The organism is Pseudomonas sp. SDI (genome assembly GCF_003105155.1).
Lineage (GTDB): Bacteria > Pseudomonadota > Gammaproteobacteria > Pseudomonadales > Pseudomonadaceae > Aquipseudomonas.
Map to the genome: position 1 here is coordinate 109674 of NZ_QETK01000003.1, position 88991 is coordinate 198664.

Annotated in this window: 79 protein-coding genes, 1 tRNA gene and 2 pseudogenes (1 of these 82 only partly in view); 34 read left to right on the forward strand and 48 right to left on the reverse strand. The window is 63.6% G+C overall.

Features of this window, described 5'->3' with window-relative positions; all coding sequences use genetic code 11:
- Positions 1-155 carry the 3' portion of a polyphenol oxidase family protein gene (locus DCO48_RS23140; RefSeq protein ID WP_116549127.1) on the forward strand. 547 nt of this gene lie to the left of the window's left edge, so only the last 155 of its 702 coding nucleotides appear in the window; its start codon lies beyond the left edge, outside the window; it ends in the stop codon at positions 153-155.
- A gap of 15 nt (positions 156-170) precedes the next feature.
- On the opposite strand, the gene DCO48_RS02985 is transcribed toward DCO48_RS23140, so the two are convergent.
- Positions 171-887, reverse strand: a complete 717-nt coding sequence (locus tag DCO48_RS02985) for an autoinducer binding domain-containing protein (protein ID WP_116549128.1) — start codon at positions 885-887, stop codon at positions 171-173.
- Between the two features lie 320 nt (positions 888-1207).
- Here DCO48_RS02985 and DCO48_RS02990 point away from each other — a divergent pair.
- Both DCO48_RS02990 and DCO48_RS22670 read left to right on the forward strand, forming a co-directional pair.
- Positions 1208-1479 (forward strand): annotated as a pseudogene (locus tag DCO48_RS02990) (response regulator transcription factor); the annotation flags it as partial.
- Positions 1480-1599: 120 nt separating this feature from the next.
- Complete coding sequence (locus tag DCO48_RS22670; protein ID WP_165840717.1) at positions 1600-1767, forward strand: hypothetical protein; 168 nt, start codon at positions 1600-1602, stop codon at positions 1765-1767.
- Here DCO48_RS22670 and DCO48_RS02995 read toward each other — a convergent pair.
- From DCO48_RS02995 to DCO48_RS03005, 4 genes are all read right to left on the reverse strand, one after another.
- Positions 1740-2909: an MFS transporter gene (locus DCO48_RS02995; RefSeq protein WP_116549129.1), complete on the reverse strand. Its 1170-nt coding sequence runs from the start codon at positions 2907-2909 to the stop codon at positions 1740-1742. The two genes, DCO48_RS22670 and DCO48_RS02995, sit on opposite strands and share 28 nt — an antisense overlap.
- A gap of 118 nt (positions 2910-3027) precedes the next feature.
- Positions 3028-3171 carry a hypothetical protein gene (locus tag DCO48_RS22675; protein WP_165840718.1) on the reverse strand — a complete coding sequence of 48 codons (144 nt, stop codon included), beginning with the start codon at positions 3169-3171 and terminating at the stop codon, positions 3028-3030.
- 99 nt (positions 3172-3270) lie between these two features.
- On the reverse strand, positions 3271-4578 hold the full coding sequence (locus tag DCO48_RS03000) for a diguanylate cyclase (RefSeq protein ID WP_116549130.1): 1308 nt from the start codon (positions 4576-4578) through the stop codon (positions 3271-3273).
- 100 nt (positions 4579-4678) lie between these two features.
- Positions 4679-5884, reverse strand: coding sequence for an MFS transporter (locus tag DCO48_RS03005; RefSeq protein WP_116549131.1), 1206 nt, complete (start codon positions 5882-5884; stop codon positions 4679-4681).
- A gap of 194 nt (positions 5885-6078) precedes the next feature.
- Here DCO48_RS03005 and DCO48_RS03010 point away from each other — a divergent pair.
- Positions 6079-6155 (forward strand) — tRNA-Met (locus DCO48_RS03010).
- A 63-nt stretch (positions 6156-6218) separates the two neighbouring features.
- Here DCO48_RS03010 and DCO48_RS03015 read toward each other — a convergent pair.
- A complete protein-coding gene (locus DCO48_RS03015) occupies positions 6219-6845 on the reverse strand; it encodes a LysE family translocator (RefSeq protein ID WP_116549132.1) in 627 nt (208 codons plus the stop codon).
- 128 nt (positions 6846-6973) lie between these two features.
- On the opposite strand from DCO48_RS03015, the gene DCO48_RS03020 reads away from it, so the two are divergent.
- Positions 6974-7846 carry a LysR substrate-binding domain-containing protein gene (locus tag DCO48_RS03020; RefSeq protein ID WP_116549133.1) on the forward strand — a complete coding sequence of 291 codons (873 nt, stop codon included), beginning with the start codon at positions 6974-6976 and terminating at the stop codon, positions 7844-7846.
- On the opposite strand, the gene DCO48_RS03025 is transcribed toward DCO48_RS03020, so the two are convergent.
- Complete coding sequence (locus tag DCO48_RS03025; protein WP_116549134.1) at positions 7806-8393, reverse strand: D-Ala-D-Ala carboxypeptidase family metallohydrolase; 588 nt, start codon at positions 8391-8393, stop codon at positions 7806-7808. The genes DCO48_RS03020 and DCO48_RS03025 overlap by 41 nt on opposite strands.
- Positions 8394-8483: 90 nt before the next feature.
- Between DCO48_RS03025 and DCO48_RS03030 the strand changes: the two genes are divergently transcribed.
- On the forward strand, positions 8484-9635 hold the full coding sequence (locus DCO48_RS03030) for a hypothetical protein (protein WP_116549135.1): 1152 nt from the start codon (positions 8484-8486) through the stop codon (positions 9633-9635).
- Positions 9636-9742: 107 nt separating this feature from the next.
- Here the strand turns inward: DCO48_RS03030 and can are convergent, their stop codons facing one another.
- The 3 genes from can to DCO48_RS03045 form a co-directional block, all read right to left on the reverse strand.
- Positions 9743-10381 carry a carbonate dehydratase gene (gene can / locus DCO48_RS03035; protein ID WP_116549136.1) on the reverse strand — a complete coding sequence of 213 codons (639 nt, stop codon included), beginning with the start codon at positions 10379-10381 and terminating at the stop codon, positions 9743-9745.
- A gap of 79 nt (positions 10382-10460) precedes the next feature.
- Complete coding sequence (gene rimI / locus DCO48_RS03040) at positions 10461-10913, reverse strand: ribosomal protein S18-alanine N-acetyltransferase (protein WP_116549137.1); 453 nt, start codon at positions 10911-10913, stop codon at positions 10461-10463.
- Positions 10906-11691, reverse strand: a complete 786-nt coding sequence (locus DCO48_RS03045) for an energy transducer TonB (protein WP_116549138.1) — start codon at positions 11689-11691, stop codon at positions 10906-10908. The genes rimI and DCO48_RS03045 overlap by 8 nt, the downstream gene beginning before the upstream one ends.
- A gap of 179 nt (positions 11692-11870) precedes the next feature.
- Here DCO48_RS03045 and mksB point away from each other — a divergent pair, with 179 nt between their 5' ends.
- The 3 genes from mksB to mksF are packed head-to-tail and all read left to right on the forward strand — an operon-like array spanning position 11871 to position 16676.
- Positions 11871-13148 (forward strand): Mks condensin complex protein MksB, encoded by a 1278-nt coding sequence (gene mksB, locus DCO48_RS03050; RefSeq protein ID WP_116549139.1) that lies wholly within the window; start codon positions 11871-11873, stop codon positions 13146-13148.
- Positions 13138-13848, forward strand: a complete 711-nt coding sequence (gene mksE, locus DCO48_RS03055) for an Mks condensin complex protein MksE (RefSeq protein WP_116549140.1) — start codon at positions 13138-13140, stop codon at positions 13846-13848. Before mksB ends, mksE begins: the two co-directional genes overlap by 11 nt.
- Entirely contained in the window at positions 13845-16676 is a 2832-nt protein-coding gene (gene mksF, locus DCO48_RS03060) for an Mks condensin complex protein MksF (protein ID WP_116549141.1), read from the forward strand. Before mksE ends, mksF begins: the two co-directional genes overlap by 4 nt.
- Positions 16677-16759: 83 nt before the next feature.
- Here mksF and DCO48_RS03065 read toward each other — a convergent pair whose 3' ends face one another.
- The 5 genes from DCO48_RS03065 to rplU form a co-directional block, all read right to left on the reverse strand.
- Positions 16760-17203, reverse strand: coding sequence for a CreA family protein (locus tag DCO48_RS03065; protein ID WP_165840720.1), 444 nt, complete (start codon positions 17201-17203; stop codon positions 16760-16762).
- A 22-nt stretch (positions 17204-17225) separates the two neighbouring features.
- Complete coding sequence (gene proB, locus DCO48_RS03070; RefSeq protein WP_116549143.1) at positions 17226-18344, reverse strand: glutamate 5-kinase; 1119 nt, start codon at positions 18342-18344, stop codon at positions 17226-17228.
- A gap of 105 nt (positions 18345-18449) precedes the next feature.
- Complete coding sequence (gene cgtA, locus DCO48_RS03075) at positions 18450-19670, reverse strand: Obg family GTPase CgtA (RefSeq protein ID WP_116549144.1); 1221 nt, start codon at positions 19668-19670, stop codon at positions 18450-18452.
- A 195-nt stretch (positions 19671-19865) separates the two neighbouring features.
- The gene (rpmA, locus tag DCO48_RS03080) at positions 19866-20123 is read right to left on the reverse strand and encodes a 50S ribosomal protein L27 (protein WP_116549145.1); all 258 of its coding nucleotides are present in this window, start codon (positions 20121-20123) and stop codon (positions 19866-19868) included.
- Positions 20124-20158: 35 nt separating this feature from the next.
- Entirely contained in the window at positions 20159-20470 is a 312-nt protein-coding gene (rplU, locus tag DCO48_RS03085) for a 50S ribosomal protein L21 (RefSeq protein WP_116549146.1), read from the reverse strand.
- Between the two features lie 253 nt (positions 20471-20723).
- On the opposite strand from rplU, the gene DCO48_RS03090 reads away from it, so the two are divergent.
- The 3 genes from DCO48_RS03090 to DCO48_RS03100 all read left to right on the forward strand — a co-directional run bounded on the left by DCO48_RS03090 (position 20724) and on the right by DCO48_RS03100 (position 22518).
- Positions 20724-21692 carry a polyprenyl synthetase family protein gene (locus DCO48_RS03090; RefSeq protein WP_116549147.1) on the forward strand — a complete coding sequence of 323 codons (969 nt, stop codon included), beginning with the start codon at positions 20724-20726 and terminating at the stop codon, positions 21690-21692.
- A gap of 100 nt (positions 21693-21792) precedes the next feature.
- Positions 21793-22134 (forward strand): zinc ribbon domain-containing protein YjdM, encoded by a 342-nt coding sequence (locus DCO48_RS03095; RefSeq protein ID WP_116549148.1) that lies wholly within the window; start codon positions 21793-21795, stop codon positions 22132-22134.
- A gap of 135 nt (positions 22135-22269) precedes the next feature.
- Positions 22270-22518, forward strand: coding sequence for a hypothetical protein (locus DCO48_RS03100; protein WP_116549149.1), 249 nt, complete (start codon positions 22270-22272; stop codon positions 22516-22518).
- A gap of 78 nt (positions 22519-22596) precedes the next feature.
- Here the strand turns inward: DCO48_RS03100 and DCO48_RS03105 are convergent, their stop codons facing one another.
- The 5 genes from DCO48_RS03105 to DCO48_RS03125 all read right to left on the reverse strand — a co-directional run bounded on the left by DCO48_RS03105 (position 22597) and on the right by DCO48_RS03125 (position 27290).
- On the reverse strand, positions 22597-23214 hold the full coding sequence (locus DCO48_RS03105; protein WP_116549150.1) for an FKBP-type peptidyl-prolyl cis-trans isomerase: 618 nt from the start codon (positions 23212-23214) through the stop codon (positions 22597-22599).
- 104 nt (positions 23215-23318) lie between these two features.
- A complete protein-coding gene (locus DCO48_RS03110; RefSeq protein WP_116549151.1) occupies positions 23319-23612 on the reverse strand; it encodes a DUF6482 family protein in 294 nt (97 codons plus the stop codon).
- Between the two features lie 136 nt (positions 23613-23748).
- The gene (locus tag DCO48_RS03115) at positions 23749-24237 is read right to left on the reverse strand and encodes a TIGR00645 family protein (protein WP_116549152.1); all 489 of its coding nucleotides are present in this window, start codon (positions 24235-24237) and stop codon (positions 23749-23751) included.
- A 103-nt stretch (positions 24238-24340) separates the two neighbouring features.
- Positions 24341-24679 carry a hypothetical protein gene (locus DCO48_RS03120; protein ID WP_116549205.1) on the reverse strand — a complete coding sequence of 113 codons (339 nt, stop codon included), beginning with the start codon at positions 24677-24679 and terminating at the stop codon, positions 24341-24343.
- Positions 24680-24851: 172 nt separating this feature from the next.
- Positions 24852-27290 (reverse strand): Lon protease family protein, encoded by a 2439-nt coding sequence (locus tag DCO48_RS03125; RefSeq protein ID WP_116549153.1) that lies wholly within the window; start codon positions 27288-27290, stop codon positions 24852-24854.
- A gap of 277 nt (positions 27291-27567) precedes the next feature.
- Here DCO48_RS03125 and DCO48_RS03130 point away from each other — a divergent pair, with 277 nt between their 5' ends.
- The 4 genes from DCO48_RS03130 to DCO48_RS03145 all read left to right on the forward strand — a co-directional run bounded on the left by DCO48_RS03130 (position 27568) and on the right by DCO48_RS03145 (position 30989).
- Positions 27568-28056: a DUF3015 domain-containing protein gene (locus tag DCO48_RS03130; RefSeq protein ID WP_116549154.1), complete on the forward strand. Its 489-nt coding sequence runs from the start codon at positions 27568-27570 to the stop codon at positions 28054-28056.
- Positions 28057-28132: 76 nt separating this feature from the next.
- A complete protein-coding gene (locus tag DCO48_RS03135) occupies positions 28133-29986 on the forward strand; it encodes a DUF4105 domain-containing protein (protein WP_116549155.1) in 1854 nt (617 codons plus the stop codon).
- Positions 29987-30070: 84 nt separating this feature from the next.
- Positions 30071-30424, forward strand: coding sequence for a hypothetical protein (locus DCO48_RS03140; protein ID WP_116549156.1), 354 nt, complete (start codon positions 30071-30073; stop codon positions 30422-30424).
- Between the two features lie 67 nt (positions 30425-30491).
- Positions 30492-30989: a GreA/GreB family elongation factor gene (locus tag DCO48_RS03145; RefSeq protein ID WP_116549157.1), complete on the forward strand. Its 498-nt coding sequence runs from the start codon at positions 30492-30494 to the stop codon at positions 30987-30989.
- On the opposite strand, the gene gdhA is transcribed toward DCO48_RS03145, so the two are convergent.
- The 3 genes from gdhA to DCO48_RS03160 all read right to left on the reverse strand — a co-directional run bounded on the left by gdhA (position 30986) and on the right by DCO48_RS03160 (position 34765).
- Positions 30986-32323 (reverse strand): NADP-specific glutamate dehydrogenase, encoded by a 1338-nt coding sequence (gene gdhA / locus DCO48_RS03150; RefSeq protein ID WP_116549158.1) that lies wholly within the window; start codon positions 32321-32323, stop codon positions 30986-30988. The genes DCO48_RS03145 and gdhA overlap by 4 nt on opposite strands.
- Positions 32324-32597: 274 nt before the next feature.
- Positions 32598-34262, reverse strand: a complete 1665-nt coding sequence (gene ettA, locus DCO48_RS03155) for an energy-dependent translational throttle protein EttA (protein WP_116549159.1) — start codon at positions 34260-34262, stop codon at positions 32598-32600.
- 191 nt (positions 34263-34453) lie between these two features.
- Positions 34454-34765: a hypothetical protein gene (locus DCO48_RS03160; protein ID WP_116549206.1), complete on the reverse strand. Its 312-nt coding sequence runs from the start codon at positions 34763-34765 to the stop codon at positions 34454-34456.
- A gap of 258 nt (positions 34766-35023) precedes the next feature.
- On the opposite strand from DCO48_RS03160, the gene DCO48_RS03165 reads away from it, so the two are divergent.
- Both DCO48_RS03165 and glyA read left to right on the forward strand, forming a co-directional pair.
- The gene (locus tag DCO48_RS03165; RefSeq protein WP_116549160.1) at positions 35024-38863 is read left to right on the forward strand and encodes a bifunctional diguanylate cyclase/phosphodiesterase; all 3840 of its coding nucleotides are present in this window, start codon (positions 35024-35026) and stop codon (positions 38861-38863) included.
- A gap of 173 nt (positions 38864-39036) precedes the next feature.
- A complete protein-coding gene (gene glyA / locus DCO48_RS03170; protein ID WP_116549161.1) occupies positions 39037-40290 on the forward strand; it encodes a serine hydroxymethyltransferase in 1254 nt (417 codons plus the stop codon).
- 119 nt (positions 40291-40409) lie between these two features.
- On the opposite strand, the gene yjiA is transcribed toward glyA, so the two are convergent.
- From yjiA to DCO48_RS03185, 3 genes are read right to left on the reverse strand one after another with little or no spacing between them, the layout of a single operon-like run.
- Complete coding sequence (yjiA, locus tag DCO48_RS03175) at positions 40410-41387, reverse strand: GTPase (protein WP_116549162.1); 978 nt, start codon at positions 41385-41387, stop codon at positions 40410-40412.
- Positions 41388-41446: 59 nt separating this feature from the next.
- On the reverse strand, positions 41447-41647 hold the full coding sequence (locus DCO48_RS03180) for a YbdD/YjiX family protein (RefSeq protein WP_116549163.1): 201 nt from the start codon (positions 41645-41647) through the stop codon (positions 41447-41449).
- An 18-nt stretch (positions 41648-41665) separates the two neighbouring features.
- Entirely contained in the window at positions 41666-43732 is a 2067-nt protein-coding gene (locus tag DCO48_RS03185) for a carbon starvation CstA family protein (RefSeq protein WP_116549164.1), read from the reverse strand.
- Positions 43733-43927: 195 nt separating this feature from the next.
- On the opposite strand from DCO48_RS03185, the gene DCO48_RS03190 reads away from it, so the two are divergent.
- From DCO48_RS03190 to DCO48_RS03205, 4 genes are all read left to right on the forward strand, one after another.
- Positions 43928-44293: a PilZ domain-containing protein gene (locus tag DCO48_RS03190; RefSeq protein ID WP_116549165.1), complete on the forward strand. Its 366-nt coding sequence runs from the start codon at positions 43928-43930 to the stop codon at positions 44291-44293.
- A 264-nt stretch (positions 44294-44557) separates the two neighbouring features.
- Positions 44558-46078, forward strand: coding sequence for a nucleobase:cation symporter-2 family protein (locus tag DCO48_RS03195; protein ID WP_116549166.1), 1521 nt, complete (start codon positions 44558-44560; stop codon positions 46076-46078).
- A 160-nt stretch (positions 46079-46238) separates the two neighbouring features.
- Entirely contained in the window at positions 46239-47795 is a 1557-nt protein-coding gene (locus DCO48_RS03200) for a tyrosinase family protein (RefSeq protein ID WP_133247581.1), read from the forward strand.
- The gene (locus tag DCO48_RS03205; protein ID WP_116549168.1) at positions 47795-48550 is read left to right on the forward strand and encodes a DUF2182 domain-containing protein; all 756 of its coding nucleotides are present in this window, start codon (positions 47795-47797) and stop codon (positions 48548-48550) included. The genes DCO48_RS03200 and DCO48_RS03205 overlap by 1 nt, the downstream gene beginning before the upstream one ends.
- Before the next feature lie 87 nt (positions 48551-48637).
- Here DCO48_RS03205 and radA read toward each other — a convergent pair whose 3' ends face one another.
- Positions 48638-50008: a DNA repair protein RadA gene (radA, locus tag DCO48_RS03210; RefSeq protein WP_116549169.1), complete on the reverse strand. Its 1371-nt coding sequence runs from the start codon at positions 50006-50008 to the stop codon at positions 48638-48640.
- A gap of 176 nt (positions 50009-50184) precedes the next feature.
- Here radA and mscL point away from each other — a divergent pair, with 176 nt between their 5' ends.
- Positions 50185-50595, forward strand: coding sequence for a large-conductance mechanosensitive channel protein MscL (gene mscL / locus DCO48_RS03215; protein WP_116549170.1), 411 nt, complete (start codon positions 50185-50187; stop codon positions 50593-50595).
- 40 nt (positions 50596-50635) lie between these two features.
- Here mscL and DCO48_RS03220 read toward each other — a convergent pair whose 3' ends face one another.
- Positions 50636-51412 (reverse strand): ferredoxin--NADP reductase, encoded by a 777-nt coding sequence (locus tag DCO48_RS03220; protein ID WP_116549171.1) that lies wholly within the window; start codon positions 51410-51412, stop codon positions 50636-50638.
- 243 nt (positions 51413-51655) lie between these two features.
- On the opposite strand from DCO48_RS03220, the gene DCO48_RS03225 reads away from it, so the two are divergent.
- Positions 51656-52354: a LuxR family transcriptional regulator gene (locus DCO48_RS03225; protein WP_116549172.1), complete on the forward strand. Its 699-nt coding sequence runs from the start codon at positions 51656-51658 to the stop codon at positions 52352-52354.
- A 101-nt stretch (positions 52355-52455) separates the two neighbouring features.
- The gene (locus DCO48_RS03230; protein WP_116549173.1) at positions 52456-53580 is read left to right on the forward strand and encodes a methyltransferase; all 1125 of its coding nucleotides are present in this window, start codon (positions 52456-52458) and stop codon (positions 53578-53580) included.
- A gap of 105 nt (positions 53581-53685) precedes the next feature.
- On the opposite strand, the gene DCO48_RS03235 is transcribed toward DCO48_RS03230, so the two are convergent.
- The 4 genes from DCO48_RS03235 to DCO48_RS03250 form a co-directional block, all read right to left on the reverse strand.
- Positions 53686-53841 carry a DUF2474 domain-containing protein gene (locus tag DCO48_RS03235; RefSeq protein ID WP_116549174.1) on the reverse strand — a complete coding sequence of 52 codons (156 nt, stop codon included), beginning with the start codon at positions 53839-53841 and terminating at the stop codon, positions 53686-53688.
- 12 nt (positions 53842-53853) lie between these two features.
- Positions 53854-54861 carry a cytochrome d ubiquinol oxidase subunit II gene (gene cydB / locus DCO48_RS03240; protein ID WP_116549175.1) on the reverse strand — a complete coding sequence of 336 codons (1008 nt, stop codon included), beginning with the start codon at positions 54859-54861 and terminating at the stop codon, positions 53854-53856.
- A gap of 3 nt (positions 54862-54864) precedes the next feature.
- Positions 54865-56298: a cytochrome ubiquinol oxidase subunit I gene (locus DCO48_RS03245; protein WP_116549176.1), complete on the reverse strand. Its 1434-nt coding sequence runs from the start codon at positions 56296-56298 to the stop codon at positions 54865-54867.
- Between the two features lie 292 nt (positions 56299-56590).
- Entirely contained in the window at positions 56591-57076 is a 486-nt protein-coding gene (locus tag DCO48_RS03250; protein ID WP_256583955.1) for an N-acetyltransferase, read from the reverse strand.
- A gap of 229 nt (positions 57077-57305) precedes the next feature.
- On the opposite strand from DCO48_RS03250, the gene DCO48_RS03255 reads away from it, so the two are divergent.
- Positions 57306-58601, forward strand: coding sequence for an NCS2 family permease (locus tag DCO48_RS03255; protein ID WP_116549177.1), 1296 nt, complete (start codon positions 57306-57308; stop codon positions 58599-58601).
- A complete protein-coding gene (trmA, locus tag DCO48_RS03260; protein ID WP_116549178.1) occupies positions 58598-59683 on the forward strand; it encodes a tRNA (uridine(54)-C5)-methyltransferase TrmA in 1086 nt (361 codons plus the stop codon). Before DCO48_RS03255 ends, trmA begins: the two co-directional genes overlap by 4 nt.
- A 72-nt stretch (positions 59684-59755) precedes the next feature.
- Here the strand turns inward: trmA and DCO48_RS03265 are convergent, their stop codons facing one another.
- The 4 genes from DCO48_RS03265 to pcaH all read right to left on the reverse strand — a co-directional run bounded on the left by DCO48_RS03265 (position 59756) and on the right by pcaH (position 63275).
- A complete protein-coding gene (locus DCO48_RS03265; RefSeq protein ID WP_256583956.1) occupies positions 59756-60901 on the reverse strand; it encodes an alkaline phosphatase family protein in 1146 nt (381 codons plus the stop codon).
- 190 nt (positions 60902-61091) lie between these two features.
- Positions 61092-61760: a TetR family transcriptional regulator gene (locus DCO48_RS03270; protein ID WP_116549180.1), complete on the reverse strand. Its 669-nt coding sequence runs from the start codon at positions 61758-61760 to the stop codon at positions 61092-61094.
- Positions 61761-61938: 178 nt separating this feature from the next.
- On the reverse strand, positions 61939-62544 hold the full coding sequence (gene pcaG / locus DCO48_RS03275; protein ID WP_116549181.1) for a protocatechuate 3,4-dioxygenase subunit alpha: 606 nt from the start codon (positions 62542-62544) through the stop codon (positions 61939-61941).
- Positions 62545-62555: 11 nt separating this feature from the next.
- Complete coding sequence (gene pcaH / locus DCO48_RS03280) at positions 62556-63275, reverse strand: protocatechuate 3,4-dioxygenase subunit beta (RefSeq protein WP_116549182.1); 720 nt, start codon at positions 63273-63275, stop codon at positions 62556-62558.
- Between the two features lie 200 nt (positions 63276-63475).
- Between pcaH and DCO48_RS03285 the strand changes: the two genes are divergently transcribed.
- Positions 63476-64363, forward strand: a complete 888-nt coding sequence (locus DCO48_RS03285) for a neutral zinc metallopeptidase (RefSeq protein ID WP_116549183.1) — start codon at positions 63476-63478, stop codon at positions 64361-64363.
- A 198-nt stretch (positions 64364-64561) separates the two neighbouring features.
- Entirely contained in the window at positions 64562-66481 is a 1920-nt protein-coding gene (locus DCO48_RS03290) for a methyl-accepting chemotaxis protein (RefSeq protein WP_116549184.1), read from the forward strand.
- 62 nt (positions 66482-66543) lie between these two features.
- Here DCO48_RS03290 and ggt read toward each other — a convergent pair whose 3' ends face one another.
- From ggt to DCO48_RS03305, 3 genes are all read right to left on the reverse strand, one after another.
- Positions 66544-68211: a gamma-glutamyltransferase gene (gene ggt / locus DCO48_RS03295; protein ID WP_116549185.1), complete on the reverse strand. Its 1668-nt coding sequence runs from the start codon at positions 68209-68211 to the stop codon at positions 66544-66546.
- Between the two features lie 89 nt (positions 68212-68300).
- A complete protein-coding gene (locus DCO48_RS03300; protein WP_116549186.1) occupies positions 68301-69197 on the reverse strand; it encodes a LysR family transcriptional regulator in 897 nt (298 codons plus the stop codon).
- A gap of 67 nt (positions 69198-69264) precedes the next feature.
- Positions 69265-69855, reverse strand: coding sequence for an NAD(P)H-dependent oxidoreductase (locus DCO48_RS03305; RefSeq protein ID WP_116549187.1), 591 nt, complete (start codon positions 69853-69855; stop codon positions 69265-69267).
- Positions 69856-70056: 201 nt separating this feature from the next.
- Between DCO48_RS03305 and DCO48_RS03310 the strand changes: the two genes are divergently transcribed.
- Complete coding sequence (locus DCO48_RS03310) at positions 70057-70371, forward strand: putative quinol monooxygenase (RefSeq protein ID WP_116549188.1); 315 nt, start codon at positions 70057-70059, stop codon at positions 70369-70371.
- Here the strand turns inward: DCO48_RS03310 and DCO48_RS03315 are convergent.
- A complete protein-coding gene (locus tag DCO48_RS03315) occupies positions 70361-71125 on the reverse strand; it encodes a sulfite exporter TauE/SafE family protein (protein ID WP_116549189.1) in 765 nt (254 codons plus the stop codon). The two genes, DCO48_RS03310 and DCO48_RS03315, sit on opposite strands and share 11 nt — an antisense overlap.
- A 77-nt stretch (positions 71126-71202) precedes the next feature.
- Between DCO48_RS03315 and DCO48_RS03320 the strand changes: the two genes are divergently transcribed.
- Together DCO48_RS03320 and DCO48_RS03325 are read left to right on the forward strand one after the other, a co-directional pair.
- Complete coding sequence (locus DCO48_RS03320; RefSeq protein WP_116549190.1) at positions 71203-72090, forward strand: LysR substrate-binding domain-containing protein; 888 nt, start codon at positions 71203-71205, stop codon at positions 72088-72090.
- A gap of 10 nt (positions 72091-72100) precedes the next feature.
- Positions 72101-72228 (forward strand): annotated as a pseudogene (locus DCO48_RS03325) (cupin); the annotation flags it as partial.
- 95 nt (positions 72229-72323) lie between these two features.
- Here DCO48_RS03325 and mmsB read toward each other — a convergent pair.
- A complete protein-coding gene (gene mmsB / locus DCO48_RS03330) occupies positions 72324-73211 on the reverse strand; it encodes a 3-hydroxyisobutyrate dehydrogenase (RefSeq protein WP_116549191.1) in 888 nt (295 codons plus the stop codon).
- Positions 73212-73221: 10 nt separating this feature from the next.
- Positions 73222-74748, reverse strand: coding sequence for a CoA-acylating methylmalonate-semialdehyde dehydrogenase (locus DCO48_RS03335; RefSeq protein WP_116549192.1), 1527 nt, complete (start codon positions 74746-74748; stop codon positions 73222-73224).
- A gap of 134 nt (positions 74749-74882) precedes the next feature.
- Here DCO48_RS03335 and DCO48_RS03340 point away from each other — a divergent pair, with 134 nt between their 5' ends.
- Complete coding sequence (locus DCO48_RS03340) at positions 74883-75839, forward strand: LysR family transcriptional regulator (protein WP_116549193.1); 957 nt, start codon at positions 74883-74885, stop codon at positions 75837-75839.
- 117 nt (positions 75840-75956) lie between these two features.
- Positions 75957-77039 (forward strand): RHS repeat-associated core domain-containing protein, encoded by a 1083-nt coding sequence (locus DCO48_RS03345; RefSeq protein WP_116549194.1) that lies wholly within the window; start codon positions 75957-75959, stop codon positions 77037-77039.
- A gap of 5 nt (positions 77040-77044) precedes the next feature.
- Here the strand turns inward: DCO48_RS03345 and DCO48_RS03350 are convergent, their stop codons facing one another.
- The 6 genes from DCO48_RS03350 to recC form a co-directional block, all read right to left on the reverse strand.
- Positions 77045-77503, reverse strand: a complete 459-nt coding sequence (locus DCO48_RS03350; RefSeq protein WP_116549208.1) for an OmpA family protein — start codon at positions 77501-77503, stop codon at positions 77045-77047.
- A 39-nt stretch (positions 77504-77542) separates the two neighbouring features.
- Entirely contained in the window at positions 77543-78817 is a 1275-nt protein-coding gene (locus DCO48_RS03355; RefSeq protein ID WP_116549195.1) for a diguanylate cyclase domain-containing protein, read from the reverse strand.
- Entirely contained in the window at positions 78814-79389 is a 576-nt protein-coding gene (locus DCO48_RS03360; RefSeq protein WP_116549196.1) for a YfiR family protein, read from the reverse strand. The genes DCO48_RS03355 and DCO48_RS03360 overlap by 4 nt, the downstream gene beginning before the upstream one ends.
- A gap of 104 nt (positions 79390-79493) precedes the next feature.
- Positions 79494-81575, reverse strand: coding sequence for an exodeoxyribonuclease V subunit alpha (recD, locus tag DCO48_RS03365; protein WP_116549197.1), 2082 nt, complete (start codon positions 81573-81575; stop codon positions 79494-79496).
- Positions 81572-85261, reverse strand: coding sequence for an exodeoxyribonuclease V subunit beta (gene recB, locus DCO48_RS03370; protein ID WP_116549198.1), 3690 nt, complete (start codon positions 85259-85261; stop codon positions 81572-81574). Before recB ends, recD begins: the two co-directional genes overlap by 4 nt.
- Complete coding sequence (gene recC / locus DCO48_RS03375) at positions 85258-88737, reverse strand: exodeoxyribonuclease V subunit gamma (RefSeq protein WP_116549199.1); 3480 nt, start codon at positions 88735-88737, stop codon at positions 85258-85260. Before recC ends, recB begins: the two co-directional genes overlap by 4 nt.
- Positions 88738-88991: the final 254 nt, after the last annotated feature.

Here is an 88991-nt window from a genome sequence, read left to right on the forward strand (position 1 = left end):
TATTGGATCAGGAAGGCTTGAACTGCTCGCAAATAGAGTTAGTTGACACATGTACCTACTGCTCGGACATAAAGCTTGGAAGCTACAGAAGACGAAATCACAACTCGGAGGAAAAAACCTTCCAGTACTCCTGGATCAAACTATCCGACCGCTAAATAACGGCATCATAACTATATATACCCATTAGCAACAGCATACGTCAGCGTTTGCACTCTATTACTCGCCCCCAATTTCCGCTGCGAGTTTCGTAGATGAAAGTTCACAGTATCGACAGCCACGCCAAGAATGATAGAAACCTCCCCTGAAGTTTTGCCGTCCGCAACCCACCGTAGTATTTCTTTTTCCTTTTCTACAAGCTCAACCAGCTCACCATTTGGTGACGCCCAACCAAGCTTAATTACTTGTTCACCTATCGTGTCTGCCAACGATCTAATTATTGGCTTCAGCCCCTTGAACTCTTCATCGCTCACAGTTCCACTGAGTTTAGCAAGGTAAAGAAAGCCAAAATACCCACTTGCTTTGAAGGATGGCTGAACCACACCTTCAGATATATTGAAACCAGACACCTTAGAATTAAGCGCTAAAGGCTTTAGAAACATTTCGCCAGGTAATTTCATCGGTTCAAAAAATACCTTGCAGTGCTGAATCACTGGATCCAGCGGGGCGCAATTCATTTCTTTATAGTACTCAGCCCACTCTTCCGGCCAATTACCTAAAAACTTTATATCTGGCTTCATAAAAGGAGTGGAATTACATACCCCGTAAAGAAAGTAGTCAAAACTCAGTTCTCGAACCGAACATATTGCATTATCAACCAACTCTTCTAAAGACCCAAACCCCTTACCCCCGCTTGCCAAACTGGTCAAAGCAGAAAAATGGCAACTCATTAAACACCTCCAAACGGTACAAAACCTAGGAACCAATTTGCATGTCGCCTTCCGAGTAATCCTGTCATTAATGCCTGCCAACTGCACTAAACACAGTGTTCAGCTATGCCGCACACCCGTAGGATTTATAGTTCGCACAAGTTACCAATACCGTTCAGCTTATTTCCCACTCTATTATTTATTTAAAACATGCGGTTTTTTAGAATCACCCACTTGTCAGTCTTTGAGGAAAATGCCTCAAGGATTCGCCGCCGTTGCGTTATCGCAAGCAGCATACGACAGCCTCAAACGCGAATATCTCTCACCTTTAAAACTCCCGAATCTCCCCGCAACTGCTGCTGGTCGAAGACGACCTGCGGCTGCGTGGCTTTCAGGTCACCGCCTGCGTGGATGGCCTTGAAGGCCTGGCCGCCTGCGACGCGCGGCGCTTCGACCTGATCCTGCTCGACATCATGCTGCCCGACCTCGACGGCCTGGCACTGCTCGAACGCCTGCGCAGCCGTCAGGGCGTGCCGGTGATGCTGATGTCGGCATCAGCGGCTTCACCCGTGGTGCCGACGATTACCTGCTCAAGCCGTTCAGCCTGGCCGAGGACGTCAGCCACCAGCAGTGCAGCGCCGGCCTGACCGGCTTCGAACAAACCCTGACCCTGGGCAGCGAGTTCAGCCGCCAGGAGCTCAACGAGCCGGCGCAGGCGCGGCCCGGCTCAACCGTGGACATGCTGCAGGCCACGCAACGCCTGCGCGCCCAGCTGCAACAGGTGCCGGGCGTGCAGGTTGGTTTCAGGACCTTCCCCGACCTGAACCACGGGCAGATGCTCGACGCCTCGCCGCGCCATACGCTGGACAAGCTTTACGCCGCGCCTTCGCCGGCACGCTGAGCGCGGAACGCCCGCCGCCGCGCGCTGCGGGCAAACACCACGAACAGCGCAGCCATGGCCGTCAGCGCCATTGGCAGGCCATGCGGGGCAACCTCCATCGCGGCGCCGCTGATCAACGGCCCGATCAGGCTGCCAACCCCCCAGAGCAGGCCGACGCTGGCGTTCGCGGTCACCAGGTCCTGGCCTTTGAACTGCTGGCCGATCAGCACCAACGCCAGGGTATAGACCCCGCCTGCCACCGCACCGAGCACCACCAGCGCCGGCCACAGCAGCCACGGCATACCGATCAGCCAGGGCAGCGCCAGGCCGATCAGCATCGCCGCCACACCGCAGACCAGGTGCACGGTGGTGCGCTCGCAGCGGTCGGCCAGCCAGCCAATCGGTAGCTGAAAGAGCATGTCGCCCGTGAGGATCACCGTCACCATCAATGCCGCCACGCCCACCGCGTAGGCATGGTGAGTGGCGTATACCGGCAGCAGCGACAGCACCACCGCGTCGAAGAACGAGAAGAACAGCACACCCATGCACAGTGCCGGCGCCACCCGGAAGAACCCGCCAAGGGAGAAACTCTTCTCACCGTCGTCACCGTGCTCGACATGGTCGTTGGGCACCGTCCAGCAGATCGAGGCCAGCGCCAGCGCATAGCAGCCACTGACCAGGGTGATCACCCATGGGCTCTGCGCACCGAATAGCGCCAGCATGGCCGGGCCGAGCATCTGGAAGCCAGTGAAGGCCGTGGCGTACAGCGCCATGACCTTGCCGCGGTTGTGCTCCTCGCTCAGTTCGTTGACCCACGACTCGCCGAGGATGATCGCGATGCCCATGCCAATCCCCAGCCCCAGGCGCAGCAGGCCGAGCAGGTAGATCGAGTCGAAGGCCCAGTCGATCAGGCCGACGCTGAACGCGCACAGGCCGAAACTGAGCAGGTAGATCAGCCGCCGGGTGAGGTGCCGGCAGCAGGCGTCGACCATGAACGCCGAGAGCATCATGCCAGCCGCCGGCATCGCCGAAAGGATGCCAATCTGCAAAGTGCTGGCCCCGGCATCGAGCAGGCGCAACGACACCAGCGGCAAAGTGGCTCCCAGGCTCAAGCCAACCACGGACACGGCAAACAGCAGACCGAACAGAAAACGCTTGTTCATCACAACCACAACTCCAAACCGACCGGCGCAGGAACGACGGACGTTCACGCGCAGGCGCATACACGATCAAAAATTCGAATGCGAAACGGACCGACAGCGGCGCAGGAGGGCCGTAGTGTCAGTGGGAGCAGGCGTGCGGGGAGAAGGTGAAGGCGAACAACACGCTGCGCCGCCGCTTGAGCACCGCATCACGCGGCCAGTCACGACGCATCGCCTGCAGAACAGGCAGCGGCTTGGCGCGGTGAAGGGGGGAGCGGTTCATGGGTCGGCTACAGGGGTAAGAGAGGCCGGCACTCTAGGTGAAGCACAGGCTGCCCGTCAATCCTCGGCCGCTCTGTGACGCGCATTGGCGGCCGCCGGCTCAGCTCAGGCAATAACCATTGCGTCCGCTTTCCTTGGCCCGATACAGCGCCTGGTCGGCCAGGTACAGCACATCCTGGCCAGCGCGCCGGGCGCTGGCCACACCGATGCTCAGGGTCACCCGGCCCAGCGCTACGCCGCGGTGCTCGATGTGCTCGGCAACCACCCGCGCGCACAAACGCTCGGCGATCTGCGCGGCGTCGACGCAACCGGTGTGCTCAAGGATGATGGCGAATTCTTCGCCGCCGTAGCGACACACAGTGTCGTTGGGCCGACGCAGTACTTCGCGGAACAGCCGGGCCAGCAAGCGCAGGCATTCGTCGCCACGCTGATGGCCGTAACAGTCGTTGTAGGCCTTGAAGTGATCGACGTCGACCATCAGCAGCGACAGGCTGTCGTCACCCGCCATCGCCGCCAGCGCGCGCTGTAGCACTTCGTCAAAACGGCGGCGATTGGGCAGCCCGGTGAGCGCATCCTGCTCGGCTAGCTCACGCAACTGGGCATTCGCCAGTGCCAGCTGGGCGTTGCTGGCGGCCAGCGCCTGGCGCATCTGGCAGTGTTCGGTGATATCGCTCATGGCCAGGGTCATGCCGAGCAACTGGCCATCCAGATCGCGCGCCGCCTTCACCGCCAGCAGGTAGTTGCGGCCTTGCCAGTCGAGCACCTGATCGGCCAGGGTTTCGCCGCGCTCAAGGCAGCCCAGGCAATGCACCACGTCCAACTGCTGTGGGCTGATCAGGCTGCCCAGCGTTTGGCCAACCAGCGCCGTGACCGAGCCGCCGAGCAGTTGCGCCAGCGCGTTATTGACATTGACCAGGTTGCCCTGGCGGTCGACCAGCCCGAGGGCCACCGACGCGGCGGCGTACAGCGCTTCAAGCTGCACTTCCCGCCGATCCAGCGGGCCGATGGCCGGCGTCACGTCGCGGTCGATGCCGCGGTAGCCACTGAGCGCCCCCTGCTCGTCGAACAGCGGCACGCCGCTGGTTTCCAGCATCAGCAGACGGCCGTCGGCGCGCAGGTTGCGGTTGATCAGCCCGCTGAACGGCCGCTGCTCGGCGATGATCCCGGCGAACAGCGCGCCGACCCGCGCCGCCTCGTCGGCCGGCATGAAATCGAACGGCGTGCGCCCAAGCACCTGCTCCGGGGCGTAGCCGAGCAGGTGCCGGCTGTGCTCCGAGCAGAAGGTATAGCGGCCCTCGCGGTCCACTTCCCAGATCCAGTCGGAGTTGTGCGCAATGATCTCGCGCAGACGACGCACTTCCAGCCGTTCGGGTTCGGTAGATGAGGTAGCGGGGCTTGGCTTGGACATAAAGACAGGACTTCGGACAGACAATCGGGCGATTGCAAGCCCGCCAACTTACTGGATCTGCCCCCCGGGGAGCAATCCCGCAAGCTGGCTGGCACGGCCCTCAGCGCCTGCCGGTGGATGGCAGGAGGATCGCCAGTACACCGAACAGCGGCAGGAACGAGCACAGCCAATACACGTACTCGATGCCATGGATGTCGGCCAGGTAACCGAGCAGCGCCGCGCCGATGCCGCCAAAGCCGAACATCAGGCCGAAGAAGATCCCGGCGATCATGCCGACATTGCCCGGTACCAGTTCCTGGGCATACACGACGATGGCCGAGAACGCCGAGGCGAGGATGAAGCCGATGATCACGCTGAGCACACTGGTCCAGAACAGGTCGGCATACGGCAGCGCCAGGGTGAACGGGGCAACGCCGAGGATCGAGAACCAGATCACCGCCTTGCGCCCGATGCGGTCGCCAATCGGCCCACCGAAGAAAGTCCCGGCGGCTACCGCGCCAAGAAACAGGAACAGGTGCAACTGCGAGCTGGCTACCGACAGGTCGAATTTCTCGATCAGGTAGAAGGTGTAGTAGCTGGTGAGACTGGACATGTAGAAGTACTTGGAGAACACCAGCAGCGCCAGCACCACCAGCGCGCCGATCACCCGGTTGCGTGACAGCCCGTGGCTGGCCGCCTGGCCGCGCTTGGCCTTGAACAGGTTGAGGTGCTCCTTGTACCAGCGGCTGAGGGCGTAGGTGACCAGCAGCGCACACACCGCAAACAGACCGAACCAGGCAACGTTGCCCTGGCCGAACGGAATGATGATCGCCGCCGCCAGCAGCGGGCCGAACGCCGAGCCGGCGTTGCCGCCGACCTGGAAAGTCGATTGCGCCAGGCCGAAGCGCCCACCGGAGGCCAGCCGGGCGATCCGCGAGGTTTCCGGGTGGAAGGTCGAGGAGCCGATGCCGACCAGGGCCGCCGCCAGCAGAATCATCGGGAAGCTGCCGACATACGCCAGCATCACGATCCCCACCAGGGTGCACAGCGTGCCCAGCGGCAGCAGGTTCGGCATTGGCTTGCGGTCGGTGTAGAAGCCCACCCAGGGTTGCAGCAGCGAGGCGGTCACCTGGAAGGTCAGGGTAATCAGCCCGACCTGGGCAAAGCTTAAACCGTAGTTGGCCTTGAGCAACGGGTAGATCGACGGCAGCACCGCCTGGATCAGGTCATTGATCAGGTGCGCCAGCGCACAGGCAGCGATGATGCGCATCACCAGCGGGCTGCTCTGCACGCTGCCGGCGGTGGTCGTTGATGTAGCGGTGCTCATGGGAAGGCGTCCATCCAACAATCAATCGGGATCCAATTATCCAGAATTAGATAGCTAGCGCACTATCTCTTTTCTGGAAGCGAGGGAAAACACCGGGGGATGGGGTAGTTCTGGCTAAGCGGTTGATCGTGCGTAAAATTTTTTAAAAAGAGTGTTGACACAAATCCGTTTCGGGCGAATAATGCGCGCCACTTGGCTACATAGCTCAGTTGGTTAGAGCATAGCATTCATAATGCTGGGGTCCGGGGTTCAAGTCCCTGTGTAGCCACCAAGTACTAAAAAGGGCTTACCGCAAGGTAAGCCCTTTTTTCTTGCCTGTAGATTTGTGGTGAAGCTATCGCGGGAGCAGCCCGCTCCCACAGAAGAGCACCACCACGCCCAACCCGATCAACGCCACCCCGATCACCCGATCCAGCACCCGCTGGCGCGCCAGCATCGCCCGGCGCAGTGCCTCGCGGGAAAAGAACAGCGCAACCAGACTGAACCACACCCAGTGCGCAAACGACATGAAAAACCCATAGGCAAAATCCACCACCAAACTGCTGCCCAACTGCACCACCTGGGTATATGCACTGACCACGAACAACATCGTCTTCGGGTTCAGCGCATTGGTCAGAAACCCAGTGCGAAACGCCCCGAAGCCACTCGGGCTACCCACCCCGCCCGCCTCCAGCGACAGCGGCGTGGTGTTGCTCAGCGACTTGTAACCCAGCCACAGCAGATACCCGGCCCCCAACAGTTTCATCGCCATGAACAGCAACGGCGAATGACTGATCACCAGCGCCACCCCCAGCACCGTATACAGCACATGCACCTGCACCCCACAGGCAATCCCCAGCGCCGCCAGCAACCCGCAACGCCGGCCGAAGGCGTAGCTGTTGCGGGTGACCATGGCAAAGTCCGGGCCGGGGCTGATCACCGCCAACAGGGTAATCAGGGCCACAGCAAGCAGTTCGTTCACGCCAGTCTCCTCGATAGATACGCAAGCAATACGCACAGATCATTCCCGTGCGCCGGCATTATCGAAGGCTTCGCCCAGGCGAAAAATCGATTTATAGTGCGGCAAATCCGCTAGTTTTCCTCACACATATGAAACTGCCCGCGCTCACCGCCCTGCGCTATTTCGACGTCGCCGCCCAGACCCAAAGCTTCGTGCGCGCCGCCGAACAGCTCAACGTCACCCACGGCGCGGTCAGCCGCCAGGTGCGCCTGCTGGAAGAGCAACTGGGCATCCCGCTGTTCGAGCGGCGTAACCGGGCGATCTTTCTGACCGGCGCCGGCCGTGAGCTGCTGGCCACCACCCAGTCGATCTTCGACCAGTTGCAAGGCACGCTGCACCGTCTGCAACAAGGCAGCCGCGACGACGTGCTGGTGCTCTCCTGCGAGCCGACCCTGGCGATGAAATGGCTGATCCCGCGCCTGCCCGCCTTTCACGCCGAACACCCGGATCTGCAAGTGCAGTTGGTAGCGGCGGGCGGGCCGGTTGACCTGGTACGCGGCGGCATCGACCTGGCACTGCGTCGCGACGACTTCCGCTGGGACGACGGCGTGCACACACTCAAGGTCTGCGACGAAACCGTCGGCCCGGTATGCCGCCCTGCCCTGGCCAGCGCCAGCCTCGACGGCCAGCACCTGCTGCACAGCGCCTCGCGGCCGAGCGCCTGGAGTACCTGGCTACGCCTGAGCGGGCAGTCGGACGCCGGCAGCCTGCGCGCCGACTACCAACATTTCTACCTGTGCATTCAGGCTGCCACCGCCGGGCTGGGCATTGCCATGGCCTCGCGGCTGATGGTCGAGGACGAACTGGCCAGCGGCCAGTTGCAGGCACCATATGGCTTTATTGCCGACGGTTCGGCCTACCACCTGCTGTGCACCCAGCCGATCATGGCGGTGGACAAGTGCCGGCACTTCGCCGAGTGGGTTATTGCGCAAGCGGCTGACAGAACGACGAGCCCACGCTGAAATCCCCGCCCCAGGTACGATAGCCGGCCGTATCGAGATGAACGCGCCCCGACGGATAACGGCCCAGGCCCATGTGCCACGGCTTGCCGTAGCGCTGCCAGAAGGCGCACAACGGGTTGGGATCGGCCCAGTCCGGAAGCAGCAGGTCGACGGCGAAGGCGCGGGTGTGCGCGCTGTTGCTAGCGCCGCCGGCACAGCGGTTAAGCAGCGGGTCGCGGTAGGCCGACACCACCTCATAGCGGCCCAGCACGCCCCGCTCACCGAGCAGCTTGAGCAGTTGCAGGGTGCCTTGCACATCCTTCCACTGCGCCCGCGGCGGTACGGCGAATGGCTGCGCCGAGCACCGCCGCCAATCGCTGGCCGAGCGCAGCAGTTGATACAACGGCACCACGCCATAGAGCCGGGCATCCACCAGCATTTCACGAAAATCACGGGTGTCGTGAGTGCCGGTCCATTGCGCGAATGCCCACAGGTCGCGTTCGTCGGCGCGGGCGGCGCTGGCGAGCAGCAAGCCGCTGATCAAGATCGTTTTCAGTGCATTGCGCATTGGCCACTTATCCCCTTTTCTTCCCAGGGCAAACTCCCCCAGTATGGCAACCCTCCCGACTGGAGGGAGGCACACGACAAGGAGTTAAGCATGCACAAGACCCTGCACCTGGCCATCGGTCTCGCCGCCCTTGGCCTGAGCGCCGCCGCCCAGGCCGACGTCCAGGTGGCACTGGGCAGCACGGAACGCGTCACCCGGCTGTTCGCCTACCCCAATAACTGCAACGTGATCTGCTTCCGTGACTGGACGCTGGAACAGACGGTCAAGCATTACCTGACCCAGAGCGTGCAGCGCGACGGCTACCCGGCCGCGACGGTCGCGGTGCGCCGCGACAACGACAGGCTGCATGCCGAGATCACAGGCGTGCCGGCCAGCTATGCCAAGCCGTTGCAGGCGCTGCTCGACACCGGCGAGCTGGCCTACGAGGGCGCGCGCCAGCTGAACCGCGAGCAGAAGTGGGCGTACAACTGGTACCTGTTCCTGCCGCTGGGCATGGCCCTGGAAAACCGCCGCAGCATCGAGCTGCTGCACTTCCCGCCGGATTATTCGCTGACCCAGGCGCAGGACTACCTGCGCTCGAATACCACCGACCGCTGGGCCAGCCTGCTCACCTTCAACGGCATTGCGGCGGACCAGACGCCCGCGTTCCAGACCATCGTCGACATCGCCCCGATTGCGGCGCCAGCCAGTGCCGGCAAGGATCTTGAGGGGGTATACGGGTACTTCAAGGATTACCAGGTGCGCATGGTCCAGGAGGTGACGAAGACCGCGCAGGACGCTTCGTTGCCGATGGTGGCGTTTGGTGCGCCGGTGCGCGCGTGGATCCAGCAGCAATACGGGCCGAACCTGAAAGTGCTGGGCCTGGCGACGATCAGCCCGACGCCGGGGCAACAAGTGCCGGTGCTGGGCTCGAACCACCCGAGTGCGATCTGGTATGCGGCAGACCCGGCGAACAACGACGGCAATCAGGACAAAGCCGATGCAGCCGGGCTGAAGATGATGGGCCAGGATCTGAGCGCGGCGTGCTGGCAGGCGGGGCTGGGCACTAACCCTCGGGCAAATGCGCAAGCGACGCTGACGGCCTGTACGCAGAAGTGGCAGGTAACGGCGAAGAAGCAGACCTGTGAACTGTTTTACCGAACGATCCGCCACATGACCCCGGAACAAGCTGGAGCCAAGTGCAACAGCGGGCCGGTAACCCGGGTACTGCGGGAGCTGCAGAAGCCGGTAGAAGAACGCTAGGGCCCTGTCGGGTCGCCGCATCGCCGCTCCCACAGGAAGGTGCAGTGCCCTTGTGGGAGCGCCGATGCGGCGACCCGACTCGTCCCGCGATGGGCTGCAACGCAGCCCTAATCCTGCGCCCGCAACCGATACTGCGGCGGCAACTGCTCAAAGCCGCTGATGGTGGTGTTCAGGCTCTTCCAGCGACCATCCTTGATCCCATAGATGCAACCATGGATCGACAGGCTCTGCCCGCGATGCCAGGCATTCTGCACAATACTGGTATGCCCCACGTTCGCCACCTGCTGGATCACGTTCAGCTCACACAGGCGATCCACCCGCTCCTCCTCGGTGGCCAACGTCGCCAGCTCGACCCGATTCTCGTAGTAGACGTCCCGAATCGAACGCAACCAGCCGTCGATCAGCCCCAGCTGGCGATCCTGCATCGACGCCCGCACTCCGCCGCAGCCGTAATGCCCAGTTACCAGGATGTGCTTCACCTTCAGTACATCCACTGCGTACTGAATCACCGACAGGCAATTGAGGTCGGTATGCAGCACCACGTTCGCCACATTGCGGTGCACGAACAGGTCACCGGGCAACATGCCGACAATCTCGTTGGCCGGCACCCGCGCATCGGAACAGCCAATCCAGAGAAATTCGGGCGTCTGCTGACGCGCCAGCTTGGCGAAGAAGTCCGGATCTTTCTGCTTGATCGCATCGGCCCAGCGCGCGTTGTTATCAATCAGTTCTTGTAGATCGTGCATGCCTCTAGCCTCATGGTTGATACGTCGTTGAATCGTCCACCCGCGCACATCGACGACAGCCCGGACCGCACGGGCGAACCTAGTCGATCAGCGTGCAGGCCATCACCAGGGCGTCTTCGCGACCACCGGCAATCGGGTAGTAGTCGCGCCGCCGCCCGATCTCGTTGAAACCATAGCGCTCGTACAGCCGATAGGCGGACTGATTGCTGGCGCGCACTTCCAGGAAGCACTCGCGGCCATTCATTTCGTAGGCGCGCTTCATCAGCTCTTCCAGCAGGCGCAAGCCCAGGCCACGGCCCTGGCTTTCCGGCTTGATGGTAATGTTGAGCAGGTGCGCCTCGTCGATGATCACGTTGATCACGCCGTGGCCGACCTGCTGGCTGCCTTCGAACATCAGCCAGATTTCATACGACTTGAGCCCATCGAGGAAAATCCCGCGGGTCCATGGGTGGCTAAAGGCTGCGTATTCGATTTTCAGTACCGCATCCAGATCCGCCTCGGTCATGCGGCGGAAACTGATCGTGTCACTCATTGCTCGTTTTCCAGCGCGCCATCAGCCGGCGCATGGCTTGCCAGACGTCCGCCTTGCGCTGCGGTTCGTCCATCAACAATTCAAGGCCAGGCAAGGCCCAGGCAGTGCCCAGGCCCTCCACCGGCAATTCTCGGTAATACGCCTGTTCGTCGGCTTCGCCGGCAAAGCGTACGGCAGGCAGGCCGACCAGCCACAGGCAGCTGCACGGCGCCTCTTCGAGCCGGGCAAGGATAAAGCCCTGGACGAAATCGCGCGCCGCCTCCGGCCCCTGGTCGAGGTTGCCGCGCACCAGCAGCGGCCAGCGCACCGGCTCGCCAATGATCTGCGGGCTGTCCGGCAGGCCGGCGGCGCGCAGCATGTCCTTGAGCAACAGGTAGGACGGATCGCGGCTCTGGAACGGCTCGCCGGTGGCCAGCTCGACCAGCACCAGGCAACTGCCGGCACGCAGCAACTGCAGGGCAAAGCGTGGCGGCGGAACGACAGCGCGCTTGGCCACGACCGCGGCCGGCTTGTCGTCTTCGACCGGCTTGCTCGCGGCCTTGCTGACCACGCTCGGGCGCGGAATCTCGATCTTCGGCCGCGACGCAGGTGCGGCCGCTGGCGTTGCAGCCTTCTGCGGCGCGGCCTGCGGCAGCAGCGGCGCCTCTTCGAGCAACGGCTCGGGCGGCAGCAGCAGCTCCGGGCGCGACGGCGCGGCGAACGGCAGTTCGGTACGCGGCAGCCAGTGCACCACTTGCATGGCGTTCAGGTAAGCGCGGCGGCGGGACTCGATTAGCAAGGAAGATCGGCCATCTGTGGATAAGTCTGGGGCGACATTCTACCGCCGTTGCACCCGATACGCCGCACTCGATCGGCAGAAAACCGCCCGAACACCGGTCGAAACGATCAGGGGGTGAAGCCAAGCCCACCTGATGCAGTACAATCGGCGCTTTTATTTGGCAACGAGTCGACCCGCCAATGATCGAACCCAAGCGCGTCCTGCGCGCCCTCGCCGAACACTGGGCCCTGCTTGAGCCGCTCTGCGAGCGTTTCGACGGGGGCACGCTGAGCCTGGGCGAACTGCGTCAGCAACTGGCCGCCCAGCAGCTGGACAGCACCCCCCAGGACATCACCAGCCTGCTCGATGTGTGGATCCGCCTGGACATTCTGGTCCCGGTCGCCAAAAGCCCGAACCGTTTCGAGCTCAACGCGCAGATCCACGACTTCCTCGCTTACCTGCGCCGCGAGCACCGGCTGGGCCTGTGCCTGGAGATCGAAGCCTACCTGCGTCACCTGGAGCGCCTCGCCGGGCACATTCAGGACGCCTTCGAGATCCGCGACGGCAATGACCTGGCCCGCCAACTGCGGCTGCTCGACATGCGCGTGCGCGACGTGCTGAAAAAACTCGACAACGATGAACAGGCGCTGGTCGCGGTGGCCGAACGGGCCAAGACCAGCGACCGGCAGATCCCGCTGCGCCAGCGTTACGCCGAGGTGCTGGCCACCTGGGACGAATACGTCGAACCGATGATCCAACTGGTGAACGCCGACGGCGCCTTCGAGCAGGGCGTGCGCAAGGTCGAAACCGTGCTGTTGCGCCTGCTCGGCGAGCAGGCCCGGCTCGGCCACCTGGTCGACGACGACATGCTGCTGCGCACCCACGCGCGGATCCTGGAAATGCAGACCAGCGCCCAGCTGACCCTGCGCAAGGCCCGCGAACTGCTGCTGCCGCTGCGCGAAGAAGCACGCCGGCACAACGCCGTGACCCGTGGCGCCGCGCTGGCCCTGTCGGTGATCCGCCGCAAGGGCCTGGACGCCGTGCCACAGGCGGCCATGCCATTGTTCACCCGACCGCAGAGCACCTTCCTCGGCAGTGCCAGCCAGGTCGAAGCCTATGTCTATGCCCTGGCGCGCTTCGAACCGAAGCCGGCGCAGTTCCCCAAGGCGCACAAAGCCAACAAAGGTGAGCCGCAACGCGCACCGCGTACGGTCAAGGAAATGCTTGAGCGCTGCGAAGATGCCCTGCCGCTGCCGGACCTGATGGTCTGGCTGCTGGAGCAGGAGCCGGAAGGCGCCACCGACGAATTGCTCTACTGGTTCTCGCGCCTGTCGCGGGAAAAACGCTTTGCCCGCGAGCGCCTCGAACGCCGTGACTACCTCACCCACGAGCACCGGGTCAGCCTGCGCTCGTTCGCCCTGACTTCCAGCCGCGCGCCATCGCCCGAGACTACTGCGAGCCCTGCCAATGCATCTTGATCTTTCCGAACTGACCCAGCTCGCAGCGATCTTCCGCGAGCTGTTCAAGGGCTTCCACATCAGCCGCCGCGACCCGGAGCTGTACGCCCAACTGTCGAACTTTCAGGACCAGTACCGGGGCCTGTTCCGCGCCCTCGGTTTCGAGCTGGTATGCGACACCCGAGGCTTCTACTACTTCGTCCCCGAGCAGGCGGCCGCGCAGGTCAACAAGACCGCCCAGCGCCTGTCGCTGTTCACCTTCATCCTGGTCGAGCACCTGGCCGACCAGGGCCGCGACCCGATGGCCGTGCTCGACGGCGGCAGCCTCGGCCGCGACGAACTGCCATCGTTGCTGGAAAAGTACCGCGACCTGTTCATCCAGGCCGAAGTGCAGACCAGCGACGAGCTGGAAGAGAAGATCATGCGCCGCATGACCCAACTGGGCTTTGCCAGCGAAGACAACGGCATCTACCGCTTCCTGCCGCCGATGCACCGCTTCCTCGATGTCTGCCTGTCGGTTCAGCAGGACCGCGACCTGGCTGCCAGCCTGCACAGCGCGCTGCCGCTGCCAACCCCGGAGCTGATCGACGAAGACCGCGACGAGCAGCTGCTCAAGACCGACGACCCGCTCGACCTGAGCCCCTTCGAGGCGTCTGAGGAAACCGAAGAACAGGCCCTGGCCCGCGCCATCGCCGAAGAGCAACAGGAGATCGATGCATGAGCCAGGAACGCTACGGCATTCGCCGCTTTGCACTGCTCAACACGGCCGGCTACAGCCTCGGGCTGTTCCCGCTGGAGCACCCGCTGTCGGTGTACGGCGCCAACAACCTGGGCAAGAGTGCGTCGATCAACGCCCTGCAGTTCCCGATTCTGGCGCGCATGTCGGACATGAGCTTCGGCAAGTACAGCCTGGAACAGTCGCGGCGCTTCTACTTTGCCAGCGACACCAGCTACATTCTCTGCGAAGTCAACCTGCCGCACGGCCCGCACGTGATCGGCGTGGTCGGTCGCGGCCCAGGCGGCGGCTTCGGCCACCAGTTCTTCGCCTATGCCGGCGAGCTGGACCTGGCCCACTACCAGCAGAACGACACCTGCCTGCGGCAGAAAGAGCTGTTCAGCAACCTTGAGCGCAATGGCCTGAAAGCCTACGAGCTCAAACCCGACGAACTGCGCCGGCTACTGGTCGGCGGGCACACCTCGGTGCCGCTGGACCTGACCCTGATCCCGCTGCGCTCCACCAGCGAGCAGAGCCTGAAAACCTTCCGCGCACTGTTCATCAACCTGCTGCACATGCGCGAGATCACTGCCGCCAAGCTCAAGCAGCTGTTCCTCGACGCCTTCGAGCACAGCCTGCGTTCAGGCAGCGTCGACTACATCGCCGCCTGCGAAGAAGCCTTCCGCGACGTGCGCCGCATGGAACAGGACTACAACTCGCTGGTGTCCGCCGGCCCGCTGGTCGAGGCCCTGGCCAACGGCGTGGCCCAGCGCGACATCCTGCGCGGCAAGCTGCACCGCTTGTCGCCGCTGCTCGACTCGCTGCTCGGCACCTGGCAGGACTACGCCGAAGCCCGGCGCGAAGAGCTGGTGATCCAGTCCGAACACTACCGCGGCGAGCAGGACAGCCTGCAGAACGACCAGCGCGGCGGCACCCAGGAACTGATGCGCCTGGAGCGGGAAATCACCGGCATCCAGCGCTGGCTGGGCGAGCTGTCGGTGCTCAAGCATCGCTTTGCGTTGGTCGACGACGTCAAGGTGCTGGAGCAGCAGTTGCTCGCCGCCAAGGACGCCCACGACGAACTGGCCGGCGCCCTGGCGCAGTCGCGCCAGTTCAGCGCCGAAGACCTCGAAGAGCGTCTGCGCGACTTGGAAAAACGCCTGAAATCGGTGAAACAGCAACTCGATCACGCCGACAACAACAGCTATGCGCGCCTGCGCGAAGAGTTCTCTCAGCAGGATGTCGAGCGCCTGATGCGCCTGTTCAACGGTGCCCTGTTCAGCCTGCCGCTGGGCGAGCGCGGCATCGAGTTGGACGACAGCGACGTCTGGGTGAAATCCCTGGAAGCGGTGCTCGACGGCTTCAAGGGCGAGCGTTTCGAGGCACCGGGGCTGTCCATCGACCTCTCGCACATCGAACCGCCGGCCTTGCAGGCACTGGCCGACCGCGCCGCCCTGCGCGACCAGAAGGAACGCCTGGAGAAGGAGCTCAAGCAGCTCAAGACCCAGCAGGCCGTGGCCGCCGACCGCGCCGCGAGCAAAACCCAGACCGAAGCGCTGTACCAGCAGGTACTGGATGCGCAGAAGGCCCTGGAAGACTACCGTCGCGCCCAGACCCTGTCGGCCGAGGAAGGCGACAAGCTTGAGCAACTGGCACAGATGGAGGCCGCGCAGGACGACCTGAAGCGCTCCAGCGATGCCTTCACCGAGCGCGTCCAGCAGCTCTCGGCCAAGCTGCAACTGGTGGGCCGGCAGATTGCCGACCTCGAAGCCAAGCAGCGCACCCTCGACGATGCCCTGCGCCGCCGCCAACTGCTGCCGGCCGACCTGCCGTTCGGCACGCCGTTCATGGAGCCGGTCGATGACTCGATGGACAACCTGCTGCCGCTGCTCAACGACTACCAGGACAGCTGGCAGGGCCTGATGCGTTGCGACGGCCAGATCGAGGCGCTGTATGCCCAGGTGCGCCTGAAAGGCGTGGCCAAGTTCGACAGCGAAGACGACATGGAGCGCCGCCTGCAGCTGCTGATCAACGCTTATGCACACCGCACCGACGAAGCCCTGACCCTGGGCAAGGCGCGCCGCGCGGCGGTCACCGACATCGCGCGGACACTGCGCAACATCCGTAGCGACTACGACAGCCTCGAACATCAGTTGGCCTTGTTCAACCGCGAGATCAACAAGCGTCAGGTGTCCAACCTGCAGAGCTTCCGCATCGTGCTGGCGCCGAACAAGGAAGCACTCAAGCACATCGACCAGATCATCCACAGCGCCGGCCAGTACGAGGAAGGCGAGACGCTGTCGGTGTTCGACCTGAGCCAGAGCGCCGAGCAGGACAACAAGAACGAAGAGGCCAAGGAATACCTGGCCCGGCTGGTGGCGGCAAACCACAACCAGCTGGGCCTGAAGGACCTGTTCGAGCTGGCGTTCGAGATCACCAAGGTGGGCGGTCAGCCGATCATCCATACCGACATCGATGGCGCAGCATCGAACGGCACCACGATGACCATCAAGGCGCTGACCAACATGTACCTGTTGCTGCACTTGATGGACCGCGACCTGGCCGGGCGGGTGCGCCTGCCGTACTACCTGGACGAAGCGGCAGACATCGACGAACGCAACCAGGCAGCGCTGCTGGAGACCAGCTTGCAGTTGGGCTTCGTACCGATCCTGGCGAGCGTGAAGCCGCAGGTGTCGGCACACGTGGCCATCGACCTGGAAGGCGGCAGCGGCCCGAACGGGATCTACATCGACGAGGCAGACTGGAAGTACATCAGCCGGCTGGATGTGGAGAAGACGGTGGTGCGCGAGGAAGCGGAAGAAGCTTCGGCGTGAGGCTGTTGGACTAGCACGCTCCCACAGGGCACAGCGGAGCCTTTGTGGGAGCGGGCTAGTCCCGCGATGAAGTCAACGTGGTCTTACTGCGCCCACGGCAAGATCGGAATCGCCGTCACCGCATTCTGCGGGCTGCCTTCGATCAAGCGGTCGCTGTACACCAGGTACACCAGGGTATTGCGCTTCTTGTCCAGGAAACGCACCACCTGCATGGTCTTGAACACCAGCGAGGTGCGCTCCTTGAACACCTCCTCGCCATCCTTCAACTGCCCCTTGAAGTTGATCGGCCCCACCTGGCGGCAGGCAATCGACGCTTCCGCGCGATCCTCGGCCAGGCCCAGACCGCCCTTCACACCGCCGGTCTTGGCCCGCGACAGGTAGCACGTCACGCCGTCCACTTTCGGATCGTCGAACGCTTCCACCACAATCCGGTCATTCGGCCCGACGAACTTGAACACCGTCGATACCTGGCCAATTTCTTCGGCCGCGGCCACCACCGGCAGTGCCAGCAGTGCCGCCATCATCATTCCTTTCAACACAGGCAATTCCTCATACCAGAATCAGGTTGTCGCGGTGCACCAGCTCAGGCTCGGCGCTGTAACCCAGCAGCCCTTCGATGGCCTCAGACGACTGGCCGATGATCTTCTGCGCTTCCAGCGCACTGTAGTTGGCTAGCCCGCGCGCCACTTCCAGGCCGTCGGGATCGACGCAAACGACCATCTCGCCACGACGGAAGCTGCCCTGTACGGTTTTCACCCCCACCGGCAGCAGGCTCTTGTTCGCCCCGCGCAGCGCCTGCACGGCACCGGCATCGAGCACCAGGGTGCCACGGGTTTGCAGATGCCCGGCCAGCCACTGCTTGCGCGCGGCGAGCATGCCGCGCTCAGGCGACAGCAGGGTACCCAGGCGCTCGCCGCCCTTGAGCCGATCCAGCACACGCTCCAGGCGCCCGCCGACGATGATCGTGTGGGCTCCGGAACGCGCCGCCAGGCGTGCCGCACGCAGCTTGGTCTGCATGCCGCCACGGCCCAGCGCCCCGCCGGTACCGCCGGCTACGGCGTCCAGCGCCGGGTCGTCGGCACGCGCTTCGTAGATCAGCTGGGCATCGGGGTTGTTGCGCGGGTCGGCATCGAACATGCCGTCGCGGTCGGTCAGGATCACCAGCAGGTCGGCTTCGACCAGGTTGGCCACCAGGGCGGCCAGGGTGTCGTTGTCGCCGAAACGGATTTCGTCGGTGACCACCGTGTCGTTCTCGTTGATCACCGGCACCACGCCCAGCTCCACCAGGGTGCGCAGGGTACTGCGGGCGTTCAGGTAACGCTTGCGGTCGGAGAGGTCGTCATGCGTCAGCAGAATCTGCGCGGTGTGCCGGCCATGCTCGGCAAAGCTCGATTCCCAGGCCTGCACCAGGCCCATCTGGCCGATGGCGGCAGCGGCCTGCAGCTCGTTCATGGCACTCGGTCGCTTGGTCCAGCCCAGGCGGCTCATGCCGGCTGCCACGGCGCCCGAAGAGACCAGCACCAACTCGACGCCTGCTTCATGCAGGGCCACCATCTGCTCAACCCAAACGCCCATGGCCGCACGATCCAGGCCCTTGCCATCTGCCGTCAGCAGGGCACTACCGATCTTCACGACCCAGCGCTGCGCGCCCGTCACCTTGCTCCGCATCTTCTTCCAACCTATGCCGGTGAAGGGCACGACAGCGTGCCCCCCAATAATCTGTGGATACTAAAACGCCGCTTGAAAAAGCGGCGTTTAGTGTACTGCAACGAATCAGTCGCGCACGTAAATGATTTCCGGGCCGTCTTCGTCGTCCTCATCATCCCAGTCGTCGTCATCGCCGAAGTCGTGCACGCTCTTGACGCCTGTACGGCGCAGGGCACGGGCATCGTCCAGGGCCTGCAACTGGGCACGGGCTTCGTCTTCGATACGCTGATCCAGCTCGGCCAGTTCTTCGGCGTACGCCGGGTCGTTGGCCAGGCGGTCGGCGCGGTCTTCGAGGTAGCGCATGATGTCGCGGCTGAGCTGCTCGGTACCTTGCTTGGAGATGGCCGAGATCACATAGACCGGACCGTCCCACTGCAGACGCTCGACAATTTCCTTGACCCGCTCGTCACGCTCGTCGTCCATCAGCATGTCGGTCTTGTTCAGGACCAGCCAGCGATCACGATCGGCCAGCGCCGGGCTGAAGCGCACCAGCTCGTTGACGATGACTTCGGCGGCATCGGCGCTGCTGCTTTCATCCAGCGGCGCGAGGTCGACGAGGTGCAGCAGCAAACGCGTACGCGCCAGGTGCTTGAGGAAGCGGATACCCAGACCGGCACCTTCGGAAGCACCTTCGATCAGGCCGGGGATGTCGGCGATGACGAAGCTCTTCCAACGGTCGACGCTGACCACACCCAGGTTCGGCACCAGAGTGGTGAACGGGTAGTCGGCGACTTTCGGCTTGGCCGCCGATACGGCGCGAATGAAGGTACTTTTGCCCGCGTTCGGCAAGCCCAGCAGGCCGACGTCGGCCAGCACCTTCATTTCCAGCTTGAGGTCACGCTGCTCGCCCGGCTTGCCCGGCGTGGTCTGGCGTGGCGCACGGTTGGTACTGGATTTGAAACGGGTGTTGCCCAGGCCGTGCCAGCCGCCCTGCACAACCATCAGCTTCTGCCCGGGCTTGACCAGATCGCCGATCACTTCCTGGGTGCTCGCGTCGATCACCGTGGTGCCGACCGGTACGCGCAGGATCAGGTCTTCGCCCTTCTTGCCGGTGCAGTCGGTGCTGCCGCCGTTGGAGCCGCGCTGGGCATCGAAGTGACGGGTGTAGCGGTAGTCGACGAGGGTGTTCAGGTTCTCGTCGGCCAGCATGTAGATCGAGCCGCCGTCACCACCGTCACCGCCGTTGGGACCACCGTTCTCGATGAATTTTTCGCGGCGGAAGCTCATGCAACCGTTACCGCCGTCACCGGCTTTGACCCGGATCGATACTTCGTCAACAAACTTCATAAAAAAACCGCCTCTCGCCAGCTGGACGAGCTGAGTGACTCAAAGACATAAGGCCCTTGCAAAAATGAGCGCGGCGGCCCCCGTCAACGACCGAAACACCAGCGCCGGCAGCCCATACAAACAGCTTTGCAAGAGACTCATCCCACAAACGAAAAAGCCCCGTCGCGAGACAGGGCTTTTCCAGCGTCAACGCGATCAGGCCGCGACGATGCTCACGTAACGACGACCGAAGGCGCCTTTTACTTCAAACTTGATCTTACCCTCGATCTTGGCGAACAGGGTGTGATCCTTGCCCATGCCAACGCCGTAGCCAGCGTGGAATTGGGTGCCGCGCTGACGCACGATGATGTTGCCCGGGATGATAGCCTGGCCGCCATACATCTTCACGCCAAGGCGTTTGGCTTCTGAGTCGCGACCGTTACGGGTACTACCACCAGCTTTTTTGTGTGCCATGAGTTCAATTCTCCTGAATGGGGATTAGGCTGAAATTAAGCCTGAATACCGGTGATTTTGATCTCGGTGAACCACTGGCGGTGGCCCATACGCTTCATGTGGTGCTTACGGCGACGGAACTTGATGATACGCACTTTGTCGTGACGACCTTGCGAGATCACTTCAGCTACGACGGTGGCGCCAGCAACAACGGGTGCGCCGATGTTCACGTCGTCGCCATTGGCAACCAACAGAACGCGGTCGAAAGTCACGGATTCGCCAGTGGCGACTTCCAGTTTTTCAATTTTCAGGTATTCACCTGGGGCGACTTTGTACTGCTTGCCACCGGTAACAATTACTGCGTACATGGGTATTTCTCCGATAATCCTGCTCACCCAGCTCTTTATAGGAAGAGTATTGGCTGGCATGGCTGCATAGGGCTGGAACGGCCCAGTGCAATTGCGTAAGGCAGGTGCTGCCCAGGAAGTTCAGGGTGCGCGATTGTACGCAAGGCAGGCAGGCCTTGCAAGTGCGGCCATTGTCCCTACAGGGCGTGCGCCTTGACAGGCCGGGACCCGCAACCTAGCATGCCGCGCAACCTTTATGGAGCACCTGTGGCCGATGCAACCCCAAGCTTTCTACCGCGCGGTAGCGGACGATTTCAGCGCCGTTGACGAAATCATCAAGAAACAGCTGACGTCGCGCGTCCCGCTGGTGTCGAAGATCGGCGACTATATTACCTCGGCCGGCGGCAAGCGCCTGCGCCCGTTGCTGGTGCTGCTGTGCGGCAAGGCACTCGGTCGCGAAGGCGACGACCTGCGCCTGCTGGCCGCCACCATCGAATTCCTGCACACCGCGACCCTGCTGCATGACGACGTGGTCGACATGTCGGGCATGCGCCGTGGCCGCTCCACCGCCAACGCCCTGTGGGGCAACGCGCCGAGCGTGCTGGTGGGCGACTTCCTGTACTCGCGCTCGTTCGAAATGATGGTCGAACTGGGCTCGATGCCAGTCATGCAGATTCTCTCCAAAGCCACCCGGGTGATTGCCGAGGGCGAAGTGCTGCAGCTGTCGCGGATCCGCGACGCAAGCACCACCGAAGAGGTCTACATGGACGTCATTCGCGGCAAGACCGCGATGCTCTTCGAAGCCTCCACCCACAGTGCCGCGGCACTGGCCGCTGCCAGCGACGAACAGCGCGAGGCGCTGCGCACCTTTGGCGATCACCTGGGTGTGGCCTTCCAGTTGGTCGACGACCTGCTCGACTACAAGGGCGACGCCGAGACCCTGGGCAAGAACGTCGGCGACGACCTGGCCGAAGGCAAGCCGACCCTGCCGCTGATCTACACCATGCGCGAAGGCACTGCCGAACAGGCAGCGCTGGTGCGCCAGGCGATCCAGAAAGGCGGCATCGAAGACCTCGAGCGTATCCGCGACGCGGTCGAAGCAGCCGGCGCCCTTGAGTACACCGCACAAATGGCCCGCGACTACGTCGCCCGCGCCATCGCCTGCCTGGACGCCCTGCCGGCCAGCGAGTACCGCGACGCCCTGGTCGAACTCAGCGAGTTCGCGGTCGCCCGTACGCACTGACGGCGCCTCCGGCCCATCGCTCGATGGGCCCGGTTTTCCTCTTGCGCACTAATCCCTATACAATGTGGGCTTTCTGTACGCATACCCTTGAGGAACCTTAGTGAGCACTTTGCCACCCTGCCCGAAATGCAACTCCGAATACACCTACGAAGACGGCGCCCAGTTGATCTGCCCCGAGTGCGCTCACGAGTGGTCGGCCGCCGGTGAAGCCGACGCCGCCAGCGACGAAGCGGTGAAAAAGGATGCAGTGGGCAACGTCCTGCAGGACGGCGACACCATCACCGTGATCAAGGACCTGAAGGTCAAGGGCACCTCACTGGTGGTCAAGGTCGGCACCAAGGTCAAGAACATCCGCCTGTGCGACGGCGACCACGATATCGACTGCAAGATCGACGGTATCGGCCCGATGAAGCTGAAATCGGAATTCGTCCGCAAGGTCTGATCCCCTCGTGCTGTCGGGGCTGCCGGGCAGTCTCGACAGACGCTGCAAAACAGATTCGGGGAAAATCCGCCAATAGGCACTTGCTATTTTGATAATAGGAATTATTCTCATTGAATGCTTTCAAGGAGAATAGCCATGACTTATCTTATCGACGCCTGGCTTGACCGCCCCCACCCTTACCTGCGCATCCTGCACCGCGAGACCGGCGAGGTCTGTGCCGTGTTGGAAGAAGACGCGCTGGACGAACTGCGCGACCAGGGCGACCTGGACCTGAACGGTTTGAATTCGAGTGAGCCGATCGTGCTCAAGGAACTGGTGAGGAACCTGTTCCTGTTCTGCTATGCGCGGGCGTTGCGTCCGGGCACTGGGACTTTGCAGCTTTAACAGCATCGCCGGCAAGGCCGGCTCCCACAGTGAGCGGCTGCAATCCTGTGGGAGCCAGCCTTGCCGGCGATAGCGGTATTACAGAACGTCGAGCAGCTCGACGTCGAACACCAGCACGCTGTGCGGCGGAATGCTGCCAACGCCCTGAGCGCCGTACGCCAGCTCGCTCGGTACGTACAGGCGCCACTTGCTACCGGCGTTCATCAGTTGCAGTGCTTCGGTCCAGCCGGCGATCACGCCACTGACCGGGAATTCTGCTGGCTGGCCACGCTCGTAGGAGCTGTCGAAGACAGTACCGTCGATCAGGGTGCCGTGGTAGTGGGTGCGAACGCTGTCGTCGCGGCTTGGCTTGGCGCCTTCGCCTGCAGTCAGCACTTCGAATTGCAGGCCCGAGGCCAGGGTGGTGATGCCGTCACGCTTGGCGTTTTCCGCCAGGAACTCTTTACCGGCACCCGCAGCTGCTTCGGCCTTGGCAGCCGCTTCGGCTTGCATGATCTCGCGGATGACTTTGAAGCTGGCCGACAGGTCTTCTTCGCTAACGCGGCTGGCCTGGCCATTGAAGGCGTCGGTCAGACCGGCCAGGATCGCGTCCAGGCTCACGCCCGGCGGCGGGTTGTCGCGCAGTTGACCACCCAGCTGACGGCCGATGCCGTAGCTCACGCGGGTTTCGTCGGTAGACAGATTGATTTCGGACATTGTGTCGCTCCGCTGCAGGGCGCAAGTGCTGCACGCCCTTTACTAAAAGGGCGAGCAGACTAGCACACTGCGCCGCGGCAATTCAGCTACCGGTTCTAACAGGCTCAGCGCCGCGAAATTGGCAGCTTGAGGTCTTCCTCGGCGCTGTTCATCCCGCACATTTCGTCCTGTACCGACCAGTGCACAAGGTTGAGCGGTAAATCCGGCAGACGCTGCAGCCAGCCCTTGGCCTCGGCTACCGAGTGCACCCGCAAGCGTCGGCCGCGGGCATCGGCCAGCGGATGCGCGTGACCGTGTACACGCGCTTCGAGCAGGTAGTCGCCGCCTTCGATGGCGATCAGGTTCAGCTCCTGGACATGGCCGGCCCTGGCCTGGGTGTTCAGATCGTGCAGGTTCATTGCAGCACCTCACTACTGGGACAGTCGAGCGTCCGTTCATTTTTCGTACAGCCGCGCACAAAGCACAAGGCAGAAACACAACCGCCCGTCCGTTTTGCAACGGACGGGCGGTTCGGCTGCCGCAGCGATCGGTCGATCAGTGCTTGGTCACTTTGTCCAGGTAGCCCATGGCAAAGGCCGAGATCACGAAGGTCATGTGGATGATCACGTACCACATCAGGTACTCGGTCTCGATGTTGCGCGCGTCCATGAACACCCGCAGCAGATGAATCGAGGAGATCGCCACGATCGAGGCAGCCACTTTCATCTTCAGCGACGAAGAGTCCATCTTGCCCAGCCAGCTGAGTTTCTCCTGGCCTTCGTCGATGTCCAGCTGCGACACGAAGTTCTCGTAGCCGGAGATCATCACCATCACCAGCAGGCCACCGACCAGTGCCATGTCGATCAGCGACAGCAACACCAGGATCAGATCGGCTTCAGCCAGGGCGAAGACGTTCGGCAGCACATGGAAGATCTCCTGAAAGAACTTCAGTGCCAGCGCCAGCAGGCCCAACGACAGACCAAAGTAGATCGGGGCGAGCAGCCAGCGCGAGGCGTACATCGCATTTTCGATAAAGCGTTCCATTGAGCAAATCACCAGGTGGCGGGAAAAACGAGCGCGAGTATACCAGCCGCCTGTGACAGAAAAAGCCCGCGACACAGTGGCGCAGCGGGCAATGCTCTACGGTTCAGGTTTCCGGGTTGAGCTGGATATCGCCCACATGGTGCACCCTTTCGCCGTTCACCCGACGCAGCTGGGCCTGCAAATGCACGCTCCAGATCTGTGGATCGTCGGCCACCTGATACCCATGCAGGGTCAAGCTGTCGACGATGGCACTGAGCACGGACTCGGCCACGAACGGGCCGTGAAACGGGCCTTGGGCCTTGATTGCGGAGGGTTGTTCGCCGGCCATGCCGGCAGCGAAGAGCAGGGTCCACATGCCGTTGTCGCCGGCCAGTGGGCGGATACTGCACTCAATGCGGGTCACCAGGCCCAGGCATTGACGGGTGAGGCTGAGGGTGCGCAGCATGGCGACGATCCTCGTTGAAGCCCTGTTCAGCCCCCACGATGGGAACTGTTTCTATCCTGTATCAACGGCTGTCCTTGACCTGAAGAATAGAAGAAATCCGCCGGCGACAAGCGGTCGACCGCCAGCGGGCGCCGAATGGTCATGACCAGCCGGCGCCCAGCGCGTTCCCTCAGCTCGGTTTGACCTGCGCCAGCGCCTCTTCCGCCAGCTCTTTTTCGGCCTCCTTGAGGTCCTCTTCGCTGAGCATTTCGGCGATCACCCGCAGGCGCTCGACCACCCGCGCGTTGACGCTGCCCTCGGGGAAGTCGCCGTTCTCGTCCGGCTCCCCGGCCGGCTCGCCGACCAGCAGGCTCAGCGCCTCGTCGGCCTGGCTGACTGCGTACACGTGGAACTGCCCGTTACGCACCGCCTGCAACACACGCTCGTCGAGCATCAGGGTGGCGACGTTGGCCTTGGGAATGATCGCGCCTTGCTCGCCGGTCAAGCCACGCGCCTCGCAGAGGCGGAAGAAGCCTTCGATTTTCTCGTTGACCCCGCCCACCGCCTGCACTTCGCCGAACTGGTTGATTGAGCCGGTAATCGCAAAGCACTGCTTGAGCGGGGTTTTCGACAAGGCCGAGATCAGCGTGCAGGCCTCGCCCAGCGACGCGCTGTCGCCATCCACATAGCCGTAGGACTGTTCCAGGGCGATGCTCGCCGAAATCGCCAGGGGGAATTCCTGCGCATAGCGGCTGCCGAGGTAGCCGGTGAGGATCATCACGCCCTTGGAGTGGATCGGCTGCCCCAGGTTGACCTCACGCTCAATGTCGACGATGCCGCTACCACCAGGGTACACCGTGGCGGAAATCCGCGCCGGTACGCCGAACGCCGAGTCGCCCACCTCCAGCACTGTCAGCCCGTTGCATTTGCCGACCGCAGCGCCTTCGGTGTCGATCAGGATGATCCCGGCGAGCATGTCGTCGAGGATCCGCGCCGAGACCCGCCCGGTGCGCGTGGCCTTGGCCTTGAGCGCGCGCTCGATATGCCCGGCGTCGGTCATTTCGTCGTTGGCCAGGTGGCGGATGAAGTCGGCCTCGCTGACCAACTGGAACAGGTCGCCGATGCGCGCCGAGAGCCGCCCCTGATGTTCGGCCAGGCGCGCACTGTAAGTGGCCAGGCGGGCCACTGCGTCGGCACTGAGCGGCGCCATGCCCTCTTCGCTGGTGCGGGTCTTGAGCAACTGGGCGAACTGCTCCAGGCTCTCGTCGACCATCGGGATGTCTTCGTCGAAGTCGACCAGCACGCGGAACATCTCCTGGAAGTCCGGGTCGTGGTCCTGCAGCGCGTAATACAGCTGGCGCGCACCGATGATCACCACCTTCACCTGCAACGGGATCATCTGCGGGCTCAGGGTCACGGTGGCCAGACGGCCCAGCTCGCCCAGCGGCGATTCCATTTTCAGCTTGCGCGATTGCAGCGAGCGCTTGAGCGCATCCCAGACGAACGGCTCGCCGAGCATCTTTTCCGCTTCCAGGATCAGGAAGCCGCCATTGGCGCGGTGCAGCGCCCCCGGGCGCAGTTGTCGGTAGGTGGTGTACAGCGCGCCCTGTTCGGTGCTGTATTCGATCCGGCCGAACAGGTTGTCGTAGGTCGGGTGCGGTTCGAACACCACCGGCGCGCCGCCGCTAACATGGTGGCCCACCACCAGGCTGGGCGCGTACTGCTCTTCGAGCATCTTGCGCGCCACGGCGTCGGTCTTGCTGTCGTCGACCAGTTGCTCGACCACCGTGCGCAGCAGGTTGACCTGTATGGCTTGCAGGTAGGCGCAGACCGCCGCGTTTTCCGCGTACTTTTCCGACAGCGGGGCCAGCAACGGCTGCAAGGCCAGGGTGATGGTTTCTTCGTTGAGCTGACGCAACTGGTTGCTCGATTCGCGCTTCCACTGCGGCAGGCTGGCCAGTTCTTCGTTGAGACGCTCTTCCAGTGCGGCGATGTCGTCGTGGAAGCGCTCGCGCTCGGCTTCCGGCAACTGGGCGAACTCGGCTTCGTCCAGCGCCTTGCCGTCGCTCATCGGAGTGAAGGCCACGTTGCTGCTGTCGCGGTACAGCGCCACGTCCTTTTCCAGCGAGGCACGTTCGATCACATCCAGGGCACGGTCGTAACGCTGGTTGAAGGCGCGGTCGATGGCGCTCTTTTTCTGCTGGTAGGACGGGTGCTCGAACACGGCCGGGAAGGTTGCCAGCAGGTTGTCGATCAGACCGCCGATATCGGCGATGAACTCGCCGGCGCTACCGGCCGGCAGCTCGAACGCCTTGGGCTCGCGCGGCTCGTCGAAGTTGTTGACGTAGAGCCAGTCCGACGGCGTTTGCAGGCGCTTGCCTTCGGCCTTCAGGTAGCGTTTGACGAACGAGAAGCGGCCGGTGCCCGGCTCGCCCATGACGAAAACGTTGTACCCAGGACGCGGCATGGCGACGCCGAACTGCAAGGCTTCGACAGCACGTTCCTGGCCAAGCACACCGCGAAAAGGCTCCAGATCGTTGGTAGTGGTAAAGGCGAACTGTTCGGCGGAAAACGGCCGGGTCAGGGCTTCAGGCGCAAGACGCAGCTTCGCAGCGACAGGATCGGGCATCGGGCTTCCTTACTTCGGCGGGGCAGATGCCGGCATTCTGGCGCCGGGCGCGGGCGCCTTGCAAGGCTCTTCAGCGCTTTATGCCGCAGGGTCGAAAAGCGGCTTGCCGTCAATTTTTTCATGCAATGTTTCGCAATTAATCACGGAACCCTTAGATCGTGCCTAGACTCCTAACTGCGCGGCTGGGTGTACAACCAACCCGCCTCTGGCTTAGGCCCGCTGGCCATGCCGGATAACCCTGACCTTTGGTTTGAACCATCAGAAAGAGAACAATGCTATGAAACGGATTCTTCTGGGTACTCTGTTCACCGCGGTGTCAATCAACGCCATGGCCCAGGCGCCAGGCGGCCCGGACTGCGGCTGGGGCAACATGCTGTTCGAGGGCCAACGTGGCACCCCGGCCCACTTCCTCGCCTCCACCACCAACGGCACCTCCGGCAACGCCACCTTCGGCATGACCTCGGGCACCAACGGCTGCTCGACCAACGCTTCCCTGACCTACGGCGGCAAGTCGTGGTTCGCCATGAATGGCATGATGAACGAACTGTCCGAAGACATGGCCCAGGGCCAGGGCGAAGCCCTGACCACCTACGCGGTGGTACTGGGTGTGGCACCGGAAGACCGCGCGCATTTCGCCGCCGTCACCCACCAGCATTTCCAGGAGATCTTCAAGACCGCCGATGTGACGGCTGAAGACGTTCACGCCAACACCCTGGCCGTACTGAAAACCGACGCCCGTCTGGCCAAGTACGCCACCCCGGCTTAAGCTGCCAGCGCCCGTCCCCGCAAGGGGGCGGGTGTTTCCCGCCTCTATCGGCATCATTCAGACGTAGTTGCCCGACATGCTCAAACGCCTTGCCTACCTGGCGCTCTGTGCCTGCGCCCCGCTGCACGCTGCCCCCCTGCTCGACGACGCGCGCCTGCACCAGCTGGCCAACGATCGCTACTGGATCGCCCTCGGCCACTACGAGACGGCCAAGCTTGGCGGCTGGCGCAGCTATGTCGACGACGCGCGGTTCTTCCTCGCCGAAGACGGCGCCCACCACCCCGAGCGCGAACTGCGCGCCACCGTGGCGGCGCTGTACCAACCGGCGAGCCTGGGCGACAAGCATGCGCAATGCGTATTTCCGGCACGTAGCCGCTGGCTGCGCGAGCAACTGCAACTGAACGATCTGCCGGCACCGGCGTGCAAGGACTACAGCCAGTGGTTCAAGGACGTTTCGCCGCACAGTGCGGTGATGATTTTCCCGGCGGCGTACTTGAACAGTCCGTCGTCGATGTTCGGGCATACCCTGCTGCGCATCGACCAGGCCGATGTGCAAAGCGACAACACGGCGCTGCTCAGCTACGCGGTGAATTTCGGCGCCTACATCGAAGGCAACGACAACAGCATCCTGTATGCCTGGAAGGGCCTGATGGGCGGCTATCCGGGGCTGTTCGCGCTGGTGCCCTACCAGGAGAAACTCGCCGAATACCGCAGTCTGGAGAACCGCGACCTGTGGGAGTACCGGCTGAACCTCACGCCGGCGGAAACCGGGCGCATGGTCGAGCACATCTGGGAGCTCAAGCAGATCCGCTTCGACTACTTCTTCTTCGATGAAAACTGCTCCTACCGGCTGCTGGAGCTGTTGCAGGTGGCGCGGCCAAGCCTGGACCTGACCTCGCAGTTCCCACTGACAGCGATCCCCACCGATACCGTGAAGGCGGTGAAGCAGGCCGGGCTGGTCGAGCGCACCGACTACCGGCCGTCGCGCGAGCGCGAGCTGCTGGCCCGGGCCGAGCCGCTGGACGATGCCGAACAGCAGCAGGTGTTGGCGCTCAGTGCCGACACCGCGCACCTTCAGAGCAACGACTTTACGGCCCTGCCCAGGGAGCGCCAGGCGCTGGTGCAGGACGCCGCCTACCGGCTGGAGCGTTACCGGGCCAATGGCCAGGAGCGCGACCCGGCGCGCACCCAGCGCAGTTTCGAATTGCTGCGGGCGATCAACCGCAACCCACCGCCGGCGTTGCAGATCGAGCAGCCGGGGCTGCCCGAAGAGGGCCATCAGTCGCGCACCTGGCAGTTGGGCGTGGGCACGCGGGAAGACCGGGCGTTTGCCGAGTATGGCCTGCGCATGGCCTACCACGACCTGAACGACAACGCCTATGGCTTCCCGCTCGGCGCGCAGATCGAGATCCTCCAGCTCAAGCTGCGCCAATACGAGGGCAACGACTGGCAGTTGCAGCGCCTGGACCTGGCGACGATCCGCTCGCTGACGCCGCGCAACGACTTGCTGCAGCCGTGGTCCTGGCAGGTGACGGGTGGCCTGGAGCGGGTGCTCGGCAAGCACGACGACGAAGTGCTGGTCAGCCATGTGAACGGCGGCGCAGGCGGCACCTGGCAGTTGGCCGACGAGCTGCTCGGGTTTGCCCTGGGCACGCTGCGGGTCGAGCACAACAACGACTTTGCCGAGTTTGTCTCGCCGGCGGCAGGCTTCAATACCGGGCTGCTGTGGCGCAACGGGCTGGGCAACCTGACGCTGGAGGCTAAAGGCGATTACTTCACCAATGGCGAGGTGCGCCGCAGCCTGAGCCTGAACCAGCACTGGGAGGTTTCCCGCAGCCTGGGTGTACGGCTGAGCGCCAAGCGCGAGTTCAGCCAGCTGGCGACGGCGCAGAACGAGGTGCTGCTGGAGGTGAAGTGGTACAACTACTAAAGGTTGCACCGCCGTCACATCCTTTTGACACGCCGCCAACAATTCCCCACCTAGACTTATCCACAGTTGCGGGAGAGTCCGACTATGCGGTGCTGGTGGGTGTTGAGTGCGGTGCTGGGCCTGACGGGTTGCCAATCGACCCATGAACAATTGATCAACCAGGGGTACCCCCCTCCTTACGCCGATGGCTTTCAGGACGGTTGCAGCAGCGGTCGCCAGGCCGCCGGGGTGATGGCCGGGGCGTTTCGCAAGGACGTGCCGCGCTACCTGCACAACCGCCAGTACGAATCCGGCTGGGACGACGGCTTTCGCCAATGCCAGGCCATGCAGCAGTCCGAGGACGTCCAGGGCTACCGCGAACGCCACTGGGACGAAGGCGAAGAGCGCTGGCAACAGGAGAAGGATCGCGACGCTGCCCGCGCTTACCGCAGCAAATAGGTCGCTTACAGACATCCGGGCGAACCGCCGGCCTGTCAGCATGGTCTCCATAGAAAGGAGGCCGACCATGAGCCGAGCATTCGTCAACGAAGACCAGGCGGCCGCCCAGGCCAGCCAACCGGTCGAACGCAAGATCAGCGAGCAGCCCAACTACGTCACCGCCCGTGGCCTGACCCTGCTGCAGCAACGCCTGGCCGAACTCGACGGCCAGCGCAGCGCCCTCCTCGCTCAGGGCGAACAGGCCGACAAACAGCAACTGGCGGAAGTGGAACGCGACCTGCGCTACTTCAGCGCCCGCGTGCACAGCGCTCAGGTGATGCCACCGGCCACCGCCACCGACAAGGTGCAGATCGGCAGCAACGTGCGCTTCATGGACGAACAGGGCAAGGTCAACGAGGTGCAACTGGTCGGTGAAGACCAGGCCGATGCGGCTAGCGGCCTGATCAACTGGGGCTCACCGCTCGGCCGGGCCCTGCTCGGTGCAGGCCCCGGCGACGAGGTGCTGTGGCGACGACCGGCAGGCGATCAGCTGATCGAGGTCCTCGCCATCGAAGCGAACGCTTAGACCACGCCCTGCGCCAGCATGGCGTCGGCAACCTTGACGAAGCCGGCGATGTTGGCGCCCTTGACGTAGTTCACCCGGCCATTTTCTTCACCGTAATGCACACAGGCATTGTGGATCGACTGCATGATCGCGTGCAGCTTGCTGTCGACTTCACCGGCGGTCCATAGCAGGCGCATGGCGTTCTGCGACATCTCCAGGCCGCTCACCGCCACCCCACCGGCGTTCGACGCCTTGCCCGGCGCAAACAGGATGCCGGCGTCGATGAAGATATCCACCGCTTCCAGGGTGGTCGGCATGTTCGCGCCCTCGGCCACGCAGATGCAGCCGTTGCGCAGCAGGGTGCGCGCGTCTTCGTCGTTCAGTTCATTCTGCGTTGCGCACGGCAGGGCGATGTCGCAGGCCAGGCTCCATGGCGTCTGGCCCTTGCGGAACTCCAGGCCGAAGCGCGTGGCCAGCTCGCTGATACGCCCGCGCTGAACGTTCTTCAGCTCCATCAGGGCATCCCACTGCTCATCGTTCAGGCCGGCTTCGCAGTACAGGGTGCCTTCGGAGTCGGACAGCGAAATCACTTTGCCGCCCAGGTCCATGACCTTGCGCGCCGCGTACTGGGCAACGTTGCCGGAACCGGAGATCGCCACCCGGCGACCGTCGATGCGCTGGTGCTGGCGCTTGAGCATCTCCTCGGCGAAGTACACGCAGCCGTAGCCGGTCGCTTCCGGGCGGATCAGGCTGCCGCCGTAGGTCATGCCCTTGCCGGTAAGTACCGAGGTGAACTGGTTGGACAGGCGCTTGTACTGGCCGAACAGGTAGCCGATTTCGCGGGCACCCACGCCGATATCGCCGGCCGGTACGTCGAGGTCGGCGCCGATGTGGCGGTACAGTTCGCTCATGAAGGCCTGGCAGAAGCGCATCACTTCAGCGTCGCTCTTGCCCTTCGGATCGAAGTCCGAGCCGCCTTTACCACCGCCCATCGGCAGTGAGGTGAGGGAGTTCTTCAGCACTTGCTCGAAGGCCAGGAACTTCAGCACGCCAATGTTCACCGACGGGTGGAAACGCAGGCCGCCCTTGTACGGGCCGATGGCGCTGCTCATCTGGATGCGGTAGCCACGGTTGACCTGGACCTTGCCCTGATCGTCGACCCACGACACCCGGAACAGGATGGCCCGCTCAGGCTCGACCATACGTTCGAGAATGCCGTCCTTGAGGTAGCGGGGGTTAGCTTCGAGGAACGGCCAGAGGCTGCGCAATACTTCTTCCACCGCCTGGTGGAATTCGGGCTGGGCAGGGTCGCGTTGCTGTAGACGCGCGAGGAAGTCTTCGACGGATTCGATCATGGACATTTCACCAGAGGGATTAGACTTTTTTGGTTTTTTCAGGACTTTAACAAGAACCTGTCGCACTGGAACAGGGCGAAATGTCGTTTTTATGAAATAATTTGGTGCATTTTATATAACTGTATACATCTTTCGGCCCGCATCGCGGGACGAGCCCGCTCCCACAAGCGCTTGCACTCCAGGTGTGCGAGCTCGTCCCGCGCTGAACTTCCCAGAAAATCCAGGCAAAAAAAACGGGACCCGAAGGCCCCGTCTTAGTGCAAAACCGCGAGGGTTATGCCAGTTTTTTGTGCCGTACACGGTGCGGCTGTGCAGCCGCCTCGCCGAGGCGCTTCTTGCGATCGGCTTCGTACTCGGTGTAGTTGCCTTCGAAGAACACTGCTTGCGAATCGTCTTCGTACGCCAGGATGTGGGTGGCCACACGGTCCAGGAACCAGCGATCGTGAGAGATCACAATGGCGGCGCCCGGGAAGTCCAGCAGGGCCTCCTCCAGCGAACGCAGGGTTTCCACGTCCAGGTCGTTCGACGGTTCGTCGAGCAACAGCACGTTGGCGCCCTCTTTCAGGGTCAGGGCCAGGTGCAGGCGGCCACGCTCACCACCGGAGAGGTCCTTGACGAACTTCTGCTGGTCGCCGCCCTTGAAGTTGAAGCGACCAACATAGGTGCGCGACGGAATCTCGTAGTTGCCGATGCGCAACTGGTCGGAACCGTCGGAGATCTGCTGGAACACCGTCTTGTTGCCGTCGAGGTCTTCGCGGCTCTGGTCGACGCAGGCCAGTTGCACGGTGTCGCCGATCTCGATGCTGCCAGAATCCGGCTGTTCCTTGCCCATCAGCATGCGGAACAGGGTCGATTTACCGGCACCGTTACCACCGATCACACCGACGATGGCGCCCTTCGGCATAGCGAACGACAGGTTGTCGATCAGCACGCGATCGCCATAGCCCTTGGTGACGTTCTTGAATTCGATGACCTTGTCGCCCAGGCGCGGACCGGCCGGGATGTAGATCTCGTTGGTTTCGCTGCGCTTCTGGAATTCCTGCGACTGCATTTCTTCGAAGCGTTGCAGACGGGCCTTGGATTTCGACTGGCGGGCCTTAGCGCCTTTGCGCACCCACTCCAGTTCTTCCTTCATGGCCTTCTCGTGCGCCGACTGCTGCTTGGACTCCTGGGCCAGACGATCCGACTTGGCTTCCAGCCAACCCGAGTAGTTACCCTCGTACGGAATACCGGCGCCGCGGTCGAGTTCCAGAATCCAGCCCGCCACGTTGTCCAGGAAGTACCGGTCGTGGGTAATCGCCACCACGGTGCCCGGGAAGTCGTGGAGGAAGTGTTCCAGCCAGGCGACGGAGTCGGCGTCCAGGTGGTTGGTCGGTTCGTCGAGCAGCAGCATGTCGGGGGCCGACAGCAGCAGGCGGCACAGGGCCACACGACGTTTTTCACCACCGGACAGGTGTTCGACCTTGGCGTCCCAGGCCGGCAGGCGCAGCGCGTCGGCGGCGACCTCCAGTTGGCGCTCCAGGTTGTGACCGTCGGAAGCCTGCAGGATGGCTTCGAGCTTGGCCTGTTCGGCCGCCAGCTTGTCGAAGTCGGCGTCCGGCTCGGCGTAGGCGGCATAGACTTCGTCCAGGCGCGCCTGGGCATCCTTGATCACGCTGACCGCTTCCTCGACCACTTCACGCACGGTCTTGCTCGGGTCCAGCTGTGGTTCCTGCGGCAGGTAGCCGACGTTCAGCTCCGGCATCGGCCGCGCTTCGCCGTCGAATTCGGTATCGACACCGGCCATGATTTTCAGCAGGGTCGATTTACCCGAGCCGTTCAGGCCGAGCACGCCGATCTTGGCGCCCGGGAAAAACGACAGGGAGATGTTCTTCAGGATTTCCCGCTTCGGCGGAACAACTTTGCTCAGCCGATGCATGGTGTAGACGTATTGAGCCAAAACCAAGCCCTCTAGAAAGAAGTAAGGACAGCGGCGAAAACCCTGAAACCCACGGATTCGGCGATGTGCTTACGGAGTGTCAATGAACAAAGTCGACCATTCTACGTCAAGACGCTGCATTGCGCAGATGGACTGATCACAGGCGGGAGCCCCCGGCGTGTCGGCCGGGGGGGGGCAACACTAGCAGCGGCTCAGACGAACGCCTGGCCAGCAACGCCGCGCGGCAGGCGGCAGGTGTTTGGCAGTGCGCGCAGGCGGGCGTGCCAGCCGGCCTTGAAGCAGAAACCAGCGTTGGCAGCAGGCGTGGCGCGTTTGGTCGCGGCCGGTTTTTTGCGCAGATCGGCGAGCGACGGGGTCTTCTTGACCGGGGCCGCTTCCGGCTTCACCAGCGAGCGCTGGCACGACTTGCACGACACCGTGGCGGTGTCTGCGGAGCTGACCAGGGTTGGCGACGTGCGACCACAGGCCGAGTCGCTACCGTTCGTTGAATAGTGTGTAACCAAACCGTACTTCTCCAATGCTTCAAAAAAACGCGGCGGCATTTTCGCATACGTTGCCGCCGAATGCCGAACCGCGCCACCTGTGACCTGGCGCACAGTTGCGCGACGAACAGTGCTGGCACTTTGGCATACTTCAAGGCATGCTAGCCGCCCTTCGGGCGTCGGGCTTATAGTGCGCAATCGGACCGTCGCCAGCGTTGTCGGCACCTGCCCCCGAGCAGTGCTTGCCTGCCACAGCCAGCCATACCGCAGGATCACCGTTTGACCAATCTCACTCAGCCGCCATCCTTGGGCGACGCCTCTGCCGCGTCGGGTTCGCCCTTGCGCGGTTCGTTGAAAGGAGCCCTGGCCATTCTGGTGCTGCTGTTGCTCGCCTTGCTGTTCTGGCAACTGCTCGACCAATTTCGCCATACCCTGGGCGACCGCCGCCAGCACAGCCTGGATGCCAGCGCCGAGCTGGCCGACCACCTGAGCCTGAAAATGGCCCTGGAAGCCCAGCAGGCGTTGACTCTGCTGCAACCATTGGTCGCCGCACCAGCCGTTGATCGGTTACCAACCCTGGTCGCACGCCTGCAACAACAACTGCCGACCCTGCGCAGCCTGGCCTGGCTCGACGCCAATGGCCGCCCGCTGCGCGACAGCCTGCCAGCGAGCAGCGATCAAGCGGCGATCGACGAACTGCGGCGCCAGATCCAGCAGCGCAGCTTCTACCTGAGCAACAGCAGCGACAACAGCACGGTCTACCTGCTGCTGCGCCAGCCCGCCGACACCGGCAACGGTTTCTGGCTGTTGCGCCTGGCGCCGGGCTTCTACGACCAGTTGGCCGAACGCCTCGAACACCCAGCGCACCCGCTGTGGTTGCTGGAAAACAGCCGCACCGCGCAGGTGCTCAGCCGGCATGTACCGGCCGACGAGCGCCAGGCCGGCGAGGCGCCCCTGCAAAGCGTGATGCTGGCCTTCCTCGATAACAGCGACTGGCAACTGCGCGGCCTGTTCGATGAAGCGCGCAGCCGTCAGCAACTACTGCCGGCGCTGATCGGCAAATGCGTGCTCGGGCTGTTCTGTGCCCTACTGCCGCTACTGGCGCTGACCAGCATGCGCCGGCGCCATCGCGCCTTGCAGGAAGGCCGGCGGCGCTATCAGGACATCTTCGAAGGCACCGGCGTGGCCCTGTGCGTGCTCGACCTGTCCGGCCTCCATGCCCTGCTGGAACGCTTGCGCCTGCGCTCGCGCGACGATCTGCAACAGCGCCTGCAACAGGCGCCGCAGCTACGCGACGCCCTGCTGCAGGCGCTGCAGATCACCGAAGTGAACCAGGTGGCCTTGCAACTGCTCGGCGTGGCGTGCCGCGACAGCGCCTGGCGGCGCCTGATCGACGGCGGCAGCGGGCCGCTCGACGGCATCGGCCTGCACCTGATCGAGGCGGTGCTCGACAACCAGCGCCAGCTCGAACTGGAGCTGCGCGTGCCACGCGAACAGGGGCCGGACCAGCACCTGTGGGTGATGGTGCGCTTCCCGCAGCAGCGCCGCGACGACCACGCGGTGATCCTCAGCATCGGCGATATCACTAGCCGCAAGCAGGTCGAACTGTCGCTGCTGGAGCGTGAACGCTTCTGGTCGGACGTGGTCCGGACCGTGCCCGATCAGCTCTACGTGCAGGATGTGCAGAGCCTGCGAATGATCTTCGCCAACCGTCACCTGGGCCGCACGCTGGGCTATTCGCCGACGGAACTGGCACAGATGGGCGAGTACTTCTGGGAAATTCTCCTGCACCCGGAAGACGCCGACATCTACCACCACCTGCGCCAGCAACAACGCCTGAGCGGCTACGTGGAACAACTGCACTGTCAGTTGCGCTTCCGCCATCACGACCAGCGCTGGCGCCGCTACGATATCCGCGAACAGGTACTGACCCGCAACCAGGTGGGGCATGTCACGCGGATCATCGGCGTGGCCAAGGACGTCACCGACCAGATCGAGGCCAGCGAATCGCTGCGCGACAGCGAGCAGCGCTACCGCATGCTCGCCGAGAGCATCAGCGACGTGATCTTCTCCACCGACGACCAGCTCAACCTGAACTACGTCAGCCCGTCGGTGCAGGCCGTGCTGGGCTACGACGTGCAGTGGATCTTCGCCAAAGGCTGGCAATCGACCATCGCCAATCCGGCGCAACTGAGCGGGCTGTACAGCCTGTTCGAGCGGGTCAACCATGCCTTGGGCAACACCGCGCAACTGGAACGGCTGCGCACCGAAGTACCGACCCAGCTGTTCCTGTTCGACTGTTTGCGTGCCGATGGCCGCAAGATCCCCATCGAACTGCGCCTGGTGCTGGTCTGGGACGAGCACAACCACTTCGAAGGCATTCTTGGCGTTGGCCGCGACATCAGCCAGCAGCGCCGCGCCGAGAAAGACCTGCGCATGGCCGCGACGGTATTCGAGCACTCGACCTCGGCGATCCTTATCACCGACCCGGCCGGCTATATCGTCCAGGCCAACGAGGCCTTCAGCCGCGTCAGCGGCTACGCGGTCAGCGATGTGCTCGACCAGTTGCCGAGCATGCTCACCGTCGACGAACAGCAGGAAGCTCACCTGCGCTACGTGCTCAAGCAACTGCACGAGCGCGGCACCTGGGAAGGCGAAGTGTGGCTCAAGCGCCGCAGCGGCGAGCACTATCCGGCCTGGGTCGGGATTACCGCCGTGTTCGACGAAGAAGGCGACCTGGCCAGCTACGTGTGCTTCTTCACCGACATCAGCGAGCGCAAGGCCAGCGAGCAGCGCATTCACCGCCTGGCCTACTACGACGCCCTGACCCACCTGCCCAACCGCACGCTGTTCCAGGACCGTCTGCACACCGCGTTGCAACAAGCCGAGCGGCAGAAGGCCTGGGTGGTGCTGATGTTCCTCGACCTCGACCGCTTCAAGCCGATCAACGACTCGCTCGGTCACGCGGCCGGCGACCGCATGCTCAAGGACATGGCCGAGCGCCTGCTCGACTGCGTCGATGAAGACGACACCGTGGCGCGCATGGGGGGCGACGAATTCACCCTGCTGCTGCAACCGCGGGCGACCCGCGAAATCGCGCTGAACCGGGCGATTCATGTTGCCGAGCAGATCCTCGGCAGCCTGGTGCGGCCGTTTGTGCTGGAGAACCGCGAGTTCTTCGTCACCGCCAGTATCGGCATCGCCCTCAGCCCGCAGGATGGCAGCGAGCTGAGCCAACTGATGAAGAACGCCGACACGGCGATGTACCACGCCAAGGAGCGAGGCAAGAACAACTTCCAGTTCTACCAGGCCGACATGAACGCCAGTGCGCTGGAGCGGCTGGAGCTGGAAAGCGACCTGCGCCATGCCCTGGAGCAGAACGAATTCATCCTCTATTACCAACCGCAGTTCAGCGGCGACGGCAAGCGCCTGACCGGCGCCGAGGCGCTGCTGCGCTGGCGCCACCCGCAGCGCGGGCTGGTGCCGCCGGGCGACTTCATCCCGGTGATCGAGGAGCTCGGCCTGGTGGTCGATGTCGGCGACTGGGTGATTGCCGAGGCCTGCCGTCAGCTCAAGGCCTGGCACCAGGCCAAGGTGCGCGTGCCGAAGGTGTCGGTGAACATTTCGGCGCGGCAGTTCTCCGACGGCCAACTCGGCACGCGGATCGCCACCATCCTCAAGGACACCGGGCTACCACCGGCGTGCCTGGAGCTGGAACTGACCGAGAGTATCCTGATGCGCGAGGTGGACGAGGCGATGGTGATCCTCGACAGCCTGAAGAACCTGGGCCTGAGCATTGCCGTCGACGACTTTGGCACGGGCTATTCGTCGCTCAACTATTTGAAGCAGTTCCCGATCGACGTGTTGAAGATCGACCGGACCTTTGTCGATGGTTTGCCGGAGGGCGAACAGGACGCGCAGATCGCCCGGGCGATCATCGCCATGGCCCACAGCCTGAACCTGGCGGTGATCGCCGAAGGCGTGGAAACCCATGAGCAGCTGGAGTTCCTGCGGGAGCACGGCTGCGACGAGGTGCAGGGCTACCTGTTTGGCAGGCCGATGCCGGCGAACCAGTTCGAAGCGCAGTTCAGCAACGAAACGCTGTTCATGTTCGACTAGCGGTCTGACTGACTGCGTGTAGGCGCTGGCTTGCCTGCTCCTAGACCCGCGCTGAATCTCCCGCCGATCCCAAATGAACCCCGCTTGTCTGCGACATGATGCCCTTTCATATGCCAGACAAAAGCCGATGAGGTAGAATGCCCCCCTTTTCAGCCCGATCCTTGAGGACCGCCATGTTCAGCCGTGATTTGACCATTGCCAAGTACGACGCCGATCTCTTTGCCGCGATGGAGCAAGAAGCTCAGCGTCAGGAAGAGCACATCGAGCTGATCGCCTCGGAAAACTACACCAGCCCTGCCGTGATGGAAGCCCAAGGCTCGGTTCTGACCAACAAGTATGCCGAAGGCTATCCAGGCAAGCGCTACTACGGCGGTTGCGAATACGTCGACGTGGTTGAGCAACTGGCCATCGACCGTGCCAAGGAACTGTTCGGCGCCGATTACGCCAACGTCCAGCCACACGCCGGCTCCCAGGCCAACGCTGCGGTCTACCTGGCCCTGCTGCAAGGCGGCGACACCATCCTCGGCATGAGCCTGGCACACGGCGGTCACCTGACCCACGGCGCCAGCGTCAGCGCCTCGGGCAAGCTGTACAACGCCGTTCAATACGGTATCGATGCCAACGGCCTGATCGACTACGACGAAGTCGAGCGCCTGGCCGTCGAGCACAAGCCAAAAATGATCGTTGCCGGCTTCTCGGCTTACTCGCAAGTGCTGGACTTCCCACGCTTCCGCGAAATCGCCGACAAGGTCGGTGCCTACCTGTTCGTCGACATGGCCCACGTTGCTGGCCTGGTTGCCGCTGGCGTGTACCCGAACCCGGTGCCATTCGCCGACGTCGTGACCACCACTACGCACAAGACCCTGCGCGGTCCACGTGGCGGCCTGATCCTGGCGCGCGCCAATGCCGAGATCGAGAAGAAGCTGAACTCCGCTGTATTCCCGGGTGCCCAGGGCGGCCCGCTGGAGCACGTGATCGCGGCCAAGGCGATCTGCTTCAAGGAAGCGCTGCAGCCTGAGTTCAAGGCTTACCAGCAACAAGTGGTGAAGAACGCCAAGGCCATGGCCGGTGTGTTCATCGAGCGCGGTTTCGATGTGGTCTCCGGCGGCACCGAAAACCACCTGTTCCTGCTGTCGCTGATCAAGCAGGACATCTCCGGTAAAGACGCTGACGCTGCCCTGGGCCGCGCCTTCATCACCGTGAACAAGAACTCGGTGCCGAACGACCCACGTTCGCCGTTCGTCACCTCCGGCCTGCGCTTCGGTACTCCGGCGGTGACCACCCGTGGCTTCAAGGAAGCAGAGTGCAAGGAACTGGCTGGCTGGATCTGCGACATCCTGGCCGACCTGAACAACGAAGCGGTAATCGATGCCGTTCGTGAGAAGGTCAAGGCTATCTGCAAGAAGCTGCCGGTTTACGGCAACTAATAAAAAAGCCCGGTTCGCCGGGCTTTTTTTGGCCTGCCTGAAAGCATCGCGGGACGAGCCAGCGCCCACAGAAATCGCTACAAACCCTGTGGGAGCGGGCTTGTCCCGCGATGAGGCCCTCAGCCCCTACTCAAGGCCTCAAACCCTGCCCGAATCGTTTCCTCCGGCAGTTCGTCGGCAATAAACACCATCACACTCTCGCGCGGCTCGCCATCGGCCCACTCGCTATCCCAGTCGAAGCCATACAGTTTCAGCACGCCCTGGAACACCAGCCGCCGCGGCTCGCCGGCAATGTTCAGCACGCCCTTGTAGCGCAGCAACTGCTTGCCATGCGCCTCCAGCAGCTCGTTCATGAAGTCGCTGAGCCGGTCGATATCCAGCGCCACGTCGGTGCGCAGCACCAGACTGGATATCCGGTCCGGGGTGGCTGGCTTGCCCAGCGGCCGCAGGTTCAACCCGCCGCCCAGGTCGGCATTCAGGTTGAAGCCGCGCACATCGAGCAACTCGGCCAGGTCGATACGCCCGTGCTCGACCACCCGAATCGGCGCCCGACGGTTGATCCGCGTCAGCCGCTCGCTCAGCGCCGCGAAGGCCGCCGGCGTCACCAGATCGGTCTTGCTCACCAGCAGCCGGTCGGCAAACCCGACCTGCGCCTGGGCAATCGCCTGGCTCAGGTGTACCTCGGCATGCGCCGCGTCCACCAGGGTAATGATGCCGTCGAGAAGGTAGCGATCACGCAGTTCCTCCTCGATGAAGAAGGTCTGCGCCACCGGCGCCGGGTCGGCTAGCCCAGTGCATTCGATCACCAGGCGGTCGAAGGCAATCTCGCCACTGTCGCGACGCTCCAGCAGCAGGAACAGCGCCTTGGTCAGGTCGGTGTGGATGCTGCAACAGACACAGCCATTGGCCAGGGTCATCACCTGTACCGGCTCGTCGCCGAGCAACTGGCTATCGATCCCGGCATCGCTGAACTCGTTCTCGATCACGGCGATCTTCAGGCCGTGTTCGGCCTTGAGCAGGTGGCGCAGCAGGGTGGTCTTGCCGGCACCGAGAAAGCCGCTGAGCACGGTGACCGGAATAGGGGTGAGATGGGTCATGGGACTCCCGAAATGAAACGCGCCACGACAAGGCGTGGCGCGTGGCTAGTACTGCGGACTCAGCAACAACGGGGGCTGCCCTTGCCGCCACCGTAACGCGCCTCCTGGCGTTCGCGGAAGAACGCCTCGTAGGTCATCACCGGCTTGTCCGGGTGCTTGGTCTGCATGTGCTCGACGTAGTTGTCGTAGTCGGGCATGCCGACCATCAGGCGGGCTGCCTGCCCCAGGTACTTACCCAGTCGACCGAGATCGTTGAACATCGCTGCATTCCTCTTGGTTTACGCGTCCGGCAAAGCCTGGAACGGGGTTTCCTTGTCGGTGCGCTCGGTTTTGCTCAGGGCGCGATAGCCGACCTTGACGGCATAGAACAGGATACTGAAGACCACGAACAGGAACAGCGCGGTCAGCGTCGCGTTGGTGTACGCGTTGAAGATCACGTGCTGCATCTGGCCGATGTCCTTGGCCGGGGCCAGTACCTGCCCGGCATCCAGCGCGGCGCTGTACTTGTTGGCCAGGGCCAGGAAGCCGACGGCCGGGTTCGGATCGAACAACTTGATGAAACCGGCAGTGGTGGTGCAGATCAGCAACCAGGCTGCTGGCAGCAGGGTGACCCAGATGTAGCGCTGGCGCTTCATCTTGATCAGCACCACAGTACCGAGCATCAGCGCAATACCGGCCAGCATCTGGTTGGAGATACCGAACAGCGGCCACAAGGTGTTGATGCCGCCCAGCGGATCGATCACGCCCTGGTACAGCAGGTAACCCCAGAGGGTCACGCAACCGGCGGTAGCGATCAGGTTGGCTGGCCACGACTCGGTGCGTTTCAGCGCTGGCACGAAGGAACCCAGCAGGTCCTGCAGCATGAAGCGCCCGGCACGGGTACCGGCATCCACGGCGGTGAGGATGAACAGCGCCTCAAAGAGGATCGCGAAGTGGTACCAGAAGGCCATGGTGTTCTCGCCCGGCAACACCTGGTGGAGGATCTGCGCGATACCCACGGCCAGGGTCGGCGCACCGCCGGCACGGGCCAGGATGGTGTGCTCGCCAATGTCCCTGGCGACCGCTTCGAGGGCGTCCGGAGTAATCGCAAAGCCCCAACTGCTGACCGTTTGCGCCACCGCAACGACGTCGCTACCGACCACCGCGGGCGGGCTGTTCATGGCGAAGTACACGCCTGGCTCGATCACCGACGCGGCAACCATGGCCATGATCGCCACGAAGGATTCCATCAGCATGCCGCCGTAACCGATGTAGCGGGCGTTGACTTCGTTATCCAGCAGCTTGGGCGTTGTGCCCGACGAGATCAGGGCATGGAAGCCCGACACCGCGCCACAGGCAATGGTGATGAACAGGAACGGGAACAGGGTGCCCTTCCACACCGGGCCGGTGCCGTCGGTGAACTGGGTCAGCGCCGGCATTTTCAGCTCCGGTGCCAGCACCAGGATGCCGATGGCCAGGGCCACGATGGTCCCGATCTTGAGGAAGGTCGAGAGGTAGTCACGCGGCGCCAGCACCAGCCACACCGGCAGTACCGCCGCCACGAAGCCATAACCGACCAGCATCCAGGTGATCTGCACACCGGTGAAGGTGAAGGCCTTGGCCCACACCGGATCCGCCGCCACCTGGCCCCCCAGCCAGATCGACAGCAACAGCAGGACCACACCGATCAGCGAGATCTCGCCGATACGACCCGGGCGGATATACCGCATGTAGACGCCCATGAACATTGCGATCGGGATAGTCGCCATGACCGTGAAGATGCCCCATGGGCTCTCGGCCAGCGCCTTGACCACGATCAGCGCGAGCACCGCGAGGATGATGATCATGATCAGGAAACAGCCGAACAGGGCTATGGTGCCGGGAATGCGGCCCATCTCCTCGCGGACCATGTCGCCCAGCGAGCGGCCGTTACGGCGGGTGGACAGGAACAGGACCATGAAGTCCTGCACCGCACCGGCCAGCACCACGCCAGCAATCAGCCAGAGTGTGCCCGGCAGGTAGCCCATCTGCGCCGCCAGGACCGGACCGACCAGCGGGCCGGCGCCAGCGATGGCGGCAAAGTGGTGACCGAACAGAATGTGCTTGTTGGTCGGAACGTAGTCCAGACCGTCGTTATTGAGCACCGCCGGGGTGGCCCGACGTGGATCGAGTTGCATCACCTTGGTGGCGATGAACAGACTGTAGTAGCGATAGGCGACCAGGTAGAGGGCCACCGAGGCAACGACAATCCACAAGGCGTTGATTGCCTCGCCACGACGCAGGGCGACCACACCCAGCGCACAGGCTCCGAGGACTGCCAGCAGCAGCCAGGGAATATGGCGTAGCAGGCTATTATTGTTGTTCATGGTTTGCTTCCAGCTAATGGATAAGAAGGACCGCCCACCGAGTCTAGGGCGAGTCATTGCGCATTGCCATACTTGCTTTGGTCTAGAGCCTCCCGTGGGGAAACCCAGGCTCTTTATATGCACCCCTGAGCAGTGCCTTGCAAGCACCTGGCAAGGCCTGCGCTATAGTTCAGACGAACCCCGGAGGAATTGGCCATGCGCGACCCTCATGAACGTCGTTGTTTCAGGCGTATTGCCTTTCAAGCGCGCACAGAACTGGTGCAGGACGACCAGGTCTGGCCCGTCAAACTGCTCGACTTGTCCCTCAAGGGCTTGCTGATCGAATGCCCCAAGCCCTGGGACGCCAACCCCACTGCCGTCTTCAACGCCTTCGTGCACCTCGACGAGCAGACCCTGATCAAGATGAACATCGAACTGCGCCACGAGGACGCCGAGCAGATCGGCTTTGCCTGCACCTATATCGATATCGACTCCATCACCCACCTGCGCCGTTTGGTCGAGCTGAACCTGGGCGACGACGAAGAGCTGCACCGCGAACTACGGCAATTGATCGGAGTTTGAAATCTTTTAGGCTGCTATCTAACCGCTGGCAGCTCCGGTAACCCCCTCCCCCCTCTCCTCTCCAGATGCTGGCACAGGGCTTTCGCAGAGCCCTGTGTACGCACGCGTATACGTTATGGAACAGAAACTGCATTCGCAGCCTGAAACCGATCACCCGTAGGACTGTTCCCACGTAAATCTAAAAACTGTATACAATTGTTCTGGCAATCGAGTGTAGGACTTGTCTACAGTAGCGCCACAACAATAAAACAGAGAACCTGATCCATGAATACGTCCTCCGCTAGCACGTCTTCAGCGTCACGTCCCGAAGACGAAAACCTCGGCCTCGGCGCCAACTTGGCGTACGGCCTGCAGCACGTACTGACGATGTACGGAGGTATCGTTGCGGTACCTCTGATTCTGGGACAGGCCGCAGGCCTTGGCCCAGCGGACATTGGCCTGCTGATCGCGGCCTCGCTGTTTGCCGGTGGCCTGGCTACCTTGTTGCAGACGCTGGGCCTGCCGTGGTTTGGCTGCCAGCTGCCTCTGGTTCAAGGCGTGTCGTTTGCCGGTGTGGCCACCATGGGTGCGATTCTCAGCACCGAAGGCGGCGGCGGTTTGCCGGGGGTACTCGGGGCGGTGATGGCAGCGTCGCTGCTGGGCTTCCTGATTACGCCGGTGTTCTCGCGCATCACCAAATTCTTCCCGCCACTGGTGACCGGTATCGTCATCACCACCATCGGTCTGACCCTGATGCCGGTCGCGGCGCGCTGGGTAATGGGTGGCAACAGCAAGGCGCCGGACTTCGGCAGCATGGCCAACATCGGCCTGGCCGCGCTGACCTTCCTCATCGTGCTGGTACTGAGCAAGCTGGGTAGCGCGGCGATCTCGCGGCTGTCGATTCTGCTGGCGATGATGATCGGAACGATGATCGCCTGGTCGCTGGGCATGGCCGACTTCAGCAAGGTGCTCGAAGGCCCGCTGATGGCAATGCCGACGCCGTTCCACTTCGGCATGCCGACCTTCCACGTGGCCGCCATCCTGTCGATGTGCATCGTGATCATGGTGACCCTGGTGGAAACCTCGGCGGACATTCTCGCGGTAGGCGAAATCATCGACACCAAGGTCGATTCCAAACGTCTGGGCGACGGCCTGCGCGCCGACATGGCGTCGAGCATCCTGGCGCCGATCTTCGGCTCGTTCACCCAGAGCGCCTTTGCCCAGAACGTCGGTCTGGTCGCCGTGACCGGTGTCAAGAGCCGTTATGTGGTGGCGACCGGCGGGGTGATTCTGGTGGTGCTCGGCTTGCTGCCGATCATGGGTCGGGTGATTGCCGCAGTGCCAACCTCGGTGCTCGGGGGTGCCGGTATCGTGCTGTTCGGTACCGTGGCCGCCAGTGGTATCCGGACCTTGTCCAAGGTCGACTACCACAACAACATGAACCTGATCATCGTGGCGGCTTCGCTAGGCTTCGGCATGATCCCGATTGCCGCACCGAACTTCTACGATCACTTCCCGAACTGGTTCGAAACGATTTTCCACTCGGGGATCAGCTCGGCGGCGATCATGGCGATTCTGCTGAACCTGGTGTTCAACCACTTCAAAACCGGCAACTCGGATCAGCAATCGGTATTCGTGGCGGCTTCCGAACGCACCATGAACTACTCGGACATCTCCGCGCTGCGTGATGGCGACTACTTCCAGGACGGCAAGCTGTTCGATGCCGACGGTAAGGAAATCCCCCTGGTGGAGCCTGACGAGCACGGCGCTGGCGCGCCGCGCCGAAAGGCCGTCGCGGAGCATTAACCGCGGCTGAATAAAGGAAAGGGCCGGCGCGCATCGCCGGCCCTTTTTTTGTGCATCAAAAGCACGACCCACTCTTTCGACACAAGGTAGTGGCACATTGCCAAACCTGATCTATCGTGAATGAGCCATTTCGGCATCACTTCAGGGAAGGAGCGTTATCGTGACTTACATCCGCCGCGATTTATGGAAAATGACCAAGGACGAAAAATGGCCTTCGACCCTGCTGTGGTACGCCAAGGCCATCCAGAAACTGCAAACCCGCCCGATCACCGACCCCACCAGCTGGCGCTTCCTGGCCGGCATCCACGGCTTCAACAAACTCAGCTGGGAAGTCGACGGCTACCTCAAGCCCGGCGAAGCCTTGCCGGCCCCGCAAGTGCGCGAAATCTACTGGGACCAGTGCCAGCACTCGACCTGGTTCTTCCTGCCGTGGCACCGCCCTTACGTGCTGTCGTTCGAACAGATCGTGCGCGCCGCCGTGGAAGAACTCGGCGGGCCAAAAGACTGGGCGCTGCCCTACTGGGACTACTGCGACTATAAAGAGCGCCCAGAGGTGCTGACCCTGCCGCCGGCGTTCTACGACAAAACCCTGCCCGACGGTACGCCCAACCCGCTGGCCCTGCCGGTGCGCCTACGCTACGGCATCTTGCAGGACGGTGTGATCAATTTGCGCAAGGACAAGGTCGACCCGGAAAACGCCCTGAACGAGCCCGAATACACCGGCGAAGACTCGGCCATCCCCGGCTTCGGCGGCCTGACCACCGGTTTCAACCACGACGACGGCACCTTCGGCCTGCTGGAAAACCAGCCGCATAACCAGGTGCACCTGGAAGTTGGCGGCACCAACGGCAAGAACGGCCCATTGCAACACGTGGGCCTGATGTACGACCCGGACAAGGCCGCCCTCGATCCAGTGTTCTGGCTGCACCACGCCAACGTCGACCGGCTCTGGCAGGTCTGGCTGGACCGTAACCCCGAACACAAGAACCCCACCACCGACGAGTTCGTCTTCGGCCCGCCGAGCGACGGGCGCAAATTCGTCCTGCCTCAGGTCAACGGCGAAAGCCAGGTCTGGAAGGTCGGCGAAGTGCTCGACACCAAGGCCCTCGGCTACATCTACGAAAACACTACAGAGCCGGGCTTGCGCGGTGCCGCCGAAGCGCGCGCAGTGGGCTCGGCAAGGTCATTCGCCGCCATGAAAGCACCTGTCACCGAACTGATCGGCGCCAACACCGGCGAACTGCGGGTGATCGGCAACCACGTCGAAACCCCGCTGCGCGTGGACAAGGCCGGTGCCGCCAAGGTCATTGGCCAACTGCAATCGTACAACCTGCTGAGCGCCGGCGAAAACGCCGCACCTGCAGCGCCGGAGCGGGTCTTCGTCAAGCTTGAAAACATCCGTGGCGACGTAGCCGGTGCCACCCTGGATGTCTACATCAACCTGCCAGCGGGCGCCACGGCGGCCCAGCATCCCGAGCTGCGCGCAGGCTCGGTGGCGCTGTTCGGCCTCAAGCAGGCCAGCGAGGTCGATTCGGCACACGGCGGCGCAGGGGTTGGGGCGGCGCTGGAAATCACCGACATCGTCAACCAGCTGAACCTGAACGATCCGCAGGACCTCGACCAGCTCAAGGTCAGCATCGTGCCGACGCAAACCCTGACCGCCGAGGACGGGATCAAGATCGGCCGCATCACCCTGCACCGTAAAGGCGCGCGCTGATGACCTCAGCGGTCTCGGCCAACGCGCTGCGCCAGGGCCCCTGGCCCTGGCTGGCGCTGGCCAGCCTGACCGGCTGGGTGGCGCTGAGCGGGGCACCGACGCAGATGGCCATTCCGGACTTCTGCGGTTCGGTGGCCGGCATGCTCTCGCAGGGGGTCTGGTCGGGGGTGTCGCTGACACTCGCGATGGACCCGCTCGGGCCGCTGCTGGCCTGGTGGCTGATGCTGCTGGCGATGATGCCGTTGCTGCTCGGCGGGCCGCTGCAGTTGCTGTGGCGGCGCAACCTGGCACGGCATCGCACCATCGCCATCGTCTTGTTCGTGCTCGGCTACCTGCTGGTCTGGACCCTGGCGGGCGCGCTGTTGACGCTGGCGTCGATCACGCTCAAGGTGCTGGCGGGCGATGCGGCCGTGGTCTGGGCCGTGCTCGCCGCACTGCTCTGGCAGGCGTCACCGGCCAAGCAGATGAGCCTGAACCGCTGCCATTTCCCGCCCCGGCTGTCGCTGTTCGGCTGGCCGATGGCCCGCGACAGCCTGCGTTATGGGCTGATCAACGGCAGCTGGTGCATCGCCGCCTGCTGGCCGGCGATGCTGCTGCCCAGCCTGGTAGAGCAGGCACACGGTCTGGTGATGTTCGTCTGCATGCTCTGGCTGGTTCGCGAACGCATGCTGCCGGCCCGTCCGGCGCGCTGGCATTGGCCGCTGCCGAGCTATCGGACCTTGCTGCCCGGCAGTGCGCCACGGCTGACGAAGTGACGGTTGAGCGGTTGTAGATCCGCCACTTCGAGGCGCCGCTCAGCGGCCTGCGCAGCTTGCTTCACTGGCTGCGCCCGGCTGCACCGATCACTCCTCGAACAGGGCGTCCAAGGCCTGTTCCAGACGCGTCACGGCAACGATACGCAGGCCCGCTGGCGCCTCCTTCGGCGCGTTGCCCTTAGGCACGATGGCGCGTTTGAAGCCGTGCTTGGCGGCTTCTTTCAGGCGCTCCTGACCACTGGGCACCGGGCGTACCTCGCCCGACAGCCCGATCTCGCCAAACACCAGCAGGTCATGCGGTAGCGGTCGGTTGCGCAGGCTGGACATGACCGCCGCCATCAGCGCCAAGTCCGAAGCGGTCTCCAGCACCTTGACCCCGCCGACCACGTTGAGGAACACGTCCTGATCGTGGGTCGGAATCCCGCCATGCCGATGCAGCACCGCCAGCAGCATGGCCAGGCGGTTCTGGTCCAGGCCCAGGGTGACCCGGCGCGGGTTGGCCAGGTGGCTATCGTCGACCAGCGCCTGTACTTCGACCAGCATTGGCCGGGTACCTTCCCACGTGGCCATCACCACACTGCCGGGGACCTCTTCCTGGGCGCGAGTAAGAAAGATCGCCGAAGGGTTGGAAACTTCCTTCAGGCCACGGTCGGTCATGCCGAACACGCCAAGCTCGTTGACCGCGCCAAAGCGGTTTTTCACGGCCCGCAGCAGGCGCAGGCGGCCGTCCGATTCGCCCTCGAAATACAGCACGGTGTCGACCATGTGTTCGAGCACGCGCGGCCCAGCCAGCGCACCCTCCTTGGTCACGTGGCCGACCAGGAAGATCGCCGTGCCGCTCTGCTTGGCATAGCGCACCAGCAGTGCCGCACTCTCGCGCACCTGCGAGACGCCACCCGGTGCCGATTGCAGTTGCTCGGTGAAGATGGTCTGGATCGAGTCGATCACCATCACCTTGGGTTTTTCCACCCGTGCGGTGGCGATGATGGTTTCGATGCAGGTTTCGGTCATGACCCGCAACTGATCCTGCGGCAAACCGAGCCGGCGGGCACGCATGGCCACCTGCTGCTGCGACTCCTCGCCGGTGACATACAGCGCCGGTAGGCGGGTAGCGATGTTGCACAGGGTTTGCAGCAGGATGGTCGATTTGCCGATGCCCGGATCGCCGCCGATCAGCACCACCGAGCCGTCGACCAGGCCGCCGCCGAGCACTCGGTCCAGCTCGGCGCTGGCGGTGGTGAAGCGTGGGATTTCCTCGACACTGACCTCGGCCAGGGTCTTGATCTGCGCCTGCTGCCCGGCCCAGCCGGTGCGCCCGCTGGGGGCCGCCGCCGCGCCGCTTTCGATCACCGTTTCGACCAGGGTATTCCAGGCGCCACACTCGCCGCACTGGCCGGCCCATTTCGGGAAGGTCGCGCCGCACTCGGTGCAGCCGTACATGCGCTTGGCCTTGGCCATGGGGACTCTCTCCTGGAAAAAGTCGCCATGATAGCCGAGCCAGCCGGGGCACAGGGCGCCGCCTGTGCGACAAAACCAATCGCTATAACAGGGAGCGTACGCCGTAACGCGGAGCATGAAGCGCATAGCTGATTTACACTGCGACTACCAACCTCATCTGTTACTAGGAATAAACCATGGGCGTGATCAGTGAATTCAAGGCCTTCGCGGTCAAGGGCAACGTGGTCGATATGGCCGTCGGTATCATCATCGGTGCCGCCTTCGGCAAAATCGTTTCATCTTTTGTTGGCGACGTGGTCATGCCGCCAATCGGTCTGCTGATCGGTGGGGTGGATTTCAGTGACCTGGCCATCACCCTGAAAGCAGCCGAGGGCGATGTACCGGCCGTGGTAATGGCCTACGGCAAGTTCCTGCAGAGCATCATCGACTTCATCATCGTCGCCTTCGCCATCTTCATGGGCGTGAAAGTCATCAACCGCCTCAAGCGCGAAGAAGCCGTGGCGCCGACCCTGCCACCGGTACCGACCAAAGAGGAAGAGTTGCTGGGCGAGATCCGCGACCTGCTCAAGGCGCAGAACCGGCCCTGAACCGACGCATTGAAAACGGCGCCTGCGGGCGCCGTTTCATTTACCAGTAGTTCTCGATGGCAACTTGCCCGGGCCGGCGCGTCAGGGCCAGTTGCAGGTCGCGCGCTTTCAGCACTTGGCGGGTATCGTCGATCATCTGCGGGTTACCGCAGAGCATCACCCGCGAGTGCTCGGGAGTGAGCGCCAGACCGGCGGCCGCTTCCAGCTCGCCATTTTCGATCAGCGTGGTGATGCGCCCCTGCAACGCGCCCGGGTGCGCCTCGCGGGTGACCAGCGGAATGAACTGTAACTTGCCGGCAAACTCGGCCAGGTAATCTCGCTGCTCAAGGCCGGCGATCAGCTCCTGGTAGGCGAGCTCCCTGGCCTCGCGTACCGAGTACACCAGCTTGATCGACTCAAAGCGCTCCCACGCCTCGAAGTCCTGGAGGATCGACAGGAACGGCGCAATGCCGGTGCCGGTTGCCAACAGCCAGAGGTCGCGGCCATCGACAAAGCGATCAAGGGTCAGGTAGCCGAACGCCTGGCGGTCGATCAGCAGTTCGTCGCCAGCCCGCAGCCGGCTCAGCTCGCTGGTGAACTCACCGCCAGGGACCACGATGGAGTAGAAGTCCAGGTGCTCGTCGAACGGCGAAGACACCATCGAATAGGCTCGCCAGACCACACTGCCGTCGGCCTTGGTCACGCCCAGACGGGCAAACTGCCCGGCGCGAAAACGAAAACCGGCGTCACGCGTGGTCCGCAGGCTGAACAGGTGCGGCGTCAACGGCTGAACGTCGAGCAGGGTCTGGCGGGTGTATTTCTCCGCGCTGGCAGTCATGGTCTACTCCGGGAATCTGATGCGCCCAGTGTCGCCGAAAGCCGGCGGAATAAAAACCGTGGGTTTAACGCGGCTACCCCATTCGAGCAATGATTTCAGGATAGTGGCAAGTGCGAAAATGATGAAAAGCGCACAAAAAAAACCATGCCCTATAGAAAAAAAACCTAACAAAACGCTAAGACATTTCCTACACTCGAACGGGCACAAATTCTTTTTTGGATCCATCCGCTGGAGCACATGGAAATGTCTCACTGGAAACCCGAAGTGCTGCAGGAACTGATCGAGGAGCGCAATCAGCAACGCGCTTTCGATTTGGCCCTGACCCTCACCAGACAGCTCGGCATGGGCTATCTGGCGTTCGGTACCTTGAGTCGCCAGGCGACACTCAATCCGCAGTTAGTGCTCCTCAGCAACTACCCGCCGGCCTGGGCGAAGAGCTACGAGCAGAATCATTACGTGGATGCCGACCCGGTGCTCCAGCATTGCCGCAGCTCGACCTTGCCGCTGCTGTGGGAAGACGAGGTGTTCAACAGCACCCCAGCGCTCTGGAAGGAAGCCCAGGAAAACGGCTTGCGCTATGGCTGGAGCGTTGCCGCGCACGATGCGCGAGGAAACGCCAGCATCCTCAGCGTCGCCCGCTCGACGCGCAAGATCAGCCGGCAGGAGTTTTACGACAAGGCGGCGCGGACCATGTGGCTGTGCAATCACCTGCACTCGCTGATGACCGAACACCTGCACCGGCCGCCGACCCTGGAGCTGTCCAAGCGCGAAATCGAAGTGCTCAAATGGTCGGCCGAGGGCAAGACCGCCGACGACATTGCCTGCATCCTCACGCTGTCCAAGAGCACGGTGAATTTCCATATTCGCAGCTGCATCGCCAAGACCGAGACCTCGAACAAGACGGCGGCCGCTGTCGCTGCCGCACGCTTTGGTTTGCTCTGATGATGCGCCGGCCATCTCACTTGCCCCCCGAAGCACGGTAGAATCACGGCCTTTGTTCTGCGCCACGCGCAGCACGCCCAGTCTCAGAGCCCCGATACGCCATGCCCCTGCTGAACTCCCCCTTCGCCGAGCTTGACCTGATTCGCCAACCCGATCAGGCCAACGACCCGTTGCAAGCCTTCGACGCCGCCGACGAATACCTGCTTGGCTATCTGGCCGAGCAACAGCTGCCGGCGAGCAGCCGCGTGCTGGTGCTCAACGACAGCTTCGGCGCGCTGGCGATCAGCGTGCAGACACACTGTGCCGTGCTCAGCAGCGGCGACTCGTTCCTGGCGCGGCTGGGCCTGGAGAAGAACCTTGGGCGCAATGGACGGGCGTTCGACGCCGTGCCGTTCGTGCCCGCCAGCGAAACCCCGGAAGGACCGTTCGAGCGCGTGCTGGTACGTGTGCCGAAAACCCTGGCGCTGCTCGAAGAGCAACTGATCCGCTTGCAGGGCCAACTGGCACCGGGCGCGCAGGTAATTGCCGGGGCAATGATCAAGCACCTGCCGCGGGCGGCGGGCGACCTGCTGGAGAAGTACATCGGCCCGGTACAGGCGTCGCTGGCACAGAAAAAAGCCCGCTTGCTGATCGCCACGGCCGAGGCCAGACCGGCCGCCGTGTCACCCTACCCGACCCGTTATCAGCTGGACAAGCCGAAACTGGAGCTGCTCAACCATGCCAACGTGTTCTGCCGCGAAGGCCTGGACATCGGCACGCGGGCGTTCCTCCCACACCTGCCACGCAACCTGGGCAACGCACGGGTGGCCGACCTCGGCTGTGGGAATGGGGTGTTGGCGATTGCCAGTGCGCTGGACAATCCGGACGCGCATTACAGCCTGCTCGACGAGTCGTACATGGCGGTGCAGTCGGCGGCCGAAAACTGGCGTGCAGCGCTGGGCGAGCGGCCGGTGACGGTGCAGGCCGGCGATGGCCTGGCCGGGCTGGCGCCACAGTCGCTGGACGTGGTGCTGTGCAATCCACCCTTCCACCAGCAGCAGGTGGTAGGCGATTTCCTGGCCTGGCGGATGTTCCAGCAGGCGCGCGAAGCGCTGGTGGTCGGCGGCGCACTGTACATCGTCGGCAACCGCCACCTGGGCTATCACAGCAAGTTGGCGCGGTTGTTCCGCGGGGTCGAGCAGGTGGCGGCGACGCCGAAATTCGTGGTGCTCCGGGCGCGCAAGTAAGCGTTATTGCCAGCGACAGGCCCCACAAGGCAAAAAAAACCCTCCGCAGCTCACGCTGCGAAGGGCTGTAAAATCCGCCGCAAGGCGGGATGGGAAATCTCCTTGTCAGTGCGTGCTCAACCCCGCCGCACTCATGAACAGGCGCATCAGGTAGGCCACGATCGCCAGCGTCGCGACGCTGGCGGTCCAGATCAGCACCAGCCAGCCCAGACGCTTGATCAGCGGCTTCTGCTCTTCCTCGAAGGTCTCTTTGCCGGCCATTGCCAGGTCCTCCTAGTGATAGCCATCCTCGTGGGTCACCTTGCCGCGGAACACGTAGTAGCTCCAGAAGGTGTACCCGAGGATGAACGGGATGATAAACAGCGTGCCAACCAGCATGAAGCCCTGGCTCTGCGGCGGTGCCGCAGCATCGTAGATCGAGATCGACGGCGGGATGATGTTCGGCCACAGGCTGATACCCAGCCCGCTGTAACCGAGGAAGATCAACACCAGGGTCAGCAGGAACGGCGTGTAGTGCGCGTTGCGTGCTACCGCCTTGAGCAGCCCGTACAGGGTCACCAGCACCAGGATCGGCACCGGCATGAACCAGAACAGGTTCGGCAGGCTGAACCAGCGCTCGGCGATTTCCGGGTGCGCCAGCGGTGTCCACAGGCTCACCACACCGGTCACGGCCAGCAGCACAAAGGCCAGCGGTCGCGCCAGGTCGTGCATCTGCAACTGCAATTTGCCTTCGGTTTTCATGATCAGCCAGGTGCAGCCGAGCAAGGCATACGCCACGATCAACCCGAGGCCGCAGAACAGGCTGAACGGGGTCAGCCAGTCCAGCGAACCGCCGGCGTAGTTGCGGTCGACCACCTTGAAACCTTCGATGAACGCGCCCAGCGCCACGCCCTGGAAGAACGTCGCCGCCAGCGAGCCGCCAATGAAGGCCTTGTCCCAGAGATGGCGCTTCGCCGCGGTGGCCTTGAAGCGGAACTCGAAGGCCACACCGCGGAAGATCAACCCCACCAGCATCAGCATCAGCGGCAGGTACAACGCCGAGAGCACCACTGCGTAGGCCAGCGGGAAGGCGCCGAACAGCGCCGCCCCGCCCAGCACCAGCCAGGTCTCGTTGCCGTCCCAGACCGGGGCGACGGTGTTCATCATGACATCGCGGTCCTGCTCGCCCTTGACGAAGGGAAAGAGGATGCCGATCCCAAGGTCGAAGCCGTCCATCACTACGTACATCATGATGCCGAAGATGATGATCACGGCCCAGATCAGCGGAAGATCAATACCCATGATTCAGTTCCCTTTGCTCAGGCCAGTGGCGTGGTCATCGTGGTCGTCGGCAGCCGACAGCGGTCGTGCAGGCGTACGTTGCTGGCCTGGGCCACCGGGGTTGGTTTCTTCGCCTTCGCCGGTTTTCGGCCCTTTGCGCACCAGGCGCATCATGTAGCCAAGGCCCGCGCCAAACAGCGCGAAGTACACCACCACGAACATCACCAGGGTCAGCCCCAGCTGCGTGTAGCTGTGCGACGAGACACCGTCGGCGGTACGCATCAGGCCATACACCACCCACGGTTGACGGCCGATTTCGGTGGTGAACCAGCCGGCGAGAATCGCAATCAGGCCGGATGGGCCCATCCACAAGGTCAGGTAGAGGAACGGCCGCGAGCTGTACAGCGTGCCGCGCTTGCGCAGCCAGACGCTCCACAGACCCACCGCGATCATCAGCATGCCCAGGCCGACCATGACCCGGAACGACCAGAAGACGATGGTCGAGTTAGGCCGGTCTTCTGGCGGGAAATCCTTCATGGCCGGGACCTGCTTGTCCAGGCTGTGGGTCAGGATCAGGCTGCCCAGCGCCGGAATCTCCAGTTTGAAGTGGGTGGTTTCGTTCTTCATGTCGGGGATGCCAAACAGGATCAGCGGGGTCGGCTCCTCGCCGACGTTTTCCCAGTGGCCTTCGATGGCGGCAATTTTCACCGGCTGGTGCTTGAGCGTGTTGAGCCCATGGAAGTCGCCGATTACCGCTTGTACCGGGGCGACGATCAGGGCCATCCACATGGCCATCGAGAGCATCTTGCGGATCGCCGGGTTGTCGCGCCCGCGCAGCAGGTGCCAGGCCGCCGAAGCGCCGACGAAGAACGCGGTGGCCACGAACGCGGCAGTGGCCATATGCGCCAGGCGGTACGGGAACGACGGGTTGAAGATCACCGCGAACCAGTCCACCGGGATCACCCGGCCATCGACGATTTCGTAACCTTGCGGGGTCTGCATCCAGCTGTTGGAGGCCAGGATCCAGAAGGTCGAGACCAGCGTACCGATCGCCACCATGACCGTGGCGAAGAAGTGCAGGCGGCGCCCGACACGGTTCCAGCCAAACAGCATGACGCCGAGGAAGCCCGCCTCAAGGAAGAACGCCGTCAGTACTTCATAGGTCAGCAACGGCCCGGTAACCGAACCGGCGAAATCGGAGAACTTGCTCCAGTTGGTACCAAACTGGTAGGCCATGACCAGCCCGGATACCACGCCCATGCCGAAGTTGACCGCAAAGATCTTCGACCAGAAATGGTAGAGATCGCGGTAGACGCTGTTATGGGTTTTGAGCCACAGGCCTTCGAGCACCGCAAGGTAACTCGCCAGGCCAATGGTGATGGCCGGGAACAGGATGTGAAAGGACACGGTAAACGCGAACTGGATTCGGGCGAGATCTAGAGCCTCTAATCCGAACATAGTGCTTCCTCTGTCAGGTGGTAATCCGGCGTCAGGGCTCGGGCCTTGGCGCCAACTGCCCCCACGTTGAGCGAGTGCGGCAAGTTGGAATTGTTCTGAAACTTCAAATCGCAGGGAATTCGGCCGTCCGGCCAACCGTTGCAAATGGAACAGTTGCAATTACAACTATTGATCCAGATCAACCGCTGACTGAAAGAATAGTCCTGAATGCCCCGACCAGTTGTGTGGTCGATTGCCGCACGGCCCCATTACCGTCCCTCTTTCCCAAGACTGAATAGCCTGCGCCGGCCATTTACAGCACGAAGGTCATCTGCCGTTCGAAGCCGGCCTGCCCCCGAAACCCGGGGCCGGTGTCGACCCAGCCCTGGCGTCGATAGAGACTCAAGGCCGCCTGGTTTTCCCCGGCCACCGACAGCTGCAAGCAGCGAACCTCTGGCCACATCTCCCGCACATGGGCCGCCAAGGCTGTCAGGAAGAAGCGCCCGAGCCCCCGCCGCTGCTGCGCCTCATCGACCTGCAGCGCCTGTATGATCGCTGCGTCAGTTCGGGCCCAGTACGGCAAGAGCGCACCGCGGCGCAGCAACATGAAGGCCTGCGGGGTCGCGTCCACCAGCAGCGCCAGCCCGCAGATATCCGCCGACTGCGTCGTGTTCAGGGTGTGCAGCGCGCTGTCGATGGTGCCCGCGTAACGCTGCTGAGCAGGCGGCAGCGTGATGCCCCTAAGCTGTGCAATTTGTGCAGGGGTCAGCGCGTTATAGTTCAGCAGGTACAAAGCCATGAGTCTTCTCGGGCCGGGAGGCGAAGCGCAGAGTCTCTCAGAAAAGCCAGGCACACCGCGCCCAACGGGCGGGTATCGAGCGTAAACGTACACCCAGCCGCAGCCTTGCTGATATGATGCGCGGCTTTTTTCCGGCCCAAGGAAAATCCACAGCCGCCCGGTACGGTCTGTGCTTTGCTAATTGGGTCGAACACAACAACGGCGCCACCGCGCGCCACGGGGAGCGGGCATGCTGGAAAGGCTGTTTCAACTAAGAGCACACAACACCAATGTGCGCACCGAGATTCTCGCGGGCGTCACGACCTTCCTGGCCATGGCCTATATCCTGTTCGTCAACCCGAGCATCCTCGGCGAAACCGGCATGGACAAGGGCGCGATCTTCGTCGCCACCTGCCTGGCCGCCGCCATTGGCTCGACCGTAATGGGCCTGATCGCCAACTACCCGATCGCCCTGGCGCCGGGCATGGGCCTGAACGCCTTCTTCACCTACACCGTGGTCCTGCACATGGGCCACACCTGGCAGGTGGCACTGGGTGCGGTGTTCATCTCCGCCGTGCTGTTCTTCCTGCTGTCGATCTTCAAAATCCGCGAATGGATCGTCAACAGCATCCCGCTGCCGTTGCGCTCGGCGATTGCCGCCGGTATCGGCCTGTTCCTGGCACTGATTGCCCTGAACAACGCCGGCATCGTCGTCGATAACAAGGCCACCCTGGTGGGCCTGGGCGACCTCAAGCAACCGGCGCCAATCCTCGCCACCCTGGGCTTCTTCCTGATTGTCGCGCTCGAAGCGCTGAAGGTCCGTGGTGCCGTGCTGATCGGAATCCTCGCCGTCACCGTGGCCTCCATCGCCCTGGGCGTGACCACGTTCGGCGGGATCATGTCGATGCCGCCTTCGTTGGCCCCGACCTTCCTGCAACTGGACATAAAGGGCGCGCTGGACATCGGTCTGGTCAGCGTGATCTTCGCCTTCCTGTTCGTCGACCTGTTCGACAACTCCGGCACCCTGATCGGCGTCGCCAAGCGCGCCGGCCTGATGGGTAAAGACGGCCACATGCCGAAAATGGGCCGCGCGCTGATCGCCGACAGCACCGCGGCCATGGCCGGTTCGCTGCTGGGCACCTCGACCACCACCAGCTACATCGAGTCGGCTGCCGGCGTGAGTGCCGGCGGACGTACCGGGCTGACCGCCATCGTCGTGGCCATCCTGTTCCTCCTGGCGCTGTTCTTCGCGCCGCTGGCCGGTAGCGTGCCCGCCTTCGCAACCGCCCCGGCACTGCTGTTCGTCGCCGTGTTGATGGCCTCGGGCCTGGCCGAAATAAACTGGGACGACGTCACCGAAGCGGCGCCGGTGGTGATCACCGCCCTGGCCATGCCGCTGACCTACTCGATTGCCAACGGCATCGCCTTCGGCTTCATTTCCTGGACGGTGATCAAACTGATCTCCGGACGTGGCCGCGACCTGAACATGGCGCTGGTGATCCTGTCGATCCTGTTCGTCGTCAAACTGGGCTGGTTCAACGCATGAGTGCTGTTCTCGATCCTTCCTCCTACAGCGCGCAGCTGGACGCCAAGGTCCAGCGCCTGCGCGAGCTGCTGGCGCCGTTCGCGGCGCCCGAGCCGGCGGTGTTCGACTCGCCGCGCGAGCACTACCGCCTGCGCGCCGAGTTCCGCCTGTGGCGCGAGAACGAGCAGCGCTTCTACGCGATGTTCGCCCCCGGCGAGAAACACACGCCAATCCTCATCGAAGACTTCCCGATTGCCAGCCTGCGCATCAATGAACTGATGCCCAAGCTCAAGGCCGCCTGGATGGCGAGTTCGGCGCTGAGCTTCAAGCTGTTCCAGGTGGAGTTCCTCACCACCCTGGCCGGCGACGCGATGATCACCCTGTGCTACCACCGGCCGCTGGACGAGCACTGGGAGGCGGCCGCGCAGCAACTGGCCAGCGACCTGGGCGTGAGCATCATCGGTCGCTCCAAAGGCAAGCGTGTGGTGATCGGCCGCGATTACGCGGTCGAGGAACTGCAAGTCGCCGGGCGGACCTTCCGCTACCGCCAGCCGGAAGGCGCCTTCACCCAGCCCAACGGCACGGTGAACCAGAAGATGCTGAACTGGGCGTACGAGGCGCTCGGCCAGCGTGACGACGACCTGCTGGAGCTGTACTGCGGCAACGGCAACTTCACCCTGCCGCTGGCGACCCGTGTGCGCAAGGTGCTGGCGACCGAGATCAGCAAGACCTCGGTGAACGCGGCACTGCACAACCTCGACGACAATGCGCTGGATAACGTGCGGCTGGTGCGCCTGTCGGCCGAAGAGCTGACCGAGGCACTGAACGAGGTGCGGCCGTTCCGCCGGCTGGAAGGGATCGACCTGAAGAGCTACCAATTCGGCAGCGTGTTCGTCGACCCGCCACGGGCCGGCATGGACCCGGACACCTGCGAGCTGACCCGGCGCTTCGACAACATCCTGTACATCTCCTGCAACCCGGAGACCCTGGCAGCCAACATCGCCCAGTTGCACGACACCCATCGGGTCGAGCGCTGTGCATTGTTTGACCAGTTCCCGTATACCCACCATATGGAGAGTGGGGTGTTGCTGGTGCGGCGGTGAAGCTATCACGGGACGAGCCCGCGCCCACAGAACAGCGCCATGCCCTGCTGTGGGAGCGGGCTCGTCCCGGGATCAGGCGCTGAAGCCCGAACACATCAACAACGGCACCAGCTGATCCTCATCGGTCAACGCGCCATGGTGTCCGCGCCACTGGCTGGCATGCGTCTCCAGCTCGCTTCGGACAATCCCGCCACGCCCGGTCGGCACCACGATCAATTGACCGATGCGCGCCTCGGCCTGGCTCAGCATCACGTCGCCGAACAAGCCGCTGGCAATCGCCTGGGACTTGCTCAACACCAGGTAATCGTCGCCCAGGCTGTTCTGCCAGCGCTCATGCACGCGGTCCTGCTGCTCGATGCGGGTGTACAGGTAACGCGCGCGAATATCCCCGGTAAGTGCCCACACACCTTCCTGCAATGCCGGCTCACTGTCGAAATCGCGCACCCGCGCCGGGTCGAGATCGACCATGCCGTGATCGGCAATCGCCATCAGCGTGGCCGACTCCGGCAGCCGCTCGGCAATCGCGCGCGCCAACTGGTCGGCAACTTCCAGCTGCTTGAGCCAGGCCGGCGAGCCCGGCCCGAACACATGCCCGGCAAAATCCAGGTCGTCAAAATAGGCAAAGCAGAACGCCGGCCCTTCCACCGCCAGGGCATCCTGCACCAGCGCCGGGTAAGCGTCGTAGGCCGGCGCCGCGAGGATCCGCGCCGAGCGGTAGATCGCCTTGGTGAAGGCTGAATCGGCATAGCGGCCGAGCATCACCGTGCTCACCGCAATGCCCTGATCGCGGGCCTGGGTCCAGGCCGTCTGCGGCACGATGAACGACTCCGGCGGTGGCGCCGGCGGGGCCACCACGCCGGCCTGCAGCGACGTGCTGGTCCAGGACAGCGGCGACAGCTCGACGTGCTCGTCGAGCATAAAGCTGCAGCCGACGATCCCGTGCGCGCCACTGCCCATTCCCGAGCTCAGGGCTGCCAGGCTCGACGCCGTGGTGGCCGGGAAACCGACCTTGAAATGACCGTCGGGCTGCATCAGCGAAGCCAGAAACGGTGCGTGCTGCGCATGCGCCTGCAACAGGTTCCAGCCCAGCCCGTCGAGCAGCAGCAGGCAGGTGGAGGCCGAACGATCCAGGTGAAATGCGTTGCGAAAGCCCTGCCCGCCCAAGCCGGAAAAAATCGACTGGGTCAGGCTCGCCAGCCCCGGCCAGGTCGCATCCATCAGACGCCTCTCATTCAACTGCGCAGCCATGTTGCCCTCCATGCTCAGGTGCAAATCACAAGGTTTAGCACAGGCCGTTCGATCAGCGAGCAGAAATGCCAGCACGTGGGGCGCAGCGGCCGATTGCGCATGGCAACTGCGGGGGGAGTGAGAAGCGCATCGTGGGACGATTCGTCCCGCGACAGGGCCGTCAAGCCTGAAGGTATTTCAACACCGATTCGCAAATCATCTGCCGATGCCGCGCCTTGACCTCGGCATCGTCGAACTCGACCTGGAAGATTTCGCCAAAGGTGTGCCGATTCGACACCCGGTAGAAGCAGAACGAGCTGATCAGCAGGTGCACATCCAGCGGGTCCAGCCCCTGGCGGAACAGCCCGTCTTGCGCCCCACGCTCAAGCACTTCGCCCAGCGCACCGAGCACGCTCTTGTTCATCGAGCGGATCGCCGACGACTGTTTCACATACTCGCCGCAGAGCATGTTCTCGTTGCACACGATACGTACGAAGTCGCTGTTGCGGTCATGGTGATCGAACGTGAATTCCACCAGCCGGCGGATGCCCTCGCACGGCGCCAGCTCGGCCAGTTGCAGGCTGCTTTCAGTGCTGCGGATATCGCCGTAGAGTTTTTCCAGCACCTCGACGTACAACTGCTCCTTGCTGTTGAAGTAGTAATAGATCATCCGCTTGGAGGTCTGCGTGCGTTCGGCGATAGCGTCCACCCTGGCACCCGCCAGCCCTTGCTGGACGAACTCGCTGATCGCCGCCTGCAGAATGCTCTCGCGGGTCTTTTCCGGGTTGTTCTTGCGGCCCTTGCGCGGCATTGCTTCAGGTGCCACGTTGAGCGCTGGAGTTGTCGTCATTACGGGACTCACGACCATCGGTTAACGCGACGATTATGGGCCCCGGGTCCAACTTAAGAAAGCCTTGCAGGCGACAGGCACTTAGCGCGTTGCAGGCCGCCGCTGCGGCGCCGGGTTGTTGCAGGCGCAGGCGATACGGTGCATGCCTGGCGCAGGTCCTCCGACCGCGAGGGCGAACTCAGAAGTCGAAGAACACCGTCTCCCCATCGCCCTGGATGCGGATATCGAAGCGGTACGCCAACTTGCCGTTCAGCTCACAGCGCCTCGCCACCAGCGTCTCGCGCCGTTGCGGTTGCTCGATCAGGTTCAGCACCGGACACTGGCCGTTCGCCTCGGCCTGGTCATCGAAGTAGATCCGCGTCTGCAGATGAATGTTGATCCCGCGGGCAAACAGACTCACATTGATGTGCGGCGCCATTGGCACCCCGGCGGCATTCTTCACCACCCCGGGCTTCACCGTGTGCAACGTCCACTCCCCGGCATCGAAGGTGGTCGCGGTGCGTCCGAAGCTGTTGAACGGCTTCTCCTGGTTGTAATCGTCGTGGTACTGCCCGGCCGCATCGGCCTGCCAGAACTCCAGGAACGAATCGCGCACCAGGTGGCCATTGCCGTCATACACATTGCCAAACAGCACGATGTGCTCGCCCGGCGCATCGCTGCGGGCCATCTGGTTCCAGATCTCCTGGTCGCGGCTCGGGTTGCCCGCCGCGTCCAGCGCCAGGCCAATGTGCACATACGGGCCGGCCGTCTGCGAAGGGGTTTCCGGCAACAGTTCGATAGGCATCTGAACGCTCCTCAGCAGTGTTCGAAGTGAGTCTTGCGCTGGCCGCGCAAGACGATGTCGAAGCGATAAGCCAGGCAATCCATCGGGTTGCCGTTACTCAGGTCGAGCCGCGCGATCAGGCGCTGTACTGCCTCGGGGTTGGCAATCGACTTGACGATCGGGCACAACGGAATCAGCGGGTCGCCCTCGAAATACAACTGGGTAATCAGCCGCGTGGCAATCGACGGACCGCTCACCGACACGTGGATATGCGCCGGCCGCCAGTCGTTCGGGCCATTGCGCCAGGGGTACGGGCCCGGCTTGATGGTACGGAAGCGGTAATAGCCGTCACTGTCGGTCAAGGCCCGGCCCACGCCGCCGAAGTTCGGGTCAAGCGGTGCCAGGTAACGGTCGTGCTTGTGCCGGTAGCGGCCACCGGCGTTGGCCTGCCAGATCTCCACCAGCGTATGCGGGACCGGCTTGCCATACTGGTCGCAGACCCGCCCGGCGACAATGATGCGCTCGCCGATCGGCAAGCCACCGTTATTGAAGTTGAGCAGCAGGTCATGGTCGTGCTGGCCGAACTTCAGGTGGGAAAAGTCCGGGCCGCTGCTTTCGCTGATCGACTGCGGGATGCTCACCAGCGCCTGGCGCGGCGAGCGGGCAATGGAGGTCTTGTAGGCCGGGGTGAAGGCTTGCGGATGCCAGTTCCGATCACGAATCGCGAAACGACTGCTGTCTGTTGCAGGCATGCCGTTCTCCTCTTATTGGATGTTGGAAGCGCCCGGGCAAACCGGGCGGGTGGCTGAGTGTCCAACAGCCCGGTCGCGGCGAATACTGAAAAGAACGCTGCCATTCATATCCAGATGGTTATGGATAGCGTACAAGCCGACGCGGATAATCGCCGTCGACTAACCTTTATCTTCACCAACGAAAGCCCAGGAGAATTTCCATGCAATGGCGAAAAGGCAGGCGCAGCGACAACGTGGTCGACGCCCGTGGCGACAGTCCCGGCGGCGGTGGCATGCGTTTTGGCGGCGGCAAGGGCCTGACCCTGGGTGCAGTGGTGCTGATTGTCGGGATTGGCCTGCTCACTGGCCAGGACCCGATGCAGATCCTCGGCCAGTTGGCTGGGCAGATGGGCCAGCAAAGCGCCCCGCTCAGCCCGCAAACCCGCACCGCGCCACCGGCCAACGACCAGCAGGCGGAGTTCGTGCGCAGCATCCTCGGCGACACCGAAGACACCTGGCAGGCGATCTTCGCCCAGGCCGGCAAAACCTATAAGGACCCGACCCTGATCCTGTTCAGCGGCCAGGTCAGCTCAGCCTGCGGTTACGCCACTTCGGCCACCGGCCCGTTCTATTGCCCGGCCGACCAGCGCGTGTACCTCGACATGGGCTTCTTCAAGGAAATGGAGCAACGCTTCGCCGCCGCCGGCGACTTCGCCCAGGCCTACGTGATCGCGCATGAGATCGGCCACCACGTGCAAACCCTGCTCGGCGTTTCGGCCAAGGTCCAGGCCGCGCGGCAGAACGGCCAGAAGATGGAAGGCGATAATGGCTTGCTGGTCCGCCAGGAGTTGCAGGCCGACTGCCTGGCCGGGGTCTGGGCCTATCAGGCGCAGCAACGCCACAATTGGCTGGAAGCCGGCGATGTCGAGGAGGCGCTGAACGCCGCCAACGCTATCGGCGACGACCGCTTGCAGCAGCAGGGTCAGGGCCGCGTGGTGCCGGATTCGTTCACCCACGGCACCTCGGCGCAGCGCGTGCGCTGGTTCAAGACCGGCTTCGCCGACGGCCAGATCAACCAGTGCGACACCTTCGGCGCAAAAAATCTGTAAATCCCTTCTCCCGAGCCGCAACCGTCTAGGTTGCGGCTCGCGCCACACGTTGTTGATCGTTTTTGTCGGAATTGCTGAAAAAGCGTTTCAGCTCTGCGCCGAGCCGCCGATAACTGCTGCTGAAGAAGGCTGGCCTCCAACAAAAAGAACCTTCCAGCGACCTACGATCAAGAGAGCACAAACTTCCTGGAGGGATACATGAATAGCTGGTTTGCGAACCTCAGCGTGAACTTGAAACTGGGCCTGGGCTTCGGCCTGGTACTGGTATTGACCGGCCTGCTGGCCCTGACTGGCTGGACCAGCCTGGGCAGCCTGATCGACCGCAGCAACTGGATGAGCGACATCACCCAGCTCAACAGCGACCTGACCAACCTGCGCGTGGCGCGCCTGCAATACATGCTGACCAATGGTGACGACGCCAGCGCCGGCAATGTCCAGGTCAAGCTCAACGCCTTCAGCGAACAGCAGCAGAAACTGGTCAAGAGCTTCAAGAGCCCGGAGAACGTCAAGCTGCTCCAGGAGCAGGGCAAGACCATCGGCGAGTACCAGGTTTCGCTGAGCAAGATGCGCACCGGCTACCGCACCACCCTCGCCGCTCGCGAAGCGATGAACGTCGCTGCCAGCCGCGCCATCGAACTGATCGAAGCGATCAACCGCGACGTCCTGGCCCTGCCGGAAGACGACGCACGGCGCCTGGAGCAATACAAGGCCGCCACCGGCGCCAAAGAGCAACTGCTGATGGTGCGCCTGGAAGTGCGCGGCTACATCGCCGACATCAGCGCGCAAACCGAACAGGCCGCGCTGCGCCAGCTGGACAACGCCCTGGCCGACATCCGCACCTTGGCCGAACACCTGCCGAGTGAGGCGCCGCGTATCAAGCAGTTCGAAGAGGCCGTGCTGGCCTACCGTGACGCCGTGCGCCAGTTCAAGGACGCCACTGCCGACATCGCCGTGGCCCGGGCCGAAATGACCGTGCAAGGTGCCGACATCGTCAAGCGCAGCGACCAGCTGTACCAGATCCAGCTGGAGCGTCGCGACAACGAAAGCGCTCAGGCCCGTACCCTGCAAACCATCAGCACCCTGCTGGCACTGCTGGTTGGCGTGCTGGCCGCCGTGATTATCACCCGTCAGATCACCCGCCCGCTGCGCGAAACCATGGCGGTGGTCGAGAAGATCGCTGCTGGCGACCTGACCCACGAGCTGCGGGTGACCCGTCGCGACGAAATGGGTGTGCTGCAACAGGGCATCCAACGCATGGGCAGCACCCTGCGCGAGCTGATCAGCGGCATTCGCGATGGCGTCACGCAGATTGCCAGCGCGGCCGAAGAACTGTCGGCGGTTACCGAGGAAACCAGCGCCGGGGTCAACAGCCAGAAGATCGAGACCGATCAGGTGGCGACCGCGATGCATGAAATGGCCGCGACCGTGCAGGAAGTGGCGCGCAATGCCGAGCACGCGTCCGAAGCCGCAACCGACGCCGACAGCCAGGCGCGTGCCGGCGACCAGGTGGTGGCCGAAGCGATTGCGCAGATCGAGCGTCTGGCCATCGAGGTCAACCGTTCCACCGAGGCCATGGGCCAGCTGCAACAGGAAAGCCAGAAGATCGGCAGCGTCATGGACGTGATCAAGTCGGTGGCCGAGCAGACCAACCTGCTGGCCTTGAACGCAGCCATCGAGGCGGCACGGGCCGGTGAAGCCGGGCGTGGTTTCGCCGTGGTGGCCGACGAGGTTCGCGGGCTGGCGCAGCGCACGCAGAAGTCCACCGAAGAGATCGAAGAACTGGTGGCGGGCTTGCAGAGCGGCACTCAGCAGGTGGCCAACGTCATGCTCGGCAGCCGTGCGCTGACCGACAGCAGCGTCGAGCTGACGCGCAAGGCCGGCGCTTCGCTGGAGAACATCACCCGGGTGGTGTCGAACATCCAGTCGATGAACCAGCAGATTGCGGCAGCGGCGGAACAGCAGAGCGCGGTGGCCGAGCAGATCAGCCGCAGCATCGTCAATGTGCGCGATGTGTCGGAGCAGACGGCGGCGGCGAGCGACGAGACGGCCGCGTCGAGTGTCGAGCTGGCGCGGTTGGGTAACCAGTTGCAGATGATGGTCAGCCACTTCCGCGTCTAACCCGGTCGCCGGCAAGGCCGGCTCCTCCAAGGAGCTGGCCTTGTCGGCGATGCCAACAACGCTTACTTAACGACCTGCCCCACCCCACGCCCACGTGGGTCCGAAGCCGTCTCCAGCGCCGTGCCATTGACCCGGATCGCCTGGATATCGCCCATCTCCCAGCCCTGGTCCTCCAAGGTGTAGCCCATCTTCTTCAGCTCTTGTGCCACCTCACCGGTCAGCGGTGCATAGGCATCGAAGTAGATGGTGTCCTTGGGCAACAACTGGTGATGCACACGCTGCGCCGCCACCGCTTTTTCCAGTGGCAGATTGTAGTCATACAGGTTGTTCAGCACCTGGAAGATCGAGGTAAAGATCCGCGAGCCACCCGGCGTGCCCAGCACCAGCGTCACCTGCCCATCGCGGGTCACCAGGCTCGGGCTCATCGACGAGAGCATGCGCTTGCCCGGCTCGATGGCATTGGCATCGCCCCCCACCACGCCAAAGGCGTTGGCCACCCCCGGCTTGGAGCTGAAGTCGTCCATCTCGTCGTTGAGCAGGAAGCCCGCGCCCTTGACCACCACACCGCTGCCATAGTCCCAGTTCAGGGTGTAGGTGTTGCTCACCGCGTTACCCTGCTTGTCGACGATGGAGAAGTGCGTGGTCTGGTGCGGCTCCAGGCCCGGACGGACCTTCTCGGTTTCCGAAATCGCCTTGGCATTGACCTCCTGCGCACGCTTGGCCAGGTAGTCCTTGGCAATCAACTGCTGCACCGGCACCTTGGAAAACGCCGGGTCGCCCAGGTAGTCGGCGCGGTCGGCAAACACCCGCTTCTCGATCTCCGCCAGCAGGTGGATATAGCGCGCCGAGTTCAGCTCCACGCCCTTGAAGTCCGCCGCGCGGTTCTCCTTGATACCCAGCAACTGCGCCAGGGCGATCCCGCCCGAGCTTGGCAGCGGCGCGGTATAGACCACGTTGCCGCGCCACTCGATGGCCATCGGGTCGCGCCACACGGCCTTGTAGTCCTTCAGGTCGTCCTTGCTGATCAGGCCCTTGTCGGCCTGCATCTGCGCCACCAGCAGGTCGGCGGTCTTGCCCTGGTAGAACTCGCTGACGCCCTTGTCGGCGATGCGCTCCAGGGTTTGCGCCAGCTCGGGCTGCTTGAAGGTCTCGCCAACTTTCATGCTGCCGAAGTAGTCGTTGAAGTTGGTGCTGTCCTTGAACAGGCCCTGGGCGTCTTCGCGGTACTGGTACTGCTTGGCGGCGATCTTGAAGCCGTTTTTCGCGTAGCCCACCGCTGGCGTCAGCAGCTCGGCCCAGGGCAGCTTGCCGAATTTCTGGTGCGCCTCCCACAAGCCCATCACCGTGCCCGGCACACCGGCTGCACGGGAACCGACCAGGCTGAGGTTCTCGATGATCTCGCCCTTTTCGTCCAGGTACATGTTACGGCTGGCGGCTTTCGGGGCGACCTCGCGGTAGTCGAGGAAGTACGGCTTGCCGTCCATGTACAAGGTCATGAAGCCGCCACCGCCGATGTTGCCGGCTTCGGGGTAGGTCACGGCCAGGGTGAACGCAGTAGCGACTGCGGCGTCCACCGCGTTGCCGCCTTTTTTCAGGATATCGGCGGCAACCTGTGCACCATATTGATCGGGGGCGGCGACCGCGCCACCGTCGAGGGTCACGGCAAAAGCCGAGGAACTGGCGGCAATCGCCACACTCAGGGTCAGGGCCCGGAACATCACAACGCGCATGACTGCTTCCTTGGTGTTGTTTTCGTTGAACAGCCATTAAGGCGCATGTCCGACGACTTATCAAACACCTGATGTCAACAGCCCCGATTTCAACAGGCGTAGGTGAGCAGCTTGTGCTGGATGAAATCGAGGAAACACTGGATGCGCAGCGCCAACTGCGAGTTGCGGTAGTACACCGCATGAATCGGTTGCCGGTAGCCACTGTTGGCCTCGCCGAGCAGCACTTGCAGGCGCCCGGCGCGGACGTCCTCGTGGGTCATGAAGTGCGCCAGGCAGCAGATGCCCTCACCGGCCAGCGCCAGCTCGCGAATGGTTTCGCCGCTGGAGGCATTCAGGCTCGGACGGACATGCAGACGGTCGCCTTCGGCATGCCGCAGCGGCCAGTGGTTGAGGTGCTCCAGCTGGGTGAAGCCGATCAGGCTGTGACTGGCCAGGTCTTCGACCCGTTGCGGGGTGCCATGGCGCTCCAGGTAGGCCGGGCTGGCGAGGATGCTCAACGGGCAGCAGCCCAGCGGCCGCGCGTGCAGACTGGAGTCGCTCAGCTCACCAATGCGGATGGCCACGTCGGTGCTCTGTTCGAGCAGGTCGATGATCAGGTCGTTGGTGTTCAACTCCAGCTGGATCTGCGGGTACAACGCGCGGAACTCACCGACCCAGGGCACGATCGAGTGCAGCATGAACGGCAACGCCGCGTTGATCCGCAGCCGCCCCGACGGCGTCTGGCGATGCATCGACAGGTGCTCTTCGAGCTCGTCCATCTGCGCCAGGATCGCCTTGGCCCGCGCGAAGAAAAACCGCCCTTCCTCGGTCAGGTCCATGCGCCGCGTGGTGCGGTTGATCAAGGTGGTGCCGAGCTTGGCCTCAAGCTTGGACAGCGTGCGGCTGATCGCCGACGGCGTTTGCCCGCCCTGCTCGGCCGCGGCGGAAATCGAGCCGCACTCGATCACCGCGACGAACACCTGCAATTCATCGGACCTGGCTTTCACGGTTGACCTCTGGTTTGGCAAACAGCCGTGATAGATAGCCGCTGCGCAGCGCCGGCGCAAGCACCGATCACGCCGCAGTCTGGAAAACCTGCGCCAGATGCTGCTCGTAAGCGGCCACGGCCGCCGGAACGTTCGGCCGTTTCATCACGTCGCTGGCCAGGTAGGTCGGCAGGCCACTCATGCCGAGGAACTGGTTAGCCTTGTGGAACGGGAAGTACACGGCGTCCACGCCCTTGCCTTCGAAGAAGTCGCTGGGGTCGTCGAAGGCTTGCTGCGGGGCGTTCCAGGTCAGCGAGAGCATGTACTGCTTGCCCTGGATCAGGCCGCCGCTGCCGTACTTCTGCGAGGCGTCGGAACGGGTCCGGCCGTCGCTGGCATAGAGGCTGCCGTGGCCGGCGGTGAATACTTCGTCGAGGTACTGCTTGACGGTCCAGGGCGCGCCCATCCACCAGCCGGGCATCTGGTAGATCACCACGTCGGCCCAGAGGAATTTCGCCACCTCTTCGGCAACGTCATAACCGCCGTCGATAAAGCTGGTTTTAACGTCGAAGCCGGCGCGGTCGAGGAACGCCACGGCGGTGTCGTGCAGGGTTTCGTTCAGGCGACCATCGGAGTGGGCGAATTGTTTACCGCCGTTGAGCAACAGGACCTTTTTCATCGTTTGCCTCGTAATCTGCGCTGCGCTCCGGGGTGGCGGGTACGCCGTGACGGGAGCGGATCAATGTGGATGGCGGCAGATTAGAGACATTGGCGGCACGGAAACACCGCTGGCGAGGCAAAAGGCTTTTGACCAAAAGGCACAAATAGAACGCATATTATTGAAATAAAATCAGCCACATCATCCACACGAGGTGCCCCCATGAGCGAACCCTACGGCTTCATTCTCAAAGCCAAGACCCGCCCGGAGAAGGCCGAGGCCTTCGAAGCACTGTTCCGTGCCTACGTCGAACCGAGCCGCGCCGAACCGGGTTGCATCGAGTACCACATGCTGCGCGACAAGGAAGACCCGAGCCTGTTCGTGTTCTACGAAGTCTGGGCGAGCAAGGCCGCGCTCGACGTGCACTCGGCGCTGCCACACATGGTCGCGTTCTTCGCCCAGCGCTTCGATTACCTGGAGCACGACTTCGCTATCCAGCCGGTCGAGATGCTCAGCGCATCGTCCGCTAACCGTTAAGCAACAGCTGCGCGCCGAGCAGTGCCAGGCCGATGAAGAAGCAGCGCTTGAACAGCGCCGCACTGATGCGCTGGCGCAGCCTCTGGCCGAGCAACAGGCCCAGCAACGCCGGCGCCAGCACCAGCAGCGAGGCGCCCAGCGCCTGCCCGCCGAGTGCGCCCTGCGCGGCCAGACCGATAGCCAGGGCGAGGGTCGACACACTGAACGACAGGCCCAGCGCCTGGATCATTTCCTCGCGGCTCAGCCCCAGGCTTTGCAGGTAGGGCACCGCCGGGATCACGAACACCCCGGTGGCCGCCGTCACCAGCCCGGTAAGCAGGCCGCACAGCGGCCCCAGCCAGACTTCCCGCCCAGGCTTGAGCTGTACGCTGGGCAGGTACAGCCCATACAGCGCGTACACCAGTAACGCGCCGCCCAGCGCGTGCGCGGCCCAGGCGCCGCTGCTGATGCCAAGCCAGGCGCTGCCGAGCACGGTGCCCAGGAAGATCGTCGCCAGCATCGGCCAGAGCCTGCGCAACAGCGCCAGCAGGTGCCCACCGTTGGCCAGTTGCCAGAGGTTGGTCAGCGCCGAGGGCACGATCAGCAGCGCCGCAGCCTGCGCCGGCGCCATAGCCAGGCCGAGCAGGCCCATGGCAATGGTCGGCAGGCCAAGGCCGATCACGCCCTTCACCGCGCCGGCCAGCAAGAAGGTGAGTAGCACCAGCAGCGTCAATGCTGGGCCGATGTCCTGATAGAAACCGATGAATGTCGTCATGGGCCTATCCTGCACCGGCTGCGTTCGCCTGAACATTCGCCATATACTCAGCCAGACTCTTTCCAGGACAGAGGCTGATGCATTTCGACCTGATCGACCTTCGTCTGTTTCTGCACACCGTCGAGTGCGGCAACATCACCGCCGGTGCGCAGCGCAGTTACCTGTCGTTGCCTGCCGCGAGCGCGCGTATCCGGGCCATGGAAAGCTCGCTGGGGGTGGCGCTGCTGGAGCGCAACCGCCGTGGCGTGCTGCCGACCCCGGCCGGCCAGGCGCTGGTCAATCACGCGCGGCAGATCGGCCAGCAGGTCGAGCGCCTGCAGTTCGACCTGGCACAGTACGCGCAAGGCTTGCAGGGCCAGGTGCGGCTACTGTGCAACACCTCGTCGCTGACCGAGTACCTGCCGGAGCAGGTCGCCGACTTTCTCGCTGCCCATCCGGGCATCGATGTGGATATTCAGGAGCTGCCGAGCCTGCGCATCGTGCATGCCTTGAGCCAGGGCGTGGCGGACCTGGGCATCGTCTCCGACGCAGTGCCCACCGACCACCTGCAAACCCTGGCCTTTCGCGACGACCCGCTGATGCTGATCATGGCCCCGGAGCATGCGCTGGCCACGGTCGAGCAGCCGGAATTCGTCCAGACCCTGCAGCACGGTTACGTCGGCCTCGCGGCGAACAGTGCGCTGGCGCTGCATGTCGAGGAGCAGGCCTTGCACCAGGGCCGGCGAATGCAGGTGCGGGTGCGCGCCGAGGGCTTTGACGGGGTGATCCGCATGGTCGCGCGTGGGGCTGGGCTGGGCATCGTGCCGTTGGCCGCAGTACGCCGCTGGCAGGGGCTGTTGCCGCTGCACAGCGTCGCCTTGCACGAGCCCTGGGCGGACCGCCGCTTGCTGCTCTGCTCACGGGATTTCGCCGCCTTGCCGGGGCAGGCGCGGGCCTTGCTGGAAGTGCTGCTGGCGCGCAAGTAGCGTGCTGGGTAAGTGGGAATACTGTCACTTCCAGGAAGGCTACTGCGTGATCACCCCGGATGGGCAGGTGCCGATCGATTTGCGCGCGGGACCTGGGAGGTGGTGGAGACGATGCACAAGTATTTTGTATTCGCCTGAAAAAGCATCGCGGGACGAGCCCGCTCCCACAGAATACTGAGGTGCTCTTGTGGGAGCGGGCTCGCCCCGCGATAAGGCCAGCCCAAACAAATCTATTACTCAGCCTTGCGATAGCCCTCGACAATCGCCGAGAAATCCTTGCCGCCGTCGCCACGCAAGCTCATCGCCTGGTACAACTGCTGCGCCAGCGCCCCAAGGATCACCGGCTGATGCGCCTGCCGTGCGGCCTCGGTGGCCAGCCCGAGGTCCTTGAGCATCAACTCCGCGCCAAAGCCCCCGGTATAGCCACGCGAAGCCGGCGCCGTTTCGACGATCCCCGGCCAGGGGTTGTAGGTATCCGAACTCCAGCAGCGCCCGGTCGAGCTGTTGATGATGCCGGCCAGCACCTGGGTGTCGATGCCCAGCGCATTGCCCAGGGCCATTGCCTCCGACACCCCGATCATCGAGATCCCCAGCAGCAGGTTGTTGCAGATCTTGGCGATCTGCCCGGTGCCCACCTCGCCGCAATGGACGATATTGCGGCCCATCTGCGCCAGCACCGGTTGCAAGCTGGCAAACAGGCTTTCGCTGGCGCCGACCATGAAGGTCAGCGTGCCCGCCTGCGCGCCACCGGTGCCGCCGGACACCGGCGCATCGCCCATGTCGACGCCCTGCTTGGCCGCGGCCGCGGAAACGTCGCGGGCGGTCTGCGGGTCGATGGTCGAGCAATCCACCACCGGCGTGCCGGCTTTGACCCCGGCCAGCACGCCGTCATCGTTCAAGTACACGCTGCGCACATGCGCCGCCGCCGGCAGCATGGTAATCACCAGCTCGCTGGCCGCAGCGGCGGCTTTCGGCGAGGCACTGACCTGCGCGCCGAGTTCGCCAAGCTCGGCCAGCACCGTCTGGTTCAGGTCGAACAGGTTCAGCGCATGGCCGGCCTTGATCAGGTTGCGCGCCATCGGCGCACCCATGTTGCCCAGCCCGATAAATGCGATACGCATGGTCGACTCCTTAGCGCAGGCTGATGGTAGTGTTCACGCCGTCGTTGACGCTGTCGTCGTCGAACCAGCGGGCCGTGACGGTCTTGGTCTGCGTGTAGAACTGCACTACCTGCTTGCCGTACGGGCCAAGGTCACCGAGCTTGGAGCCACGCGAACCGGTAAAGCTGAAGTACGGCACCGGCACGGGAATCGGGATGTTGATCCCGACCTGGCCGACATCGATCTCGCTCTGGAACTTGCGCGCCGCCGCGCCGCTCTGGGTAAACAGGCCAGTGCCGTTGCCGAACGGGTTGCGGTTGACCAGGGCAATCGCCTCGTCCAGCGTATCGACCTCCAGCACCACCAGCACCGGGCCGAAGATTTCCTGGGTGTAGATCTGCATCTCGGTGGTCACCCCGGAGAACAGGGTCGGGCCCACGAAGTTACCTTGCTCGTAACCCGGCACGCTGACGTCACGGCCGTCCAGTTCCAGCGTGGCGCCTTCACGAATGCCGCTTTCGATCAAGCCAAGCACGCGCTCCTTGGCGCGTTTGGAAATCAGCGGGCCGACATCGGTGCCCGGCTCGTTACCGGCATTCACCTTGAGCTTGGCCGCCAGGTCCTTCAACTCCGGCAGCCACTCGCGGGCCTTGCCCACCAGCACCGCCACCGAGGTGGCCATGCAGCGTTGGCCGGCCGCACCGAAACCGGCACCGACCAGGGCATTGAGGGTTTGCTCGCGGTTGGCGTCCGGCAGCACCACGGCGTGGTTCTTCGCGCCCATCATCGACTGCACGCGCTTGCCGTGCTGGCCGGCAAGGTTGTAGACGTGGGTGCCGACCTCGGTCGAACCCACGAACGAGATTGCCTTGATATCGGTGTGGGTGCACAGCGCATCCACCACCTGCTTGCCACCATGCACCACGTTCAGCACCCCGGCCGGCACTCCGGCTTCCAGCGCCAGCTCGACCAGCAGCATGGTCGACAGCGGGTCCTGCTCGGACGGCTTGAGCACGAAGGTGTTGCCACAGACGATGGCCATCGGGAACATCCACAGCGGGATCATCGCCGGGAAGTTGAACGGGGTGATGCCGGCACACACGCCGATGGGTTGGCGCAGGGTGTAGGTATCAACGCCGCCGGCGACGTTTTCGGCGAACTCGCCCATCTGCAGACTGCCGATCGAACAGGCGTGCTCGACCACTTCCAGGCCACGGAAGATGTCGCCTTCGGCATCGGCAATGGTCTTGCCCTGCTCGGCGCTGAGCACCACGGCGATGCGTTTGGAATGTTCGCGGATCAGCGCCTGCAGCTTGAGCATGATGCGCATGCGCGCGCCGATCGGGGTGTCGCGCCAGGTTTTGAAGGCGCGCTGGCCGGCACTGATCGCGGCGTCGACTTCTTCGGCGGTGGCAAAGGGTACGCGCGCCAGCACCTGCTGGGTGGCCGGGTTGACCACATCGCGCCATTCGCTGGTTTTCGACTCGACCCACTGCCCGTCAATCAGCAGTTTTACCGTGTCGACCTTGGTCTGGTCGGGGCTGAGGGAAGCGTTCATGTAGGGTTCTCCTGGATTTATTGTTAGGGAGAGAAACGCCGACGCGGCAGCCGCGACGGTGCTTGGGTCCTGGGCTGAATTGGAGTATAGATGTGCAAACTTCTAACAAGAACGCACATAAAAGCCGGTCCAACATGCAAAAAAACATCACCTCCCTCGGTGCCCTGAACTGGGACGACCTGAAGTTTTTTCTTGAAGTGGCGCGCACCCGCAAAGCCAGCAGCGCGGCCAAACGCCTGGGCGTGGACTACACGACGGTGTCGCGGCGGATCAGCTCGCTGGAAGTGGCGCTGGGCACCCTGCTGTTCGAGAAGTCGCGGACCAACGGCTTCGTGCTGACGGCCGAGGGGCAGCGCCTGCTGAGTTCCGCCGAGTCGATCGAAAGCACCCTGCACATGGCCTGCGAGCAGGTCTCGGGTTCTGGCGTGGCGTTGTCCGGGCATGTACGCATGGGCTGCACCGAAGGCTTCGGTAGCTTCTTCATCACCCCGCAACTGAGCCATTTCGTCGATGCCTACCCGGCGATCAGCGTGGACATCCTGCCGCTACCGCACTTCATCAGCCTGTCCAAGCGTGAGGCAGACATCGTCATTGCCCTGGAGCGTCCGGAACATGGCCCGTATGTGTGCTGCAAGCTGTGCGACTACCGCCTGCGGCTGTACGCCACCCAGGATTACCTGGACCGCCACGCGCCGATCCGCCAGGTGGCCGACCTGGCCGAGCATCCGTTCATCAGTTATGTCGACGACCTGGCCTTCAGCTCCGAGCTGCTTTACCTGGCCAACCTGCTGCCCAATGCCAGCGCGCACCTGCGCAGCACCAGTGTGATCGCCCAGTTCGTGGCCGCGCAGCAAGGTCGCGGGCTGGCGATTCTGCCGTGTTTCCTGGCCGCGCAGGACCCGCGGCTGGTGCCGGTGCTACCTGAGGACGTGAGTATTACTCGGCAGTTCTGGATGTACTGCCGCGAAGACCTGCGCAAGCTCAAGCGGATCACCCTGTTGTGGGATTACATTCGCCAAGTCACCGAGTTGAACCAGCCACTGTTAATGGGCGAATGCCGTACGCTACGGTTTGCCGATTGCCCAGACTAATGCTTGCGTTGTGCGCCTGCCGAAGTCGAAGCACCTGATATTTCTGTCAGGTGTGGGCACCGCACGCGATGGATTAGCCTTGGCACTCATGGAACCACCTCCCGAGAGGAGCCCCTCATGCCAACCCCACGCCAACCCGCGCCTTTGCGTTACCACTACGACGCCCTCGACCGACTGGCAAGCACGGCACCTGAAAGCCAGCCTGCACAGCAGCGCTTTTATCGCCACGCGCGTCTGTGCACAGAGCTGCAAGGCCTGCTCAAACGCAGCATTTTCGAACACGGCACTCAGCCCTTGGCGCAACGCGCCAATGACGTTTCTCTCCTGGCAACCGATCAGCAGGGCTCGGTGATCGAGGTTAAAGACTCGGCCAGTAACCACGCTATTGCCTATGGGCCCTACGGGTATCACGTCGAGACAGGGCGTGAAGGTCTGCTTGGTTTCAATGGCCAACGGCAAGACCCGCTCACCGGCCACTATCTGCTGGGCAATGGCTATCGCTCACTTATTCCAAGCCTCGGGCGCTTCAACAGCCCCGACAGCTGGAGCCCGTTTGGCCAGGGTGGGCTGAATACCTACGCGTATTGCCAGGGCGACCCGATCAACCGAGCCGACCCCACCGGGCATTTCTCGCTGTCGAAATTATTCAGCCGCCTATTCCGCGGTTCACGTAATACGCGGGCCTCAACGCCAGTCGCTCGGGCCCGGTCCGAAACGCATCTGGGCCAGCCTCACACACTCACGGGTGCCTCGTCCGCACCGAACCTCACGTCAACCACTGGGGCAACGACCCCAGCCCCAAGCCGACCTAATCATTACGTCAAAGGGCCCGTAGCCACAGAAGTGCTGGAAGGGCCAGAGGGAATAATGCAGTTACGCAATACCTTCTATGAGGGCAATCCCGATGCGTTGAAGAACCTTTTGAACCAGCGGCACAAGAAGGGGCTGCCGTTGAACGAAAGACTCTCCCATCCGCACGAAATTCCGCCGCAGCTACCGGGAGGAGCAATGAGCCCGGAACTGAGTTCTGATGTGATGTGGGCGAAGTACCTGTATGGCAACAGCTACAGGGTCAACGGTAAAACGTTCCGAGAAAACATGGAGGCGGTGCGTTACGGCTACACCACGAGCGGCGACATAGTGATGACCAAACCCTACCGAGGACAACATTTGTCCCCGCACACGCGCCTGCCCTTATAGCGGGGTTATTCCGACGCCACCACAATCGACACCCGGCGATTCTCGGTGCGCCCCGCCACAGTATCGTTGCCCGCCGCCGGCTGGCTGCTGCCCAGGCCCTGGACAACAACGTTCTGCGGCTGCATCCCGACCGCCACCAGCACCTTGGCCACACTGTTGGCGCGGCGCACCGACAGTTGCTGGTTATAGGCAGCCTTGCCCGACGAATCGGTATGCCCGTCGACCCGCACACGCTGGATATCCACCGACAGCAGCGCCCTGCCGATGCGTTCGACAATCTCCCGGCTCTGGCTGTTCAACCCATCCAGGTCGCTGCCAAACAATACCTTGCCGGACAAACCGAACGCCCAGCCCTCATCGGTCGGGACAAAGCCTTCGTGCTTGAGTACAGCGATCTGCGCCGGTGTCAGGCCCTTGGGCGGGACCGTCTGGCAGCCAGCCAGCGCAACCAATGCCAGGGCCATGACGAAGACGTGCAAGCGGCGGGTGAAGTGGATCACGGTTCAACTCCTGTTTTTCATGCTAGTCACAGAACGCTCCGCGTCTGCCGTATGCCGTTCAGTTCGCGAATGGCGTTTTGCTTCGTACATGGCGGTATCCGCTGCGTTAAGCAGGTCCGCCGGGGTGTGCCCATCGTTCGGGTAGAACGCCAGGCCGACACTCAACGAGGTCTGTACCGTCTTGCCATCGGCCAGACGCACCGGCAGGCGCATGCTGGCCACGATCTTCTCGGAAATCCGCTGCGCATCCTCACGCGTGTGCAGCGGCGACAACAACACGGCAAACTCATCGCCGCCCAGGCGTGCTACCAGGTCGTTTTCGCGCAACTGCGCACGCACCCGGCTGGCCACCGCGATCAGCACTTCATCGCCCGCCGCATGGCCGTACACATCGTTGACCTGCTTGAAACGGTCGCTGTCGAGAAACAGCACCGCCAGTTGCTCGCCGTGCTTGGCGGCGTTGCGCACACTGCGGCTGAGCCGGCCTTCGAAGAAGGCCCGGTTCGGAAGCCCAGTCAGGCTGTCATGGCTGGCCTGGTGGGCGAGGGTTTCGTTCTCGCTCTGCAGATGGCTTTGCCACACCTCCAGCTCATCAAGCAGGGCGTTGAAGTCGTGGCCCAACGCGTTCAGCTCGGCAATCTGCGTGGGCGGCACGCGCCGCTCGAAACTGCGTTCGCGCCGCGCTGCATGGGCCACGTTGGCCAGGTTGCGCAGCGGCCGGACGATATCGCCGAACAACCGCCGCGACAGGTACAGCGCACTCACCGCGCTGAGCACCGTACACAGCACGATCCCGGCCAGCCCGCTGAGCAGGAAGCGCACCAGGCTGCCGCCCTGGCCGATCAGTTCGATTCGCCCGACCCGCTTGCCCTGGTGCAACACCGGCATGTTGATCGGCTCTTCGAGCAGGGTACGCGCCACCGCACGCTCGATCTGATCGAACACGCCGTCGTTGCTACGCTGCCAGCGCGCCAGCAACTCGCCGTCGTCATCGAAGACCTTGGCATCGGCCACTTCTTCGGTAGAGGCGATCAGCGCCAGGGCTTCGTTGGCCGCACTGCTGTCGTTGAACACCACTGCCGCTTCCACGGTGTAGTTGATCGAGCGGGCAATCAGGTGCAGGTTGTGGTTGGCATAGACACGCAACGCCAGCACGCCAAGCAAGGTCAGCAAGACCCCGGCCAGGCCCACCGCCAGCAGCGCAACGCTGAGGTGCCCACGGCCCAGTGCCGAACGCAGGGTTGGCCGCGCACGACCAGCCTTGCCGAACCCGATCATGGCTGTGTCGCCCGCCGCCGCGACAGTTGCAGCACACTGGGATGAATGCGCACGCCACTGCGCGCCACCGAATCGAGGTTGACCTCGAAGGCCACCTGCTGGTCGCCGACCCGCAGGCAGAACAGGCTACCCACCGTGCACGGGTCGTCCGCCTCGCTGATGCTCAGCACCGGGTGACCATTGAGGGAGGTGAACAGTTGCCCGCGTTCGGTGGCGCTGAGCTTGCCGATATAGACCGCATCGCACTCGCCCAGGATGCGCCGATCGCCCGCCAGCAGGCGCCGCACCAGCATCGGACGGCCGGTTGCCTGGGTGGTGCCCTTGACCAGGTCGTCGGCGTATTCGGTAGGACCGATCAGGCATAAACGCAGTTGTGTCGGCTCGACCGGCCAGCGTGCGTAGCTGAGGATGCCCAGCACCACCTGGGTGACGGCGCTGGCACGGTGTTCGGCGAGGCTGCTGGCCTCGGGCGGCTGGGCCCGGACCAGCGCGGAAAACAGCAACATCAGTGCCGCCAGCAGCATCGGCCTACAACGCATGACTCGTCCCGTTGTAGGGGCGGCGACCTTCATAGGGGAAATCTCTTAAGACTTAGTCTTATAGAGAGGAACGATAGCACATCGCCTGCTGGCGTCGCGAGCCGCTGGCAGGCGCCGAAAACGCCGCCCGACAGGGCTTAAACGCGCTCCAGCATCAAGCCGGACAAGCGCTTGACCTTGCGCCGTACTGCGTCCTCGAAAATGCCCGCGCGTGGCTCGACCAGGCTGAAACAATCCTTCGCGCGGGTAATGCCGGTATAGATCAGCTCTTTGGTCAATACCGGGTTAAGCGCGTCGGGCAGCACCAGCGCAGTGTGCGAAAACTCCGACCCCTGAGATTTGTGCACGGTCATGGCGTATACCGTTTCTACCTCGTTCAGCCGGCTGGGCAGGACAAACCTTACGCCACCACGACCGTCGTTACGCGGGAACGCCACCCGCAACAGGCCGTCCGGGGACTGGGCGTCGGGCAAGCGCAGGGCGATGCCGATATCGCCGTTCATCAGGCCCAGACCATAGTCGTTGCGGGTCATCAGCACCGGCCGGCCTTCATACCAGGGCAAGTCACCCTCGATCAGCCCGGCCTTGCTCAGCACCCGGCCGACTCGCTGGTTCAAGCCCTCGACCCCCCAGGGGCCCTTGCGCACCGCGCAGAGCAACTGGAAGCGCTCGAAGGCCTGCAATACGCGCAAGGCCCAAGCGTTCCACTGAGGGTCGTCCGCTGCCAGGCGCGACGACGGGCGGTGCTGGCGGATCACCTGCAAGTATTCCCGGTAGCCCTCGGTGCCCTGGCCGTCGCGGTTCAGACCGTCGAGCACCAGGCGATCCAGCTTGCGATCCTGCTCGTTGCTCAGCGACAGGCTGAATACATCGCCGAAGTCACCCTTGCGCAGCAGCGCGCGTGCCTCCGGCGCCAACTGCCGATTGACCAGCCGCGCCAGCTGGCCGATGCCGCTACCTTCGCCGAAGCGCCGCGAATGGCGCAGCATGACCACTTGCTGGGCCAACGGATGGCGCACCGCATCGCCACTGTTCAGCTCGCTGGCCGCCAACGACTCGCCGCTCACCTGTTCCAGCCAGGCCTGGGTCGAGGCACTGTAGAAACCGTCTTCGGCATCCCGGCACAGATCGCCGAGCACCGCCCCGGCCTCCACCGAGGCCAACTGGTCCTTGTCGCCGAGCAGAATCAGCCGGGCATGCGCCGGCATCGCCGCCAGCAGGTTGGCCATCATTTCCAGGTCGATCATCGACGCTTCGTCGACCACCAGCACGTCCAGCGGCAACGGGTTGCCCGCGTGATGGCGGAAGTGCCGCGAGCCGGGCCGGCTGCCGAGCAGGCGGTGCACCGTGGAGACGTCACTAGGGATGTTGGCGCGCACGGCCGGGGCTACCTGCAAGCGCTCGACCTGCTGGCCAATCGACTCGGTAAGACGTGCGGCCGCCTTGCCGGTCGGCGCCGCCAGGCGAATGCGCAGCGGCCGCCCGGCATCCACCGCCGGCGCCTGCAACAGGGCCAGCAGGCGTACCACGGTGGTGGTTTTGCCAGTGCCGGGGCCGCCGGTGATGATGCTGAAGCCGCTACGGGTGGCCAGCGCGCAGGCGAGTTTCTGCCAGTCGATCAGGCCCGCTTGGGCGCCGCCTTCGAACAGCTGATCGAGCCGCGCGCGCAGGTCTGGCGGGGTTGGCTCGGCCTGCTGCAGGCGTTCGCGCAAGGCGCCGTCGATGCGCCGCTCGTAGGTCCAGTAACGGCGCAGGTACAGGCGGGTGCCGCTGAGCACCAGCGGCCGTTCGGCGTGTGCGACCAACTCGCCCGCGGCAACCAGCGCACTGGCCTCGAGCTGTTGGCGCCAGGTCGCCAGCTCAAGGCGCTCCAGCAACTGCGATGGCAGCAGCAAGGGCCCGGCCAGGGCGTCGCCCTCGGGCGGCAGCGACAAGGCGAAATCCGGCTCGGCAAGGGTTTCGCCCAGGTCCAGGCAAACGTGCCCATGGCCCAGCTGATGGCTGGCCAGTGCCGCCGCCAGCAGCACCAGCGGGTTGCCCTGCGGCGCGCGCTCCTCCAGGAAGCCGACGAAGGCACGGTCCAGCGCGCGCAGCCAGCCGCGCTCGACCCAGCGATCGAGCAACGCCAGCAGGTCGGCGCTGCGCTCCAGCGGCGCCAGCGCGGCCAGGTGGCCGGCGTCGAGGGGTGTTGGCAGCAAGTCGTCGAGGCGGCGGCTCATTGGCAATCTCCGAACAGGTCATGTTGCGTGGGCTCGCCGACGCCCTGGAACAGCGCGTCGAGCCGCTCGATCAGCGCACGCGGTGGCTTGATGAAGGTCACCCCGCGGCTGGCCGAATGCACACCGCGCAGGAAGATGAACAACGCCCCCCCGACATGCCGGTCGTAGTCGTAGTCCGCTAGGCGCGCGCGCAACTGGCGGTGCAGGGCCAGCAGGTAGAGCACGTATTGCAGGTCGTAGCGGTGCTCGAGAATCGCCGACTCCATGGCCACTGCGCTGTAGGCCATGTCGTCCGGGCCGAGCCAGTTGGATTTGTAGTCGGCCACGTAGTAACGCCCGTCGTGCTCGAACGCCAGGTCGATGAAGCCTTTGAACATGCCATTGAGCAGCGCCTGCTGCGCCGCCGGGCGCGACGTGCCCTCATGGGTGTACTGACACACCAGGCGGTCGAGCAAGAGCACGTCGACCTGATGGCTGGCGAACCAGAATTCCATCTCGATCTGGTAATGCGCCAGTGCCTGCAAGGTTACCGGCGAGCTGTCTTCGGCCAGCGCCAGGGGCGCCGCCAGCAGTTGCTCAAGCCAGTGGCCGAGGGTGTTGATCCAGCCGGTCCAGTCACGGCGGTTGCAGCGCTGGGCGACCGTGTTGTGCAGTTGCTCCGGCTGCGCGGCAACCTGCCCGAACCCTTCGCGCCCGGCCCACTCCAGCAAGCCGTGGAGAAAGGTCCCGGGGTTGGGGCCACGCGGGAAGCGATGGATATCGCCGGCGATGGCTGGCACCTCGCGCAGGGCATTCGGGTCGGCGGGCTCGTCGTCGAGCAGTTGCTGGGCCTGCGAACTGTCGTCGCTCAGGTCTTGCAGCGCTTCGCCGATGCGCAGCGCACTGTAGGAGGCAATCCACCAGTTTTCCGCCGCGCGGCGCTTGGGCTGGCGCAACGGCAGCAAGGTCGCGGTGTTGCGCGGGGCGCTGTAGCGTTGACTGTCGGCCGCCGGCAGCGGCTCATGGCTGATTGCCGGGCAACCCTGCTGCAATGCTGCCAGCCAGCCGTGCAGTGCCGTGGAACCGTTCAGTGCCGCACCACCGGCAAGCAGATAGCCGAGCGCGGAACGGTGCAGCATCGACTCCTTGCCGGTGCCGCGCTTGAGGTCGGCGACGCCGAGCCAGCAGGCATGCTGGGCGCGGGTCAGGGCCACGTAGAGCAGGCGCAGGTCTTCAGCCAGGCGCTCGTCGTCGGCGCGGGCAATCTGTTCGTCGTTCGGGGTCAGGGTCACATGGGCCTGGCCCAGCGCATCGTGCCAGCCCAACGGCAGGCGCTTGCCATCGACCGGCTTGGCCGTACAGATAAATGGCAGGAACACCAGCGGGTATTCCAGGCCCTTGGATTTGTGGATGGTCACCACCTTGACCAGTTGCTCGTCGCTTTCCAGGCGCAGGATCTGCTCCTCGCCGGTTTGCCCGGACAACGCCAGGTGTTCGGCCAGATGACGGATCAGTGCCTGCTCGCCGTCGAGCTCGCCGGCAGCCTGCTGCAGCAGTTCGGCCAGGTGCAGCAGGTTGGTCAGCGCCCGCTCGCCGTCGCTGCGCACCATCAATACCTGCGGCAGGCGGAAGTCGTGCAACAGGTGCCGGAGCATCGGCAATACGCCCTGGCGCTGCCAGATCTGCCGATAACCGCGGAACTTCATCACCCAGTCTTCCCAGGCCCGCTCGTCGTCGTTGAGGGTGGCCAGGGCGCTGAGCGGCAGGGCGAAGGTCATGCTCGCCAATGCGGCCTTGAGCAGGCGCTCGCTGTCCGGTTCGGCGCAAGCCTTGAGCCAGGCCAGCAAATCGTGGGCCTCCTGGGCGGCGAACACCGAATCCTTGTCGGAGAGGTACACGCTGCGCACATCGCGCGCGGCCAGTTCGGCGCGGATCAGCTGCGCTTCACGGCCATCGCGCACGAGGATGGCGATGTCCGACGGCCGACAGCCGCGCAAGCGGCCATCGGCCTGCTGGAAACCGCTGCGACCTTGCTGCCCGCCATTGAGCAAGGCGACGATCTGGCTGGCACAGCTGGCGGCAAGTTGCTGGCGATAGACTGCGCCGGATACCGGCGCTTCGCTTTGCAGGTGCCAAAGCTTGAGCGCCGCCTGCGGCTGACCGTCCAGGGCAAAGTGCTCCTTGCGCCCCTGCGCGCGCACTTCAACAAACGGCACCGGGTTGTCGTCCTGCTCGCGGAACAGAAACGCGCCACGGCCCAGCTCGCGGCGCTCGGCCTGGAGGAATATATGGTTGACCGCCGCGACCATCGGCTGGCTGGAGCGGTAGTTGGTGTCGAGACTGTGCAGGCGCCCGAGGGTGGCGCGACGGGCACCGAGGTAGGTGAAAATGTCGGCGCCGCGGAACGCATAGATCGCCTGCTTGGGGTCGCCGATCAGGAACAGGCCGGTGTCGCGCTGGTTCTCCTCGATGCGATAGATGCACTGGAAAATCCGGTACTGCACCGGGTCGGTGTCCTGGAATTCGTCGATCAAGGCCACCGGAAACTGCTCGCGGATCAAGCTCGCCAGACGCTCGCCGGACGGTCCGGCGAGGGCATGGTCGAGACGTTGCAGCATGTCGTCGAAGCCCATTTCGGCACGCCGGCGTTTTTCCAGTTCGAAGCGTTTCGACACCCAACTGGCGGCGTGCTCCAGCAGGCGTGCGTCCGGGCTCGGCAGCGCCTGCAACTGCTCGCGCAGACCGCACATGGCCTCCAGGGCCGGATGACGCGGCGGCTCGCCGACCTTCCAGGCCTCGGCCATGCCGTCTGGGGTCAGGCGACTGAAACCGGTACCGATATCCAGCTCCAGCGCGTCTTCGTCCTGGGCCCAGGCCAGCAGTTTTTCGCACCAGGGCTCAAAGAACCGCGCCTGCATCTTGCGGCCGTCGACCTGCTTGTTTTTCACCCCCTCATGGCACAGCGCAAGCAATTCCTGCGACCACTGCGCCCACGGTGCCTTGAGCATCGCCAATTGCTCGCTGCGCGCGCGCAGCACACGCTCGATCAATTCGGCGGGGTCGGCGTCGGCGTCTTCGCCGCGCACCCGCCCGAACATCGCGCGTACCCGTGGCAGCAGCGCCTCCGGGCTGCCCCAGTGAGCACGTACCCAGCTCAACGCGTCGCCGTGCATGCCATAGCAGAAGCGTCGCCAGTAATCGCGCATGACCTGGCCGAGCAGGTCGCTGTGATCGGTTTCCAGGGTCTGGGTGAACAGGCTGCCGCTGTCGAAGGCGTGCTCGCGGAGCATGCGCTGACACCAGCTGTGAATGGTCGATACGGCGGCTTCGTCCATCCACTGCGCAGCCACGTCCAGGCGATTGGCGCAGGCGGCCCAGGCGCTGCGGTCGAACTCGTCGCGCAGTTGCAGCAGCAGCGGATCGGCATCTTCCAACTCGCTGCGGAAGAACCGTGCGGCCTCGGCCAGGCGCGTGCGGATACGCTCGCGCAGCTCCTTGGTGGCGGCGTCGGTGAAGGTCACCACGAGGATCTGTGGCGGCAACAGCTCACGACCGAAACCCTGCTCGCCACCGTGGCCGAGCACCAGGCGCAGGTACAGCGCGGAAATGGTGAAGGTCTTGCCGGTGCCGGCGCTGGCCTCGATCAGTTGGCTGCCGTGCAGCGGGAAACTCAGGGCCAGCGGCGCTGGGCGGGTGTCGACGGTCATGGGCGCGCCTCCACGCTCTCCAGGGTTTGCCAACCGGCTTCGAACATCGGTCGGTACAAAGCCTCGCACCAGCCGTCGAATTCCTCGCTGGCGGTGAGGGCGGCAAAGTCGCTGTACTGCCGGGCCAGCGCGGTGCTTTCGCTGCGCTCGCCGGCACTGCTCTGGCCGTCGCCGTCATAGGCCTTGGCGGCAGCGGCCAGGGCTTTTTCCGGCTCGGGCTGGCCAAGCCAGGCGAAGGCGGTTTTCACCGCCACCGGCAGCGGCGCATTCATTCCGGCCTGGCGGGCCAGCAGCAGGTCGCCGAGGCGCTCGCTGGCGCGGGCCTGATCGAGCGGCTCCAGCAGCAACGTCACATCGGTAGCAACCACCGCGCTGCTCAAGCGATGGCCCACCGCACAGGCGGCAAGGTGCATGACCCAGGTGGCGACCAGACGGTGCCACTTGAGCGTGCGCCCGCTACAGATACCGTTGGGTAAGGTGGTGATGCTCAGCAGTGCCTGGTCGTCGCGCTGGTAGACCCGGCCGAGCCAGCCTTCGAGTTTCAACCCGCGGTGCTCGAAGCGAATCGGCAACGCACTGTCGACCAGGGTCGGCCATTGCTGCAGCAGGTGCGCGTGGCGCTGCAACAGGTCGGGCAGCGGCTCGACCAGCTCGGCTTGCAGGCACTCGCCGAACCCGGCCAAGGGCAGCAGACCGCAGCCTTGCAGGCGCCGGGCCTGGTCCTGCAAGGCCGCCGCGCTGTTCTGCGGATCGGCCAGCGCCGCGCCGAGCAGGCTTTCGCTCAGGCTGTAGCGTTGCAGGGCATCGAGTACGAAGGGCTCTTCATCAGCCAGCGGCGCTTCCACCGCTTCGAAAAACACCTTGAGCCGTTGGCTGAAGAAATGCCGCACCGGGTGGCGCAGGAAGTCTTGCAGCAAGGTCAGGCTCAACGGCTCTTCGGCGACGAAGGGTTCGAGTTCGTCCACTACCCTGGCCTGGCCCGCGACCGGCGCGTACAGCCCACGCCATTCGCTGGCGTAGCTGAACAGGTCGCTGCCTTCATGGAAGTAGCGCGCGCTGAACGGCTGCAAGGGGTGCTCGACAGTCAGCTGCTGCAGCAACTGCTCACCGGCATTCTGTTTACCGTCGTCGGCCGCGCCCTGCAGTCGCCAGCCCGAGGCGAGGTGATCGCGCAACTGGCCGATCAGCACCGAGGCCGGACGCTCGCTGTTGTCGCGGATGCTGCGCCCGACCCAGCTGACGTACAGCTGCTCGCGCGCCGAGAGCAGCGCTTCGAGCAGCAGGTAGCGGTCGTCTTCGCGCCGCGAACGGTCGCCGGGGCGGTAGTCGCTGCCCATCAGGTCGAAATCCAGCGGCGGTTGCGCCCGTGGGTAGTCGCCGTCGTTCATGCCCAGCAGGCAGACAATGCGGAACGGGATTGCGCGCATCGGCATCAATGTGCAGAAGTTCACCGAACCGGCAAGGAAGCGCTGCGACAGCTTGCCCTGATCGAGCCCGGCCAACCAGGCCTCACGAACTACCGTCAGTGGCAGCAGGTCTTGCAGGCCAACCGAATCACAGGTGTGCAGCCAGGTATCACAGAGGGTTTGCAGTTGCACCAGCAGGTAGTCGTCATGCTCGGTTTCGGGCAGGAAGAACACCTGCAGCATGGCGTTCAGCCGCGCGCCCCAGACCGGTGCCGGGGCTGGTTGGGACAGTTCGGCATGGGCCACCTCGAGTGCGTCGATCAGGGCCACGAGCGGGCCGATCAACGCCGCGTCGAGGCCTCCGATCTCGTCGTACGGCTCGATGCCGTCACAGCTACCGCCCGCTCCCACCGCGTACCCCAGCAGCATCCGCCGCAGGCCGAACCGCCAGCTGTTCTGCTCAAGGTCGTCGGGCAGGCCGAGGCCGGCACGTTGCGCGGCATTCAGACCCCAGCGCACGCCGGCACCTTCGATCCAGCGGTGCAGGGTAGGCAGGTCGCTTTCCTTGATGGCAAAGCGCGCACGCAAGGCCGGCACGTCGAGCAGGTCGAGAATCTCGCTGACTGGGAAGCGGCTGTCGGGCAACTTGAGCAGGTGCTCCAGGGCAATCAGCAGCGGATCGCGCCCGCGTTGGCCCTGGTCGGTGAGGGTGAATGGGATGTAGCGCGGGTCGTCACGGCGCAGTTGGCCAAATACTGCGCGGATGTGCGGCGCGTAGGTGTTGATGTCCGGCAGCATGACGATCACATCGCGTGGGCGCAGTGTCGGATCGGCACTGAAGCGGGCCAGCAACTGGTCGTGGAGGATCTCGACTTCGCGCTGGGCACCGTGGGCGATATGGAAGCGTACCGAACGATCCTGGCGCGGCTCGACATCAGGCCATTGCTCGCGCGTCTCGGCCAGCGGGCGCAGTTCGAGGATATCGTCCTGCAACTGGTTGAGCAGGGTGCGTGGGTCGGCCTCACTGAACAGGTCGATGCGCCCATCGCTGAACACACTGCGGTAGCTGCCCGGGTCGTCATAACTGTCGAGCAGGTTGATGTAGTCACGGCCCTGCTTACCCCAGGCCGCCAACAACGGGTGGGCGTGCTGGTGCAGGGTTTCGGCGTCGATCAGGGCCGGCATGCCCTGCTTACGCTGCTGGCGTTTGTACTGGTGGCGCAGCAGGTCCTTGTCGGCAACGATATCCGCCCAGTGATGGCGACACGGGTTGTGCACGCAGAGCAGCACCTGGCTGAAACGGGCGAGGCCGGCCAATGCTTCCAGCGTCTGCGCGGGCAGCGACGATATGCCGAAGACGATCACCCGCGAAGGTAGCCCGGCAGGTGCGGCGGCCAACGCGGCGATACGCTCGATGAAGCGCTGATGCACACCGGCCCGGCTCTCGGCCATGCCTGCGGCCCCCACGTCGTCCAACAGACGACGCCACAGCTCAGCCTGCCAGCAATTGGCTAGCGGCAGCGGTTTGGACTCGCCACGGACGTTGATCAGCACGTGGCGGCCGGCGGCCCACGCCTTGAGCCAGTCGGCGCGGAACACCTGATATTGGTCGAACAGGTCGGCCAGGCGCTCAGCCAGTTGGTAGCGCTTGCGCAGGTCGTTGTCGTCGGTAAGAAAACGCTGCAACGGCTCGAAATACGGCTGGTCGATCACCTCGGGCAACAGGCGCATCAGGCGCCAGGTGAGCGGGGCCTTGTCGAGCAGGGAGGTTTCGGGGATCTCTTCGCGGCCCAGCACCTTACGGTAGAGCTGCCACATGAAGGTGCCGGGCAGTTGCACGTCGATCGCGGCGGCGATGCCGCAACCGCCGGCATCATCGTCTTGCGGGTCTTCGGCCAGGGCCAGCTTGAGCCATTGGGCGATACCGTTGCTCTGCACCAGAACCACTTCGTTTTCCAGCGGAGCCAGGGGATAACGACGCATCCAGCTCACCACCAGATTGCGCAGCTCGTCCAGGCGGTTGCCGTGTACGACCATGAAACCTGGGTGTAGAGCGCTTTGGTGCGGCATGGCGTGTCCCTTGGGGCGGTGCAGTTAGGGGGGAACCTTAGCATGGCTTGGGGGCCAATCGCGGGACGAGCCCGCTCACACAGGGGGCTGCTGTGCTTTTATGTGGGAGCATGCTCGTCCCGCGATGGGGCCCACATAATTTTCAGCCCACAAAAACAAAACCCCTACCTGCTTAGCAGATAGGGGTTTCGGAATTTAATCTTGACGATGACCTACTCTCACATGGGGAAACCCCACACTACCATCGGCGATGC

Coding starts and splice junctions, on each gene's coding strand:
- DCO48_RS02985 (WP_116549128.1), bottom strand. CDS start 887: ATGAGTTGCCATTTTTCTGCTTTGACCAGTTTGGCAAGCGGGGGTAAG.
- DCO48_RS02995 (WP_116549129.1), bottom strand. CDS start 2,909: ATGAACAAGCGTTTTCTGTTCGGTCTGCTGTTTGCCGTGTCCGTGGTT.
- DCO48_RS22675 (WP_165840718.1), bottom strand. CDS start 3,171: ATGAACCGCTCCCCCCTTCACCGCGCCAAGCCGCTGCCTGTTCTGCAG.
- DCO48_RS03000 (WP_116549130.1), bottom strand. CDS start 4,578: ATGTCCAAGCCAAGCCCCGCTACCTCATCTACCGAACCCGAACGGCTG.
- DCO48_RS03005 (WP_116549131.1), bottom strand. CDS start 5,884: ATGAGCACCGCTACATCAACGACCACCGCCGGCAGCGTGCAGAGCAGC.
- DCO48_RS03020 (WP_116549133.1), top strand. CDS start 6,974: ATGAAACTGCCCGCGCTCACCGCCCTGCGCTATTTCGACGTCGCCGCC.
- DCO48_RS03025 (WP_116549134.1), bottom strand. CDS start 8,393: ATGCGCAATGCACTGAAAACGATCTTGATCAGCGGCTTGCTGCTCGCC.
- DCO48_RS03030 (WP_116549135.1), top strand. CDS start 8,484: ATGCACAAGACCCTGCACCTGGCCATCGGTCTCGCCGCCCTTGGCCTG.
- can (WP_116549136.1), bottom strand. CDS start 10,381: ATGCACGATCTACAAGAACTGATTGATAACAACGCGCGCTGGGCCGAT.
- rimI (WP_116549137.1), bottom strand. CDS start 10,913: ATGAGTGACACGATCAGTTTCCGCCGCATGACCGAGGCGGATCTGGAT.
- mksB (WP_116549139.1), top strand. CDS start 11,871: ATGATCGAACCCAAGCGCGTCCTGCGCGCCCTCGCCGAACACTGGGCC.
- mksE (WP_116549140.1), top strand. CDS start 13,138: ATGCATCTTGATCTTTCCGAACTGACCCAGCTCGCAGCGATCTTCCGC.
- mksF (WP_116549141.1), top strand. CDS start 13,845: ATGAGCCAGGAACGCTACGGCATTCGCCGCTTTGCACTGCTCAACACG.
- DCO48_RS03065 (WP_165840720.1), bottom strand. CDS start 17,203: ATGATGATGGCGGCACTGCTGGCACTGCCGGTGGTGGCCGCGGCCGAA.
- proB (WP_116549143.1), bottom strand. CDS start 18,344: ATGCGGAGCAAGGTGACGGGCGCGCAGCGCTGGGTCGTGAAGATCGGT.
- cgtA (WP_116549144.1), bottom strand. CDS start 19,670: ATGAAGTTTGTTGACGAAGTATCGATCCGGGTCAAAGCCGGTGACGGC.
- rpmA (WP_116549145.1), bottom strand. CDS start 20,123: ATGGCACACAAAAAAGCTGGTGGTAGTACCCGTAACGGTCGCGACTCA.
- rplU (WP_116549146.1), bottom strand. CDS start 20,470: ATGTACGCAGTAATTGTTACCGGTGGCAAGCAGTACAAAGTCGCCCCA.
- DCO48_RS03090 (WP_116549147.1), top strand. CDS start 20,724: ATGCAACCCCAAGCTTTCTACCGCGCGGTAGCGGACGATTTCAGCGCC.
- DCO48_RS03100 (WP_116549149.1), top strand. CDS start 22,270: ATGACTTATCTTATCGACGCCTGGCTTGACCGCCCCCACCCTTACCTG.
- DCO48_RS03105 (WP_116549150.1), bottom strand. CDS start 23,214: ATGTCCGAAATCAATCTGTCTACCGACGAAACCCGCGTGAGCTACGGC.
- DCO48_RS03110 (WP_116549151.1), bottom strand. CDS start 23,612: ATGAACCTGCACGATCTGAACACCCAGGCCAGGGCCGGCCATGTCCAG.
- DCO48_RS03115 (WP_116549152.1), bottom strand. CDS start 24,237: ATGGAACGCTTTATCGAAAATGCGATGTACGCCTCGCGCTGGCTGCTC.
- DCO48_RS03125 (WP_116549153.1), bottom strand. CDS start 27,290: ATGCCCGATCCTGTCGCTGCGAAGCTGCGTCTTGCGCCTGAAGCCCTG.
- DCO48_RS03130 (WP_116549154.1), top strand. CDS start 27,568: ATGAAACGGATTCTTCTGGGTACTCTGTTCACCGCGGTGTCAATCAAC.
- DCO48_RS03135 (WP_116549155.1), top strand. CDS start 28,133: ATGCTCAAACGCCTTGCCTACCTGGCGCTCTGTGCCTGCGCCCCGCTG.
- DCO48_RS03140 (WP_116549156.1), top strand. CDS start 30,071: ATGCGGTGCTGGTGGGTGTTGAGTGCGGTGCTGGGCCTGACGGGTTGC.
- DCO48_RS03145 (WP_116549157.1), top strand. CDS start 30,492: ATGAGCCGAGCATTCGTCAACGAAGACCAGGCGGCCGCCCAGGCCAGC.
- gdhA (WP_116549158.1), bottom strand. CDS start 32,323: ATGATCGAATCCGTCGAAGACTTCCTCGCGCGTCTACAGCAACGCGAC.
- glyA (WP_116549161.1), top strand. CDS start 39,037: ATGTTCAGCCGTGATTTGACCATTGCCAAGTACGACGCCGATCTCTTT.
- yjiA (WP_116549162.1), bottom strand. CDS start 41,387: ATGACCCATCTCACCCCTATTCCGGTCACCGTGCTCAGCGGCTTTCTC.
- DCO48_RS03180 (WP_116549163.1), bottom strand. CDS start 41,647: ATGTTCAACGATCTCGGTCGACTGGGTAAGTACCTGGGGCAGGCAGCC.
- DCO48_RS03185 (WP_116549164.1), bottom strand. CDS start 43,732: ATGAACAACAATAATAGCCTGCTACGCCATATTCCCTGGCTGCTGCTG.
- DCO48_RS03190 (WP_116549165.1), top strand. CDS start 43,928: ATGCGCGACCCTCATGAACGTCGTTGTTTCAGGCGTATTGCCTTTCAA.
- DCO48_RS03195 (WP_116549166.1), top strand. CDS start 44,558: ATGAATACGTCCTCCGCTAGCACGTCTTCAGCGTCACGTCCCGAAGAC.
- DCO48_RS03205 (WP_116549168.1), top strand. CDS start 47,795: ATGACCTCAGCGGTCTCGGCCAACGCGCTGCGCCAGGGCCCCTGGCCC.
- radA (WP_116549169.1), bottom strand. CDS start 50,008: ATGGCCAAGGCCAAGCGCATGTACGGCTGCACCGAGTGCGGCGCGACC.
- mscL (WP_116549170.1), top strand. CDS start 50,185: ATGGGCGTGATCAGTGAATTCAAGGCCTTCGCGGTCAAGGGCAACGTG.
- DCO48_RS03220 (WP_116549171.1), bottom strand. CDS start 51,412: ATGACTGCCAGCGCGGAGAAATACACCCGCCAGACCCTGCTCGACGTT.
- DCO48_RS03225 (WP_116549172.1), top strand. CDS start 51,656: ATGTCTCACTGGAAACCCGAAGTGCTGCAGGAACTGATCGAGGAGCGC.
- DCO48_RS03230 (WP_116549173.1), top strand. CDS start 52,456: ATGCCCCTGCTGAACTCCCCCTTCGCCGAGCTTGACCTGATTCGCCAA.
- DCO48_RS03235 (WP_116549174.1), bottom strand. CDS start 53,841: ATGGCCGGCAAAGAGACCTTCGAGGAAGAGCAGAAGCCGCTGATCAAG.
- cydB (WP_116549175.1), bottom strand. CDS start 54,861: ATGGGTATTGATCTTCCGCTGATCTGGGCCGTGATCATCATCTTCGGC.
- DCO48_RS03245 (WP_116549176.1), bottom strand. CDS start 56,298: ATGTTCGGATTAGAGGCTCTAGATCTCGCCCGAATCCAGTTCGCGTTT.
- DCO48_RS03250 (WP_256583955.1), bottom strand. CDS start 57,076: ATGGCTTTGTACCTGCTGAACTATAACGCGCTGACCCCTGCACAAATT.
- DCO48_RS03255 (WP_116549177.1), top strand. CDS start 57,306: ATGCTGGAAAGGCTGTTTCAACTAAGAGCACACAACACCAATGTGCGC.
- trmA (WP_116549178.1), top strand. CDS start 58,598: ATGAGTGCTGTTCTCGATCCTTCCTCCTACAGCGCGCAGCTGGACGCC.
- DCO48_RS03265 (WP_256583956.1), bottom strand. CDS start 60,901: ATGGATGCGACCTGGCCGGGGCTGGCGAGCCTGACCCAGTCGATTTTT.
- DCO48_RS03270 (WP_116549180.1), bottom strand. CDS start 61,760: ATGACGACAACTCCAGCGCTCAACGTGGCACCTGAAGCAATGCCGCGC.
- pcaG (WP_116549181.1), bottom strand. CDS start 62,544: ATGCCTATCGAACTGTTGCCGGAAACCCCTTCGCAGACGGCCGGCCCG.
- pcaH (WP_116549182.1), bottom strand. CDS start 63,275: ATGCCTGCAACAGACAGCAGTCGTTTCGCGATTCGTGATCGGAACTGG.
- DCO48_RS03285 (WP_116549183.1), top strand. CDS start 63,476: ATGCAATGGCGAAAAGGCAGGCGCAGCGACAACGTGGTCGACGCCCGT.
- DCO48_RS03290 (WP_116549184.1), top strand. CDS start 64,562: ATGAATAGCTGGTTTGCGAACCTCAGCGTGAACTTGAAACTGGGCCTG.
- ggt (WP_116549185.1), bottom strand. CDS start 68,211: ATGCGCGTTGTGATGTTCCGGGCCCTGACCCTGAGTGTGGCGATTGCC.
- DCO48_RS03305 (WP_116549187.1), bottom strand. CDS start 69,855: ATGAAAAAGGTCCTGTTGCTCAACGGCGGTAAACAATTCGCCCACTCC.
- DCO48_RS03310 (WP_116549188.1), top strand. CDS start 70,057: ATGAGCGAACCCTACGGCTTCATTCTCAAAGCCAAGACCCGCCCGGAG.
- DCO48_RS03315 (WP_116549189.1), bottom strand. CDS start 71,125: ATGACGACATTCATCGGTTTCTATCAGGACATCGGCCCAGCATTGACG.
- DCO48_RS03320 (WP_116549190.1), top strand. CDS start 71,203: ATGCATTTCGACCTGATCGACCTTCGTCTGTTTCTGCACACCGTCGAG.
- mmsB (WP_116549191.1), bottom strand. CDS start 73,211: ATGCGTATCGCATTTATCGGGCTGGGCAACATGGGTGCGCCGATGGCG.
- DCO48_RS03335 (WP_116549192.1), bottom strand. CDS start 74,748: ATGAACGCTTCCCTCAGCCCCGACCAGACCAAGGTCGACACGGTAAAA.
- DCO48_RS03340 (WP_116549193.1), top strand. CDS start 74,883: ATGCAAAAAAACATCACCTCCCTCGGTGCCCTGAACTGGGACGACCTG.
- DCO48_RS03345 (WP_116549194.1), top strand. CDS start 75,957: ATGCCAACCCCACGCCAACCCGCGCCTTTGCGTTACCACTACGACGCC.
- DCO48_RS03350 (WP_116549208.1), bottom strand. CDS start 77,503: ATGGCCCTGGCATTGGTTGCGCTGGCTGGCTGCCAGACGGTCCCGCCC.
- DCO48_RS03355 (WP_116549195.1), bottom strand. CDS start 78,817: ATGATCGGGTTCGGCAAGGCTGGTCGTGCGCGGCCAACCCTGCGTTCG.
- DCO48_RS03360 (WP_116549196.1), bottom strand. CDS start 79,389: ATGAAGGTCGCCGCCCCTACAACGGGACGAGTCATGCGTTGTAGGCCG.
- recD (WP_116549197.1), bottom strand. CDS start 81,575: ATGAGCCGCCGCCTCGACGACTTGCTGCCAACACCCCTCGACGCCGGC.
- recB (WP_116549198.1), bottom strand. CDS start 85,261: ATGACCGTCGACACCCGCCCAGCGCCGCTGGCCCTGAGTTTCCCGCTG.
- recC (WP_116549199.1), bottom strand. CDS start 88,737: ATGCCGCACCAAAGCGCTCTACACCCAGGTTTCATGGTCGTACACGGC.